A 109,552-nucleotide genomic window follows, 5' to 3' on the forward strand; every position below is an offset into this window, starting at 1 on the left:
GCCCCCGTACTGGACGTACTTGGGCTTTCGGCCGGTGCGGCGAGAGTGCGTGCCGGGCACCGCGACGCCGCGGACCTCCGTCAGACACCCCCTAGACCTCTGACCGGAAAGGTGTGCCGGTTCGCGGCGTCCGGTGCGGTGCATCGCAAGGCGGAGGGCGGCCGCGGCTCGTACGGGAGGTACCTGCGTGGCCCGACGACGCGGCGAGGTGCTGCGCCGTGCCGGGCGTCGTGATGCGGTGAACCTTTACACGGTCAGAGCGCTAGCGTCCGGGCGCCGGGGGCCCCGCGGGGCCCCTCGCCACCCGGGTGGCGAGGGGCCCTGCGGCCTTCCGTACGCTGCCCGCTCACACGGTGCTTCTGAGGGGGACGGGCTGATGGAACGCAGGCGGGGCCGCAAGCGCGGTATCTGGGCGGTCGTGTTGCTGGTGGCCGGCGGGCTGCTGGTGCTCGGCGGGACGGCCTGGGGGGCGGTGTCGGGGTCCGGGGACCTCCCCGAGGTGGTCTACGACAAGGTGGTCGTCCGGAGCGAGAACATGCGGCCGACGTACGAGCCGGGGGACACGGGCTGGTTCTCCATGGGCGCGGACGGCGAGAACTTCGAGGTCTCGCGCGGGGACGTGGTGCTCGTGTCGGTCCCGGAATGGGTGCCGGACGGGCTGCTGTTGTCGCGGGCGGTGGCGGTCGGCGGGGACCGGATCGAGTACCGGCGGGGCGAGAGCACGCTCAGGCTCAACGGGCAGCCGCTGGAGGAGCCGTACCTCCTGGACCGATCGCACCCGTCGAGCGTGCCCTTCGACGTGACGGTGCCCGCGGGGCGGGTGTTCCTCATGGGCGACAACCGGATGAACTCCAACGACTCCTCGCTGCACCCCGACGGGCAGGACCGGGGCACGCTCGCGAAGTCGACGGTGCGCGGCGTGCAGGTCGCGCGCCCGACGGGCCTCGTGGTCGCGGGCGGGGCCGCCGTGGTCGGGACCCTGGTGTTCCTGGCCGGGGGCGGACTGGGGATCTGGGCGCTGGTGCTGCGCCGCCGGCGGCGGGCCGTTCCGGCGGTACCGGCGTGGCCGGCGGCCTGAGTCTCGAGCTCGGATCGCCGGTCGCCCCTGCTGACCGCCCCTGGTGATCGCCCCGGGACGCCGGAAGGCCCCTGCGCCGCCGTGTGCGGCGCAGGGGCCTCGTGGATGTCCGCGGACTACTTGGCGGCGTCCGGGCGGTAGATGTCCGGCTCCAGGTAGATCACCCGGGCGATCGGGACGGCCGCGCGGATGCGGGCCTCGGCGGCGTTGATGGCGTCCGCCACCTCCCTCGCGGAGTCGTCGTGCTGGACGGCGATCTTGGCGGCGACCAGCAGCTCCTCCGGGCCCAGGTGCAGGGTGCGCATGTGGATCACCCTGGTGACGGTCTCGCCGTCCACGAGCGCGGCGTTGATCTTCTCGACCTCATCGGTGCCCGCGGACTCGCCGAGCAGCAGGGACTTGGTCTCCGCGGCAAGGACGATCGCGATGATGATGAGCAGGGCGCCGATGCAGAGGGTGCCGATGCCGTCCCAGACGCCGTCGCCGGTGATGAGCGCGAGGCCGACGCCCCCGAGGGCCAGCACCAGGCCGACGAGCGCGCCGAGGTCCTCCAGCAGGACCACGGGCAGCTCGGGGGCCTTGGCCCGCTTGATGAACTCGCGCCACGACAGCGTGCCGCGGATCTCGTTCGACTCCTTGATGGCGGTGCGGAACGAGAACGACTCGGCGATGATCGCGAAGACGAGCACGCCGACGGGCCAGTACCAGGCCTCGATCGCGTGCGGGTGCTTGATCTTCTCGTATCCCTCGTAGATGGCGAACATGCCACCGACGGAGAACAGCACGATGGAGACGAGGAACGCGTAGATGTAGCGCTCGCGCCCGTACCCGAAGGGGTGTTGCGGCGTCGCCTCGCGCTGGGCCTTCTTCCCGCCCAGGAGCAGCAGCCCCTGGTTCCCGGAGTCCGCCAGCGAGTGGACGCTTTCGGCGAGCATCGAGGAGGATCCGCTGAAGAGGAACGCCACGAATTTGGCTACAGCGATGGCGAGGTTGGCGGCGAGTGCCGCCACGATCGCCTTGGTACCGCCCGACGCGCTCATGGGTGCTGGGTGTCCTTCCTGGCCGCTGGCTTCCGGCCGCACATTGTTGCAGCTCCCGCGCCGGAGGCCGCGTCAGACCACCACGGTGGCACGGAAGACGGTGCCGGTTCCGGACAGTTCGACCTTTTCGCCCGCCGACACGAAGACGGACTCGCCGGGAGCCAGGGGCAGTTCGCCGACGCGCGGGGAACCGGCCGTGCACAGCAGGATCTGCGGGGCGTCCTGTGCGAGCACGCGCGAGGCCGCCCCGGGTGCGAGGAGGTAGCGGGAGAGCCGGAACTCGTCGATGGGGGCCTCGTAGACCTCCTCGCCGTCGCCTTCGGGGCGCAGGACGTTCGGGTCGCCGGACTCGAACTTCACGATCTTCAGCAGCTCGGGGACGTCCACGTGTTTGGGGGTGAGCCCGGCCCGCAGCACGTTGTCGGAGTTGGCCAGCAACTCCACGCCCAGGCCCCCGATGTAGGCGTGCGGGACGCCCGCTCCGAGGAACACCGCCTCGCCGGGCTGGAGTCGGAAGTGGTTGAGCAGCATCGCCGCGATGACGCCCGGGTCGCCGGGGTAGTCGTGGACGAGGTGCGCGTACGGGGCGTACGGACCGCCCAGGCGCTCGGCGGCGGCCGCGGTCTCGGTGACGGTGTGGGCCATCTCCTCGCGGTCGGCGGTCAGTACGGCGGTGAGCACCTCGCGCAGGGCGGCGTCCTCGGGATGGGCGCGCAGCAGGTCGGCGTACGGCTTGAGGGAACCGACCCCGAGGCCTTCGAGCAGATCGGCGGAGTGCAGCGGGGGCCGGAAGCCGCACAGCCCGTCGAACGGGGTGAGCGCGCACAGCATTTCGGGCTTGTGGTTGGGGTCCTTGTAGTTGCGGTGGGCCGCGTCCATCGGGATGCCGCGCCGCTCCTCGTCCTCGAACCCGGCCTTGGCCTGGGCGAGGTCGGGGTGGACCTGGAGGGACAGGGGGGCGCCGGCGGCGAGGATCTTGAGGAGGAAGGGCAGCCGGGGGCCGAACCGGGCGACGCAGGCGGCGCCCAGTTCGCCCACGGGGTCGGCGGCGATGACGTCCGAGAGGGCCTTCTCCCCGGTTCCGCGGTCGATGCGGGAGGGTGCGCCCGGGTGGGCGCCCATCCACATCTCGGCCTGGGGCTCACCGGTGGGCTCGACGCCGAGCAGGTGGGGGAGGGCGGTGGTCGATCCCCAGGCATAGGGGCGGATCGTGTTCGTCAGGCGGTCCATCGTCGTCTTCCTGGATAGAGCCGGGTACGGACGTGTACCTCAGCTGTGTCCCCCGGAAGCCAACGCCAGGTAGGCGGTGGCGAAATCCGTGACGGCGAGGAGTTCGGCGAGCTGTTCCAGCTCCACGCCCTCCTCCGGTTCGAGCTCGCTGACGGCCGTGTCGTGGCTGAGGGCGAGCTCGCGTGCGGCGGGGGCGGCGGTGAGGCCGCCGGCCGGCCGGTCACGCAGCAGGACGACGCGGGCGCGCAGGGCCTGGGGCTCTTCGACCCGGTCACGGAAGAAGTCTTCGGGATCCGCCCCGGCGGCGAACGAACCGGCGAGCAGCACGCCGTGGGCGGGGAGCGCCTCGGGCAGGACCGCGGCCAGCGCCGGCCGGCCGGCGAGCTCGGCGAGGGTCGCGGCGAAGCGGCGGCCCGCGGGGCCGGCGCCGGCGCCCTCGCTCCAGATGAGCGGGAGGCTGTCGGCCAGCTCGGCGGCGAGGGTCTTGGCCGGGTTGGAGTAGGTGGCGATGGCGGGCCCGCAGCGCTCGGCGGTGCGGTCGAGCCGGTCGGCGACGAGCTGGAGGGTCTCGGGGGCGGCGCTGATGAGGCCGACCTTGTCGAGGAGGACCAGCAGGGGGGTCAGCAGGGCCCATAGGGCGCCGGGTCCGGCCGCGGCGGACTCGTCGTACTCCTGGTACGGGGCTTTGGCCATCGGTACGAGGAGTCCGTGCGCGCCGTCCACGGCCTCGCTCAGCGGTGAGCGCTCGGGGGCGACGGCGACGACGTTGCAGCCGCGCCTGTAGGCCTGTTCGGCGAGGACGGCGAGGCCCGGCTCGGTGCCGTCGGTGGTGGCGATGAGCAGCAGGTCGACGGGCCCGGCCCAGCCGGGCAGGGTCCAGCGCAGGGCGCCGGAGGCGTGCGCGACGCCGGTGGGGTCCAGGCGGGTGACGGGCGCGGAGGCTCCGGCGAGCGCGCCGAGCAGGTCCGCGACGCCGGTGGCGGCGGTGCCGGGACCGGCGATCAGGACGGCGCGCGGGCGGCCGTCCGGGCGCAGGTCACCGAGGCCCGCCTCGGTCGCGTGCCGGACTGCGGTACGGACTCTGGCCCCGGCCTCCGCGGCGCCTCGGAGCAGGCCCCGCCGGTCGGCGCGGGCGAGATCGTCCGGTGCGTCGAGGAGCGACTCGTCGAGCATGGCGGCCTCCGGCGGTGTCGGCGCGGGTGGGGTCAGGCGGGGCGGCGGGCCTCGTCCACGAGGAGGACCGGGATACCGTCACGGACCGGGTACGCGAGGCCGCAGTCCTGGCCGGTGCAGATCAGCTCGGGAGCCGTCTCGTCGGCCGACTTGTCCTCGAGGGGCGCGTGGCAGGCGGGGCAGGCGAGGATCTCCAGAAGACCGGCTTCGAGCGGCATGGGGCGGGGTTCCCTTCGGGGATGCGGATGGTTCTGCGGTGCGGCGAGGTCAGCGTACCGCCGAGTCACCTGCGGTGCGGCCTGACCGGGCTGGGGTGGGGCGCCGTTGCGGGGAACCCGGCTGCGCCGGGCACCGCACTGCGCCCGGAGGCGCGCCTCACACCCCGGCGGGGCTGGAATGTGCCCGAGCCGGGCTCTTCCGGTCGCGCCGGGCTCTTCCGGTCGCGCCGGGCGGGGCCGGAGAGCAGCACAGCGCCGAACTCCAGCCCCGTCGGCTTCCGGTGTCAGGCGCGGATCAGGGCCAGGACCTCGTCGCGGACCTCGGCCAGAGTCGCCTCGTCACGGGCCTCCACGTTCAGGCGCAGCAGCGGCTCGGTGTTGGAGGCGCGGACGTTGAACCACCAGTCGGCGCCCGTCGCGGTCAGGCCGTCGAGCTCGTCCACCGCGACGTCCTCGCGGCTGCCGTAGGCGGCCTTGACCGCGGCCAGTCGGCCCGCCTGGTCGGCGACCGTCGAGTTGATCTCCCCCGAACCCGCGTAGCGGTCGTAGGAGGCCACCAGCTGCGACAGCGGACCCTCCTGCCCGCCCAGCGCCGCCAGCACGTGCAACGCGGCCAGCATGCCGGTGTCCGCGTTCCAGAAGTCCTTGAAGTAGTAGTGCGCCGAGTGCTCACCACCGAAGATCGCACCCGTCTTCGCCATCTCCTCCTTGATGAAGGAGTGCCCCACCCGGGTACGTACCGGCGTCCCGCCGTTCTCCCGCACCACCTCCGGCACCGACCACGAGGTGATCAGATTGTGGATCACCGTGCCCGATCCCCCGTTGCGGGCCAGCTCGCGCGCCGCGACCAGCGCGGTGATCGCCGACGGGGAGACGCCCTCGCCCCGCTCGTCCACGATGAAACACCGGTCCGCGTCCCCGTCGAACGCGATCCCCAGGTCCGCGCCCTCCGCCAGCACCCGCGCCTGCAGATCGACGATGTTCTTCGGATCCAGCGGATTCGCCTCGTGGTTGGGGAACGTGCCGTCCAGCTCGAAGTACATCGGCACCACCTCCAGCGGCAGGCCCTCGAACACCGTCGGAACGGTGTGGCCGCCCATGCCGTTGCCCGCGTCCACCACCACCTTCAGCCGCCGGATCGCCGCCAGGTCCACCAGGCCCCGCAGGTGCTCGGCATAACCGGTCAGGGTGTCCTGCTCGGTGACCGTGCCCGCCACCGTGTCCGCCGCGATCGCGGGCGCACCCTCGTCCGACCACTTCTCCACCAGCTCGCGGATCTGCGACAGACCCGTGTCCTGGCCGACCGGAGCCGCACCCGCCCGGCACAGCTTGATGCCGTTGTACTGGGCCGGGTTGTGCGAAGCCGTGAACATCGCACCCGGCAGGCCCAGCGAACCCGACGCGTAGTACAGCTGGTCCGTCGAGCACAGCCCGATCAGCGTCACATCCACACCCCGGGCAGCCGCACCCCGGGCGAAAGCCGACGACAACCCCGGCGACGAAGGCCGCATGTCATGACCGACCACGATCGCCGAAGCACCCGTCACCTCGACGAACGCGGCACCGAACAGCTCCGCCAACGACTCGTCCCACTCGTCCGGCACCACGCCACGCACGTCGTACGCCTTGACGATGTTCGAAAGATCTGCGGCCACTGCCTGCCCTCCTGAAGGTTCCTGTGCGGTCCGGCCAACCTACCTTGAACCGGGGCCGGCCCTTCAGGTGAGCGGGGCGTCAGGAGTCGGGCGATCGCAGGACGCGCAGGTGTCCGCGACGGGTCTCGCCGGTGGCGGGGCCCCCGGAGCGGGATCCGCCGGCCTCCGCCGCGCGCTCGGGCGGGCGGGCCGCTTCGCGGACGGCGTTGGCGAGGGCTTCCAGGTCGTCGCCACTGGGGCGCGACGGACCGGAGCCGTCGGACAGGCGGACGACGTCCCAGCCGCGCGGGGCGGTCAGGCGCTCGGAGTGCTCGGCGCACAGGTCGTAGCAGTGGGGCTCGGCGTAGGTGGCGAGGGGGCCGAGAACTGCGGTCGAATCGGCGTAGACGTACGTCAGCGTCGCGACGGCAGGGCGGCCGCACGCGGTGCGCGAACAACGACGTACAAGGCTCACGACGTTGGACGGTACCGCACTCTTGACCGGGCCGCGACGACTCTCCCGCCGCTCACTCCCCCGTGTCGTGCCGAGAGCTACCCTGCGGGGGTGACCGACAGCCCGCTGCCTCCCCGTCCCGCCCAGCCCCCCGTCGGGGCCCCCGCCGAGCCGCGCCCGCGCCGCCGGGACCGGCACGGGCGCGGGATGCGCGGGCCGGTGGCGCCGCCGCAGGTGCCGCTGTCGGCGAGCCGGTCGGAGCTGTTCGGGGACCTCGTACGGGACTCCGTGGAGCGGCTGGAGCGGCGCTGGCCGCAGCTGGCCGAGGTGGAGTTCCTCGTCGGTGACGTGCCGGGGCCGCCGGGCGGACCGGACGCCGGCTGGAACGACGAGGCCGTGCCGCTGGGCGGGGTCTCGGAGCCGCGCGAGGGGCGGCCGGCCCGGATCGTGGTCTTCCGGCGGCCCGTGGAGATTCGTACCAAGACCCGGGACGAGAAGGCCCTGCTGGTGCACGAGATCGTGGTGGAGCAGGTCGCCGAGCTGCTGGGGCTGTCGCCGGAGACGGTGGACCCGCGCTACGGCCAGGACTAGGGTCCACGGCCGCAGCGCGGTCAGCGGCTCAGCGCGCCAGCGGCTCAGCGCGTCAGGACGGAGAGGTCCTCCGCGGCCCTGGGGACCGCGACCGTGGAACGGTCGTCGGACAAGGTCTGGACGGTGAACATCGCGATGCCCTCGTGCGGCAGGTTCAGGGTGCGCGCCGCGTGGACCGGGCCGCCCGAGAGGGTCTCCAGGGTGAGGGCGTAGGAGCCCTTGCCGCTCGCCGGGGCCACGGCCACCACCTGCGTGGTGCCCGCCTTGACGGTCACCTCCTGGGAGGCCGCCTCCCCGCCGCCGGTGCCCGGTGAGGCCGTCACCTTGACCTTCGCGTCCTTGTCGCCCGGCGCCGTCAGCGACAGGACGGTCGCGTTCTCCTCCGTCCGGTTGTCGGCGACGGTCGCCCGCGTGCCCACCGGAGCGCTCGCCTGGACGAAGCCCAGCTCCTGCTTGGCACCGCTGCCGCGCACCACCCGTACCGCCGCGACGACCGGGGTGGCCTTCTTGGGGTCCGCCGGGGTCAGGAGCAGGGAGCCGGGCTCGCCGCGGGTCACGTCCTTGAGGTCGACGCTCGCGGTCATACCGGCCTTGACGTGCAGCTGTTCGTTGCCCGCCGGGGTGATGGCGCCGCCCGGAGCGGCCAGCCGGATGTTCAGGTCCGCGTCCTCGTCGCCGGGTACGAAGGCCACCAGCCGGACGGAGACCGCGTCGGCCGGGATGCCCGGCAGGACCAGGGAGCCCGCCGGATCCGTGGCGGGCGGCAGCCAGTCGGCGCCGACGCCCTCCTCGGCGACCTGGACCGAGGCGCCGACCCGGCCCGCCCGGGTCGTCACGTGGGCGGTGGCGTCGGCGAGCTGGCTGCTCGGGATCAGGGAGGAGAGCAGGACGGACTTGCTGGACTTGGGGTCGATCCGGATGTTCTCGCTGGTGCCCGCGTCGGGCTTGGCCGCCCCGTCCGGGCCGAACAGCTTGATGTCCACGACGGCCGCGGCGTCGTCCGGGTTGGTGAGGTGGAGGTAGTCCTCACGGCCCTTGGCGGTGCTCACGGCGGGGAACCAGAAGTCGGTGCCCGGCGCCGTGCAGGAGGCGCCGAGGACGCCCCGGGCCCGGCCGACGGAGACCTTGGTGGTCAGCTGGGCGGTCCAGCCGGGGGCGAGGACCCCGTCGGCGCTGCCCGTGAGGGCGGGGGCGTCGGCGCCGGAGGCGGTGGCCCCGAGGGGCTTACCCACCTCCTTGGGCTCCAGCACCGGCTTGGCGTCCTTGGTGGCGCCGAGCAGCCGGGCCGAGCCCTTGCCCTCGGCGGATCCGGCCGCGCCGGGGGTGAACGCCGTGTACGTGGTGTCCGCGATGTCCGAAGAGCTGGGGGCGGGGCAGACCAGGAGGGACCGTTCCACGGGCATCCGGGCGGCGTCGGCGGCCTTGCCCTCGGGCGCGGTGCCCGCGGCGGGGGCGGTCAGGGCGGCGATGCCGGTGAGGGCGGCCAGCGCCGCGGTGACGGCCGCCAGCGTGAGGGGTGCGCGCTGCTTCACTGCTGGGGGCTCCCGTCCGGACGCGGGTCGTACTGCGCGTGACCGTCGTGGCTGGTCTGGCTGTGGTGGGGGTCGTACGTCTCGTAGGGCTCGTACGGGTAGGGGTACGGCTGCTGGACCTGCTGCTGCGGGTACGGGTACTGCTCGTACCCGCCGGGCTGCTCGTACCCGCCGGGCTGCTCGTACTCGCCGGACTGTTCGTACTCGCCGGGCTGCTGGTACGGCTGCGGCGGCTGCTGCGGTTGCGGCTCGTAGGCATACCCGCTCTGCTCCGGGTAGGCCTGGTAGGCGTAGGTCTCCTCCCCGTAGGCCGGCTGCGCCGGGATCTGCGCGTACGGGTCGGCGGCCACCGCGGCCTCCACGGGGGCGGCGGGGGCCGGCTCGGCCTCCGCGCGCAGCCGGCGGGCGCGGCGGCCCTCGCCGGGCTCGCCCGGGCCGGGCTGGGCCGGGAGGAGGGCGGCCTCTTCCTCGGGGAGGTCGTCGTCGAGGCGCTCGCGGCGGCCGGGCAGGGCCATCACCAGCAGCACCAGCGCGAGGAGTCCCTGGGCCCAGTGCCAGCCGGTGCGCAGCAGGGAGTCCTCGTGGACGAGGTCGAGCCGGCCGCCGGCGGCGGGCAGTTCGAAGCCCTGCGCCCAGCCGTCGAGCGTCTTCGGCTCGAGGGGCTTGCCGTCGAGGGTGGCCTTCCAGCCGCCGTCGGCGCGGTCGGCAAGGCGCAGGACGCGGCCGGCCTCGCCGGCCGGGATCTTGCCGTGGGCCTCGACGGGGCCCGCGGCGACCGGGATGGGGGCCTCGCCCTGCTTGCCGGAGACGATGACGGCGCGCGGCAGCCAGGGCTCGACGCCCCACAGGGCCGTGCCGTCCTGCTGGTGGCGGCGGCTGAGGCCGGGGGTGGCGTCGAGGACGCGGCGGATCTCTTCGGGGCCGCCGGGGCGGAACATGACGAAGCGGATGGCGTAAGCGCTGAGCTGGCTGGACTGGTCCGCTCCGGAGCCGGCGACCAGGTTCGAGACGACCTTGTCGAGGCGGGGGTCGCTGCCGGTGCGGGCGGCGACCTCGGCGTCGCCCAGGCGGCCGCCGGAGCCGCGGACGAGGCTGTAGGAGACGGTGGCGGGCGGGTCCAGGTCGAGGATCAGGGTGCGGGTCTGGTTGTCGTCCCCGCCCGCGTCGGCGACGAAGGCGGGCACCTGCACCGGGTCGCGGCGCTGGAGCGGGCCGTCGGCGCCCGCGACGACCCAGGTGGCGGCGGCGATCAGCGGTCCGGCCGCGGCGGCGAGGGCGATCAGGGCGGCCAGCGGCTGGCGCCAGCCGAAGCTGCGGGCGGCGACCCGCTCCTTGGCCCCGTCGGCGCCGAGCGCGGCGGCCGCCAGCAGGGCGAGCCCGTAGACGAGGGTGGCCGGCCCGGCCCACGCGCCGCGGTTGAGCAGGACGGCGAGGAGCAGGGCGGCGAGGGCGGTGGCCCAGGCGGTGCGGACGGCGAACTGCCGCTCGGTGCGCAGCAGGGCGGCCAGTGCCGCGAGAACGATGCCGAGGAGCAGCAGGCCGCCTGCGGTGCCGGGGCCTCCGGGGCTGATGCCGAGCAGGTCCAGGGCGGAGGCGGAGCCGGTTCCGAAGGGCAGTCCGGCCTCGCGCAGGAAGCGGCCGGGGTGCGTGAGCAGGCCCAGTGACCAGGGGGCGAGCACGAGGAGCGGGACGGCGAGGGTGGCGAGGAGCCGCGGCCCGTACGTCTTCCAGTGCGCCCGCTGCCACGCGAGCGCGGCGGTGCCCAGGACGGCGGCGAGCGGCCAGACGACGGGGGTGAAGGCAGTGGCCACCGTCAGCAGCAGGGTGTACGTCCATACGGCGCGCCAGCTGCTGCGGTCGCTGTCGGCCATGCCGAAGGCGGCGACGGCGGAGCGGGCGATCAGCGGCAGCAGGACGGCGAGGACGGCGGTGCCGAGGCGGCCGCCGGCGAGGGCCGCGGTGACGGCGGGCAGGAAGGCGTAGGCGATGGCCGCCCAGGCGCGCAGCAGCCGGGATTCGACGAGCGGCCGGGAGGCGAAGTACGCGGTGAGTCCCGCGAGCGGGACGGAGCCGACGAGCAGCAGGGTCAGCGCCGCATGGGTACTGCCGAAGAAGAGGGCGCAGACGGCGCCGAGGACGGCCAGGTAGGGCGGGGCAGCGGCGGTGGAGCCGGTGGAGACGGCCTGCCAACCGTCGGTGTAGGCGCGCCAGAGGTCGCTGCCGCTGTCGGGGGCGGGAAGCAGGGCGCCGCCCATCAGGGAGCCGCCGCCGATCAGGGAGCGGCAGGCGGCGAGGGAGATGAGCAGGAGCAGGCCGAAGAGGACCGGGGCGGGGTTGCGGGCGATCCGCTTGAGGCGGGCGAAGCGCTCCTCGGCCACCGGGTAGTCGCCGTCCTCGCCGGGTGCGGTGAGGATGCTGCCGCCGCCGTGCCGGCCGGCGGGGGCGGAGTCGGAGTCGCGGGCGTCGCCGAAGTATGCGGCGAGCTGTTCGGCGTTGGCGCGCAGGGAGGCGCCGGGCGGCGGGAAGAGCGGGCGCAGCTCGGCCGCGGGGACGACGGGGCGGCGTCGGCGCCCCCGGGCGACGAGGATCCGGCCGGGGCGCAGCAGGACGGCGAGGAGGCCGGTGATCTCGTCGACGGCCTGGCCGGGGGCTTTGCCGACGAGGTAGGCGAGGGTGCGCAGGACGGTGCCGAGCAGGACCCGCAGGAGGACGTAGGGGAGGGCGCGGCCGGAGCTGTTGGCCAGCATCGTGTAGACGGCGCCGGCCTTGTCCACGCGGTGCGGGCTGGCGCTGGTGCGGCCGGCGCAGTCGACGGTGCGGCGTTCGCGGGCGGAGGCCTCGGCGTGGCGCATGACGGCGTCGGGGGCGACGAGGACGGTGTGGCCGGCGCTCTGGGCGCGCCAGCACAGGTCGACGTCGTCGCGCATGAGGGGCAGCCGCCGGTCGAAGCCGCCGAGGTCGTCGTAGACGTCGCGGCGGACGAGCATGCCGGCGGTGGAGACGGAGAGGACGGGGCGGACCTGGTCGTGCTGGCCCTGGTCCTGTTCGCGGCGGTCGAGTCCGGTCCAGCGGCGGCCGCTGCGGGCGATGGTGACGCCGGCTTCGAGGAGCTGCTTCTTGTCGTACCAGCCGCGCAGTTTGGGGCCGATGACCGCGGCGTCGGGGTTCTCTTCGGCGACGCGGAGCAGCTCGGTCAGGGCGTCGGGTTCGGGCGCGCTGTCGTCGTGGAGGAGCCAGAGCCACTGGACGGGTTCGCCGTGCGGGAGCTCGGGCAGGTCGTACGCGTCGTCGCGCCAGGTGCGGCTGACGGGGTCCCAGCCGCTGGGGCGCTTGAGGTACGGGAGGTCCTCGGGGGTCAGGGTGCCGGCGGTGCGGACCGCTTCGTCGACGGCGGTGCCGAAGCCGGTGCGGCGGGCGAGGTGCAGGACCCGGTCGTCGCCGAAAGCCTCGTTGAGCAGTCGCGCGGACTCGTCGGCGCTGCCGGTGTCGGCGGCCATGTGGTTCTGCGCGGGGCGTTCCTGGCCGAGGAGGCCGGCGAGGGTCCGGGGCAGCCAGCGGGCGCCGTCGTGGGCGACGAGGACCGCGGTGACGACGTGCCGGGGGAACTCGGGTGTGGCGGGGGCCTGGTGGGAGGCCGCCGACTGGCTGTGCAGGGACATCGCGCTACTGGCCCTCCGGCCTGGGGGTCCCCCGGGACCGGGTCACGGGGGAGGGTCCGGGGGTGGTGTGCCCTCGGAGGCTGCTGGACAGCGCCCCACCCTAACGGCTGCCAAAGCAGCGGTCCGCCTCCTGCGGGGAAGGTGCAGGAGGCGGACCGTGTGCCGTGCTCTTCGCGATGTTCTCTGCCGTGCTGTGCGACGTGCCGTTCGCGGTGCTTCTGTCGTGCTTCTGTCGTGCTTCTTGTCGTGGTTCTTGTCGTGCTTCTTGTCGTGCTGTTCGTCGTGATGCGCTCTGCCGGCCGTGCAGTTCGTTATCAGACCGCTGCCTTTTTCAGCCTGCGGCGCTCACGCTCGGACAGACCGCCCCAGATGCCGAACCGCTCGTCGTTGGCAAGGGCGTACTCAAGGCATTCGGAGCGGACTTCGCAGGCGAGGCAAACCTTCTTGGCCTCGCGGGTGGAGCCGCCCTTCTCGGGAAAGAAGGACTCGGGGTCGGTCTGGGCGCACAGAGCGCGCTCCTGCCATCCGAGCTCCTCGTCCGCCTCCTCGACCAGCAGTTCCTGAAACAGCTCGGTCATGTGCGCCCCTCGCTCTGTCTGTGCGTCCCCGTGGTGATGCCGTTACTGATCGCTACGTAACGACACGAGTGAAATTACAAGTGCGTGGATCCGGCGCAGTCAAGCCGAGATCTGCTATTGGGCCCCTTATTCACTCTGCGGAACCAAGCCTATGCAGAAAGTGTTCATATCGCCAAAAATCGTGACACATGCCACAGGTGTCCTGCGACGCGCGCCTTCACCTGCGATCACGCGTCACCCGGGGGTGGGGTTGCGATCCAGCCAAAGAAGCGGCGGAGATCACAGTCCGGTCACGAGATGGCGAGGGAGGTTTGGGCGCGATACAGCGCCACCTGCCCCGGGTCGGGCTGCACAAACCTTTCTCCCGGCGCAGTAACCGGATGAGGTGAAACTTGTGCCACATACCGGACATTGGGTTGACAGTCCGACCCGTCACCCGTTCTCCTAGTTCGCATGTCAGCGCCCGCAGCCCTCACCCGGACCCCCATTCGTGGGTTCCTGAGCGCTGCCCAGGTTCGCTGTTGCTGTTGCTGCTGTTGATGCCCGCGGAGCCTCGGCTCCCCTGAGCTCCGGCCGGACCCCACCGCAACCGCCAGCACCACTGACATCCATCGAGGACCTCCCACGATGAACAGCACCCCGAGCGCCGCCGCCCCCACCGCCGTCGAGAGCGACCTCCAGATCGCCGGCGACATCCTCGCCGTCCAGCACCTCCTCCAGCCCGCCCGCGAACACCCGGCCACCGTCGCCGAGTTCGTCGGGCTCGCCCGCTCCCTCGCCGAGGACCGCGCCTCCTGGGAGCACCTGGTCCGGTACGACGCCACCACCCGCTGGTACCACCGGCTGCGCACCGGCCCCGGCTACGAGGTCTGGCTGCTGAGCTGGGTACCCGGCCAGGGCAGCGGCCACCACGACCACGGCGCCTCCTCCGGCGTCCTGACCGTCCTCGAAGGCGAGCTCACCGAGCGCAACCCGCGCGGGCGGCTCACCCTCGGCGCCGGCTCCCAGCGCGTCTTCGCCCCCGGCTACGCGCACGAGGTCGTCAACGACACGCTCGAGGGCGCGGTCAGCCTGCACGTCTACTTCCCCGGCCTGACCGAGATGCCGATGCACAGCTGCTCGCCGGCCACGCCGGAGTCGGTCCCCGCGTGACCCGGCCTCCCGGCCTGACAGACTTCGGTGCATGCGCATCGTTGTTCTGGCCGGCGGTATAGGCGGCGCCCGGTTCCTCCGCGGACTCAAGTCGGCAGTGCCCGACGCGGACATCACGGTCATCGGCAACACCGGTGACGACATTCACCTGTTCGGGCTCAAGGTGTGCCCCGATCTGGACACGGTGATGTACACCCTCGGCGGTGGCATCAACGAGGACCAGGGCTGGGGCCGCACCGACGAGTCCTTCACCGTCAAGGAGGAGCTCGCCGCCTACGGCGTCGGGCCGTCCTGGTTCGGTCTCGGCGACCGCGACTTCGCCACCCACATCGTCCGCACCCAGATGCTCGGCGCCGGCTACCCGCTGAGCGCCGTCACCGAGGCCCTGTGCGACCGCTGGCAGCCGGGGGTGCGGCTGCTGCCCATGTCCGACGACCGGGTCGAGACCCACGTCGCGATCACCGAGGCGGGCAGCGGCGAGCGCCGTGTCATCCACTTCCAGGAGTACTGGGTCCGGCTGCGCGCATCGGTGGACGCGGAGGCGATCGTCCCCGTCGGGGCCGAGCAGGCCAAGCCCGCGCCCGGTGTGCTGGAGGCCATCGCCGCCGCCGACGTGATCGTCTTCCCGCCGTCCAACCCCGTGGTCTCGGTCGGCACCATCCTCGCCGTGCCCGGCATCCGGGACGCCGTGGCCGCCGCCCGGGCACCCGTCGTCGGCCTCTCCCCCATCGTCGGGGGCGCGCCCGTGCGCGGGATGGCCGACAAGGTGCTGGCCGCGGTGGGCGTCGAGTCCACGGCCGCCGCCGTGGCCCTGCACTACGGCAGCGAGCTGCTCGACGGCTGGCTGGTGGACACAGCCGACGCGGACGCGGTCGCCGAGGTCGAGGCCGCCGGGATCACCTGCCGCGCGGTGCCGCTGATGATGACCGACCTGGCCGCCACCGCCGACATGGCCCGGGCCGCGCTGGAACTGGCCGGGGCCCCCCGATGACCGCCCTCCCCGTCCCCTCGTACGAGGTGCGGGCCCTCGACGGGATCCCCGAGGTCAGGCCCGGTGACGACCTGGCGAAGCTGATCACGGTGGCCGCTCCCGACCTGCGGGACGGGGACGTCCTGCTGGTCACCTCGAAGATCGTCTCCAAGGCCGAGGGCCGCATCGTCGAGGCGGACTCGCGCGAGGCGGCGATAGACGAGCAGACCGTACGGGTGGTGGCGCGCCGCGGTCCCCTGCGGATCGTCGAGAACCGGCAGGGGATGGTGATGGCGGCCGCCGGGGTGGACGCCTCCAACACCGCGCCCGGCACCGTGCTGCTGCTGCCCGAGGACCCCGACGCCTCGGCCGCCGCGATCCGCGACGGAGTGCGCGACATCCTCTCGGTGGACGTGGGCGTGATCGTGACGGACACCTTCGGGCGGCCGTGGCGCACCGGGCTCACCGACGTGGCGATCGGCTCGGCCGGCGTGCGGGTCCTGGACGACCTGCGCGGGGGCACCGACGCGCACGGCAATCCGCTGAGCGCGACGGTGGTGGCGACCGCGGACGAGCTGGCGGCGGCGGGCGACCTGGTCAAGGGCAAGGCCGCCGGGCTGCCGGTGGCCGTCGTACGCGGCCTGGGGCACGTCCTCGGCGAGGGCTCCACGGCGCGGGACCTGGTGCGGCCCCCGGCCGACGACATGTTCCGGCTGGGTACGTCGGAGGCGGTACGGGAGGCCGTGACGCAGCGCCGTACCGTACGGGCCTTCACGGACGAGCCGGTGGACCCGGGCGCGGTGCGGCGGGCGGTGGCGGCGGCCGTGACGGCCCCGGCTCCGCACCACACGACGCCGTGGCGGTTCGTCCTGCTGGAGTCCGCGCAGGCCCGGCTGGAGCTGCTGGACGCGATGCGGGACGCGTGGGTCGCGGACCTGCGGGCGGACGGCAAGACGCAGGAGTCCATCGCGAAGCGGGTGCGGCGCGGGGACCTGCTGCGGGCCGCCCCGTACCTGGTGGTGCCCTGCCTGGTGACGGACGGCGCGCACGCCTACGGGGACGCGCGGCGGGACACGGCCGAGCGCGAGATGTTCGTCGTCGCGATGGGCGCCGGGGTGCAGAACTTCCTGGTCGCGCTGGCCGGGGAGCGGCTGGGCTCGGCGTGGGTGTCCTCGACGATGTTCTGCCCCGACGTGGTGCGCGAGGTGCTGGAGCTGCCCGACGACTGGGATCCCATGGGAGCGGTGGCGGTGGGGCACGCGGCCGGGCCGCCCCGGGAGCGGCCCGCGCGGTCCGCGGAGGAGTTCATCCGGGTCCGGTAGCCGCGCCGCCGGTCACAGCCTGCCGATGTCGCTGCGCGGCATGCGCGGCACACGGCGGGGCGGGGTGTGGCCGGCGAGGAGGATGAGCCGGGCGGCGCGGTGGCGCTGACCGGCGTACGGGGCCAGGAGCTCCAGCATGACGGCGTCGTCGGCGTCGCGGTTGCCGGCGAGGGCGTAGCCGATGATGCCGGGCAGGTGGAGGTCGCCGGTGGTGACGGCGTCGGGGTCGCCGTTGCTGCGCTGGAGGGTCTCGGCGGAGGTCCACGGGCCGATGCCGGGGACGGCCTCCAGCCGGGCGGCCGCGGGTGCGGGCTCCATGGCGGCGGCCTCCTCCAGGCGGGGTGCCAGGCGGGCGGCCCGCACGATCGTGGCGGAGCGCTTGGCGTCGACACCGGCCTTGTGCCAGTCCCAGGACGGGATCAGGGCCCAGGTCCGGGCGGTGGGCATGACGTACAGGCCGAGGCCGTGCGGGCCGGGGGCGGGATCGCCGTACTGGCGCACCAGACGGCGCCAGGCGCGGTACGCCTCGTCGCTGGTGACCTTCTGTTCCAGGATGACCGGGATCAGGGACTCCAGGACCAGCCCCGTGCGGGTCAGGCGCAGGCCCGGGCGGCGGCGGTGGCTGGCGTGCACGAGGCGGTGGCGGGGGACGAAGGCGGCGGGGTCGTCGCCGGAGCCGAGGAGTGCGGGCAGCTGCTCGAGGAGCCAGTCGGCGCCGGGGCCCCAGGCCTCGGCGTGCACCTCCGCTCCGTGGCCGGCCACGCGGAGCGTGGCGGCGCCCGCGGGGGTCTGGCTCGTCTTCCACACCGAGCCGTCGGGGGTGGTGCGGAAGGTGGGGTCGCCGGGGCCGCGTCTGAGGGGGCCGAGGGTGAGACCGAGGTCGACGGGGCCGTCGGGCGCCCAGCGGCGGGCCCTGGCCCCGGACCCGGCGGGCCGGCCCTGCCCGGCGGGCACGGGGGCGCGGCCGCCGCGCACCGTGGTGCGGTTGAGTGGATCGAAGCGCCCGGCCATGCATCGAGCGTAGCCCGGCCCGGGGTGAAGCCCGGCCCGGGGTGAAGCCCGGCCCGGGGTGAAGCCCGGCCCGACGTGAAGCCCGGCCCGGGGTGGAGCCCGGCCCGGGGTGACGCCCGGCCCGCGGCGTGGCCCGGCCCCGCTCCCCCGCGCCTCGCTCGCCGGCGTGGGAGGCGCGGGGTTCGGGGCGGAGCCGGGAGCGGCGCCGCGCCCGTGGCCCACCCGCGCCGCCGGGGGCTACGGGCGGCCCTGGAGCTTCGCCGACGACGTGCGGGTGGCCGGGAGCTTGCCGTAGAGCTTCGCGCCCGGGCAGGCCGTGGCGAAGCCGTCGCGGTGGCCCGAGATGACGTTCATCGACACGTTCCTGCCCTTGGGGTAGAGGTTGCCCCCGCCCGAGGTCAGCGTCGTCTTCGCGCGCGGGTCTCGGCCGAAGAGACCGAGCTTCCAGGCCGTGAGGCGGGCGACTGCGTCGACCGCCGCCGCCGGCGGGGCCGTGGACGTGTAGGTGCCCAGCACGGCGACGCCCATGCTGTTCGTGTTGAAGCCCATGGTGTGTGCGCCGAGCACCGCCTTGGAGACGCCGCCCGCCCGGCCCTCGTAAACCGTTCCGCACTTGTCGACGGCGAAGTTGTAGCCGACGTCCCGCCAGCCGCTGCTGACCACGTGGTAGCGGTACAGGCTGCGCAGGACCGCCGGGGCGTCCTTGCACGCGTAGTTGTTGCCGGAGGCGCTGTGGTGGACGAAGGCCGCCTTGACCGTGCTGGTGTAGACGAAGCCCGGCTCGCGCAGGGACTCGTCCGCACCCCACCCCTTGCGGGTGACGATGCGCGGGCGCGGACCGATGTAGGGGGCGGCCGCCGCGGTCAGCTCGCCGTCGCTCGCGAAGACCGCGTCGGCGGTGGAGTCGGCCTTGTTGAGTGCGGTGATCTCGTCCGCGCCCAGCGCGGCGTGCGGGAGGTTCGCAGCGGAGGACTCGGCCATCTCCATCGTCATGCCGGGCACCGCCACCTCCCCCTTGTCGTCGCCCTCGGGGCCGCCGTTCTTGCCGTCCGACCCGGTGCCCGGGCTGTCCGCGCCCGGGTCGACGAGTTCGATCCGCAGTCCCGAGGGCAGCCGGGCGGGGGCGCGGGTGGAGGACGTGCCGGGCTCCGCCTGGACGCGGACCTCGACGCCGTCGGACTCGCCGACCCACAGCGGGGCGGTGGCGCCGCGGACCCGGCCGGAGCCGCGCTCCACCGCATCGGGGTCGGCCGCGTGCTCGCTGTTGTGGGTCTCGACGTCCTGCCAGCCGGACCAGGTCGCGGTCTTCGCGGAGCGGGTGCGCACCTGGACCTTGCCGTGCAGCTGGGTGGTGGCGTCGTCCCAGACCACGCCGACCAGCGAGAACGACGTGACCTCGCGGGCGGGCAGGCCCTGCGTCTCGGGGAGACCCGGCGAGGCGCTCATGCCGGGGACGCCCGGAATCCGGGTAGCCGCGGGGCCCAGGGGGATCAGCGGCAGCGATCGGGTGGAACCGGCGGGGGTGACGGGGGCGGACTCCGCCAGGGCCGCGGCGGGGGACGCAAGGGGCAGGGCCAGTACGGCGGCGGTGGCGACGCCGATCGAGGAAGCAAGGAATCCACGCATGAAAAGGATGGTGAGTACCCGCCCGGGCGGGCGCCATCCGAGAACTGACGGCCCGTCCGACCCGTCCGGGCGTACCCCTCCCCCGTACGGCGGATCGGCGGGCCGCCGTACGGGGGAGGGCCCCGCGTACCCTGTGCCGGGTGAACGCCACTGACCGCACCCCTGCCGACCTGCTGCGATCCGCGCTCGCCGCCGATCCGGGCCGCCCCCTCGTCACCTTCTACGACGACGCCACGGGCGAGCGCGTGGAATTGTCCGTCGCCACCTTCGCCAATTGGGTGGCCAAGACCGCCAACCTGCTCCAGGGCGACCTGGGCGCCGGGCCGGGTGACCGGCTCGCGCTGTTGCTGCCCGCGCACTGGCAGAGCGCCGTCTGGCTGCTCGCCTGCGCGTCGGTCGGGGTCGTCGCCGAGGTCGGCGGGGACCCGGCCGACGCGGACCTCGTCGTCAGCGGGCCGGACTCGCTGGACGAGGCGCGGGCCTGCCCGGGTGAGCGGGTGGCGCTGGCGCTGCGGCCGCTGGGCGGGCGGTTCCCGCAGCCGCCGGCCGGGTTCGCGGACTACGCCGTCGAGGTGCCGGGGCAGGGGGACCGGTTCGCGCCGTTCGTGCCCGTGGATCCGCAGGGGCCCGGGCTGGCGGTCGGCGGCGAGGAGCTCTCGTACGCGGAGCTGACGGCGCGGGCCCGCGAGGACGCGGCGAAGCTCGGCCTCGGCGCGGGCTCGAGGGTGCTGACCGGGCTGGGGTACGACACCTGGGAGGGCCTGTCGGCCGGGCTGTACGCGGCGCTGGTGTCGGGCGGCTCCGTAGTGCTGTGCCGGAACCTGGACCGGCTGGCGCAGGAGGCGCTGGCGCAGCGGATCGAGAGCGAGCGCGTCACCCACACCGTCTAATCGCGGCCCGCAGCAGCGTCACTCGGACTGCTTAACGGTCGGAACGGGCGATTTGTCACCCGCATGGCCCTAGACACGCCCCTGCCCCCGGGCTGCGCCTGCCGCCCGGAGGCAGGATCGGCAGTGGCCGTGCCCACCCGTACGGCTGTTGTCGGGTCGTAACGGCGAGGGGACGGACGCCAGTGACGGACAGCGCAGGCATACCCGGCGGGACCGGGACGGCCGCGGGCGGCTCGAAGCCCGCGCGCAGCCGTCGGCGCCGACTGCTGCGCGCGGCCGGTTTCGGGGCGGGATTCCTGGTCCTGGCGGGCTCGGCCACCGGCTGGTGGGTCTACAGCAAGCTCGACGGGAACATCACCGAGGACACCTCGGCGGCGGCCGAGCTGCGGCGCTACGAGCGCGAGCGCCCGGCCCACTTCGCCAACGGCGCCCAGAACATCCTGCTGATCGGCTCGGACTCCCGCTCGGGCAGGGACAACGCCCGCTACGGGCAGGACCGGGGTACCGAGCGCTCGGACACCACGATCCTGCTGCACCTGCCCGCGGACCGGCGCAGCGCGACGGCGGTGTCGATACCCCGGGACCTGATGGCGCAGATCCCCGAATGCCTGCTGGCGGACGGCAGTCGCACCCGCGAACAGCGCGCGCAGTTCAACTGGGCCTTCCAGTGGGGCGGGGCCGGCTGCACGATCCGCACGGTCGAGCGGCTCACGGGGATCCGGATCGACCACCACATGGTGATCGACTTCGGCGGTTTCAAGAAGATGGTCGACGCCATCGGCGGGGTGGAGGTCTGCCTCAAACGGCCGGTCGCCGACTCCGAGGCCAAGCTGCGGCTGCCCGCCGGGCGCCAGACGCTGCGGGGCGAGCAGGCGCTGGGCTTCGTCCGCGCCCGGTACAGCCTGGGCAACGGCAGCGATACCGAACGGATGGAGCGCCAGCAGCAGTTCCTCGGGGCGCTCGTCAAGAAGGTGCAGAGCAACGGGGTGCTGCTGAATCCGGCCCGGCTGTATCCGCTGCTGGACGCGGCGACCTCCTCGGTGACCACGGACCCGGGACTGGCCTCGCTGCGCGGCCTGTACGAACTCGTACGGGGCGTCAGGGGCATACCGCCCGACCAGGTCAAGTTCCTGACGGTCCCCCGCAAACCGTATGCGGCCGATCCGAACCGGGACGAACTGGTGGAGCCGGACGCCGCCCGGCTGTTCCAGCAGCTGCGGACGGACCAGCCGGTGACGGTCGCCCCGCCCCAGCCCGACAGCGCCCGTGCGAACGCGAACACGAACGAGCCCGCCGAGACCGAGAACACGGTCGAGCCGGGCGGGGCCTCGCCGTCGGCAACGCCGCGGGACGGGACGGGCCGCGCGGACGGGGGAACCACCAGGCCCCCCGCACCCGTCCCCACCTTTACCGGGACCACGGCGGGGATCGTCGACTGCCGGTAAAGCAATCCCAAAAGCCGGTGACCGAACCGAACGGGATGCGAGGTTCGCCCCGTTATAAGGGGAGTGGAATTTATCACCGGCATGGTTTGCAGCCGAACCTGGCGGATAAGGTGAGCGATCCGGTGCCCCGCCGGACCAGAGGCCGGGCACCAGCAGCCGGATCGTTGACCGTGCGCCCAGGGGGAGGCGCGTCGCGAGGCACCCGACGGAGGATTCGAGCAACCGTGGATGCGCAAAGCCGTGGGCGGGCCGACGAGATCGACCCCGCAGACCAGTGGGTGCTCAATCCCCGCACCGGCAACTACGAACTGCGACTGGGTGACTCCACAGCGCACCAGCAGCGGACCGGTGTGACCGCCCCGCGCAGAGCCCCCTCGGCGCCCGGCGCCCCCACGGCACCCTCCCCCGCCGTACCGAGGCCGCGGCGCGGCGACCCGCCGCCCGGCGGCCGGCGCGGCGGCCGTTCCCGCAAGGGCGGCGGTGGCGGGCGCCGCAAGAAGGCGCTGCTCGTCACCAGCGGGACGCTGGCGTTCCTGCTGGTCGGCGGCGCGGCGGCGGCGTACTTCTACTACGACCACCTGAACGGCAACCTCAGCGTCACCGACATCGCGGGCGCGGGCACCGGCGGCTTCAAGAAGGACCAGGCCATCAACATCCTGGTCATCGGCACCGACAAGCGCAGCGGTGCGGGCAACGAGGGCTACGGGGACAAGGACAGCGTCGGCCACGCCGACACCACGATCCTGTTCCACGTCGCCAAGGACCGCTCCAACGCCACCGCGCTGTCCATCCCGCGCGACCTGATCACCGACATCCCGTCCTGTCCGACGAAGCAGCCCGACGGCTCGACGAAGGAGATCAAGGGGACGAAGGGCACCCGCTTCAACAACAGCCTGGGCCAGGAGGGCCGCGACGCGGGCTGCACGATGCGCACCGTCAAGGAGCTCACCGGGATAGAGATCGACAACTTCATGATGGTCGACTTCAACGCGGTGAAGACCCTGAGCACGGCGGTCGGCGGCGTGCCCGTCTGCCTGGAGAAGGCCGTCGACGACGAGGACTCCAAGCTGAAGCTGTCGCAGGGCGAGCACCGGCTCGAGGGCGAGCAGGCCCTGGCCTTCGTACGGACCCGGCACGCCTTCGGCAACGAGAGCGACCTGGACCGGATCAAGACCCAGCAGCAGTTCCTCGGCTCGATGATGCGCGAGATGAAGTCGAAGGAAACGCTGACGAGCCCGAAGAAGTTCTTCTCGCTCGCGGAGGCGGCCACCAAGTCGCTGACCGTGGACCAGGGGCTGGGTTCCATCGACAAACTCACCGATCTCGCGGGCGAGTTGAAGGACATCGACCTCAAGAACGTCACCTTCACGACCCTCCCGGTGCTCGACAACCCGGCCGAAAAGGTCAAGGCGACCGTCGTGGTCAACCAGGCCCTGGCCGATCCGCTGCTGCAGATGATCCGGGGGGACGTCTCGCTCACGGAGGTCGAGGCGAAGGAGCAGGCCGCGAAGGAGGCGGCCGACGCGGACGCCCAGGCCAAGCAGGACGCCCTGCTCCAGGGCGCCAAGGCGCCCGCGGCGGACGTACGGGTGAACGTGTACAACGGCGGCGGCCCCAAGGGCGCGGCTTCCTCGACGCTGAAATGGCTCCAGGACACCAAGGGCGTGCCCAAGGCCAGCAATCTCGGCAACGCCCCCGCGAAGGTCGGCGCCACGCAGCTGGAGTACGCACCCAACCAGGCCGACCAGGCCAGGGCGCTGGCGGAGATGCTGGGGCTGCCGGCCACCGCGATGAAGATGGGGACGGCGGACGCCGCGGCGAAGACGCCGATGAAGCTGACGCTGGGCCCCGACTTCCAGCAGCCGGGCGCCCCGCTGGCGGCTCCCGCTCCGCAGGAGCTGCCCAAGGACGTACAGCAGGCACAGGCCGACAAGGCGGTCTGCGCCAAATAACGGGGCTTCGCCGGTCACACCGGCACTTTTTTGACCAAAAGGGATTTGAGGGGGGACGCGTGAGGCACAGCAGCGTGCGGGAGGAGGGGGCGACCGGCCGGACCGCCGACGGCATATCCGGCGGCGACGCGGACGCACCCGGCACGGCATCCCCACCAGGAGGCGGCTCCCGGGCCGCCCGGCGGGCGGCCCGCCGTCCCAGCAGGCGGGGGCGGCGGCGCGTACTGCGCTGGGTCTCCAGCGTGCTGTCCCTGCTCATACTCGGGACGGCCGCGGGCGGTTACCTCTACTACCGCCACCTCAACGACAGCATCAAGACGGACGCGCTGAACCTTGGTGAGACCAAACTGGGCGGCTCCAAGCCCAACTCCTTCGGCCAGACCCCGCTGAACATCCTGCTCATCGGCTCGGACGCGCGCAACGACGCGGAGAACCAGGCCCTCGGGGGGGCCACCGAGACCTTCGACGGCCCGCCGCTCGCGGACGTGCAGATGCTGCTGCACCTGTCCGCGGACCGCACCAACATGTCCGTGGTGTCCATGCCGCGCGACACGATCCTGATGATGCCCAAGTGCACCGAGCCGAACGGCAAGGTGCATCCCGCCAGCAAGGTCCTCGTCCAGACGAACGAGTCGATCCAGCGCGGCGGACCGGGCTGCACGGTGGCCGCCTGGACCGAGCTGACCAAGATCCCCATCGATCACTTCATGATGATCGACTTCAAGGGCGTGGTCCGCATGGCGGACGCCATCGGCGGCGTCCCGGTCTGCGTCGAGCAGAACGTCCACTCCCGCACCCGCGACGGCAAGGGCTCCGGCCTGAAGCTGACGAAGGGCGAGAACGTCATCCAGGGCGAGACGGCCCTGCAGTGGCTGCGCACCCGCTACGGGTTCGAGGACGGAACCGACATCGCCCGCACCCACGCCCAGCACATGTACATGAACTCGATGGCCCGCGAGTTCCGCAAGAACGCCAAGCTCACCAACCCGGTGAAGATGAACAGCCTGGCGCAGGCCGCGATCGAGGCCATGGTGGTGGACAGCGGCCTGAACAAGATCGACAAGCTGTACGACCTCAGCATGGAGCTCAAGAAGGTCTCGCCGGGGCGGATCACCATGACCACCATGCCGTGGGTCTACAGCACGCGGCCCGGCATGGACGGGCGGGTCGAGCCGCTGCCGGGCGAGGCCGAGGCCCTGTTCCGCATGATCCGTGAGGACATCGCGCTGGACGGGAAGGGCTCGGGGACCCCGGAGGGCGGGGCCTCCCCCTCGCCGGGCGCCTCCGCGCCCGCCGGCGCACCGGCCCAGCCGAGCACGGCCCCCAGCACGGCCCCGGGCACCGCCCCGGCCTCGGTGCCCGCGAAGACCGCGGTCTCCGTCCGCAACGCCACCGGAGGCAAGGACGGATCCGAGGCCAGGGTCAAGCTCCGCGCGAACGACGTGGCCGCGCTGCTGAAGGGCAAGGGCTTCACCAAGGCCACCGCCGACACCCAGACGGGGGCCGAGGACGCCACGGTGGTCCGCTTCGCCACCGACGCCGAGGCGGCCGACGCCGCCGCCGTGGCCACCGCGCTCGGCCTGCCGGCCACCGCGGTCCAGAAATCCGGCGAGGTCCCCGGCATCGTCCTGTTCGTCGGAAAGGACTGGCGGACCGGCAGCGCGCCGACCCCGCCGCCGCCCGCCCCGACCGTGGCGCCGACCTCCGCCCACGCGCTCAACGGCGACAACGACAAGGCCTGCATGCAGATCCAGGAAGGCTTCACCTGGTAGCGCGTACGCAGGAGGGGCCCGGGGCGGCGGCTGTTCGGTTCACGGCCGCCGCCCCGGGCCCCTTCGTCGTGGCTCAGACCTGCGAGGGGTCCCGGCGCACGGCCGGGCGGCGGGTCGCGATGAGCTTGTTCGCGAGCGAGCGCGGGCTCGTCAGGAAGCCGTAGCCCCAGCACAGGTGCATGGTCGCCAGGGCCAGCGGGATCTGCGCCCGGGCCTTGAGCGAGCGGCCCCTGCCGGCCGGCACGGAGCCCACGGCGATCGCCGCGAGGTAGCCGGCCGGGACGGCGAAGCCGAGCGGGGTGACGGCCGCACCCACGACCACGCCCGCCGCGATCGCGCAGAGCAGGGTCGGCGGGGCCAGGTAGCGCAGGTTGATGGAGCCGGCGTGGTACCGGGCCACCACGTGGCGCCAGCGCCCGTAGTCCTTGTACTGCTTGGCCAGGGCCCGGACGGAACGCCGCGGGCGGTACTGGACCTTCAGCTCCGGCGAGAACCAGACCAGTCCGCCGGCCTCGCGGATGCGGAAGTTCAGCTCCCAGTCCTGGGCGCGGATGAACTCCTCGTTGTAGCCGCCCTGCTGCTCCAGCGCTTCCCGGCGGAAGACACCGAGGTACACGGTCTCGGCCGGACCCGCCGTGCCGCCCGTGTGGAACGGTGCGTTGCCGACGCCGATCTTCGAGGTCATCGCGGCGGCGACGGCCTCTTCCCAGGCGTTCTGGCCCTCGGCGTGCATGATGCCGCCGACGTTCTGCGCACCGGTCTCCTCCAGGAGGCGCACGGCGGTGGTGATGTAGTTCGGCGAGAGCATGCCGTGGCCGTCGACGCGTACCACGATCGGGTGACGGGAGGCCTTGATGGCGGCGTTGAGGGCGGCCGGGGTCCGGCCCGTGGGGTTCGGAACGGTGTGGACTCGGGAATCCTCGGCGACGAGCTCTGCGGCGATCTCATCGGTGCGGTCCGTGGACGGCCCCAGCGCGATCACCACCTCCATCTCGCCCGCGTACTCCTGTTCCAGGATGTGGCGGACGGAGTCGCGGAGGTAGTGCTCCTCGTTGAGCACCGGCATGATCACCGAGACTGCGGGCTGCTGGGCGGGCATGTGGTCCTTCACGGTCGGGTATCGGTGTCACGTTACCGCGTACGGGGGAACCGGGTGCGCGCCGAGTGAGCGGTACGGACAGAGGCTGATCGTATGGGCCTACGGTTCCTACGCATCAGATCCAGGCCGATCGTCTCCCCTGCTGTCCCCGCGGAGGTGTCCCCCGTGCCCCAGCCGCACCGTCCCACCCGTCCCGCCAGGCCGCCCCAGCCGCAGCGCGCACGGCGCGGCGGTTCGGGAGGCGGTCCGGCCCGGCACCGGGGCGACAGACCCCGGTGGGGGGTGCGGATCGCCGCCGGGCTGTCGGTGGCGGTGCTGGGCTGCGGGGCCGTCGGACACGCCGTGATGACCGGCCTGGACACCGGGATCGAGCGGGTGGACCCCTTCAAGGACATGAAGAACCGCCCGCAGTCCGGCCACGGGCTGAACTTCCTGCTGGTCGGCACCGACGGCCGGGAGAAGATCACTCCGGAGGAGAAGCGCGAGTACCGCCTGGGCGGGGCGCCGTGCCACTGCACCGACACCATCATGCTCGTGCACCTGTCGGCGGACCGGGAGCGGGCCAGCGTCATCAGCCTGCCCCGCGACAGCTACGCGGAGGTGCCCGCTCACCACGACCTCGTCACCGGAAAGGCGCACAAGGCGCACCCGGTGAGGCTGAACGCCGCGTACGCGGAGGGCGGCCCCAACCTGACCGTGCGGACGGTCGAGAACATGACCCGGGTGAAGATCGACCACTACCTGGAGGTCGACTTCACCAGCTTCATGAAGACGGTCGACGCCGTCGGCGGGGTGGACATCTGCACCGCCAAGACCATGCGCGACCCGAACACCGGCCTCGACCTGCTGCCCGGCACCCACCGCCTGACCGGCGGACAGGCCCTGCAGTACGTGCGCTCGCGCCATGTCGACGGGGCCTCCGACCTCGGCCGGATGCAGCGCCAGCAGCGGTTCCTCGCCGCCCTGATCAAGCAGGCCACCAACGGCGGGGTGCTGCTCAACCCGGTCAAGTTCAAGCAGGTCAGCTCCACGCTGCTGGGCTCGGTCCGGGCCGACCGGGGCTTCGGCTCGGAGCAGATGCTCGCCCTCGGCCAGGCCATGCGCGACTTCACCCCCTCCTCCTCGGAGTTCGCCTCCGTGCCCGTCGGCGACCCGTCCTTCCGGGTCAAGAGCATCGGCTCCACCGTGAAGTGGGACGAGCCCAAGGCCGCCAAGCTCTTCGAGGCGCTCCGGCACGACCGGCCGCTGGCCCCGGTCCGCCCCGGGGACTCCGGCAGCCGGATCGCGGCCGTGCCGGTGGACGTGCCGCCGAAGCAGGTCCGGGTCCAGGTGGAGAACGGGACCCGGATCGACGGGCTGGGCGGCCGGGTGGACGCGGCCCTGCGCGCCACCGGATTCGACACCACCGGGGCCCCCGGCAACGGCGCCGGCCGCGACGTCCGGCGCACCGTGATCACGTACGACCCCCGCTGGGACCGCTCCGCCCGCTCGGTGGCGGCCGCGCTGCCCGGCAGCGAGCTGCGGGCGGTGGCGCGCCAGGGCCGGACGGTGGTGGTGATCGCGGGCTCGGACTACCGCAAGGTGGTGCCGGTGCGGGCGGAGGACCCGTACCAGGGCACCTCCGGGGTGCTCACGGGCGACGAGGTGACCTGCGCACCCTGAGCCGGGCCGCGGGCCGGAGGCAACCGGCCGGCGCGCGGGTCAGTCGTCGAAGCCCTGGGCGGCCCGCTCCTCGCGCAGGGCCATGATCGCCTGGCGGCGCGCGAGCCGGTGCGTGCGGCGGATCTGGGCCTCCTGGTAGCGCCGCTCGTCCTGCTCGGTCTCGGGGAGGACGGGCGGGACCCGGCGGGGCTTGCCCTCGGCGTCCACGGCCGCGAAGACGAGGTAGGCGCTGCCGACCTGGGTGGCGGGGGTGGACTCGTTCCACCGCTCCGCGAGGACCCGTACGCCGATCTCCATGGAGGAGCGGCCCGTCCAGTTGCACTGGGCCTTCACGTGCACGAGGTCGCCGACCCGTACGGGGGCGAGGAAGGCCATCTCGTCCATGGACGCGGTGACCGCGGGGCCGCCGGAGTGGCGCCCGGCCACGGCCCCGGCCGCGTCGTCCACCAGCTTCATGATCACGCCGCCGTGCACCGTGCCGAGGAGATTGGTGTCGTTGGCCGTCATGATGTGGCTGAGGGTCGTACGGGAGGCCGCGGTCGGCTTCCCGGGCAGCTCGCCCGGTATCTCTGTCATACGGACACCTTAGATGCGGTGCGCAGGCATCAGCTCTGCAACAGGAACGGAACGGACTCCACCCCGGGCTGTCGGACGACGCGCCCGGGCAGGCATCCTTGGGCGCATGAATGACTGGCCTGAAGGTCGTGAGGACGGGTACGGGCGCGGCAGCGCGGGAGCGCAGCCCGAGGGCGCGCAGCGGATGCGGCACGTCCAGCGCCCGCCCCGGCAGCAGCCGCCGCGGCCGGCGGTACCGCCGCCCGCCCGGCGCCCCGGACCGCCCTCGCCCGCCCCCTCGGTGCCCCCGCAGCAGGCGCAGGGCCACGACACGTACGGCGGCTACGACAGCGGCTACAACACGGGCCAGGTCTACGGGTCGCCCGCGGGCCCCGGCGGGCCCGCTCAGCCGCCCTCGGGGCCCGGCCGCCCCGGGCGGGCGCCCGGACCGGCGCCGGACTGGCGCAAGCGGATCAAGGTCGGCTCGATCGTGCTGGTCTCCGCGCTGGTGGTGACGACGGTCTCCACGTACTTCTGGGCGGACTCCAAGGTGCGCCGGGAGGTGGACCTGTCCAAGGTGATCGAGCGCCCGAAGGAGGGCGACTGCACCACGTACCTGATCGTGGGCTCCGACAGCCGCGAGGGCATGTCCGACGAGGAGAAGAAGAAGCTCCACACGGGCTCGGCCGAGGGCAAGCGGACCGACTCGATGATGATCCTGGCGAAGTGCTCCAGCGGGAACACCATGATCTCGCTGCCGCGCGACTCGGACGTGGAGATCCCGTCCTTCGTGGGCTCCCAGTCGGGCAAGAAGTTCCCCGCGCAGGGGCGGCGGGTCAAGCTCAACGCGGCGTACGCGGAGGACGGGCCCGAGCTGCTCGTGCGGACGGTGGAGCACAACACCGGCCTGCGGATCGACCACTACGCGGAGATCGGCTTCGCCGGCTTCGCGAACATCGTGGACGCGCTGGGCGGGGTGGAGCTGGACATCGAGCAGGGCTTCAAGGACGAGAAGTCCGGTGCCGACTTCCAGGCGGGCAGGCAGACCCTGAACGGCGAGCAGTCGCTGGCCTTCGTGCGGACCCGGTACGCCTTCGCGGAGTCGGACCTGCAGCGGACGAAGAACCAGCAGAAGTTCCTGGCGGCGCTCGCGAGCCAGGCGGCGACCCCCACCACGGTCCTCAACCCGTTCGAGCTCTACCCGCTGCTGGGCGCGGGCCTGGACACGCTGATCGTGGACAAGGACATGGGCCTGTACGACATGGGCCAGATGTTCTTCGCGATGAAGGGCGTCAACGGCGGTGACGGCGTCTCGATGAACATGCCGATCTCGGGGCAGCGCGGCGGCAACCTGGTCTGGGACAAGGCCAAGGTGCAGCAGCTGGTCAAGCAGATCCAGAACGACGAGAAGGTCACCGTCCGCGGCAACTGACGGCGCCGGGCCGCCTCCGCCGACCGGGCGGGGCGGCCGGCAGCCGCCCCGGCTCGGGCGTTCCGCCCCGACTCGGGAGTTGGGCCCCGGCTCGGGCGTTCCGCCCCGGCTCAGGCGTCCGGGGAGAAGCGGATGGCGGCGTCGGGCAGCTGCGCCCCGCACCACACCCGGGCGCCCGCGCGGAGCTCGTTGTCGGCCCCCACGACGGCGTCGTCGCCGATGACGGCGCCGTCCAGCACGGTCCGCTCGCCCACCGTGGCGCGCGCGCCGATCAGCCCGGCGCTCACCTGTGCGTCGGCGCCGATGACGGCGCCCTCCAGGACGATGGAGCCCTGGACGACCGCCCCCGCCTCGATCCGGGCGCCGGCGCCCACGACCGTGCCGCCGGACAGTTTGGCCCCGGCCGCCACGTGGGCGCCGGGCAGGACGAGGGACTCGCCGCGCCGGCCGGGGACGGCCGGGGAGGAGACCACGCCGCGGACCAGGTCGGCGGATGCCTGGACGATGGCCTCGGGCTTGCCCAGGTCCATCCAGTAGGTGTTCTCGGTGACCCCGTGCAGCGTGGCGCCGGACGCCAGCAGGCCGGGGAAGGTCTCGCGCTCGACCGAGACCGGGCGGCCCGCCGGGATGGAGTCGATCACGCTGCGGCGGAAGACGTAGCAGCCGGCGTTGATCTGGTCGGTGATGATCTCTTCGGGGGTCTGTGGCTTCTCGGTGAAGGCCAGCACCCGCCCCTCGGAGTCCGTGGGGACCAGGCCGAAGGCACGCGGGTCCTCGACCTGGACCAGGTGCAGGGAGACGTCCGCGTCCACGGTTGTGTGGGATGCGACGAGTCCGGCGATGTCCAGGCCCGTGAGGATGTCCCCGTTGAAGACGAGGACGGCCGAGTCCGGGCCGCCGGTGAGCAGCCGGGCGGCGTTGCGGATGGCTCCGCCGGTGCCGAGCGGCTCGTCCTCGACGACGTACTCCAGGTGGACGCCGAACTCGGATCCGTCGCCGAAGTAGGGCTCGAAGACCTCGGCGAGGTAGCAGGTGGCCATCACGATGTGCGTGACACCGGCGGCCGCGGCGCGGGCTATCTGGTGGGCGAGGAAGGGCACGCCTGCGGTGGGGACCATCGGCTTCGGCGTGTTCACCGTCACGGGACGCAGCCGCGTCCCCTGTCCGCCGACCAGCAGGATCGCTTCCGTCATTGCGTTCTCCCCAACCGACTCCGGCGTACGAAGGTCCAAATTTAGCCCATCCGAGTGGCCCCGAAGGGCCTGAGGTGGCGCAACGCGCCCGTGCGCCCACCCGTACGGCCGTAGTGCCCGGCGTGTCCCCAAATGACCTGGCCGCGCGGGCGTTCCCGCTCCGGCGGAACGGTGCCCGCGGCGACGCGCACGGCCCCCGGCAGCCTGCCGGGGGCCGTGCGCGTCGCGTCGTGTTCCTGCCGGTCGGGCGCGCTACGGCAGGTTGCGCGCCATGACGATCCGCTGGACCTGGTTGGTGCCCTCGTAGATCTGGGTGATCTTGGCGTCGCGCATCATGCGCTCCACCGGGTAGTCGCGGGTGTAGCCGTAGCCGCCGAGGAGCTGGACGGCGTCCGTGGTGACCTCCATGGCCACGTCGGAGGCGAAGCACTTGGCCGCGGCGCCGAAGAAGGTCAGGTCGGCGTCGGTGCGCTCGGACTTCGCGGCGGCCGCGTACGTCAGCTGGCGGGCGGCCTCGATCTTCATGGCCATGTCCGCGAGCATGAACTGCACGCCCTGGAAGTCGCCGATCGGCTTGCCGAACTGCTTGCGCTCCTGGACGTAGCCCTTGGCGTAGTCCAGGGCGCCCTGCGCGATGCCGAGCGCCTGGGCGGCGATCGTGATGCGGGTGTGGTCGAGGGTCTTCATCGCGGTGGCGAATCCGGTGCCCTCGGCGCCGATCATGCGGTCGGCCGGGATGCGGACGTTGTCGAGGTAGACCTCGCGCGTCGGGGAGCCCTTGATGCCGAGCTTCTTCTCGGGCGCGCCGAAGGAGACGCCCTCGTCCGACTTCTCGACCACGAAGGCGGAGATGCCCTTGGAGCGCTTCTCCGGGTCGGTGACGGCCATGACCGTGTAGTACTCGGAGACGCCCGCGTTGGTGATCCAGCGCTTGACGCCGTTCAGCACCCAGAAGTCGCCGTCGCGGACCGCGCGGGTCTTCATGCCGGCCGCGTCGGAGCCCGCGTCCGGCTCGGAGAGCGCGTACGAGAACATCGCGTCGCCCTTGGCGAGGGGGCCGAGGTACTTGGCCTTGAGCTCCTCGGAGCCGGAGAGGATCACCGGGAGCGAGCCGAGCTTGTTGACCGCGGGGATGAGGGAGGAGGAGGCGCAGACGCGGGCCACTTCCTCGATCACGATCACGGTGGCGAGGGCGTCGGCGCCCGCGCCGCCGTAGGTCTCGGGCACGTGCACGGCGTGCAGGTCGCTGGCGACCAGCGCGTCCAGGGCCTCCTGCGGGAAGCGGGACTCCTCGTCGACCGCGGCGGCGAACGGCAGGATCTTCGCCTCGGCGAGCGAGCGGACCGACTCGCGGAGCATGTCGTGCTCCTCGGCCGGGCGGTACAGGTCGAAGTCGGCAGAACCCGCCAAGATCTCTCACTCCCCAGGGTGATGCGTGATGCTAACTACCGTTAAGTAACGCCAGCCTAGTGGCCGAGGCGCAGGTGGCGGTACGGACGGCCCACGTGAGTTGCGTGACAGCGGGGTCACCTACGGGAGAACGTCCCCCGCGACGGGCCCGACTATGCTCAGTGGCCGCAAACGGCCCGCACCCCCTGGAGCACCCATGGCCCCCCTCAGGATCACTGTGATCGGCACCGGTTACCTCGGCGCCACGCACGCCGCGGCGATGGCGGAGCTGGGGTTCGAGGTGCTGGGGCTGGACGTGGTGCCGGAGAAGATCGAGCTGCTGGCCTCGGGCCGGGTGCCGATGTACGAGCCGGGGCTGGAGGAACTGCTGGCCCGGCACGTGGCCGGGCTGCCGGGCTCCTCGGGGCGGCTTCGGTTCACGACCTCCTGGGAGGAGGTCGGGGAGTTCGGCGACGTCCACTTCGTGTGCGTGAACACTCCGCAGAAGCACGGCGAGTACGCCTGCGACATGTCCTACGTCGACTCCGCGATGGCCTCGCTGGCCCCGCACCTGACGCGGCCGGTGCTGGTGGTCGGCAAGTCCACCGTGCCGGTGGGCTCGGCGCAGCGGCTGGCCGCGAAGCTCGCGGAGCTCGCGCCGGCGGGGGCGGACGTGGAGCTGGCGTGGAACCCGGAGTTCCTGCGGGAGGGCTTCGCGGTGCAGGACACCCTGCACCCCGACCGGATCGTGATCGGCGTCCAGGGCGAGCGGGCCGAGAAGCTGCTGCGCGAGGTGTACGAGACGCCGATGTCGGAGGGCTCGCCGCTGGTCGTCACCGACTTCCCGACCGCCGAGCTGGTCAAGACGGCCGCCAACTCCTTCCTGGCCACGAAGATCTCCTTCATCAACGCGATGGCGGAGGTCTGCGAGGCGGCCGGCGGTGACGTGGTCAAGCTGGCGGAGGCCATCGGCTACGACGAGCGGATCGGCTCGAAGTTCCTGCGGGCCGGGATCGGCTTCGGCGGCGGCTGCCTGCCCAAGGACATCCGGGCCTTCATGGCACGGGCCGGCGAGCTGGGGGCCGACCAGGCGCTGACCTTCCTGCGGGAGGTCGACTCGATCAACATGCGGCGGCGCGGGCACATGGTGGAGCTGGCGCGGGAGGCCGTCGGCGGGTCGTTCCTCGGCAAGCGGGTCGCCGTGCTCGGGGCCACGTTCAAGCCGGACTCCGATGACGTCCGCGACTCGCCCGCGCTGAACGTGGCCGGGCAGATCCACCTCCAGGGCGGCCAGGTCACCGTCTACGACCCCAAGGGCATGGACAACGCGCGGCGCGTCTTCCCGACGCTGGGGTACGCGGATTCCGCGCTGGAGGCGGCCCGGGGCGCGGAGGTCGTCCTCCACCTGACCGAGTGGCGCGAGTTCCGCGAGCTCGACCCGGCGGAGCTGGGCCGCGTCGTCACCGACCGGCTGGTCCTGGACGGCCGCAACGCGCTCGACCCCGAGCTGTGGCGCGCGGCCGGCTGGACCTACCGCGCGATGGGCCGCCCCCGGGCCTAGTACCGCTCCGGCGGGTGCGGGCGGGGCGGGCCCCGCCCGCAGCCGCCGGGAGCCGGGGCCGGTGTCCCGGTCCCCGGCGGGGTGGTGCGGGAGCCGCCTCAGAAAGGTGTCGGGGCGGGACGCCGGTGGTGGGCGGCACGGGAGGTGAATTCCGCGTCGCGCAGGACCCGTTGGGCGTTGCCCCAGGTCAGCAGGGCCAGGTCGGATTCCGGCCAGCCCCGGTCGAGGAGTTCCGCGATCAGGTGGGGGTACCCCGAGGGGTCGGTCAGACCCGTGGGGCGGGGGTCGCCCGGTTCGGCGCCGAAGCCGGCGCCCAGGCCGACGCAGTGCGGGCCCGCGACGGCCCGTACGTGGTCGATGTGGTCGGCCACCGCGTGCAGGGAGTCCCCGGTCCGGGCGGGGTCGAAGGTGACCATCGCCAGGCCGTTCGCCTCCCGCAGGGCCAGCAGGACCTCGTCGGTGACGTTCCGCGGGTGCGGGTTCAGGGCCGCGGCCGCCGTGTTCGAAATGAGCACCGGCGCCTTCGAGGCGGCCGCGATCCGGCAGGCCGTGGTCGGCGGGCACCCGGTCAGGTCCAGCACGATGCCGAGCCTGTTCGCCTCCTGGACCACCTCGTGGCCGAAGGCCGTCAGGTCCCGCCGCGCCCAGGGCGCCCCCGCGGGCGCGAGGATCCGTACGCCCAACGCGTGGAACGCGTGCAGCGCGCTCAGCGAGTCGGTCAGCGTCCGGCCGGGCACCGGTCCCAGGAAGCAGGCGATGCGGCCGCGGTTGCGCGCGTCCGACATGTCGTCGGCGGTCAGTGCGAGGCACAGGCCGTCGGGGTAGCGGTGGACCAGGGCCAGCGCCACGTCGATCTGTTCCAGGGTGTCGGACACCACCTGGTCGTCCGCCGCGCCTTCGTCCGGGGTGAGCAGCGACCAGAACTGGGCACCGACTCCCCCGACGCGCAGTCGCGGGATGTCGGTGTCGACACCGGCGTCGGGCGTGTCGATGTCGTGGTACGGGGTCTGGCGCAGGGTCCAGACGAGCGTGTTGCACCCGTCCGCGACGGGATGCACGGCCAGCAGCGCGGCGGCCCGTTCGAGGGCCCCGGTCACCGCTGGGGGGGCGGGAAGGTCTTCCGCCCCGATGCCCACGGAGTGGGGTTCATCCTGCAGGTCGGCCATGGCGTTCGCTCCGGTCTCGGCGGCAGCAGGGAGAGCTGGTGCCACCGTGACACGCGGGACGCCCCGGTCGCCCGGCAGGTGTGGCATTCGGGTGTAACCCGGAGGTCACACCCGCTCGCCCCACGCGCCGGCCCGCAGGTGCGGGCGGTGTCCCTACCGGATCACCGCGTTGGACGGCCCGCGGGACGCCGACAGGTCCCGCGCCACCGCCTCCGCATCGCGCAGCACCCGTACCGCGTTGGACCAGGTCAGCTTCGCCAGGTCGGCCTTCGACCAGCCGCGCGCGAGCAGCTCCGCGACCAGGTTCGGGTAGCCCGCCACGTCGTCCAGCCCGGACGGGGTGAAGGCCGTGCCGTCGTAGTCCCCGCCGATGCCGATGTGGTCGATCCCGGCCGCCTCGCGCATGTGGTCCAGGTGGTCGGCGACGGTGGCGGCCGTGGCCACCGGGCGCGGGCGCTCTGCCTCGAACGCCCGGTGCAGGGCCATCGCCCGGGGCGTCGTGTCCAGGTGGTGCAGGCCGTGCGCCCGCAGGTTCTCGTCCGCGGCCAGCGTCCACTCGACGGCCGCCGGCAGGATGAACTTCGGGACGAAGGTGGCCATGGCCACCCCGCCGTTGGCCGGGAGCCGCTCCAGCACGTCGTCGGGGATGTTGCGCGGGTGGTCGCACACCGCACGCGCCGAGGAGTGCGAGAAGACGACCGGCGCGGCCGTGGCGTCCAGCGCGTCGCGCATCGTCGTCGCGGCCACGTGCGAGAGGTCCACCAGCATCCCGACGCGGTTCATCTCGGCGACGACCTCGCGGCCGAACTCCGTCAGACCGCCGTGCCGGGGCTCGTCGGTCGCCGAATCCGCCCAGTCGATGGTGTCGTTGTGGGTGAGCGTCAGGTACCGCACGCCCAGCCGGTACAGGGCGCGCAGGGTGGCGAGCGAGTTGTTGATGGAGTGGCCGCCCTCGGCGCCCATCAGCGAGGCGATCCGGCGCTCCGCGCGGGCCGCCTCCATGTCGTCCGCGGTCAGCGCCCGCACCAGGTCGGCGGGGTAACGGCCGATCAGCTGGTCGACCGCGTCCACCTGTTCCAGCGTGGCGCTGACCGCCTCGTCGCCGGTCAGCTCGGTGCTCACGTACACCGACCAGAACTGCGCGCCGACCCCGCCGGCCCGCAGCCGCGGGATGTCGGTGTGCAGGTACGCCGACTGGTCGCCGGCGATGTCGCGCTGGTCCAGGTCGTAGCGCACCTGCTTGCGCAGCGCCCAGGGCAGGTCGTTGTGACCGTCCACGACGGGGTGCTCGGCCAGCAGCGCGCGCGCCTCGTCCAGGCGCTGCGCCGCGCTCACTTGCCGAATCCGAAGGACTCCGCGCCCGCCACCTTCGTCCGCAGCCGCTTGCCCTTCTCGGTGGCCTGGTCGTTCAGCTCCTGCTGGAACTCGCGCATCCGGCCCAGCAGCTCGGCGTCGTGCGCGGCCAGCATCCGGACCGCGAGCAGCCCGGCGTTGCGCGCCCCGGCGACCGAGACGGTGGCGACGGGGACCCCGGCGGGCATCTGCACGATCGACAGCAGCGAGTCCATGCCGTCGAGGTACTTCAGCGGGACCGGGACGCCGATGACCGGCAGCGGGGTGACCGAGGCGAGCATGCCGGGCAGGTGGGCGGCCCCGCCGGCACCGGCGATGATCGCCTTCAGGCCGCGGTCGGCGGCCTGCTCCCCGTACGCGACCATCTCGCGCGGCATGCGGTGCGCCGAGACGACGTCGACCTCGTAGGGGATCTCGAACTCGTCCAGGGCCTGGGCGGCGGCCTCCATGACCGGCCAGTCCGAATCGGACCCCATGACGATGCCGACGACGGGGCCTGCGGCGGAGGTGCTCATTCGGTGACCGTTCCTCTGAGGTAGTCGGCAGCGTGGCGTGCGCGCTCCAGCACATCGTCCAGGTCGTCGCCGTAGGTGTTGACGTGGCCGACCTTGCGGCCGGGTTTCACGTCCTTGCCGTACATGTGGATCTTCAGCTGGGGGTCGTGGGCCATGCAGTGCAGGTACGCCGCGTACATGTCGGGGTAGTCCCCGCCCAGCACGTTCGCCATGACCGTCCACTTGGCGCGGGGGCGCGGGTCGCCCAGCGGGAGGTCCAGGACCGCGCGCACGTGGTTGGCGAACTGGGAGGTGACGGCGCCGTCCTGGGTCCAGTGGCCGCTGTTGTGCGGGCGCATGGCCAGTTCGTTGACGAGGATGCGGCCGTCGGTCGTCTCGAACAGCTCCACGGCCAGGTGGCCGGTCACGCCGAGCTCCCGGGCGATGCGCAGGGCCAGGGTCTGGGCCTCGCCCGCCAGCTCCTCCGAGAGGTTCGGGGCGGGGGCGATCACCGTGTCGCAGACCCCGTCCACCTGGACGGACTCCACGACGGGGTAGGCCACCGCCTGGCCGTGCGGGGAGCGGACGATGTTGGCCGCGAGCTCGCGGACGTACTCGACCTTCTCCTCCGCCAGGACCGGCACACCCGCCTTGAAGGGCGCCGCCGCGTCCTCGGGGGTGCGGACGAACCACACGCCCTTGCCGTCGTACCCGCCGCGCACCGTCTTGAGGATGACGGGGAAGCCGCCCACCTCGTCCGCGAAGGCCGCCACGTCCGCCGGATCGCTCACGATCCGGTGGCGGGGGCTCGGCGCGCCGATCTCGTCGAGCTTGGCGCGCATCACCCCCTTGTCCTGGGCGTGCACCAACGCGTCGGGCCCCGGGCGGACGGGGACGCCGTCCGCCTCCAGGGCCCTGAGGTGCTCGGTGGGCACGTGCTCGTGATCGAAGGTGATCACGTCGCAGCCGCGCGCGAAGGCGCGCAGGGTCTCCAGATCGCGATAGTCGCCGATGACGACGTCGCTCACGACCTGGGCCGCCGAGTCCTGTGGGGTGTCACTGAGGATCTTGAATCTGATGCCGAGGGGGATGCCCGCCTCGTGGGTCATGCGGGCGAGCTGTCCGCCGCCGACCATGCCGACTACCGGGAACGTCACTCCTCCAGGGTATCCGGCGGTTTTGCGCCATCGGGACCCGCCCGGGCGCTGTTCCTGCCCGGACACGCCGGTGTGCCGTGCGTCGCACGGTGCGCGAAGGCACAGACGGAGCGCAGGGGCGACAATTAACATGAGGGGGTTGACGGAGAACAGCGGACGCCCCCGTGCGGGGCGGTGACCGACAGGGACTGACCATTCAGATGAGCACGCCGGGGAACGGATCTGTTCTCGAACGCGTACGCGGTCTCGTTCGGGAGGTCGCCAAGTTCGGGGCGGTCGGCGGTCTGGGTGTGCTGGTCAACCTGGGTGTCTTCAACCTGATCCGCAACACGACCGACCTGCAGGTGGTGCGCGCGAGCGTGATAGCCACGGTGGTGGCCATCGCCACGAACTACCTCGGCTTCCGCTACTTCGCCTACCGGGACCGCGCCCAGAGCGGCCGCACCCGTGAGTTCACCCTGTTCGTCGGCTTCAGCGCGATCGGCCTGGTGATCGAGAACGGCGTGCTCTACACGGCCACGTACGGCTTCGGCTGGGACGGACCGGTCGCCACGAACGTCTTCAAGTTCATCGGCATCGGCATCGCGACCGTCTTCCGCTTCTGGTCGTACCGGACCTGGGTCTTCAAGGCCCTGCCGCCGGCCGCGGAGGCCGAGCCGATACCCGAGCCCGCGCCGCTGCCCAAGCCGGACCGCAAGCCCGAACCGCAGCCCGAGCCCGAGCCCGAACCCGCGGCGAGCTAGCCCGCGGCCCCCGGCCCGGTCCGGTCCGGTCCGCAGACCTAGCGGACGGTCTTCTCGGGCTCCGTGCGCTCCGGGGCCGTCCGGCTCAGGAACAGGGCGAAGACCGGCGGCTGCGCCTGGAGCAGCTCGAGGCGCCCGCCGTCGGCCTCCGCGAGGTCCCGCGCGACGGCCAGGCCGATGCCGGTGGAGTTGCGGCCGCTGATGGCCCGCTCGAAGATCCGGTTGCCGAGGTCCGGCGGGACGCCCGGCCCCTCGTCGGTGACCTCCAGCACCGCCTGGTTCCCGACCACCCGGGTGCGCAGGGCGACGGTGCCGCCGCCGTGCATCAGCGCGTTCTCCACCAGGGTGGCCAATACCTGGGCGACCGCGCCCGGGGTGCCGACGGCCCGTACGCCCTGCTTGCCGGAGCGCACGATGGCCCGGCCGGCGCTGCGGTAGGCGGGCCGCCACTCCTCCACCTGCTGTTTGACGACCTCGTCCAGGTCGAAGGGGACCGCCGAGCCGGTCCGCGGGTCCCGCGAGTTCGTGAGCAGGCGCTGCACCACGTCCGTGAGCCGCTCGACCTGGGTCAGGGCGATGGTCGCCTCCTCCCGTACGGTCTCCAGGTCCTCGGTGACCGTGATCTCCTCCAGCCGCATCGACAGCGCGGTGAGCGGGGTCCGCAGCTGGTGCGAGGCGTCCGCGGCCAGGCGCCGCTCGGCGGTCAGCATCCTGCCGATCCGCTCGGCGCTGGAGTCCAGTACGTCCGCGACCCGGTCCAGCTCGGGCACCCCGTACCGCTTGTGCCGCGGCCGCGGGTCCCCGGATCCCAGGCGCTCGGCGGTCTCGGCGAGGTCGGTGAGCGGGGAGGCCAGCCGGTTCGCCTGCCGTACGGCGAGCAGTACGGCCGCCACGACGGCCAGCAGCGCGACGGCGCCGACCACCGCGAGGGTCCGCCCGACCTCCTTGGTCACGGTGGAGCGGGCTTCCTCGACGACGACGGTCTCGCCCTGCTCGCCGCGTGCGGTGCCGCGGATGACCTCCTCGTCGATCCGGTGGCCGACCTCCACGGTGGGCTGCCCGGGGATGGTGATCGTGGCGTGGTGGCCGACGTCCAGCTGGTCGGCGAGGGCCTGCGGGTCGACCTGCTCGTGCTCCAGGACGTTCGCCTCGACGATCCCGACCAGGCGCTGGGCCTCGTACTCGATGCGGTCCTGGGCGCTGCTGGTGATGGTCCGGGTCTCCACGATCACCAGGGAGACGCCGAAGACGGCGATCACGACGAGTACGACGGCGAGCGTGGAGTTGATCAGACGGCGGCGCATGGCGTGGGAGCCGCTCAGCTCTTCTCGAAGCGGAAGCCGACGCCGCGCACGGTGGCGATGTAGCGGGGGTTGGCCGCGTCGTCGCCCAGCTTCTTGCGCAGCCAGGAGATGTGCATGTCGAGGGTCTTGGTGGAGGACCACCAGGTGGTGTCCCAGACCTCGCGCATGAGCTGGTCGCGGGTGACGACCCGGCCGGCGTCGCGGACCAGGACGCGCAGCAGGTCGAACTCCTTGGCCGTGAGCTGGAGCTCCTCCTCCCCCATCCAGGCGCGGTGCGATTCGACGTCGATGCGCACGCCGTGGGTGGCGGGGGGCTGGGTGGCCTCGGCCGCGCCGCGCCGGAGCAGGGCCCGGACCCGGGCCAGCAGCTCGGCGAGGCGGAAGGGCTTGGTGACGTAGTCGTCGGCGCCGGCGTCGAGGCCGACGACCGTGTCGACCTCGTCCGCCCGGGCGGTCAGGACCAGGATCGGGAAGCCGTGGCCCTCGGCGCGCAGCCGGCGGGCCACCTCCAGGCCGTCCATGCCCGGCAGTCCGAGGTCCAGGACGACGAGGTCGACGCCGCCCTGCAGTCCTGCGTCCAGGGCCGTGGGGCCGTCCTCCCGGACCTCGACCTCGTACCCCTCCCGGCGCAGGGCGCGGGCCAGGGGCTCCGAGATGGATGCGTCGTCCTCGGCGAGCAGTACACGCGTCATGTGGGTGATGGTAGTCCGAGGCGACTGGTTCGAGGGGGCCGCGGGAAGACCCCTGTCTATCTGGGCTTATGAACGAGGGGCCGCCTTCGAATATGGTCGAACGGTTCCCACGGCGCCTGTGATCCATATCTCAAGTCCTTCCTTATCCGGCCCTGTCGTGTCGTATGGTGTCGAGACGCCTGATGCACTACCTCAGGGACCTTTGTGCCGAAAAGCGAGCCGAAGGCCTCTTTTTCTGTCCTGACCGGACCGGGCAGTCTTGACGGACTGGCCTGTCCGGGCTTGATGACAGTGAATGACCTGTGGGCCGGGCCCGTCGCGCGATGATGCGCGGCCGGGCGTGGATCCCGGTTACGGACGTCCCTTCTCCTCCGAACCCAGGAGGCGGACCCCAGGGCGTGGGGCGGGACCTCCGCTGCCGGTGCCGGCCACCCCCCACCGGGCGCTGATGGGCTCACGAAGCCACGCGTCCCGAGCAAGCAAGGATCGACCATGGCTTCCAGCCTGACGAGGGACTCGGCGGATCCGTCCACCGAGAAGACCTTCTTCGGCCACCCCCGTGGCCTGGCCACGCTGTTCATGACCGAGATGTGGGAGCGCTTCTCCTACTACGGCATGCGCGCACTTCTCGTGTACTACCTGGTCTCGGGCGGTGCCGACGCCGCCACGGGCAGCCAGGGCGGCGGCCTTGCCATGACCGCGGCCACGACCACGGCCATCTACTCCGTGTACGTCTCCATGGTCTACCTGATGGCCATGCCGGGCGGATGGTTCGGTGACCGCGTCTGGGGCGCCCGCAAGACGGTCGCCATCGCCGGTTTCGTGATCATGGGTGGTCACCTGTCGCTGGCCCTCCCGGGCCAGGCGATGTTCTTCGTCGGTCTGATCCTCGTCGCGACCGGTTCCGGTCTGCTGAAGGCCAACATCTCCACGATGGTCGGCCACCTGTACGACGGCCCGGAGGACCCGCGCCGCGACGGCGGCTTCACGCTCTTCTACATCGGCATCAACCTCGGTGCCTTCGTCGCCCCGTTCGTCGTCGGAACGGTCGGCAAGGAGCACAACTGGCACCTGGGCTTCGCCCTCGCCGCCGTCGGCATGGGTCTGGGTCTCGCCCAGTTCCTGATCGGCACCAAGAACCTGAGCCCGAAGAGCAGCGAGGTCCCGAACCCGCTGTCTGCCGAGGAGCGCAGCGCCGTCATCACGAAGGTCGTGCTCGCGGTCGTGGGCATCGCCGTCTTCTACGGTGCCGTGGTCTGGCTCGGCCACTACACCCTGAACTGGGCCCTGGTCCCGCTGACCCTGGCCGGCCTGATCATCCCGATCGCCGTGCTGACGCGGATCAAGCGCGACAAGGACCTGTCGGGCACCGAGCAGTCGCGCATGACGGCCTACATCTGGTTCTTCGTCGCCGCTGCCGTCTTCTGGATGATCTACGACCAGGGCGGCTCCACGCTGTCGCTGTTCGCCGACTCCAAGACCGCCGACACCGTCTTCGGCCTCGGCTTCTCGGCCACCTGGTACCAGTCGCTGAACCCGCTGTTCGTGATGGCCCTGGCCCCGGTCTTCGCCTGGCTGTGGCTGTGGCTGGCCCGCAAGAACCAGGAGCCGAACACCATCGTGAAGTTCGCGATGGGTCTGCTCCTGATCGGCGCCTCGTTCTTCGTCTTCATCGTCCCGATGAACATGGCGGGCGACGGCACCATGGTCTCCCCGATGTGGCTCGTCTCGATCTACATGATCCAGACCATCGGTGAGCTGTGCCTCTCCCCGGTCGGCCTCTCGGTCACCACGAAGATGGCACCGCAGAAGTACGCCTCCCAGATGATGGGCGTCTGGTTCCTCGCGGTCACCGCCGGTGACTGCACCACCAGCCTGCTCTCCATCGCCGGCGTCGACCTGAACGGCACCTGGGTGATCGGCTTCGAGGCCGCCGCCGCGGTGCTCGCGGGCTTCGCGGTCTACTCCTACCGCAAGAAGGTCCAGTCGCTGATGGGTTCCGTGCACTGACGCACCCCCTGCGCTACACGAGCGGCCCGGCACACCGAAAGGTGCGCCGGGCCGCTCGCGTAGCGCATCCGGATGAGCCGCGCGCACCGCGCCGGAAGGCGGGGTGCGCGCGGTCGGCGAGTGACGCGCGACGCCGTGCGGTTACCGCGTGCCGCGCAGCCGGCGCCACGGGGTGAAGGTGAAGACGGCGCCGCCGAGCAGGATCACCGTGCCGGCGACCAGGGCCAGGGCCTTGATGCCGCCCTCGTCCTGGGCGCCGGTGTCGGCGAGCCCGCCCGGCCCGTTGGTGGTGGTGCCCGTGGTGGAGGGCGAGCCGGATCCGCCCGCCTGGGCGGTGGTGTCCAGCTCCAGTGAGACGCCGCTGCTGGTCGCCTTGCAGGGCACGTTGATCGGCGTGGAGCCCGGGGCCATCGTGACGTCGATGGTCAGCTGGTCCGGGCTCAGCGTCACCTTGCCGCTCTTGCCCGGCTTGTAGGTGCCGGTCATGTCGTTGAGGCTGACCGGGGCCTTGTCGGGGATCGGCTCCGCGTTGGCCGGGCCGGAGACCTTGACCGTTCCGCTGTCCGCGCCGCCGAGCTTGACGTTCATCGAGGGCTTGAGGGCCCCCGCGGGCAGCGCCATGGGCGCGGCCATCGCGCCCTTCGCCGTCTTGACGGTCAGGTCGTAGCTGCCGCCGTTCTTCTTCGCGTTGATCGTGACCGGGGTCTTGATGCCCCCGGGGACGACCGGGCCGCAGTCGAAGGCGACCTCGACGGCCTTGCCCGGGAAGTCGGTCTGGCCGCCGCTTCCGCCGCTGGTGGTGCCTCCGTTGGTGGAGCCTCCGTTGGTCGTGCCTCCGTTGGTCGTGCCCCCGTTGGTGGTGCCTCCGTTGGTGGTGCCTCCGTTGGTCGTGCCCCCGTTGGTCGTGCCCCCGTTGGTCGTGCCGCCGCTGGAGCCGGCCGCCACGTCGATGGTGGCCCCGCCCTTCACCTCGCCGGTCGGCGCGCACTTGGTGACGAAGGTGCCGAAGGAGAAGGTGACGGCGACGTCGTACTTGCCGGGGGTAAGGGTGATCTTGCCGGGCTTGGTGAGCTTGAGCTTGCCCTTCATGGGCGACATGACCATGGGGGCCTTCTTCGGGATCGGCGGGTTCTTCTTCTCCCCGACGACCTTCAGCTCGCCCATGCCGCCGCCCACGGCGATCCAGCCGGTGGGCTGGACGGCGTCCTTCGGGATGTCCATCAGGTCCGTGTTGTTCGAGGCGGGCTTGACGGTCTCCCAGACCACCTCGACCTCGTCACCGACCTTGGCCGTGGCCGGGGCCGTGATCTTGGCCGTGGTCTCGCCCTCCACGGGGTCGCCCCCGCCGGCCGGCGGAACGCACTTGACCTTGAACGTGGCCTCGGCGGCCAGGGCGGGCGAAGCCGAGATGGCGATACCCGCGCCGCCGAGCAGCAGCGCGACCACGGCCGCGCTCACCCTCCGTTGGGTCTTCACGAATGTCCCTTCGTCGTCGAACGGTTCTCAGACGGTGCGGACGTCTGCGGTGCTGTCTCCGGCGCGCTGTCCGGGGTGAACCACGGCAGGACCGCCGTGGTGGTCTCGGGGGGTTCCGCCGCCGGCCGGCGGGTCCCGCGCGCGGGTCCCCGTACGGCGGGGATCCCGGGCAGGCGGGCCGTCACGGCGGCCGCCGCCTCGGGGATGCGGGCGCCGCGGTGGCGGCCGGAGGACGCCGTGCGCGGCCGGACCCTGTCGACGACGGCCATGCCGACGCGGAAGACCGCGGCCGGGATGACCAGCAGGAGCAGGCCCCAGAAGAGCAGGACGCCGTACGGCCGGTCCACGCCCCAGGGCTGGGTGGCCACGACGGTCTCGCCGTACTTGAGGGAGATGGTGTAGTCGCCGTACGCGCCCGCGGTGAGGGCCACGTTCAGGGCGATCTCCGCCTTGCCGCCGGGGGCGATGGTCCCCTTCCAGCGGACCTCCTCCCACAGCGGTGCGAACACCCCGTGGGCGGTGCCGAGCTGGAACACCGGGTCCTTGACCGGGGCGGAGCCCAGGTTGCCGACGGTGACCTTGAACGTGCGGCTGGGCGGGGCGCCGAACCAGGTCAGCACGCCGTCGTCGCCCTCCAGCCGGACCCCGGTGAGCATCGCGAGGCGGGCCGTTCCGGATGCGGCGGGCAGCTCGGCCACCGGATGGTCGGTGATCTTCAGGCCGGCGGCGACGGTGGACTGGTCGCCGTTGACCGAGGTGACGTTGACGACGCAGGGGCAGGGCTTGGGCGGTGCCACCACGGGCAGCTGCGCGGCGAAGTGCCCGTCGTCGGCGACGGACACGGCCACGCCGTCGGCGTTGGCGCAGCTGTTGGTCCCGCCGATCATGTTCTGCCCGCAGACCAGCAGCATCACGAGGGTCTTGGCCCGCCAGCCGGTGCCCGTGACGGTGATCTCGGTGCCCTTGGCGGCCTCCTGGAGCGAGAGCGCGACGGCCGGTTCGGCCTCGGCGGCGGCGGCCGGGTGCGCCGGGAACAAGGCGAGCGCGCACACCGCCAGCCCGGCGGCGAGCAAGGCTGCGAGTCTTCTCACCGGGGGGCTCCCGTCAGTTCGTGTTCGGGTGCAGGGGCGTGCCCGGCCGCGGGCGGCGCCCCGTGCGGCGGGTCTGGGCGAAGCCGGCGGGCGCGTACGAGGCACAGCGCGGCCGCGGTGGTCCCGCCGAGCGCGAGCAGGCCCGCTCCCGCCCATCCGGCGAGGTTCCACGGCACGAGCCAGCGCGATCCGGAGGCCACCGCGCGGGCGCCCCCGGGGGCGCTGACGGTGAGGGTGACGCGCACCCGGTCCAGGGCGGGGGCTCCGGGCCACGGCTCGGTGAGCTCCACCCGCTGGCCGGGGAGCAGTTCGACGGGCAGGGCGCGGCCGGTGCGTCCCGGCACGTCGCCGAAGAGGCCCTCGGCCCGCAGGGCCAGGTCCGGGGCGAGGGCCACGTTGCCGCGGTTGACCAGGGTGTAGGCGACGACCGCGGAGGGGCCCCTGCCCCGTACGGCGACGTCCTCGACCGTGAGGGCGGCCAGGGCGGGGCCGCTGACCCGCAGGTGGACCCGTACGCCGACCTCGTGGCCGCCCTCGGCGGCGACCACGGCGGCGGGATGGTCGCCGGGCGGGGAACCGGGCGGCACGGTGAGCGTGAAGGGGACCACCGCGCGGGTGCGGGGCGGGATCGTCACGGTGGCTCCGGCGCCGAAGCTGATCCACGCGCCGGCGCCGGCGCCGGGTGCTTGTGGGCGGTCTCCGGCCGCGGGGCGGGCCGGGCGGACCGCGAAGGCGCCGTCGGCGGTGTTGTAGGCGTCCGCTCCGCGCAGGGTGACCGTGCGTTCCCGGTCCGTGGTGTTGGCCAGGGCGAGGCGGTCCTCGAGGACGGTGCCCGGCGGGCCGGAGAGGTAGAAGTACGGGCGGCCCCCGCCGGGCCGGGCCGCGGCGGCCGGACCGGCGACGGGCTCGGCGGTCCAGCCGGGCTCGTCCGCCGCCGCGGGATCCGCGGCGGCCGGGGGAGCCAGGAGCAGGGCCGGCACGGTGGCCGCAAGGAGCAGCGCCCCGAGCCGGCGGAGCCTTCGGGGGGGTCGGAGCACGGGCATGGCCGGGGGTGCTCCGTTCAGGACCCGGCCCGCCGGCCGCGCCGGGTCAGCCACAGCACGCCGGCGGCGCCGGAGAGCAGCACGGTGCCGCCGAGGGTGCCCAGCGCGAGGGCGGAGTCGGCGGGGCCGGTCTGCGGGAGGGTGCCGTCCCCGTCCTCGTCGCCGGACGGGGCGGCGGCCCCGCCGGGGGCGGTGACGTCGAGTTCCAGGGACGGGCCCGGGCTGTTGCCGGGGGTACAGGTGGTGGTCGTGCCCATGGCCTTGATGGTGAGCACCCCGGCGGTGAAGGTGACCTTGCCGCTCTTCTTGGGCTTGTAGGTGCCCGACAGGTCGGTGATCTTGATGGGGGTGTTGGCGGGCGCGGCCTCGGGGTTGGGCGGGCCGGAGACCGGGACGGTGGCCTTCTCGGCTCCTCCGACGACGATGACCGCGCTGGGGTTCATCGCGCCCTTGCCGAGCTCGATGGGGCTGGACGAGACGCCCTTCTGGAAGGACATCGTCAGCTTGTAGGCGTCGCCTTCCTTGACGGCCTTGATGTCGATGGGCGAGACGGCCGACTTGTCCCCGATCGGGGTCTTGCAGTCGTAGGCCACGTCGACGACCGCGGCCCGGGCCGCGGGGGCGGCCAGCAGTAGCGCCGATCCGGCCAGCGCGGAGGCCAGCGCGAGCGCGGTGGAGCGTTTCCGGTTGGACACCTTCGTCTTCCCCTCGGACCTCGGGACCACAAGTTACTGACGACACATCAGATTGGTGGCTCAAGGTACGCCCGGGGCCCTGCGGAGGGAAGACAAAGGGCAGGCCGGAATTGACCGTTCGTCAGTGCACGCGGACACCCCGCTGCCACACGGCGGACACGAGCGGGACGCCCGGGCGGTAGGCGAGGTGGACGTGGCTGGGCGCGTCGAGCAGGGCCAGATCGGCGCGGGCGCCGGGGGTCACCGAGCCGATGTCGCTGCGGCGCAGGGCGCGGGCGCCGCCGGCCGTGGCCGACCACACGGCCTCGTCGGGGGTCATCCGCATGTCGCGGACGGCGAGCGCGATGCAGAACGGCATGGAGCTGGTGTAGGAGGAGCCGGGGTTGCAGTCCGTGGACAGGGCCACGGTGGCCCCGGCGTCGATCAGGCGGCGGGCGTCGGGCCACTGGGCGCGGGTGGAGAACTCGGCGCCGGGCAGGAGGGTGGCCACGGTGGTCGAGGCCGCCTGGGCGAGGGCGTCCACGTCCGCGTCGGTGAGGTGGGTGCAGTGGTCGGCGGAGGCGGCCTCCAGCTCGACGGCGAGCTGGACACCGGGCCCGTAGGAGAGCTGGTTGGCGTGGACGCGCGGGATCAGCCCGGCGGCGGCCCCTGCGGTGAGGACGGCCCGGGCCTGGTCCCCGTCGAAGGCGCCCTTCTCGCAGAAGACGTCCACCCAGCGGGCGTACGGGGCGCAGGCCGCCAGCATCTCCCCGGTGACGAGGGCCACGTAGCCGGCCGGATCCTCGGCGAAGTCGGGGGACACGATGTGCGCGCCGAGGTAGGTGACCTCCTCGGTGTGCGCGGCGGCGATGCGCAGGGCGCGGGCCTCGTCGGCGGTGGTCAGCCCGTAGCCGGACTTGGTCTCGAAGGTGGTGGTGCCCTGGCGGCGCGCCTCGTCGAGGTGGCGCACCAGGTTGGCTTCGAGCTCGGAGTCGGTGGCGGCGCGGGTGGCGGCGACGGTGGTGCGGATGCCTCCGGCGGAGTAGGCGCGGCCCGACATCCGGGCGTTGAACTCCTGGGTGCGGTCGCCGGCGAAGACAAGGTGGCTGTGGCTGTCGACGAAGCCGGGGATCAGGGCCCAGCCCTGCGCGTCGAAGGCCTCGTCGGCGGCGGGCGCGTTGGCGGCGGGGCCGACCCAGGCGATGCGCTCTCCGTCGATGACGACGGCGGCGTCCTCGACCAGGCCGAGGGGGCTGCCGTCACCGAGGGCGGGGTCGTTGGTGACGAGGCTGCCGATGTTCGTGATGGCGGTGGTGGTCATGGATTCCTCTCAGGGCTTGCTCGTCCCCCGCCCCGCCCCTTCCCGAAACCGGGCTCTGCCCGATCCCGGTCCTCAAACGCCGGACGGGCTGGACAATCCAGCCCCGCCGGCGTTTGAGGCGCGGGGTGCGGGGCGGAACCCCGGGAAACGGCGAAAGGGCGGGGCGGCGGAGAGCAACGTCAGGCGCGGAGGGCCGCGATCGCTTCGGACAGGGCGGACGGGACGTCCGGGACGAGGGTGTGGGCGCCGTCGCGGACGATGTGCCGGCCGCCCACCACCGTGTGCCGGACGTCCGCGGCCGAGGCGGCGAAGACGGCCGTCTCGGCGCCGAGGCGCGGCAGGGGCCCGGCCGTCCGGACGGAGTCCAGCGCGATCGTGGTGAAGTCCGCCGGCGCGCCGGCCTCCAGGCGCCCCGCGTCGGGCCGCCCGAGGGCCGCGTGGCCGTCGGCGGTGGCGGCCGTGAGCAGCGCGTTCGCCGTCCAGTGCCCCCGCGTACGGCTGCGCAGCCGCTCGTTGAGCTCCATCGCGCGGGCCTCCTCCAGCAGGTCGATGACCGCGTGGCTGTCGCTGCCGAGGGAGAGCGGGCTGCCCGCCTGCTGGAGGCGGGTCGCCGGGCCGATGCCGTCGGCCAGGTCGCGTTCCGTCGTCGGGCACATGCAGGTGCCGGTGGTGGTGGCGCCGAGCAGGGCGATGTCCGCGTCGGTCAGGTGCGTGTTGTGGACGCCGGTGGTGGCCGGGCCGAGCACGCCGTGGTCGGCGAGCAGCTGCGTCGGGGTCCTGCCGTGCGCGGCCCGGCAGGCCTCGTTCTCGGCGGTCTGCTCCGAGAGGTGGACGTGCAGCGGGGCGCGGCGCTCCTGCGCCCAGGCGGCGACGGTGGCCAGCTGGGCGGCCGGGACGGCGCGCACCGAGTGGATCGCCGCGCCGATCAGGGCGTGCTCACGCGGCTTCAGCGCGCTCACCCGCTCCGCCCACGCCTCGGCGGTGCCGTCGCAGAAGCGCAGCTGGTGCGGGTTGGGCGCCTCGCCGAAGCCTGCCGAGAGGTAGGCCGTGTCGAGGAGGGTGATCCGAATGCCGGCCGCGGCGGCGGCCTCGATCAGGGCCTCGCCCATCGCGTTCGGGTCGGCGTAGGGGGCGCCGCCCGGGGCGTGGTGGACGTAGTGGAACTCGCCGACGTTGGTGATGCCGGCCAGCGCCATCTCGGCGTACACGGCCCGGGCGAGCTCGAAGTAGCGCTCGGGCGTGAGGTTCTGGGCGACCTTGTACATGACGTCGCGCCAGGTCCAGAAGGTGCCGGAGCCCACCTGGACCGTGCCGCGCAGGGCCCGGTGGAAGGCGTGGGAGTGCGCGTTGGCCAGGCCCGGGAGGGTCAGGCCGCGCAGGATCTCCGCACCCGGCGGCGGGGCGTCCACGCCGGTGCGCAGGCCGGCGATCCGGCCGTCGCCGGACACGGCCACGGCCACGCCCGGCTCGACGTGGGTGGCGAGCCAGGCGTGTTCCAGCCAGTACGTCTTGTCCGCGGTCACCACGTGCCCCTTCACCTGCATGCGAGACCCTCCAGTACGTCGGCGAGGGCGAGGACTCCGGCGACGCAGTCGTCCTCGGCGGCGAACTCCTTGGGAGAGTGGGAGACACCGGTGGGGTTCCGTACGAACAGCATCGCGGTCGGGACGGCCGCGGAGAGGATTCCGGCGTCGTGTCCCGCCCCGGTGCCGAGGACGGGGACGGCCCCGCCCAGGATCCGGTTCATCTCGTCGCGCAGGGCGTGCTCGAACTCGACGACCGGGGTGAAGGACTCCCGGACCACTGCGAGGTCGATGCCGTCCTGGTCGGCGCGCTCGCGGGCGGCCTTCTCGATGGCGGTGACGACCGTGTCGAGGGTGGCCTGGTCGGCGGCGCGCGAGTCGAGCCAGCCGCGCACGAGGGAGGGGATGGCGTTGACCCCGTTGGGCTCGACGGCGATCTTCCCGAACGTGGCGACGGCTCCGGAGAGGGCCGCCTCGGTGCGGGCGGCCAGCACGGTCGCCGCGTACGTGAGCATCGGGTCGCGGCGGTCCACCAGGCGGGTGGTGCCCGCGTGGTTGGCCTCGCCGCGGAAGTCGAACCGCCAGCGGCCGTGCGGCCAGATCGCGGACGCGATGCCCACCCGGTCCCCGGACAGGTCCAGGGCGCGGCCCTGCTCCACGTGCAGTTCGACGAAGGCGCCGATGCGGGCGAGCCGTTCGGGGTCGGCGCCGATGCCCTCGGGGTCGTAGCCGGCGGCCTCCATGGCCTGCGGGAGGGAGATCCCCTCCGCGTCGCGGAGCTCGTACGCCTTCTCCTTGGTCAGCTGCCCGGCGGCGAGCCGGGAGCCGACGCAGGCGAGGCCGAAGCGGGCCCCTTCCTCGTCACCGAAGTTGGTGATGGCAAGTGGCCTGGAGAACTCCGCGCCCCTCCTGCGGAGTTCGTCCAGGGCCGCGAAGGAGGACACCACCCCGAGGGGGCCGTCGAAGGCCCCGCCGTCGGGGACGGAGTCCAGGTGCGAGCCGGTGACCACGGCGTCCCCCGCGAGGGGGTCGCCGAGCCAGGCCCACTGGTTGCCGTTGCGGTCGGTCTCGTACGTCAGCCCGCGCACCTCGGCCTGCTGCCGGAACCAGGTGCGGCAGTCGGCGTCGGCGCCGGTCCAGGCGTAGCGCCGGTACCCGCCGCTGCCGCTGTCGCGGCCGATGGGTGCCAGCTCGGCCCACATCTCGTGGAAGGTCACGCGGAGTCGCCCTCGCGCATCGGGACGCGGACGCCGCGCTCGTCCGCCACCGACTCGGCGATGTCGTAACCGGCGTCGACGTGCCGGATGACGCCCATGCCCGGGTCGTTGGTGAGGACGCGGCGGATCTTCTCGCCCGCGAGCGGGGTGCCGTCGGCGACCGTGACCTGACCCGCGTGGAGGGAGCGGCCCATGCCGACGCCGCCGCCGTGGTGCAGGGAGACCCAGGAGGCGCCGGAGGCGACGTTGACCATCGCGTTGAGCAGCGGCCAGTCGGCAATGGCGTCGGAGCCGTCGAGCATGGCCTCGGTCTCGCGGTACGGGGAGGCCACCGAGCCGCAGTCGAGGTGGTCGCGGCCGATGACCAGCGGCGCGGCGAGCTCGCCGGAGGCCACCATGTCGTTGAAGCGCTCGCCGGCCTTGTCGCGCTCGCCGTAGCCGAGCCAGCAGATGCGCGCGGGCAGGCCCTGGAAGTGGACGCGCTCGCCCGCCATCTTGATCCAGCGGTGCAGGGACTCGTTCTCCGGGAAGAGGTCGAGGATCGCCTTGTCGGTCTTGTGGATGTCCGAGGCCTCGCCGGACAGGGCGGCCCAGCGGAAGGGGCCCTTGCCCTCGCAGAACAGCGGCCTGATGTAGGCGGGGACGAAGCCGGGGAAGGCGAAGGCGCGGTCGTAGCCGGCCAGCTGGGCCTCGCCGCGGATGGAGTTGCCGTAGTCGAAGACCTCGGCGCCCGCGTCCATGAAGCCGACCATGGCCTCCACGTGCCGGGCCATCGACTCGCGTGCCCGGGTGGTGAAGCCCGCCGGGTCCTTGGCCGCGTAGGAGGCCATGTCCTCGAAGTCGACGCCGGTCGGCAGGTAGGCGAGCGGGTCGTGGGCGGAGGTCTGGTCGGTGACGATGTCGATGGGCGCGCCCTCGGCCAGCATCTGCGGGAGCAGGTCGGCGGCGTTGCCGAGCAGGCCGATGGACAGCGGCTTGCGGGCGTCGCGCGCCTCGACGGCCAGCTGGAGGGCGTGCCGCAGGTCGTCGGCCTTCACGTCCAGGTAGCGGTGCTCGATGCGCCGCTCGATCGCGCGCGGGTCGACGTCGATGCAGATCGCGACGCCGTCGTTCATGGTGACGGCGAGCGGCTGGGCGCCGCCCATGCCGCCGAGGCCGGCGGTGAGGGTGATGGTGCCCGCCAGGGTGCCGTTGAACTTCTTGGCCGCGACGGCCGCGAAGGTCTCGTAGGTGCCCTGGAGGATGCCCTGGGTGCCGATGTAGATCCACGAACCGGCGGTCATCTGCCCGTACATGGTCAGGCCGAGCTGCTCCAGGCGGCGGAACTCCTCCCAGTTGGCCCAGTCGCCGACCAGGTTGGAGTTGGCGAGCAGCACGCGCGGCGCCCACTCGTGGGTCTGCATCACGCCGACCGGGCGGCCGGACTGGACGAGCATCGTCTCGTCCTGCTTGAGGGTCTGGAGGGTGCGGACCATCGCGTCGTACGAGCGCCAGTCGCGGGCGGCCTTGCCGGTGCCGCCGTAGACGACCAGCTTGTCGGGGTGCTCGGCGACCTCGGGGTCGAGGTTGTTCTGGAGCATCCGCAGCGCGGCCTCCTGCTGCCATCCCAGGGTGCTGAGCTCGGTGCCTCGCGCGGCACGTACGGGGCGGGGTCCTGACATGGCGGTGCCTCCTCCGATGTTGGTCAATCCATTCACATCCTGTCCTCCTGAATAGATTCAGTCAACAGCTGCGGGCGCCTCCTTCGGATGATGGGATGGCGGGCATGGCCGCCGACATCGAGACGGAGGGCGCCGCAGCGCGCCGCGATCTGGCCGTACGGGCCGCCGTCGAGCAGGGACTGCTGGATGCGCAGCCCCTGGTCTGCCTGCTGGACACCGCCGGGATCCGGGCCTCCGCCGCCGCCCTGACCGCCGCCTTCGCGGCCGCGCTGGCGCCCGGCACCCCCGTCCTGCACGCCTTCGCGGTCAAGGCCGCCCCGCTCGTCCCGGTACTGCGGCTGCTGGCCGATGCCGGGCTCGGCTGCGAGGTGGCCGGCCCCGGGGAGCTGGCACTGGCCCGGGCGGCCGGTGTGGCGGCCCGGCGGACCGTCCTGGACTCCCCCGCCAAGACGGAGGCCGAACTGCGCGAGGCCCTGGACCTGGGCATCGCCGTCAACGCCGACAACCTGCAGGAACTGGAGCGGCTCGACACGCTCCTCGGCGCGGCCCCCTCGGCGTCCCCGGTCGGCGTACGGATCAACCCGCAGACCGGGGCCGGCACCATCGACGCGCTGTCCACGGCCACCGCGACCTCCAAGTTCGGGATCGCGCTGCGCGACCCGGGCGCCCGCGACCGGCTCGTACGGGCCTACCTGGACCGGCCGTGGCTGACCCGGCTGCACGTCCACTCCGGCTCGCAGGGCGTCCCGCTGCCGCTGATCGCCGAAGGTGTACGGGAACTGCACGCGCTGGCCGAGGAGATCAACGCCGCGGCCGGGCGCCGCCAGGTCGACACCCTCGACATCGGCGGGGGCCTGCCGGTGAACTTCGCCTCGGACGAGCAGACCCCGACGTACGCGGACTACGTGTCCGTCCTGCGCGGGGCGGTGCCCGGCCTCTTCGACGGCTCGTACGGCCTGGTCACGGAGTTCGGCCGGTCCCTGCTGGCCAAGCACGGGCTGGTCCTCGCCCGCGTCGAGTACACCAAGACCACCGGGTCCCGCCCGATCGCGCTCACCCATGCGGGGGTGCAGGTGGCGACGCGCACGGTGTACGCCCCTGCGGCGTGGCCGCTGCGGATCCTCCCGTACGACGCGAAGGGCGCACCGAAGGACGGCGAGCCGGTGGCCCAGGACGTCGCGGGCCCGGCCTGCTTCGCGGGGGACCTGCTCGCGACGGCCCGGGAGCTGCCCCGGCTCGCCCCCGGCGACCTGATCGGGGTGCCGGACACGGGCGCCTACTTCTTCACCGCCCCCTACGGCTACAACAGCCTGCCGCGCCCGGCGGTGCACGGCTTCGCGGTGAGCGCGGAGGGCGGGGTGCGCTTCACCCCGGCCCGCCCGGCGCAGAGCATGTCCGCCATCGTCGCGGAGGCGGGCGGCGCCTTCCGCGACGCCCTGCTGTAACCGCTGCGCGGGGACGTACGGGCCGGTGCCGCCCGCCAGGTGCGGCTCGGGCCGCCCGCCACGTGCGGCTTGGATTACCCCCGGGGGCACGTTGCAGCGCTCAGCGCCCGCTCACTCCACGAACAGCCCGCGCGCCGCGGCCCGCGCGTCGAAGGCCTCCAGCCGGGCCTGGGCGTCCGGCAGCGCGTCCGCCATGGCCTCCAGCAGCACCCGGCCCAGCAGCATCGGCGCACACGCCGTGTCGAAGGCCAGCCCGGTCCCGACCGGCGCCGGAATCAGCAGGTCCGAGTGGCGGGCCACCGGGGCGAAGGCCGAGTCCGCGACGGTCACCACGGTCAGCCCGGCCCGCCGGGAGCGCTCCAGCGCCTCGACCACCTCGCGGGGGTGGCGGGGCAGCGCGAAGCAGAGCAGCGCCGAGGCGCCCGCGGCGACGGCGGCGTCGATCCGGTCCTCCATCATCGAGCCGCCCTCGTCGAGGAGCCGCACGTCCGGATGCACCTTGGCGGCGAAGTACGCGAAGCCGCGCGCCTGCGAGGACGCCGCCCGCAGCCCGAGCACCGGGAGCGGGGTGGAGGCGGCCAGCACCCGGCCCGCCTCCTGGACCGGCGAGGGGTCGGCGAGCATCTCCGCGAGCTGCCGCAGGTTCTCGATCTCCCCCTGCACCGCCTGCTGGTACTCGTTGTACGCGTCCTCGTGCGCGGTGTCCGGCCGCTCTGCTGGAGCCACTTCGCGCAGGTGGCGGCGCAGGGCGGGATAGCCGTCGAAGCCCAGCGCCACCGCGAACCGGGTCACCGAGGGCTGGCTCACCCCGGCCAGCTCGGCGAGCTCCACGCTCGACAGGAAGGGCACCTCCGCCGCCCCGCGCACCATGCAGTGCGCGATCCGCCGCTGGGTCGGCGTCAGCCGGTGCCCCTCGAACAGCTGCTGCAGCCGCGCGGCCGGGCTGTCGCTCATCCCGTGCCCTCCGTCCCCCGTGGATTATTCAGTCACCGAGCACTCTGCATGTGGTTATGCAGGACGGCAAGCCGCGCCCGCGATGCGGGCACGTGCGCGGGGCCCCGGGCGATACGGGGGCTAGCCCCAGTGCGGAGGCCTGCGGTGCGTTCCTACGCTCCCGGTATGGACGCGCACGCCCGAGAGCTGAAGAAGGAACTCGACGCCACGCTGGACGCCCGCCGGGAGCTGGGTCCGGAGTACGAGTCCGCGCTGGTGGACTCGTTCGTCGAAAAGGTCGACACGCAGGTCCGGCGCCGGCTCGCGGAGGAACGCCTGTCCGCCGCGCGGAGCCCCGCCGGTCCCGGTCCCTCCGCCCTGGCCGAAGGGGGCTTCGGAGAACGCTTCGGCTTCGCCGTGATCACGCTGGTGCTGGCGATCCCGCTGTCGGCCATCGCCGCCGCGCACGCCCATCTGGCGGGCCTGCTGGTGGCCTGGGGCGGCGTCCTCGGCGTGAACTTCATCCACGCCGCCAAGCGGCTGCGGCGGGAGCCCGCCGCATAGGTCCGGGCGGGCCCCTGGCGCGGGAGCCCGCCGCCTGGAGAAACCAGGCCCCGGGCGGGCCGCCGGGCCCGCAAGGAGTTGGGCGCGGGGACCGCCGCACCCCGGTTGCCCGGGGGCGGGACGACGGCGGTCCCCGCGCAGGACACGGGCCGGGTCAGGGCCGTCCGCGTCCGTGGCGTCCACGCGGTCCGGGAGCCGCTCCGGAGGTGCGCAACGCCGTTCGGTGGTGCGGCCGGAGCGCGTGCACCCCTGCCGCCGACCACCACTGTGCCCAAGCCGTGTTAAGCCGGTGCTGCCGCTGCGTGTCGGGCTCGTACCGTTTGCCGTGTGCGGCTGCCCCGGCCCGACCGCTACTTCGCGGCCTTGGCCAGGAACGCCAGCAGGTCCTGGCGGCTGACGACACCCGTCGGCTTGCCCTCGACCAGCACGATCGCCGCATCCGCCTCGCCGAGCACCGCCATCAGCTCGGACACCGGCTCGCCGGAGCCGACCTGCGGCAGCGGGGCGCTCATGTGCTTCTCCAGCGGGTCATTGAGCGAGGCCCGCTGCGCGAACAGCGCCGCCAGCAGCTCCTTTTCGACCACGGAGCCGATGACCTCGGCGGCCATCACGTCCGGGTGGCCGGCGCCCGGCTTGACGATCGGCATCTGCGAGACGCCGTACTCGCGCAGGACCTCGATGGCCTCGCCGACCGTCTCCTCGGGGTGCATGTGGACGAGGGAGGGGATGCCGCCCTCCTTGTCGCTCAGCACGTCGCCGATGCGCGCGGAGGGCCCGGCCTCCTCGAGGAAGCCGTGGCCGGCCATCCACTCGTCGCTGAAGATCTTGCTGAGGTAGCCGCGGCCGCTGTCCGGCAGCAGGACGACGACCACGTCGTCCGGGCCCAGGCCCTCGGCGGCGCGCAGCGCGGCGACGACCGCCATGCCGCAGGAGCCGCCGACCAGCAGGCCCTCCTCCTTCGCCAGGCGGCGGGTCATCTGGAAGGAGTCCTTGTCGGACACCGCGATGATCTCGTCGGTGACGTTCGGGTCGTAGGCGGTCGGCCAGAAGTCCTCGCCGACGCCCTCGACGAGGTACGGGCGGCCCGAGCCGCCGGAGTAGACCGAGCCCTCGGGGTCGGCGCCGATGACCTTGACCTTCCCGCCGCTGACCTCCTTGAGGTAGTTGCCGGTACCGGAGATCGTGCCGCCCGTGCCGACGCCCGCGACGAAGTGGGTGATCTTCCCGTCCGTCTGCTCCCACAGCTCGGGACCGGTGGTCTCGTAGTGCGAACGGGGGTTGTTCGGGTTGCTGTACTGGTCGGGCTTCCAGGCGCCGGGCTCTCGCGCGAGGCGGTCGGACACGTTGTAGTACGAGTCCGGGTGCTCGGGGTCGACGGCGGTCGGGCAGACCACGACCTCGGCACCGTAGGCGCGCATCACGTTGATCTTGTCCATGGACACCTTGTCAGGGCAGACGAAGATGCACTTGTAGCCCTTCTGCTGGGCCACGATGGCGAGTCCTACACCCGTGTTGCCGCTGGTCGGCTCAACGATGGTGCCACCGGGCTTGAGCGCTCCGCTCTGCTCGGCGGCCTCGATCATCCGTACGGCGATCCGGTCCTTCACGGATCCACCGGGATTGAAGTACTCGACCTTCGCAAGGACGGTGGCCTGGAGGCCTTCGGTCACACGGTTGAGCTTCACCAGCGGGGTGTTGCCGACGAGGCTGATCATCGAGTCGTGGAATTGCACCATGTTCTCCAAGGACGGGACTCCACGGGTTCTCCGGGAGGCAGGCCCAGAGTATGCGGAAAGGGATTGGCCGACCGTGCGTACGGGGCAGGAAGGTCAACAGGAACGGGCAGGGAAGCGAGGTGGCCTGAAGGGTGTCCAGGGCGAGAACGGCCCGCCGGATCGCGGCGGGGGCAGCGTACGGCGGTGGCGGACTCGGGCTGGTCGGGGTCGCCGCGGTGGGCCTGGTGGTGGCGGAGATGCAGTTCGCCAAGCGGACCGTGGGGACCGGACTGCCGGATCCGCCGCGGGCGGACGGGCTGTACGGGAGCGAGTTCGGCGGGCCGGAACTGAGCCCGGGGCCGCTGCGCCTGGCCATGCTGGGCGACTCCACGGCCGCGGGGCTGGGCGTGCGGCGGGCCCGGCAGACTCCGGCGGCCCTGCTGGCCTCCGGGCTTGCGGCGGTGGCCGAGCGGCCCGTGGAGCTGCGCAACGTGGCCCTGTCGGGAGCGATGTCGGACGACCTCGAGCGCCAGGTGGGCCTGCTCCTCGACGGGCCGGCCGGTGACGGCGCGCCGCCCCCGGACGTCTGCGTGATCATGATCGGGGCGAACGACGTGACGCGGCGGATGCCGCCGACCCAGTCCGTGCGCTGCCTGACCGCGGCCGTGCGGCGGCTGCGGCTCGCGGGGGCGGAGGTCGTCGTCGGCACCTGCCCGGACCTGGGCACGATCGAGCCCGTGTACCAGCCGCTGCGCTGGGTGGCCCGGCGGGTCTCGCGCCAGCTGGCCGCGGCCCAGACCATAGGGGTGGTCGCGCTGGGCGCCCGTACGGTCTCCATGGGAGATCTGCTGGGCCCCGAGTTCGCCGCGAACCCGCGCGAGATGTTCGGCCCCGATTCCTACCACCCGTCGGCGGAGGGGTACGCGACCGCCGCCATGGCCGTGCTGCCCACCCTGTGCGCGGCCCTCGGGCTGTGGCCGGAGTCCGACCGGCTGGACGTGTCCCGGGACGAGGACATGCTGCTCGTGGCCAAGGCGGCGTCGGCCGCGGCCGGCCAGGCGGGTACGGAGGTCACGCCGGCCCGCGGGCCCTGGGCGCTGCTCAAGCACCGGCGGCGTCGGCGGGTGCCGGGCGAGGAGCTCTCGCCGGAAGCGGCCGCCGAACCCGCCACCGGCGCGGCTCGGCCCACCTGACCGGGGGTGCGGCCCGGCCCACCCGACCACCGGCGCGGCCCGGCACACCTGACCACCGGCGCGGCCCCCTGACCACCGGCGCGGCCCCCTGACCAGGGGTGCCGCCCGGCCCGCCTGACCGGGTGCGGCGCACCGCCCGAGATCACCCCCCGAACCGCCCCGCGTCCCGAACGCCGGCGGGGCCGTCACGGCCCCGCCGTGTTTGAGGAGCGGGGCCCGGGGCAGGGCACCCGGCAGCGGTGCCGCACCCGCCGACGTGCGCCGACCCCGCCAGGAGCGACCGGCATCACACTCCCCGCCCGGTGAATTCCACCGTACGGGCCGGTAACTTCGCATGCGGTCCCGCAACGACGCACCCCCTTGGAGCCCCGATGCCCGAAGCCGTCATCGTTTCCACCGCCCGCTCGCCCATCGGGCGCGCCTTCAAGGGGTCCCTCAAGGACGTCCGCCCGGACGACCTGACCGCCACGATCATCCAGGCCGCGCTCGCCAAGATCCCCGAGCTGGACCCTCGCGAGATCGACGACCTGATGCTCGGCTGCGGCCTCCCCGGCGGCGAGCAGGGCCACAACCTCGGCCGCATCGTGGCCGTGCAGATGGGCATGGACCACCTGCCGGGCCTCACCGTCACCCGGTACTGCTCCTCCTCGCTCCAGACCTCGCGGATGGCCCTGCACGCCATCAAGGCCGGCGAGGGCGACGTCTTCATCTCGGCCGGTGTCGAGATGGTCTCCCGGTCCGTGAACGGCTCCTCCGACGGCATGCCGGGCACCCACAACCCGCTCTTCGCCGACGCGGAGGCCCGTACGGCCGCCGTCGCCCAGAGCGAGGGCGCATCCTGGCACGACCCGCGCGAGGACGGCCTGATCCCCGACGCCTACATCGCGATGGGGCAGACCGCCGAGAACCTGGCCCGCCTCAAGGGCGTGACCCGTCAGGACATGGACGAGTTCGGCGTCCGCTCGCAGAACCTGGCCGAGGCCGCCATCAAGAACGGCTTCTGGGAGCGGGAGATCACCCCGGTCACCACGCCCGACGGCACGGTCGTCTCCACCGACGACGGCCCGCGCGCCGGTGTGACCCTGGAGGGCGTCTCGGGCCTCAAGCCCGTCTTCCGCCCCGACGGCCTGGTCACGGCCGCGAACTGCTGCCCGCTCAACGACGGCGCCGCGGCGCTGGTCATCATGAGCGACACCAAGGCCCGCGAGCTGGGCCTGACCCCGCTGGCCCGGATCGTCTCCACCGGCGTCACCGGCCTCTCCCCCGAGATCATGGGCCTGGGCCCGGTCGAGGCGTCGAAGCAGGCCCTGAAGCGGGCCGGCCTGACGGTCGGCGACATCGACCTGTTCGAGATCAACGAGGCCTTCGCGGCCCAGGTCATCCCGTCCTACCGGGACCTGGAGATCCCGCTGGACAAGCTGAACGTCAACGGCGGGGCCATCGCCGTCGGTCACCCGTTCGGGATGACCGGTGCCCGCATCACCGGCACCCTGATCAACGGCCTGCAGTTCCACGACAAGCAGTTCGGCCTCGAAACGATGTGCGTGGGCGGCGGCCAGGGCATGGCCATGGTCATCGAGCGCCTGAGCTAGGTCCGGTCGCAGGCGCCGCAAGGGATTCGTCTTGATCCCTTGCGGCGCACCGGCTCCCGGTCCAACCCTGTCGCAGCCGACCTGTGACCGAATCTCCCCCAGGATGTGACCTTTCTCCTGGGGGATCGACATTTGTGCAGGTCAGACGATATGCGGACTGGGGCTTCAGGACGAAAGGCCTGTCCAATTCATGACGTAATGCACTGCATGCCATTCCCAGGTCAGGTCAAGCTGATGTAGGAAGTCGGGGGATCGAATCAATCAGGAGTTAGTCAGTGAGCGCCATGTCTCTTGCCCTGCTGCTGACCACGGCCGCTGCCACGGCCGTGGGCGCTGCTGCGCTGCACGCCGTCCACGGTCTGCGCAAGCAGGTCACGGCCCTGCGCAGTGAGCTGGCCCTGCCGGTCCACCCGCGCGGTGCCACCGTTCCGCACGCCCGCAGCGCCGGTGCCGTGGAGTCCCCCGCCGCCGAGATACGAGCCGCCGTCGCCGAGGCCCTGGCCGAGGAGCGCGAGCGCGAGCTGGCCGAGGCGCGGGCCTTCTGGGCCGCACAGGAGGCCCGGGACGCCGCCGACGCCTCTCCCCGGCTCGCCGGGGACGCCCCCGGGGCCCTGCTGGGCGGCCTGCCCGGCCTCGGCGAGGACAGCCCGGTCTTCCTGCCCCGGCAGGCCGACCTGGTGGGCCTGGAGCCGGTCCTGGGCGAGGACTCCGCCGAGGACTACCCCGAGGACTCGGCGGAGCTGGCCGCCGCCCGCCGGCGCCACCCCTCGCACCCCGACTTCGTTCCGGTCCAGTCGCACCCCGGCGCCGACCACGAGCGCACCGTCAGCCGCCTCGAGGAGCTCGCGGAGGCCCGTACGGCCCTCGCGGACGTCCGCCCCGGCCCGCTGGGCACCCTGGACGTGTACGTCTTCACGGACGGCACCACGCTGTGCATGACCCCGGGGCACCGGGAGACCGCCGAGCGGCTCGCCGAGGCGCTGCGCTCGGGCACCGCGCCGGTGCTGCTGGGCGGCTCGGGCATCTCCGGCGCCTATGCGCTCACCTTCTCCTGCGGTGACGCCGAGGACCCGGACAGCAACGTCTACATCCTCGCGGACCGCGTCATCGCATCGCTCTGACTTCCGCCTGCTCCACCAGTCGCACGGCCTCGTCCAGCATCTCGGACGGGGCCTTCGCGCCGTCCTGGGCCCGTACGGAGCGCAGCGCCTCGGCGAGGTCGCGCCCGGCCACCGCCACCTGGTCCCCGACGACGAAGATCCCCTCGTCCGGCATCGGGTGCGGCGGGAGGCCCTCCAGGGTCCGCGCCCGGGCGGCGAGCTCACGGGCCAGTTCCAGTGCCGCCGCGGCGGCTCCTTGCTGGAGACGGCTCTGCGGTGCGGCCCGCAGCCGGTCGGCGAAACGTTCCACGACGGCGCTCAGGGGCGAAGTATCAAGCACCCGGCCGACCTTACGCGCCGTCCCGGCACCATTGCCAACGGGCGAACTCTCCGGCACGGTGGCGTGAAGAGAACAGCACGGCACACCCTCCGGAGGCGCCCATGTCCGTAGAGTTCTCCGAGCAGACACACCGCAACATGATCGACAGAATCCCCCAGGCCACCGGTCGTGAGCTCTCCGACTGGCTCCGCACCGTCGACGAGGGCCCCTCCCTCGTCCGGTTCGAGGAGAAGGTCAGCTGGCTGCGCGGCGCGCACGAGCTGTCCTACGGTCAGGCCAAGGCGATCATCCACGAGTACGACCTGCGCAGAGCCGCCCGCCGGTTCGGCTGAGCCCACCGGTTCGGCTGAGCCCTCCCCTTCGCCCCCGACCCCTGTCCCTCGAACGCGGGAAGGCCCCGCGAGCAGCTGCTCGCGGGGCCTTCCCCCTGCTGTGGGCGTGCGGGGCACGCACCGTGGACGGCAGCCGGGAGCGGCTGCCGGTCCTGCTAGTCGTCGCCCGAGAGGATCTGGAAGATGCGGAGCATCTCCAGGTAGATCCACACCAGGGTCAGCGTCAGACCGAAGGCGGCCAGCCAGGCCTCCTCGCGCGGGGCGCCGTACGCCAGCCCGTCCTCGACCTGCTTGAAGTCGAGGGCGAGGAAGCACGCGCCGAGGATGACGCCGATGGCACCGAACAGCAGGCCGAGGCCGCCGCTGCGGAAGCCGAGGCCGTCACCGCCGCCGAAGAGCGCGAACAGCGAGTTCGCGACCATGAGCAGGATGAAGCCCATGGCGGCGGCCATCACGAAGCCGGTGAAGCGCCGGTTGACCCGGATCCAGCCCATCTTGTAGGCGAGGAGCACGGCGGCGAAGACGCACATCGTGCCCATCACGGCCTGGATGACGACACCCGGGCTCAGGTAGGTGCTGGTCGCCGCGCTGATGACGCCCAGGAAGACACCCTCCAGCGCCGCGTAGCCCAGGATCAGCGCCGGGACCGGCTTGCGCTTGAAGGACTGGATCATGGCCAGGACGAACGCGACCAGGGCCGCGCCGATGCCGATCCCGTACGACTTGCCCAGGTTGGCCGGGTCGACCGGCAGCAGGATCCAGGACAGGGTCGCCGTCACGATGAGCGTGCCGAGCGTCATGCCCGTGCGGCTCACGACGTCGTCCATGGTCATCGCGTTCGCGCGGACCGGCGCCTGCGGCATGCCCGTGGCCGGGTCGGTCGCATACGGGTTCGTCGCGTACGGGTTGGTCGCGGTCCCGGCCTGCTGGTGCTGCGCGTCAAACCCCGCGTAGCCGCCGTTGTCGCGGCTGAACCCCCGTCGCGAGAAGACCGGGTTGCTGCTCCTCATCTCACTCCTCCGTGGCCACCGAGCGCGGCCTTGCATCAAGAGTAATGCGCTCGCAAAGAAAGCACCCTACTGCTGGAGGAGGATCTTAGGAGAAGGCACGGCAAAGCGCAGAGGATAAAGAGAGCGGCCCGCGCGACCTGCGGAGTGCCCGGAGCCGGACTTGAACCGGCACGGCCCGAGGGCCAGCGAGGTTTAAGCTCGCCGTGTCTGCATTCCACCATCCGGGCAGGGCGTGGCGGGCCCCCGTGGAAAAAGCCTTGAACGCTGCGCCGAGCCTATCCGGAACGCCCTCGCCGCCAACGGGGCCTCTATCCGATGTTGTCTGATTTTATTGGCGCTTGAGGGGTCGTCAGGCCCCAGAACGCACGGTCGGCCCCTTCTCGGCGACGATCACGCCCGACCTCGGATTGACGGGATTTCGACGGCCCGGTCCGGGCCCGGCACCCGGCCCCCGCCACCCCGCGCGCCACCCTCCCCGCCACCCCGCGCCTGCGCCCGGTCGTCAGGGCCCTGTCATACCAGAGGAGGAGACGGACGCACCCGCGGTCAGACTCCAGTGGGCCTGGGAACGGGCACCGCGGCTGATCCCCGGCGGGGGTGGGCACGGCGACGATGGAAGCGTCCCGCAAGGGAGCGGACCGCCGCCGGTCCGCAGCCCCGCCCAGAGCCCCGCCCCGACAGGAGTCGCTTCCGTGACCACCACGAACTACGCCCCGCACACCACGCAGGCCGTGGCCGCCCGCGCCACCGGCCTCTCCAAGGTGTACGGCCAGGGCGAGACCCAGGTGGTCGCCCTCGACAACGTCTCCGTGGACTTCGCGCAGGGCCAGTTCACCGCGATCATGGGCCCCTCGGGCTCCGGCAAGTCCACGCTGATGCACTGCGTCGCCGGCCTGGACACCTTCTCCGCCGGCTCCGTGCGCATAGGCGAGACCGAGCTGGGCTCCCTGAAGGACAAGCAGCTCACCCAGCTGCGCCGGGACAAGATCGGCTTCATCTTCCAGGCCTTCAACCTGCTGCCGACCCTGACGGCCCTGGAGAACATCACGCTCCCCATGGACATCGCGGGCCGCAAGCCCGACCGGCAGTGGCTGGACGCGGTGATCGCCATGGTCGGCCTGTCCGAGCGCCTCTCCCACCGCCCCACCCAGCTCTCCGGCGGCCAGCAGCAGCGCGTGGCCGTCGCCCGCGCCCTGGCCTCCCGCCCGGAGATCATCTTCGGCGACGAGCCCACCGGAAACCTCGATTCCCGCTCCGGCGCCGAGGTCCTGGGCTTCCTGCGCAACTCCGTCCGCGAACTGGGCCAGACCGTCGTGATGGTCACCCACGACCCGGTCGCCGCCTCCTACGCGGACCGCGTGATCTTCCTCGCCGACGGCCGGATCGTCGACGAGGTGATCAGCCCCACCGCCGACGGCGTGCTGGACCGCATGAAGGCGTTCGACGCCAAGGGCCGCACCAGCTGACCCGGGGTCTCCCCCCATCAGCCCTCTTCCAGACTTCCAGCCCCAGGACTGAGACCCCATGTTCCGTACCGCCCTGCGCAACGTGCTCGCGCACAAGGCCAGGCTGCTGATGACGGTGCTCGCCGTCACCCTCGGCGTCGCCTTCGTGTCCGGCACCCTCGTCTTCACCGACACCCTCGAGAAGTCCCTGTCCGGCCAGTCCGCCAAGAGCTACGAAGGGGTGGCCGTCTCGGTCACCTCGTACGGCCAGGGCCGTGACGAGGACGGCCAGAAGGAGGGGGAGCCGGGCATCAGCCAGGCGACCCTCGAGAAGGTCAAGGCCCTGGGGGACGTCGACTCCGTCTCCGGCCGCGTCTCGGGCTTCGCCGGCGTGGGCGACGAGAACGGCAAGCTGATCGGCTCCGGCTGGTCCAACAGGGGCGCCAATTACACGCCCGTCAAGGACGGCAAGGACCCCCGCTACGCCTTCGTCCAGGGCGCCGGCCCGGCCAGGGCCGACGAGGTCGCGCTCGACAAGGCGACCGCGGACAAGGGCAGGTACAAGGTCGGGGACAAGGTCCGCGTCGCCACCAACGGCCCGGTCAAGGAGTACTCCCTCGCCGGTGTCTTCACCACCGAGGACGGCGCCGTCCAGGCGGGCGGCAGCCTGGTCCTCTTCGACACCAAGGTCGCCCAGGAGCTCTACCTCAAGCCCGGCTACTTCCAGGAGCTGTCGGTCGGCGCCAAGAACGGCGCCTCCGCCGACCGGCTGCTCGCCGAGATCAAGCCGCTGATCGACGCCGAGCACACCAAGGCGCAGACCGGCGCGGCGCTCGCCGCGGAGCAGGCCAAGGAGATCGAGAAGGGCCTGGGGCAGATGGGCACCATGCTGCTCGTCTTCGCCGGGATCGCGCTCTTCGTCGGCGTCTTCCTCATCTACAACACCTTCACCATGCTGGTCACCCAGCGCACCAAGGAGCTGGCCCTGCTGCGCGCCGTCGGCGCCAACCGCGGCCAGGTCATGCGCTCGGTCCTCGCCGAGGCCCTGGTCGTCGGAGCCCTCTCCGCCGTCATCGGCCTGATCAGCGGCATCGGCCTGGCCGTCGGCATCCGCTCCCTGATCGGGTCCTTCGGCGCCAAGCTCCCCGGCGGCGGCCTCGTGATCGCGCCGACCACCGTGGTCGCGGCCCTGGTCGTGGGCGTCCTGGTGACCGTGGTCGCCGCGGTCCTGCCCGCCTGGCGCACCGGCCGGATCGCCCCGGTCGCCGCCATGGGCAGCGCCCACCTGCCGGCCAGCGCGAAGTCCCTGGTCCTGCGCAACGTCATCGGCTCCGTCATCGGCGTGCTGGCCGTCGGCCTGGTCCTGCTCGGCGTGTCCATGGGCAAGGACGAGGGCCGCATGGTCATCGGTGCGGGTGCGTTCTTCATGCTCATCGGCATGATCGTGCTGCTGCCGCTGCTCTCCAGGCCGGTCATCGCGGCGGTCCGCCCGCTGCTGCAGAAGGTGTTCGGCGTCCCCGGCAAGCTGGCCGCCCAGAACGCCGTCCGCAACCCGCGCCGCACCGCCGTCACCGCCGCCTCCCTGGCGATCGGCCTGACCCTGGTCACCACCCTGTCGGTCCTCGGCATCACCGTGGGCAAGGTCGTCGACCGCATGAGCACCGAGAAGCTCAGGGCGGACTACCGCGTCTCCATGGCGAGCGACATGGGCGGCCTGGACACGTCGGTGGCCGAGACCCTGGCCAAGGCCCCCGGGATCAAGGCGGTCTCCCCGCAGGCGGCGGGCTACTTCAAGGTCGGAGACGACTTCCGCTCGGCCTCCGGGGTCACCCCCGCCACGATCGGCCAGATGCTGAACATCGAGGTCACCAGCGGTTCGCTGGACAGCCTCGGCAAGGGCGAGCTCGCGGTCGCCGAGAAGACCGCGAAGAAGCAGGGCCTCACCGTCGGCTCCACCCTCCAGGTCCAGTACGACGACGGCCAGAAGGGCGCCTTGAAGGTCGGCGCGGTCTACAAGGACCTGGACGGCCTGCTCTCCCCGTACGTCCTCGACAACAAGATCCTCGGCGAGCACAGCGAGGAGCAGTACGTCCGCGAGGTGTACGTCAACGTCGACGGCGGAGCCTCCGCGGCCGGCCAGCAGAAGGTCGTCGACGCACTGGGCAAGAACCCGGCCATCACCGTCGCCACCCAGCAGGACATGCGCAACGAGATGGGCGGCATGATCAACACGATGCTGAACATCATGTACGGCCTGCTCGGCATGGCGCTGATCATCTCGGTGCTCGGGGTGGTCAACACCCTGGCGATGTCCGTCTTCGAGCGGACCCAGGAGATCGGCATGCTGCGGGCGATCGGCCTCGACCGCAGCCGGGTCAAGAACATGATCCGCCTGGAGGCCGTGGTGATCTCGCTCTTCGGCGCGGTCCTGGGCGTCGCCATCGGCGTCTTCCTCGCCTGGGGCGTCGGCAGCACGCTGGCGAACTCCCTGCCGAACTACGAGCTGGTCCTGCCGTGGGACCGGATCGGCATCTTCCTCCTGCTGGCCGCCGTGGTCGGTGTCCTGGCCGCCATGTGGCCGGCCCGCAGCGCCGCCCGGCTGAACATGCTCACCGCCATCAAGACGGAGTAGCCGACCAGCAGTTCAGGGCGCGCGGAAGGGCCCCGGGGCACACGCCCCGGGGCCCTTCCCGCTGTCCGTTCGGGACCTCACGCGCCCCAGGTGCGCAGCCGCAGCGGCAGTCCCGAGTCGCCGCCCGCCCCGGGGCGCACCGCGAGGACCTGGTTGACACCGAGCCGGCCGTGCTCGAAGCCGAGCGCGGACGCCGCCATGTACAGCAGCCACACCCGCGCCCTGCCGGGCGAGGTGAGGCGTACGGCCTCGTCCCAGCGGGCCTCGAGACGGTCCACCCAGGCCCGCAGGGTCATCGCGTAGTGCTCGCGCAGCGCCTCCACGTCGCGGACCTCGAAGCCGGCCCGCTCCAGCTCGCCGACGGTGCTGCCGAGCGGTGAGAGCTCCCCGTCGGGGAAGACGTAGGCGTCGATGAACTCGTCGATCCGGTGGGCCTCTTCGTCGGGCTCCGGGGGCCGGGCGATCTGGTGGTTCAGCAGCCGGCCGCCGGGGCGCAGCAGGGCGTGCAGGGTGCGGGCGTAGTCGCGGTAGCGGTCGGCTCCGACGTGTTCGGCCATGCCGATGGAGGAAATGGCGTCGTAGGGGCCGTCCTTGACGTCCCGGTAGTCCTGGACCCGGATCTCGACCCGGTCGGCCAGGCCCTCCTCGGCGACCCGCTTGCGGGCGTATGCGGCCTGCTCGCGCGAGAGCGTGATGCCGGTGGCCCGGACCCCGTACACCCGGGCGGCGTGCAGGACCATGGAGCCCCAGCCGCAGCCGACGTCCAGCAGCCGGGCGCCGGGCGCGAGGGAGAGCTTGCGGCACACCAGGTCGAGCTTGTCGTGCTGGGCCTCCTCCAGGGTGGCCCCGGGGCTCCAGTAGGCGCAGGAGTACACCATGGACGGGCCGAGCACGTGAGCGTAGAACTCGTTGCCGACGTCGTAGTGGTGGCTGATGGCCGCGCGGTCGCGGACCTTGCTGTGGAGGGGCCCGCTGCGCCGGGGGGCCTCCTCCGACGGCGGGGCGGGCGCGGGCCAGGGCCTGGCCAGCGCGGCGAGGTCGCGTACGGCGGCCCGCGCGGCCGGGTCGCGCAGCAGCGCGAGGGTGGCGGCGGCCCGGGCGAGGCGGGCGCGCTGGGCGGAGGCCGGGCGGGAGTGCGGGGCGGGGCCGGCGGGCCCGGGGGCAGGATCCCGCTCCCAGAGCAGGCCGGCCACCCGGTCCAGCAGCTCGAAGAGGTCGCCCTCGACGACGAGGTCCCCGGCGACCCAGGCGCGCGCCAGGCCCAGCTCGCCCGGCTTCCACAGCATGCGGCGCAAGGCCCGGCGGTTGGTCAGCACCAGGGTGGGGCCGGTGGGCGCACCGGCCTCGCTGCCGTCCCAGGCCCGTATGCGCACCGGCAGCGGCGCGCCCAGCAGGGTCTCGGCGAGCGCGGCCAGCCGCGGCGCGGCGTCGGTCATCGCAGGCACCTCCAGAAAGATCCGACAGGGCGGCTTACCCATTCCCGGGGCGCGGCATGCCGAAGGGGCCGCCCGCACCACGGATGGCGGGCGGCCCCTTCGGGACGTGCTGGAGGTGTTCCGGTCAGGCCCGGGTCAGGAGGCCTTGGCCTTCTGGGCCGGTGCCGCGGCCGCGGCGGGAGCCGGGGCCGGCTTGGCGGCCTCGTAGAACTCCTCGCGCGGGGTCTCGAGAGCACCGAGGGAGACGACCTCGCGCTTGAGGAACATGCCGAGGGTCCAGTCGGCGAAGACGCGGATCTTGCGGTTCCAGGTCGGCATGGCCATGCCGTGGTAGCCACGGTGCATGTACCAGGCGAGCCGGCCCTTGAGCTTGATCTTCATCTTGCCCATGACGATCATCGCGACGCCCTTGTGGAGGCCGAGGCCCGCCACCGCACCCTTGTTGGAGTGCGAGTACTCCGACTGCGGGAAGCCGCGCATGCCCGAGATGACGTTGTCGCCGAGGACCTTGGCCTGGCGCAGCGCGTGCTGGGCGTTCGGCGGGCACCAGGCGTTCTCCACGCCGGCCTTGCGGGCGGCGACGTCCGGAACCTGGGCGTTGTCGCCGGCGGTCCAGATGTAGTCCGTGCCCTTGACCTGGAGGGTCGGCTCGGCGTCGACGTGGCCGCGCGGGCCCAGCGGCAGGCCGTAGCGGGCCAGCACCGGGTTGGGCTTGACGCCCGCGGTCCACACGATGGTGTTGGAGTCGACCTCGAGGCCGTTCTTCAGCACCACGTGGCCGTCCACGCAGGAGTCCATGGAGGTGTTGAGGTAGATCTCGATGCCGCGGGACTCGAGGTGCTCCTTGCCCCAGGTGCCGAGCTTGGGCCCGACCTCGGGAAGGATCTTGTCGGCCGCGTCGACCAGGATGAAGCGCATGTCCTCGCGCTTGATCGTGGAGTAGTACTTCGCGGCGTCGCGGGCCATGTCCTCGACCTCGCCTATGGTCTCCGCGCCGGCGAAGCCGCCGCCGACGAAGACGAAGGTGAGGGCCTTGCGGCGGACGTTCTCGTCCGTCGTGGACTCGGCCTTGTCGAGCTGCTCGAGTACGTGGTTGCGCAGGCCGATGCCCTCTTCCACGCCCTTCATGCCGATGCCCTGTTCGGCGAGGCCGGGGATCGGGAAGGTGCGGGAGACGGCGCCGAGCGCGATCACCAGGTAGTCGAAGGGCAGCTCGTACGCCTCGCCGACCAGCGGCGTGACGACGGCGACCTTGCGGTCCTGGTCGATGCTGGTGACCCGGCCGGTGAGTACCTCTGCCTTGGGCAGCACGCGTCGCAGCGGGACGACGACGTGCCGAGGCGAGATGCTGCCTGCGGCCACTTCGGGGAGGAAGGGCTGGTAGGTCATGTACGAGCGCGGGTCGACGACCGTGACGGTCGCCTCGCCGTAACGCATCTTCTTCATGATGCGCTTGGCTGCGTACAGGCCTACGTACCCACCTCCTACAACGAGGATCCTGGGACGCTCCGTGGTGCTCATGGAACGAGTATCCAGCACCCAAAGGGGTGTCGCTCGTGAGCCCCTTCACAAGGTGACGGAAGGCCTCTGCTACACTCCGCCGCCCACGTGACGGAGGTCATGGCGCGCAACGGGAACCACGGTGTAACGGGAGTCGTTGTTCACCCGTCCTGAACTGGCCTCCAGGCCCTCAACCGGACTGGACCACGGGGCTTCGTCCATACCTCCGACACGGAACCCGTCGTCTCCGCGGATCGCACGAACGGGCAAGAAAAAGGGCCTGAGGGCCTCGGGAAGGGCCCTGAAGGCGCTTCCGTTGGCCCATCAGGCCCTTTTTCCTTGTGAAGAACTTCACGAACTTCGTGTGGATCACGCGCCTCAGGACCCCTCCGGGACCCCTTCGGGGCCCTTTCAGGACCTTCCGGAGGCCTCTACGGCCCCTCCCCGGCCCGCCGTTCAGGCAGCGGACCAGGCGATGCCGTCGAGGATGTCGTGCTCCGAGACGATGACCTCCGAGGCGCCGATGCGCTCCATGATCGCCAGGAGGACCAGGGCGCCTGCGCCGATCACGTCCACCCGTCCCGGGTGCATCACGGGGATCGCCGCGCGCTCGGCGTGCGTCGTCGTCAGCATGCGCTCGCTGATCTCGCGGACCTGCTCGTAGGAGATCCGGGAGTGGTGGATCTCCGAGGAGAGGTACTCCGGCAGGCCGAGCGCGATCCCGGCGACGGTGGTCACCGAGCCGGCCAGGCCGACCAGGGTGCGGGCCTCGGCCAGCGGGACCGTCTCGGCGGCCAGGTCCAGCGCCGCCTCGATGTCGGCCCGTACGGCAGCCACCTGCGCCTCGGTCGGCGGGTCGCTGACGACCCCGTCCACGACCAGGTGGCGCTCGGTCATCCGGACGCAGCCCACGTCCACGGACCGGGCCGCCCGCACGTGCTCCTCGCCGACCACGAACTCGGTCGAGCCGCCGCCGATGTCGACCACCAGGAACGGCCGCTCCAGGTGGTCGTGGGCGGTCAGCTCCTTGGTCGCTCCGGTGAAGGAGAACTCCGCCTCCTGGTCCCCGGAGATCACCTCGGGCTCGACGCCCAGGATGTCCAGGACGCCCTGGACGAAGTCGGCGCGGTTCTCCGCGTCCCGGGAGGCCGAGGTCGCCACGAAGCGCACCCGCTCTGCGCCGAGCTCCTTGATCACCGCCGCGTACTCGCGGCAGGCGGCGAAGGTGCGCTCCAGGGCCTCCGGGGCGAGCCGCCCGGTCTTGTCCACGCCCTGGCCGAGGCGGACGATGGTCATCCGCCGGTCCAGTTCGACCAGGTCGCCCGTGGCGGGGTCGCAGTCCGCGACCAGCAGGCGGATGGAGTTCGTACCGCAGTCGACGGCCGCGACCCGGGTCACTCGGACTCCTCCTTGTCACCGCACGGGGTGACGCAGGCGCCCTTGGCCCACCACTCCGGCAGCATGGCGAGGGCCTCGTCGCCGAACGGGTTCACGCCCGGGCCCGCGGCCAGGGAGTGGCCGACCAGCACGTGCAGGCACTTGACCCGGTCCGGCATCCCGCCGGCGCTGGGGAAGCCCTGGAGCACCTCGATGGCGTCGCGGCGCCGGATGTAGTCCTCGTGCGCGGCCTGGTAGGCGGCCGCGAGCTCGGGGTCCTCGGCGAGGCGGGCCTGCATCTCCTTCATCACGCCGTTGGCCTCGAGCGTGCCGATCGCGGAGGCCGCGCGCGGGCACGTCAGGTAGTACAGCGTCGGGAAGGGGGTGCCGTCGGGGAGCCGCGGCGCGGTCTCCACCACGTCCGGCTGGCCGCAGGGGCAGCGGTGGGCAATGGCGCGCAGCCCGCGCGGCGGGCGGCCGAGCTGCTGCTCGAACGCCTCGATGTCCGCGTCGGTCGGCTCGGTCCGGTCGGTCTGGGGCGGGGGCGTCTGCATGCCTGGAGGAAGTCTCTTCGTTCTCGTGGATGGGTGCTGCGGTACGTACGGATCAGTCGCCGGGGCGGTCGGCCTTGTCGACGCCGTCCCAGACGTTGGAGTACCAGGGCCGGTCGGAGCCGGCCTGGCCGGTGCGGTGCCGCTCGGCCGCGGCCCGGGCCCCGGGGTCGGTCATGATGTAGCCGATCTCCCCCGGGCGCAGGAAGTGCAGGTGCCTGCGCGCCTGCTGCTCGGCGTAGGCGTCGTCCTGCCAACGGGCCTTCTCGTCGCGGAGCCGCTCCAGGCGGTCCCGTGCGGCCGCGGCGGCCCGCTGCTGCTCCGCGATCTCCGAGCGCTGGGAGACGTACTGGCGCATCGGATACGCGAGGGCGACGACCAGGGTACAGAGCACGAGCACCAGGAGCGCGGCGCGGCCGGTCAGCCGGCTGCGGCGGACCTGGCGGCGCGACTGCGAGCGGTAGACGTGGGCGGCGGTCCGCTCGCCGAGCTGCTTGAGCCTGGTCGCGGTGGAGAAGGTGGAGAACCGGTCCCGGTTCCCGGCCATGGGTCGCCTCCCCTGTGTCCGCACTACGCACTACGTCCCCGCACACGGTACGGGACCGAGTGCGGGGACGTACGGAGGCGAGGGCGCAATTAGCCCTTGAAGCGCGGGAACGCGCTGCGGCCCGCGTACACGGCGGCGTCGTCGAGGATCTCCTCGATGCGCAGCAGCTGGTTGTACTTGGCGACGCGGTCCGAGCGGGCCGGGGCGCCGGTCTTGATCTGGCCGCAGTTCACGGCGACGGCGAGGTCGGCGATGGTGACGTCCTCGGTCTCGCCGGAGCGGTGCGACATCATGCACTTGAAGCCGTTGCGCTGGGCCATCTCGACGGCGTCGAGGGTCTCGGTCAGCGAACCGATCTGGTTCACCTTCACGAGCAGGGCGTTCGCGGAGCCCTCCTCGATACCGCGGGCCAGGCGCTCCGGGTTGGTGACGAAGAGGTCGTCGCCGACGATCTGGACCTTGGCGCCGAGGCGGTCGGTGATGGTCTTCCAGCCCGCCCAGTCGTCCTCGAACAGCGGGTCCTCGATGGAGACCAGCGGGTACGCCTCGACGAGCTCGGCGTAGTAGTCGGTCATCTCGGCGGCCGAGCGGGACTGGCCCTCGAACTCGTACTTGCCGTCCTTGTAGAACTCGGACGCGGCGACGTCGAGCGCGAGCGCGATGTCCTTGCCCGGGGTGTAGCCGGCCTGCTTGATGGCCTCGATGATGAGGTCGAGCGCGGCGCGGTTGGACTCCAGGTTCGGGGCGAAGCCGCCCTCGTCACCGAGACCGGTGGACAGGCCCTTGGTGTGCAGGACCTTCTTGAGGGTGTGGTAGACCTCGGCACCCCAGCGCAGCGCCTCGGAGAAGGACTCCGCGCCGATCGGCGCGATCATGAACTCCTGGATGTCCACGTTGGAGTCGGCGTGCGAGCCGCCGTTGAGGATGTTCATCATCGGAACGGGCAGCAGGTGCGCGTTCGGGCCGCCCAGGTAGCGGAAGAGCGGGAGGTCCGAGGCCTCGGACGCGGCGTGCGCGACGGCGAGGGAGACGCCGAGGATGGCGTTGGCGCCGAGCGAGCCCTTGTTGTCGGTGGCGTCCAGGTCGAACATGGCCTGGTCGATCAGGCGCTGCTCGGTGGCGTCGTAGCCGACGAGCTCCGGGCCGATCTGCTCGATGACGGCGAGGACGGCCTTCTCGACACCCTTGCCCATGTAACGGTTGGGGTCACCGTCACGGAGCTCGATGGCCTCGAAGGCACCGGTGGAGGCGCCGGACGGAACTGCAGCACGGCCGGTGCTGCCATCGTCGAGGCCCACCTCGACCTCGACCGTGGGGTTGCCTCGGGAGTCCAGGATTTCCCGGGCTACGACGACGTCGATGGACGGCACGAGCATCTCCTTCTGGGATGTGACGCTGGGTGTGCGGCGGCATCAGGCCGTGGGATGGCCTTGCCGCCTAGAGCCTAACCGGCTCCGGGCACTCGGCCCGCCGACCGCCCGGGTCCTGGGACGAAAAAGGGTCCGAATACCCCTCTTCCGGGACATAGGGCTCTTGATCCTCGTGGTTCCGGCCGTCCACGCACCACCGCCCGGCGCGTGGGGGAGACGCGCCGGGCGGGGTGTGATGGTGCGTGATGACGCCTGTTGCCCAGGGACTGCGCGGCCGGGGCCGCGGTGTTCAGCTGAGCTTCAGCTTCTGACCCGGGAAGATCAGATCGGCGTCCGAGACGATGTCCTTGTTCAGCTCGAAGAGCTTCTCCCAGCCGCCCTGCACGCCGTTGGCCTCGGCGATGGTGCCCAGGGTGTCGCCGGACTTGACCTCGTACGAGCCGTTGCCGGTCTTCGGGGCCGGGGCCTCGGAGCGCTCGGAGCGGGTGGTCGGGGCCTCGGAGCGCTTCGTCTCCTTCTTCGGCTCGGCCTTCTTGGGCTGGGTCTGCTTGGGCTGGGTCTTCTTCTCCTGCTTGGGGGCGGCCTCGGTCGAGCCGCCGCCGGTGTAGGAGGAGTTCGACAGGCCCACGCCGCAGGACGGCCAGGCGCCCTTGCCCTGGCCCTTGAGGACCTTCTCGGCGATGGCTATCTGCTGGGCCTTGGAGGCCTGGTTGGCCTGCGGGGCGTACGACTTGCCGCCGTACGCGGCCCACGTCGAGGACGAGAACTGCAGGCCGCCGTAGTAGCCGTTGCCCGTGTTGATGGACCAGTTGCCACCGGACTCGCACTGCGCGACCTTGTCCCATTCGGACGCGGTGGCGGCGCCGGCGGTGCCGGCGGCCATCAGGGGGGCGGCGACGGCCACACCGGCGACACCGGCGAGCGTGACGATGCGGACGGCCTTGGAACCGCGGCGGTGCTTGCCCTTGCCGGAAAGCAGCATGGAGATTCTCCTCACCGACGCCTACGAGGTGAGCTGTCGGGTTCGGGCGAGTGAGTTGCCCGGCCGTGCGACCTAGCGCACGTCTTGACCCCTAGCCGGTGGCGTGACCGTCTCTCAACGGCCGCTCCCGGCGCCTACCTTGGTTCCCCCGCTCCTGCCTTCGGCGCGTGACGCGACGACTGTTCCCCCCGTCCGCCGGCAGGATTCGGCGATGCGGTCGAAGGAGCTCGCGGTGGCGAGCGATTCAGAAGGTAAACAGGTCCCTCCCCGATGTTCAACGAGCCCCATCGGGGAGAAACGGCCCCTACTTGCGCTCCTCGTACGGGCGTTTGCGCAGGTGAGGGCGGGGTTTGCAGAAGCCCCCCGAGGGGACACGCCAGTTGACCGGAAGAGACACATGTCTCACTTACAGAAAACGGACAATCAACTCTTTACGGCTGCCCGAAGTGCCCTTATTCGGCGGTTAGATCCAGGTTCTGGCCGGGCTTGATCAGATCGGCGTCCTCGCCGATGACCTGCTCATTGGCCTTGTAGAGCGCGTTCCAGCCGCCCTCGAGTCCCTTGGCGTCCGCGATCGCGGCCAGGCTGTCGCCCGACTGGACGGTGTAGGTGGGCTCCGACGGGGTGTCAGAGGCGGCCGGCAGCTCGACGGCCGGCGCACCTCGGTGCTTGCCGCTTCCCTCGGCAGCCGGGGCGGCCGGTGCGGTGGGGTCGGCCGAGGCGTCCGGGGCGCCCGGAGTCGCCGGTGCGGTCGGTGCCGTGGGGTCGGCCGGGCTCACGGGGGCCCCGGGGGTCACCGGCGGCAGGCCCGGGGTGACCGGCGGGGTGACCGGCGGCTCGGTGGTGCTGCCGCCCGGGTCCACGGGGGTGGGGGGCACGGTCGGATCCGTCGGGGCCGGCGCCGTGGTGGGGGCGTCCGGCGAGGGCATGACGGGCAGTCCGAGGGAGGGCGCGAGCGGGCCGTCGGGGAGCGCGAAGGACGGGCTGCCCGAGGGGCTCGGCGCCGGCTGCGTCGGAGCGCCGAAGTCCGTGGAGGGCTTGCCGCGCCCGGTGGTGGGCACGGTGTCGTCCGGACGGGAGGGCGCGGTCACGGTGCCGGAACCGCCGGGCAGGCCGGGGTCGACCTCCGCCGCGGCGCCCTGGCCGTCCAGTCCGGCCGAAGCCGCGCACAGCGGCCAGGCCTGCGGGCCCTGCGAGGCCAGCACCCGCTCGGCCACGGCGATCTGCTGGGAACGGCTCGCCAGGTCGGCCCGCTCGGCGAAGTCGAGTCCACCCGCGTTCGCCCACTGCTCCTGGGTGAACTGCAGGCCGCCGTACTGACCGCTGCCGAAGTTGGCGCTCCAGGCGCCACCGCTCTCGCATTCGGCGACCTTGTCCCACGTGGACGTGTCGGCCGCGCCGGCGCTGGTGGCGGCGAGCAGCGGCAGAGCCAGAGCGGAGCCGGTGACTCCGGCGGTGACGACTATCGCGGGCACCTGACGGGGGCGTCTGTGGCGGCCGTTCCCGGAACGCATGAGGCTGCACCTTTCGCATAACGGCTGGGTAACGGCAGAACCTAGCGGCCTTCGAACGGTTGTCACAACTCCGGCCGGGAACTGACTTCCGGTCAGTCGCGCTTCAGATGTTTCGGGGTGTGAAGCGCACGGGAAGGGTGCGCAGGCCACGCATGATCAGTCCGCCGCGCCAGCGCAGCTCCTCGGGCGGAACAGCCAGTTCCAGATCTGGCAGACGCGTGAGCAAAGTCGCAAGCGCGGTCTGTCCCTCAAGTCGCGCGAGCGGAGCGCCCAGGCAGTAGTGGATGCCGTGGCCGTAGCCGAGGTGCTGGTTGTCCGTCCGGGAGAGGTCGAGGGTGTCCGGCTCGGCGAACCGCTCGGGGTCGCGGTCGGCGGCGGCGAGGACGACCAGGACCGGGTCCCCGGTCGCGACCGACTGCCCGCCGAGGGTCAGCGGTTCGGTCGCGAACCGCCAGGTGGCCAGCTCCACGGGGCCGTCATAGCGCAGCAGTTCCTCGACGCCGGTCTCCAGCAGGCCGCTCTCGCCGGCCGCGAGGGAGGCCTGGAGCCGCTCGCGTTCGCCGGGGTTCATGAAGAGGGAATGGACGCCGTTGCCGATGAGGTTGACAGTGGTTTCGAAACCGGCGAAAAGCAGGATGAAAGCCATGGCCGTGGCCTCGGCCTCCGTCAGATGGTCGCCGTGGTCGCTCGCGCGGATCAGATCGGAAATGAGGTCATTGCCCAGATCGTCCCGCTTGCGGTGGATGAGCTCGCCGAGGTAGGTCCGCATCTGCTTCACGGAACGGGCGACTCCGCCGCGCGGGCCGCCGCGGTGGCGGATCATCATCCCGGCCCAGTCGCGGAAGTCGTCCTGGTCCTCGCGCGGTACGCCGAGCATCTCGCAGATGGCATAGATGGGGAGCGGGAAGGCGAACTCGTGGATCAGGTCCGCCTCCCCCTTCTCCGCGAACCCGTCGATGAGGTGGTCGGTCAGCTCCTGCACCCGCGGGGTGAACTCGGCGACCCTGCGCGGCGTGAACGCCTTCGACACCAGCCGCCGCAGCCGGGTGTGGTCCGGCGGGTCGATGTTGAGCAGGTGCGTCATCAGTTCCGCCTTGCGCTCCCCCGGGATCCCGGTCTTGCCCTTGGCGTGCGCGGGCTCGGCGTGGTGCGCCGGATTCTTGCTGAGCCGCTGGTCGGCGAGGGCCTGGCGGGCGTCGGCGTACCGGGTGACCAGCCAGGCCTCGACCCCGCTGGGGAGCTTGGTGCGGTGCACCGGGGAGTGCTCGCGCAGCCAGGCGTAGGCCGGATAGGGGTCGGTCGCGAACTCCCAGTCGAACAGGGTCGGGCCCTGGGAGGAAGGGGAGGCCGGGGGCGTGTCTGCGGGGGCCGCGGGGATCTGCTCGTGCACCGGATGACCGTATCCCGGCCTCCGGCCCCCGGCCCCCGTCCCGGGACGGGCTACGCGCCGACGCCCTCGGCGGCCCGGATCGCGTCCCGGTAGACGCGGGCCGCCGCGCGCAGCGCGGTCTCGGGGTCGATCCCCGCCGCCTCGGCGCGCGCCGCCAGTTCCAGCAGCTCGTACCCGATGCCCTCGCCGCGGGGCAGCTCCACCGCAAGCCCTCCCGTACGGACCCGCCCGGCGAGCTTGGCCGCGAGCGCGAGCCCCGGCTGGCCCACCGGAATCCCGTCCGTCACGGACTCCCTGCGCTTCTCGACCGCCTTGGTGCGCTGCCAGTGCGCGCTGACGTCCTCCGGGGTCTCGGCCTTCTCGTCGCCGAAGACGTGCGGGTGCCGGTGGATCAATTTCTCCACCAGGGCGCCGGCCACGTCGTCGATGGAGAACGCCTCGTCCGGATCGTCGTGGTCCTGCGCGATCCGGGCGTGGAACACCACCTGGAGCAGGACGTCCCCGAGTTCCTCGCGCAGCTCCTCCCGGTCCCCGTCCTCGATGGCCTCGACCAGTTCGTACGCCTCCTCGATCGCGTACTTGGCCAGGCCCCGGTGGGTCTGCCGGGAGGTCCACGGGCATTCGCGCCGGACCCGGTCCATCACCTGGACCAGGTCGAGCAGCCGGGCGCCCGGCAGGTCGTACGAGCCCGGCAGCAGTTCCAGATCGGGCATGGCGACCCGGCCCGAACCCGCGAGCCTGGCCAGCCCGTCGGTGAGCCGCTGGTCGCCCTCGCCGCTCAGCAGCACCACGACCGTGGCACCCCCGGCGCAGGCCTCGACCAGCGCCTGCGCCTGCGGAGCCTCGTGGACGACCTCGACGCCCGCCTCCCGCAGGTAGGGGAGCTGCGGGTGGCCGGGGTCGGCGCACAGCACCCGGTCCGCGGCGTGCAGGGTCTGCCACGCGGGCCAGGACAGCACGCCGGGGGCGACCCGGTGGCTGGTGGTCAGCAGGACGATGCGGCCGGTGGGCTCGGCCGCGGCGAAATCGGAGGGGTCGTGGTCGGTCACCCTCCGAACCTACCTCCGCGGGCGGGCGTCAGGCTCCGGCGGGTGCCTGCTCGGGCCGGGTCCGCTGGGTGATCCAGGCGGTCTCCCCGGCGCCGAGCTTGATCTGCTGGACGTCGAAGGAGCCGTAGCGCGGGTTGACCTGGATGTGCAGCGCCTTGGCGGCGGTGCGGGCGGGCTCCTCCAGCTTCCCGTTGCCGTACTTGGCGGTCAGCTTCGTCAGCAGGACCCGGTCCCGCAGGAAGCGGTCGACCTGGCCGGGGGCCATGGCGCCCTTCTGCAGCAGCAGCGCCTCGAACTGCTCGGCCCCCTTGTTCTCCTCGACGTACGCCTTGCGCTCGTCCTCGATCTCCTTGGCGGAGACGGTGACCCCGGCGGTCTTGGCCATCTTGTCGATGATGCGGCTCTGGAGCATCGAGTCGAGCTTCTGGCGCTCCAGGTTGGGGGTGCTCGCGATGAGCTCGGCGGCGGCCTGACCGGTGCGGTTCTGGGCGGCGCGCACCTCGTTGACCTGGGCCTGGAGGGCGGACGTGGTGATCCGTTCACCGCCGATGACGGCCGCGGTCCCGGGGCGCGCCTGCCCCGAGCAGGCGGACAGCAGGGGGGCCGCCAGCAGCAGGGCGGTGGAGACGGAGAGCGCAGTGCGACGGTGCAAAGGAGCCTCCAGGGCCGGGAGATTGTGCGTCGGTGCACAAGGGCCGTGCGGTGATCGATGGTATGCAGTCAGGGTGATCCGAGCCACTGGTTCGACCAACGATTCCCGGGGTGTTGGGGTACGCGTTCACCCGGTGGCCATCCCGCCGCCCCCCGGTGGTGCCAAGGTCGGCGCACCATGTCGACACCGCACCGCTCGCCGAGCCGATCGCCGCACCGCTCACCGAGCCGATCGCCGAGCCGATCGCCGCGCCGGTCGAGCCTGGCCGGTTCCGCGCTCGCCGCCCTGCTCACGGTGGTGGCCCTCGCAGCCGGGGACGCCGTCGCCCGCGTCTTCCCGTACGGCCCGCGCCACCGCAGCATCAACGACCTCGGCAACCAGTTCGTCCCCTTCCACGCGCACCTGTGGGACCTCCTGCACGGCCGCGCCGAGGGCGGGCTGCTCTTCAACTGGCAGTCCGGCTACGGCACCGGTTTCCTGCCGGACCTGGGCACGTATCTGGCCAGCCCGTTCGCGCTGCTGGTCGGGCTGTTCCCGCGCGCGGAGATCGACCTCGCGGTGTACGTGGTCACGGTGCTCAAGACCGCGGCCGCGGCGGCCGCCATGGCCTGGCTGCTGCGCACGCAGCGCCGGGGGGCCTGGTGGGCGGCGGGGCTGCTGGGTGCCTCGTACGCGCTGTGCGGCTGGTCGGTGATCGAGGCCTCCTACAACCCGATGTGGCTCGACGGCCTGATCGCCTTCCCCCTGCTGTGCCTGACCGGCGAGTGGGCGCTGCGCGGGCGGCGGCCCGCGGCCGCCGCGCTGGTCGTGGCCCTGTGGTGGACGGCGAACTTCTACACCGCCTACATGGCGACCCTCGGCGCGGCGCTCGTCCTGCTGGTCCGGGTGGCGCTGACCCGCGACGGCCTGCGGCCCCGGCTGGGCGTGATCGGCCGGGCGGCCGGGACGACCGTGCTGGGGATCGCGCTCGCGGCGCCGGTCCTGGCTCCCCTCTTCCTCAGCTCCCGGCAGGCCCACCCGGGCTGGGTCAAGGAGTTCCGGCCGGTGTCCTGGGCGGACCTCTTCGCCCGGCTGCTCCCGGCGACGTACTCCTTCTCCTCCCCCGCCGTCTTCGTGGGCACCGGGACGCTGCTGCTGGTGGCCGCGCTGCCCTTCCACCGGGCGGTGGCGGTGCGCACCCGGCTGGCGTGGTCCGGGCTGACGGCGGCCGTGGCGCTCTCCCTCCAGTGGGCCCCGGCGCACCTGGTCTGGCACCTGTTCGCAACCCCGAACGGAAGCCCGTACCGGCAGACCTTCGTGCTGGCCGGGATCGCCGTGATCGCCGCCTGGGCGGGGCTGTCGGCGGGGCTCCCGGGGCGGCGGGCGCTGGCGGCGGGGGCGGGGCTGCTGGCGGCCGCGGCCCTGTGGGCGAGCGGCAGCACACTGGCGACGACCTGGGGGTACGTGCTCTTCTGCGGCGGGCTGGCACTGGCGGCCGGAGCCTGGTGGGCGATGCGCCACCGCCGCCTGGCGCTGCCTGCGGCCGCGCTGCTGGCGGCCGTGCTGGTCGGGCAGGGGGCCGCCACGGCCGCGTACGGCCACAAGGGCAAGCTGGGCGGACTCGACGACTACCCGTCCTGGGGGCGTGCGCACACCGCACGCGCCGAGGCCCTGGCGGGCGCCCGGGGCTGGCCGGCGTACCGCACCGACCCGAGCCGGCCAGCCCTGACGGGCAACGACCCGATGCTGCTGGGCGGAGAGGGCGGCGCGTACTACAGCAGCCACACCCCGGCCGTCTTCACCCACACGATGGCGGCCCTCGGGGCCGGCTGGACCTCGCGCGGACGCAACGTCCAGAGCCTCGACAGCCCGGTGACGGACGCGGTCTTCGCGGTCGGCGCACGCCTCCAGCCGGACGGCAGCGTGCGCCGCGCCGAGGTCCCGCCGCTGGTGACGACCCGCCCGCCGGGCCCGCCCGTCGCCTACGGCGACTCGCCCTTCGCCAACCAGGAGCTGCTGCTGGGCGCGCGGGTGTACGAGGACCCGCTCGGGCCCGGGGTCTGCCGGGCGGGCACGGAGGCCTACCTGTGGGCGCCGGAGTACAACGCGAAGGCCCGCCTCGCGGACGGCCCGGCCTTCCGGCTGAACGGCAACGCCCCGCGCAACCGGGCGGCGGTCCAGCCGATGGGCGTCTCCCGGGGCGCGTCCTCGGCGCTGGTCTTCGACCAGCCCGCGCCCGCCCGGTGGACGCTGTCCTGCCTGGACCGCGGTCTGCTGGACACGGCGGTGGCCCGGCTGCGCGCCACGGCCGCCACCTCGGTCACGGTCGGCCCCTCGCAGGTCCGCGCGGTGCTCCCGCCGGGCACCACCGGCACGGCGGTCCTCTCGGTCCCCGCGATCGCGGGCTGGACCTGCAACGACCACCCGGCCGCCGCCCACCTGGGCCTGGTGGCGATCCCCCTGGACGGCCACACCTCCACGGTGACCTGCACCTTCCGCCCGCCGGGGCTGTTGCCGGGCCTGACGGTGGCGGGGGTGGCCCTGGTGGTGCTGCTCACCTTCCTCGCGGCAACCCACCCGGCGCTTTGCCGCGAATCCCCCGGGGCTAATCCTTAGGTCACCTATTCACCATTTCATGAATGTCTACAGGCATCAAAGAGCCCCGCCGGAGAGAAATCCGGCGGGGCTCTTTTCCTACATGACGCCTGTTAGCCGTCTGCCTTGATTACAGGTTTGTCAGACCTTCACGCCAGCGCTTTGCCGCTTCGGGCTGGTTCACGCGCGCGGAGGGTGCCGTCTCAATGAGATGCAGCAGGTTCCAGGCCAAACCAAAGCACAAGTCCTCACCGAAACACTCGGCAAGAAGATGCGCCTCCTCGTCGGTCACCGGACGCTCGATGCGATCAAGGAGCTCTCCGGCACGATCGACAGCTTCTTCAAGAGCCTCATCAGGTTCGCCCCTCTCGGAGGGAAGCTTACCTAGGGCAATGAAATCGCTAACCTGGGGTCGAATCACAGGAATCCTCCCTGGGCCACCTTGATGGTGCCCTCTTCGCGGGGGCCGTGGCCCCTTCAGCGTGGACGCTTACAGCAGGCCAGGATGGTTCTTTCGATAGTAAGATAGCACGCCCTTAATTGACTCGTTGAAGTACGAGGGATCGCCGTACAGCGTCTGGCCGATGTTTCGATAGTTCTGCAACTTAAGAGCAACGACCTGGCGGAACGTCAACGTCGCATCGAGACGCTTGGTGCGGATCCCCTTGCCTCGGAAGTCTCGAGTCAGCGCATGCTCAGCATCCGTCAGCATCACCGCTGCATAGTCGCCGTAATTACTCATACGACCCGAAGCTGCCTGCGGAATGTGATCCGGAGTCAAGCCGTCTCCGACACGGGATCGTCGATCGAGATCGGCGAAGGATCCCGTTTCGCCGGCAGTGACTGCCATACGAGTCGGACCACCGGTCCCGCAGCGACAGCGGTCTGCGTGATCCGGATTTGAACCGCCGCAATTGTGGACGAGTACCGGCGTGGGCCCAGCCAGCACATGGTAGGTGTGCAGGCCCTCGACGCTCAGGTCGTAGGTGATGCGATCCGCCGTGTACGACGTGACCTCGACGATGGCCGTCAGCTCGCCGTCGCCGTTCTGAAGCTGCTGACCGGCCTTGAGGTCGCCGGCCTGGGTCCAGGCGTCGCGGGTGGCCTCGTAGAACTGGTGGTGCTTGGTGGTCTGGATCGTCTTGGGACCGTCCTTCGTGGCTACGACGACATCGACGTACTCACGGTCGGTCTTGGTGACGATCACCTCCTTGACCCGGTGCTTCTCCTTCTCCTTCTTGCCGGGCTCGGCTGTCAGGACGTAGTCCCCGACCTTCACCTCCGCGATCGGCTTCGTCGAGCCGTCCGCCAGCAGCACGACCGTCGTGCCGGTGAAGCTGTGCGGAGTCCGCACGCTGCAGGTGCTCGGACCGTCCGCTTCCGGACCCGCCTTGGACTTCGGGCCGCGTGCGCTGCCCGCCGCGCCGAAGACGCCGCCCATCGCCGCACCGATCGCCGTGGCCTTCGCCGCGCCGCCGACGCTGCAACCCTCCCTGCTGTTGATGCAGGAGGTGCCGTACTCGACTGCGCCGGTCGCCGCGCCTTCCGTGGCACCGCTGGCACCTCCGGAGAGGATCTTTCCGGCGGTGCCCGAGAGGAGACGCCCGGCCGCGCCGGCCGCGAAGCGACCCGCCACACCGCCGACAGCGCCCGTCACGGCGCCCACGCCGACCGCCAAGGCGAAGCCGCCCAGGGTCTTCGGGCCGTCGCTCATCATGTAGCCGACGCCGTTGGCCGCCGCGCCCGCCAGGGCCGCGCAGCCGATCGCGCCCACGCCGGCCGTGATGGCCGTGCAGCCCGCGAAGACCGCGATGCCGACCGCCACCGAAGCGATGGTCGAGGCGTGCTGCTTGACGAAGTTGGCCGTGGCCTTGGCGGCCTTCTTGACGGCTGTGCCGACCTTCTTGGCTGCCTTCACCACCTTCTTCGCCACGTGTTTGACGGCCTTGGCGACCTTCCGGACCTGCTTCTTGACGTGCTTGACGACCTTGTGGGCGTAGTGCTTGACCCGCTTATAGGTGCGTTTGACGTATCGCTTGGCCTTCTTGACGCTGTCGTTCACGTACCGCACGGTCTTCTTGACCGCCCGGTACGTCCGGTACACGGCCTTCTTGACGGTCTGCTTGACCTGTACTGCGGCCTGCTTGACCACCGTGGCGACGTGCTGGACGGTCGAGACGGTTGCGTGCCAGGCCGTCGAGACGGTCTGGGTGGCCTTCGCCGCGACCTTCTTGACGGCCTTCTTGACGAACTCGAACCAGTGGCCCGTCGGGTCGACACCCGTCATCGGGTTGCCGTTCGCGTATGCGTAACGGTTCGCGTTCACCGACGCCGGCAGCGGGCTCTGGGCCATCGTGTCGCGGCTGTTGAACTGGCCGGTCTGCGGCGAGTACCACCGCGCGGCCATGTTGACCTTGGCCGTCTCCGGGTCCGTCCAGCCCGACTGGTAGCCCAGCTGGCCGGCCATGCCCTGAGTCGAGACGACCTTGCCGAAGGGCGAGTACGTCGTCGAACCGGTCAGCGCCTCACCAGAGGCGGTGAACTGCCCCACCACGTCGGTGTGGAGATCCGTCAGCGCCAGTACCGAGGACACCCCCGTCTTGATTCCGAGCAGCGAACCGTCCGCGTCACGGCTGTAGGTCGTCAGGCCGTCCGATGCGATGTCGTTGCCGGTTCCGCTGTACCGGAACGCGAACAGCGGACCCGAGGCCGGGTCGCTCGCGCTCAGCACGCGGTCGAGGCCGTCGTACGCGTACGTACGGTCGCCCTCGTTGATCACACGGTTGAAGGCGTCGGCCTTGAGCGAGGTCGTCTTGCCGGCCTCGTCCGTGACCGAGCTCATCGTGCCGCGCTTGGTGTACGCGTACGTACTGTGCCCGTCCGAGGTGAGACGGTTTCGGGCGTCGTAGGTGTACGTGTCGCCGCCGACGCGCGTGCGGTTGCCCGACGCGTCGTAGCCGTATGCCTCCGTCGTGGTCCCGTTGTTCCAGGACGACAGCCGGTTCGCCCAGTCGTACGTGTAGGTGTTCGTGGACGAACCCGCGAGACCTGCCGTCGTCTTGGATGTCTCGTTGCCGTTCTCATCCCAGCCGTAGGTGATGGACGACAGCTGCGCGCCCGAGGGCGATGTCAACTTGTCGTTCGTCACCCGCTGCAGGGCGTCGTACGTGTACGAGCGCTTCGCCTTGCCGGCGCCGTAGTCGACCGACGTGACGTTGCTGTTGACGTTGTAGCCGTAGGTCAGCGTGCTGCCGGTGACAGCGTCGTTGACCGTCTTCAGCCGGCCGGCGGTGTCGTACCCGAAGGCTGACGTGCCGGACGCGTCCGTCCTGGAGGTCATCGCGCCGTCGCCGTTCCAGGCGAAGGACGAGGCACCCGAGGGGCCGGACGTGGACAGCAGCAGACCGCGGTCGTCGTAGGCGAAGGTGTTCTTGTCCTCACCCGTGCCCGCGACGGCCGTGACCCGGTCGTCGGCGTCGTAGTCGTAGGTGTGGGCCACCGTGGCGGCTTCCGCACCCGTGCCGGACTGTGTGATCAGCCGGCCCTTGACGTCGTACTCGTTGGTGACGACCACCCCACCCGGGGAGCGCTGCTCCTTGGGCCGTCCCGCGCCGTCGTACACCGTGGTGAAGGTGCGGTCCGCCGCGTCCGGGTGGGTCGGGGTAGAGGGCTCGATGACCGATTCCGGCATCCCCCACGCGTTGTACGTCGTCAGGAAGGCGTTGCCCCGACCGTCGGTGAAACGCGTCCGGTTGCCCGCCGCGTCGTAGCCGAAGGTCGTGGTGATCGACTCGGTCGCGGAGACCGGCTGGACCGCCTTGGTGATCAGACCGGACGCGTCGGTGGTGAAGGTGGTGGTGTGACCGCGGTAGTCCGTGATCGACACCGGTTCGCCCATACGGTCGTACGCGGAGCTGCTGGTGCGCAGTACCGTCCCGTTCGTGTCCAGGTCACTCGTGCTGGTGAGCTGGCCGAACCCGTCATAGGTGTTCTTGGTGCTGGTGCCGTCCGGGTCCGTCGAGGTGAGGACCTGGCCACCCATGTCGTAGGTGAACGTGGACTTGCCGCCCGCGGCGTCCGTCACCTCGGTGACCTCGCCCACGTTGTTGTACTTGTAGGACTGCGTGACACCGGTCGGGCTCACGGTCCGGGACAGGTTGCCGCCCGGAGCGTCGTACTCGTTGATCGCCGTATAGGCGCGCTGCGTCGGCTGGCGCACGATGTCCGTGCTGGTGACCGGACGCTCCATGAAGTCCCAGGTGGTCTCCTGTCGGGCGCCGTTCGGCCGGGTGGCCGAGAGCTGGTCGCCGTTGGTGTCGTAGGTGTACTTCGTCGTACCGCCACCCGGCTCCGTGACCGAGGCCAGATCGCCGAGCTGCGTGTACGTGTAGGTGGTGCGGGCACCCAGCGGGTTGACCTCCGCAGTGACCTGGCCGAGCTTGTTGTACTCGTTCCAGCTGGTCGCGGTGATCGGGGTCGAGGAGCCCGGTGCGGTGTAGTTCGGCGACTTCGTCGAGGTCTCCTGGCCCTCGGCGTCGTACGCGGTGACCACGACGTTGCCGAGCGGGTCGGACGTCTCGGTCGTCTCACCGAAGGTGTTGTAGCCGGTCATCGACACGGGCCGGACGGAGACCGGGGTCCCGCCGTTCTGCTCCGCGTTGACGGTCGGCTCTGTGACCGTGGTCTGCTGGCCCGCCTCGTCGTAGCCGTAGTCGGTGGTGCTGCCGTTGGCGTCGGTCATGGCCAGTGGCAGACCGCGCTGGTCCAGCTTCCAAGTGGTGGAACGGACGGAGCTGCCCGCAGCCGGGAGCGTGCCGCCCTTCACCGCGGAGACCTGCGTCGCGGTCAGCGCCTCGCCGTAGACCTGGACGTCGTCGATACCGCCCTTGAACTCGTAGTCGTACTGCGACCCGTACTTGTGACGGCCGATCTGCAGGGGACCGGTCGCCTCCCACGGGGAGGTGTGCGCCACTTCCTGGGCGAGCGTGCCGTTGACGTACAGGCGCAGCTTGGCGGCCTGGGCGTCGTACACACCGACGAGGTGGGTCCAGGCGCCGGCGACCGCCGCGGACGGTGCGGACACCGCCCGGTCGTACGCCAGCGGAGTGGCGTCCGACTTGGGCTTGGCGAACGCCCAGCCGGTGCCGGCCGCGTAGTACAGCACGAAGCCGTACACGGACTTGGCGTCCTGGGACAGCACAGTCCGGCCGGTGGTCAGGTCGTCCAGCTTGGCCCAGGCGGACACCGTGAAGCTGCCGGCCGTGTTGACGGCCGGCCCCGAGGCCTGCGCGTAGGAGTTGGCATCGCCGTCGAAGACCGCGCTGCCGCCCCGGTCGGTGTTCCAGTGGACACCGGTGCCCGTGGTGCCGGTGTTGTTGGCGCCCGAGGAGTCGGCGGCGGAGGTTCCCGTCGTCTCGTCCAGCTTGTACCGGGCCACCGGAGCCGTCGTCCCGTCGTGGACCGTGGTCCCGGTGACGTTGCCGAGATTGTCGTGCCGGGTGTCCTTGGTGCTGACACCGCCCGTCGCCGGGTCCGTCTCCGTTTCCGACACGACGTTGTCGTCGGGGTCGTAGGAGACGCTCGTCGTCCGGTTGAGCCCGGCCGGGTCGAGGACCGTCGACGTGGTGCGGTCGGCCGCGTCCACCGCGAAGGTGGTCGTGGTCCGGCCGTCGTTGGTCACCTGCTGGATGAGGTTGCCGGCCGCGTCGTAGGTGTTGGCCTGCTGCGTGAAGGACTTGCCGGTCTGCGGGTCCTTGCGGACCACGGTGGCCGACAGGCCGTCATCGGTGTAGGTGTACGCCGTCACCCAGCCCATCGAGTCGGTGATCGACGCGAGGCGGCCGGCCGGGTCGTACGCCCGGGACTCCTGGACCAGGGTGGCCGGCGCCGACGGGGCGTTCGGGTCACCGGTGTGGTTCAGCAGGCTCGTGGTGAGCGGGCGGTTCTCGCCGTCGAAGGTGTAGGTGTTGACGTTCCCCGCGGGGTCCGTCTCCTTGACCTTGTTGCCGTAGCCGTCGTACTCGAACGACGTGGTGTCGCCGCCCGGGTCCGTCCTGCTCGCCAGATGGTTGTGCGCGTCGTACGTCATCGTCGTCGTGCGCGCCGCGTCGCCGCCGGTCACGTCCGAGACCGTCTGGGACAGGATGTTGCCGTCCGCGTCGAACCCGGTGGTGGTCCTGGCCTGGTGCACCGCGCCGGTGACGCGGTTGGTGACCGCGGGCCCGGTCTCGGTGACGATCTGGTCGTTCTTGTCGTACGTCTGCGACGTGACGAGACCGGCCGGGTTCGCGTCCGATATCTCGGTCCGGGTCAGCTGTCGGCCGAGGTTGTCGTAGGTGATCTTCGCCTTGGCGCCGTTGGCGTCGGTGATCTCCGCGAGATCGCCGTTGGCGAAGTACGTGTACGACGTCTTCCTGCCGCCCGCCGTCGTCACCTGGTTCACCAGGCCGGCCGGCGTCACCGCGGTACCGCCCTCGGCCGCCGGGGTGGTGGCCGTCGTGTAGGTGGTGGTTGCGGTGCGACCGTTCGGATGACCGGGTACCGGCGGGGTCGTCACCGCGGTGAGCTTGCCGCCCGTGTCATAGGTGTAGCTGGTGAGGTAAGTGTTGTCCGTCGGGCCCGAGGAACGGCCGTCGCGCTCGGTGAGCAGGAGGTCGTTGCGCAGGTCCATCGGCGGGAACGCCGTGGTCGCGTCCGGATAGTAGGTGTAGTAGGAGGTCGAACACTTGTTGGCGGCCGTGTCCTGGCAGCTGGTCTTGGAGACCGCGTTGCCGCGGATGTCGTGGCCGGTGATGCTGCGGTTGCCGTTGGCGTCGGTCACGGTGTGCATGAAGCCCGCCGTGTCGTAGCCGTAGGTCGTCCGCTTGCCGTTGGTGTCGATCGCGGCGAGCAGGCGGTTGCCCAGCTCCGCGTCGTACACGTACGTCAGCGTCTTGTCGGCGGGGTCGGTCAGCGTGACCGTACGCACCGGGGCGACGCCGGACGACGCCTTGTAGGCGGACCAGTGCTGCCCGACCTCGGCCTCGCTCAGGCCCTTGGAGTGGACGGCGACCTCGGCGATGGAGCCGGTGAAGAAGCTGACGTCACCCGGCGAGCTGTACCACTTGCTGAAGCCGGCGCCGATGAACGTCCGCGACGTCGTCTGGTCGTCCGGCGCGCCGGTGCACGTGCCCTGCTTGGCACCGTCGAGGTAGAGCGTCTGCGTGGTGCCCGCGGCCGAGAGGACCGCGTGGTGCCAGGTGTCGTCGGTGACCGACGCCGTGGAGGCGACGTTCGCGTTGCCGTTGCAGCTGCTGCTCCACCAGTGGCCGCGCAGCTTGCCGTCGGCTCCGACGTAGAGCAGGTCGCTCCAGGAGCCTCCCACCCCTGCCGGGTCGTTCGGGGCACGGGACTGGTCGCTCATGATCACGCCGGGCTTGGTGGTCTTGAACCACAGCTCGACCGAGCGGTCCGCCTTCGCGTGCAGCGGCCCGTACGGGACCTCCACGAAGGAGCTGGTGCCGTTGAACTGCACGGCCGTGGCATCACCGGTACCGAACGGTCCCGCCACACCCTGCGTGACGGTGTTGTACGTGCCGAAGCCGGTGTGCAGCTCGTTGGCCGCCTGCGCCGCGCCCTGCGTGTCGTCCAGACGCCAGTAGCCGCCGGGGGCGGAGCCCATGACGGCCGAGCGGTAGACCTGCGAGGAGCCGGTGACGGTCGCCGGGTTGAGCTTCCAGGTGCCGCCGTTGCCGTCGGTGGCCTGGAGGACCAGGTCGTCGGTGGTGCCGTAGGTGACCGACGCCTGGGTCTTGCCGTTCGGCGTGGTGATCTTCTCCAGCAGACCGGCGGACCGCTTGGCGGCCTGGTACTGCGCGGCGATGACGTCCGGGGTGAGCGGCTCGGTGTAGATCGCGGCCTCGGCGAGCTGGCCGGCGAAGTGGCCGAGCTGGTCGGCGGAGTTCATCGCGGGCCAGTTGCGGTTGTTCACACCCGCGCCCAGTGCGATGTACGGGGTGTTCCAGTCCTTGATCTGACCGGCCTTGCTGCCCTGCGAGACACCGTCCAGGTACAGGGTCTGGGTGTTGCCCGCGCCGGTGAGGGTCGCCTGGTGCCACTGACCGTCGGTGACGGTGGCGGCGGAGGTGATCGTGGTGGTGCAGGTGCCGGTGGCCAGGCAGCCGCGCAGCTTGCCGTCGGTGCCGACGTACAGCGCCGGGGTGTTGTACCAGGTGTTGGCCACCGGGTCGGTGATGCTCAGCGGCTTGTCACCGTAGTAGAAGAGGACGCCGCCCGCCTGCGTGGTCTTGAACCACAGCGAGATCGTCGTGTACGAGGGCGTGGCGCCGGGGGCGCTCGGCATCTCGACGTAGGACGTGGTGCCGTTGAAGGTGGCGGTCTTCTGGGTGGAGCCCGCCAGCAGACCGCTGCTGCCCAGGGTCACGTTGCGGTAGAGGGCGTTGTACTTGCCCTGGTTGGTGTCGACGGTGTCCTTGCCGACCGTCGAGCCCGAGGCCTCGCCGAGCCGCCAGTACGCGTACGGGTCGGCGTCCAGCACCGTCGTGCGGTGGTGGTTGCCGGTGGCGTACGTGTACTGGGTGCACTTGGCCCAGTCGGCGGGCGGGCACACCTTGGCGAGCTGGTCGCCGGTGTAGCTGTACTGCCACGTCTGGGCCGTGTTCGCGTCACCGACCACCGACGGGTCGGTGAAGACGGTCGACACGTGCGGGACGGTGGCACCGGCCGGGGTGGTCCAGGTCAGCCCCAGAGAACGGTTGGAGGTGGTGTTCGTGATCTTCGTGAGCTGCTTGGAGGCGTTGTAGGTGAACGTCTCGGCCCGGCCCGCGAAGTCCACGATGCCTGATATCGCGTAGACGCCGGTCTTCGCGGTCGCCTGCGTGAAGGAGTAGGCCGTGAAGTCCTTGTCGGTCAGCTTGTATCCGCCGCTCACCGTCTCCAGCCGGGCGTAGCGGCCCGGCGGGGGCACGAAGGTCCCGTCGGTGTTGCGGCCGAACCCGACCTGCTCGCCTCCCGGGTAGGTGATCGTGACGCTGGTGACCGTACCGGCGCCGTCCTTCGTCTCGGCCGCCTTCATGTCGGCGACCGTGGACCATCCGGCGCCGAAGGCGCTGTCGATCCGCGGGTCGATGCTGTTGTACGAGCGGTCGATCTGCAGCGACGGGCCGACGACGGGCACGTCGGCGTCGGTGTCCTCGGTGGTGTAGTTGCCGTCGGACGGGTCGAACTCGTGGCCGTTGGTGTTCTGGGCCAGACCCGAGGTGACGGGCGGCTGCGGCACCGCGGTGGAGAACCGGCTCGCCGAGTACAGCACCGAGTCGTAGCCGTCGGTGACGCTCACGTACCAGGAGTAGTTCTTGCTCCAGCTCAGCTTGCCCGCGGGAACCTTCCAGGCGCGCTCGGCCGTAAGGCCGGAGGTGGCGACCGGGGTCTGGCTTCCGCTGTCGGCGTCGTACACCTCGAAGGAGTACGTCAGGGCGCCGGGCCAGTTGTCGGCGTCGCTCGCGTAGACGAGCAGCTCCGGCTGGAGGCTGTTCGCCTGGAAGTTCTCCGGCGGGTACTGGGCGTCGACCTGCGGCTTGGTGTTCGCCGTGTAGGTCAGGTCCAGGGCGGGTCGCCAGGCGGCGGTCGCCGAGTTGTCCGAGTGGAACTTCTTCCAGTGCAGCGCGTCGTTGGTCGGCGCGGTCAGGGCGAGGCCGTAGTTGGCGCCGCCCAGGGCCACCTGGTCGAACCAGGCGGTCGACAGCGAGACCGGCATCTTCACACCGACGCCGGTGCTGCCGCTGGTGTTCGTGCAGGAGGCACCCGGCGCGGGCGTCGCGGAACCGAGGGCCGTGCCGAAGGCCGGGCCCGGGTAGCTGGTGACGCCGGACGGGGTCCAGGACTGCGTGATGTGGTGGACCGAGAACGACGACGCGGTGCAGGTCGAGGACCACAGCGCGTACACGTTCAGGGTGGCGGCGGTGACCCGCTGCCCCTGGAGGGTGCTGCCCAGCGAGGAGAACTGCAGGAAGGAGTTCGTCTTGTTGGTACCGGAATCGTACGAACCGACCTTGATCTGGTTCTCGGTGGAGTGGTCACCCCCGATCGTGTTCTGGGCGTACGTGGAGTTGCTGGCGGTGACGGTCGGGTCGACGGTCACCGGGTAGACCCGCTCGGGAGCGTCCAGCCAGGCGCGGTCCGCGGTCATCCGCAGCGCCGGCTTGCCGTCCACGCTGGTCAGCTCGTAGCCGACCGCACGGGACTGCGCGGCGTCGCCGGAGCGCGGGTCGATCTTAGAGTCCTCCATGAACGCGTGCGGGATGGTGGCGGTCACCTTGCCCGCGGCGTCAGTGAACTCCACGTCGCCGTCGGCCGCGATCCGCGGCGTCAGCCCCTTGGTGTCCAGGAGGAAGGTCCAGGAGTTCGCCGCCTTCGCGGAGCGCAGGACGACGTTCTCCTTGAACCCCTCGGCGAGCGGCACGAGCTGCACGTCGGTCTCGGGCAGCACGCCGGCGTAGGTCACGGTGCCGTTGGCCGCCACGCTGGGCGCGGCCTTCGCGGCGCCGTTCAGCGCGTAGGCGAGGGTGCGGCCCGAGCCGAAGTCGATGGAGGCGAGCTGCTGGTCGGCGGCGTTCGGGGCGAACTCGACGTCGAGCGAGTTGGACCGCTCCTGGAGCCGGCCGTCCTTGTCCGCGACCAGCTGGGTGTCGATCGGCTTCCAGGTGCCGTCTTCGGCCTTGAAGTTGGTGCGGCCGGGGAAGTGGCGCACCGTGGTGGAACCGTCGGCGTTGACGTAGTGGTCGGACGTCTCCGTGGACTTCTTGGCGTCCCGCTTGCTGGTCCGGGCGTCGAAGCTCTCCGCCGTGCCCCGGCCCGTTCCGGCCTGGGCCGTGCCGGGCTGCTCGGTGTACCGCTCGTACGGAGCGAGTTCGCCCTGGCCCTTGCCGGGCTTGTTACCGGCGCCGCCCTTGGCACGGGTGGCGTCGGCCGAGGCCTTGTGGCTCTTGCCGCGGGCGGTTCCGCCCTGCTGGTCGGGGGTGTCCAGCGGGGACTTGCTGACCCAGCCCAAGAGGCCGGAAATGGACAGTTCGGGCATGCTCAGCGCCGGCAGCGTGGCGCCGTTGGCCGCCGCCGTCTCGGTCGTGAGCATGCAGGAGAAGGAAACAAGGACAGAGAGAGCCGTAGCCCTCGCTCTTCGCCTGCCGGTACGACCCGGTGGGAAGAGGCGAGGGCTACGGACCCAACGAACGCGCATGGGCGAGCCTTTACTTACACGAAGCCAACAAAAGCCTCGCGAGACTGCCCGACGGGTGAACGCAAGTACTAATCGAGAAGGGTTGGTTTATGAAATCTTTATCTGCCGAGCGGAACTGATGCTTCCGCGTTATACACCTGCATCCTTGACGGCCCGTCTGATCGCGTCCGCCACGGTCTCCGCCAGCCCGTCACCCGACTTCACAACCGTGACGTTCCCGGCACTTCCCGCACCGTCGACCACCACGAAGCGCGCCTTCGGGTGCTCCTTCGCCCCGGCTTCCGTGGCCTCCACCTGGGCCGCACCGACCGCCAGGACCACGTCGCACTTGCGCTGCATCAGGCTGTTGAAGAACGGCCGGGCGTTCGCGGCCGACGGCTCTCCGACGACCGGGACGTACGTGACCCGGGCCCGGGTCTCCAGCGAGGCCTTCTGCATCCCCTCCCACACCGGAGCGGCGGCCGAACCGGACACGATGCCCTTCTCGTCCGTCAGCAGGCAGGCATCGAACTCCTTGTACTGGCGCGCCCGCGGGTCGGGCGGCCCGTCCTGCCCGCCGCCGACGAACAGCCATACGCCCACCAGGCCGAGCACGAGCACGGCGGCACTGCCCGCCGCCCAACCCGCGCGGCCGCGCAGCGCACCGGCCACCCGGGCCAGCACCCGCCCGAGAAGCGCCCCATAACCGGATTCAGGGCGATTGGGCTGCTTTCGCCATGTACGCCGGGTCTTCATCTGGACTCCCCCACCGACTGCTTGACGAACAGGCAGTGCACCGCTGCCCCGACCGTGGAGAGGGACAGCAGCAGGGCATCGAGACCGAACTGCAACCCGTGGGTCTCCTCCGGCGTGAGCCCGGCCTGGAACCACCAGCCGACCGTCGCGGCAGTGAACGCGAGCGCGGCCAGCCAGTCGGCGCGCGCGCCCCTGCGCCACGCGATGACCAGCGAAGGCACCGCGCCCAGCATTCCAAGGCTCAGCACCGGCACGGCCGCCAGCAGGACCCTGGGAATCAGTCCGGGAACAGCCCCTTCCCCGGGCTGGGCCACGTTCTCCATGGCGACGGAGTCCTTCACGATCGGCTACCTCTCGGAAACGCATTGACGCATACGGATGCGGACGGGACGCCGTACGGTACACCGCGCGCCGGAGGGAGCCATTCCGGGGGCTGCGGTCGCGACGCCCGCCCCTCAACGGCACCCCCTCGGCGAGCAGATCGCCCCAAACGGGCGTACCGCTGCAAACGGGATGGGGAAGGGGCCCCGCGGCAAGGGGATCTCCGACAGGTTCAACCACCCGGAGCAGCCCGCCGTGCGGACCGGGAGGCGCGGGGAGGCGCGGTACCGGCCGGGAGACCGGGAGGCCGGGAGGCCGACAGCCCGCAGGGGCTGCCGGCCTCCCGGCTCGTCAGGGACCGCTCGTCAGGGACCGCTCGTCAAGGACCGCTCGTCAGGAGCCGAGGATCGTGGTCAGGAACTCGCCGGTCCAGGCCAGCAGTTCCCGCCCGACCAGCGGCTTCCCGCCGACCCGGCCGGTCTTCGGGCGGGGGACGAGGACCTGCGAGGTGGCGGGCTTGAGCACCGTCCCCGGGTAGAGCCGCTTGAGGCGCAGCTCCTGCGACTCGCGCAGTTCCACCGGCCCGAAGCGGATGTTGGGTCCCTGCAGGGTGATGTCGGCGACCCCGCAGGCGCGGGCGAGCATCCGCAGGCCGGCCACCAGCAGCAGGTTCTCCACTGGTTCCGGCAGCTTGCCGTAGCGGTCGGTGAGTTCCTCCCGTACGGCCTTGACGTCCGCCTCGGAATTGGCCGAGGCGATGGACCGGTACGCCTGCAGGCGCAGCCGCTCGCCGGGCGCGTAGTCGTGCGGCACGTGCGCGTCCACCGGCAGCTCGATCTTGACCTCGAGCGGCGGCTCCTCCTCGACCTGGCCCTCGACCGCCGCCCGGTAGTCGGCCACGGCCTCGCCGACCATGCGGATGTAGAGGTCGAAGCCGACGCCCGCGATGTGGCCGGACTGCTCGCCGCCGAGCAGGTTGCCCGCGCCGCGGATCTCCAGGTCCTTCATGGCCACGTACATGCCGGCGCCCATCTCGGTGTGCTGGGCGATCGTCGCGAGCCGCTCGTGGGCGGTCTCGGTCAGCGGCTTCTCCGGCGGGTAGAGGAAGTACGCGTACCCGCGCTCGCGACCGCGGCCCACGCGGCCGCGCAGCTGGTGCAGCTGGGAGAGACCGAAGTTGTCGCCGCGCTCCACGATCAGGGTGTTGGCGTTGGAGATGTCGATACCGGACTCGACGATCGTCGTCGAGACGAGCACGTCGAACTTCTTCTCCCAGAAGTCCACCACGACCTGCTCCAGGGCCTGTTCGGACATCTGCCCGTGCGCCGTCGCGATCCGCGCCTCGGGGACGATCTCACGGAGCTTGGCGGCGGCCCGGTCGATGGATTCGACCCGGTTGTGGATGTAGAAGCACTGGCCCTCGCGCAGCAGTTCACGGCGGATGGCCGCGCCGATCTGCTTCTCCTCGTACGGCCCGACGAAGGTGAGCACGGGGTGCCGCTCCTCCGGCGGGGTGGTGATCGTCGACATCTCGCGGATGCCCGTCACCGCCATCTCCAGGGTGCGCGGGATCGGGGTCGCGGACATGGTGAGCACGTCGACGTTGGCGCGGAGCTTCTTCAGCTGCTCCTTGTGCTCGACGCCGAAGCGCTGCTCCTCGTCGACGATGACCAGGCCCAGGTCCTTGAACTTGGTCTCCTGGGAGAACAGCCGGTGGGTGCCGATGACCACGTCGACCGAGCCCTCGCGCAGACCCTCCAGGGTGGCCTTGGACTCGGTGTCGCTCTGGAAGCGGGAGAGCGCCTTCACGCTCACCGGGAACTGGCTGTAGCGCTCGGAGAAGGTGCCGAAGTGCTGCTGCACGAGCAGGGTCGTGGGGACGAGGACGGCCACCTGCTTGCCGTCCTGCACCGCCTTGAACGCCGCCCGGACCGCGATCTCGGTCTTGCCGTAGCCGACGTCACCGCAGATCAGGCGGTCCATCGGGACCGACTTCTCCATGTCCTCCTTGACCTCGGCGATGGTGGTGAGCTGGTCGGGCGTCTCCGCGTACGGGAAGGCGTCCTCGAGCTCGCGCTGCCAGGGGGTGTCGGGGCCGAAGACGTGGCCGGGCGCCGCCATGCGCGCGCTGTAGAGCTTGATGAGGTCGCCGGCGATCTCCTTGACCGCCTTCTTGGCCCGCGCCTTGGTCTTGGTCCAGTCGGCGCCGCCGAGCCGGTGCAGGGTCGGGGCCTCGCCGCCGACGTACTTGGTGACCTGCTCCAGCTGGTCGGTGGGGATGTAGAGGCGGTCGCCGGGCTGGCCGCGCTTGGCGGGGGCGTACTCGACGAGGAGGTACTCGCGGGTCGCGCCCTGGACGGTGCGCTGGACCATCTCGATGTAGCGGCCGACGCCGTGCTGCTCGTGGACGATGTAGTCGCCGGCCTCCAGGGTCAGCGGGTCGATCGTCTTGCGCCGGCGGGTCGGCATCCGGCCGAGGTCCTTGGTGGCGGTGCGCTGGCCGGTGAGGTCGGTCTCGGTCAGGACCGCGATCTTCAGGGCCGGGTCGACGAAGCCGGTGTCGACCGAGCCGCAGGCGACGTGGACGATGGACGGCTCCAGGTCGCGGAGCTCGGCCTCCAGCCGGGCCGGGATGCCCTCGCCGCCGAGCACCTCCACGGTGCGGGCTGCCGGGCCGTGGCCCTCGGTGAGGTAGACGGTGCGCCAGCCGTCGGCGAGCCAGCCCTTGGTGTCGGCGAGCGCGCGGGCGGTGTCGCCGCGGTAGGCCTCGGGGGCGTGCATGCCGAGTTTGAGGGTGTCCGTGCCGGCCAGGTCCCCCTCGTCGGCGGCGAAGGGGGAGACGGACCACCACATCATGCCGAGCTCGCGGGCGTGGTCGCGTACGTCGGCGATACCGCGCAGGGAGGCGGCGCCGACGTCGATGGGGGCCTCTCCGCCGCCCGCGGTGGCCGCCCAGGAGGCCATCAGGAACTCCTGGCTGGTCGCGACCAGGTCGGCGGCCCGGGTCCGCACCCGCTCGGGGTCGCAGACGACGGCCATCGCCCCGGCGGGAAGCACGTCGATCAGCAGTTCCATGTCGTCGACCAGGACCGGAGCCAGGGACTCCATGCCCTCGACGGCGATCCCCTCGGCGATCTTGTTCAGCAGCTCGCCGAGCTCCGGGTGGGCCTCGGCGAGGGCCGCGGCCCGCTCCCGCACCTCGTCGGTGAGCAGCAGCTCGCGGCAGGGCGGGGCCCACAGGCCGTGCTCGGCGATCTCCAGCGACCGCTGGTCGGCGACCTTGAAGTAGCGGATCTCCTCGACCTCGTCGCCCCAGAACTCGATGCGCAGGGGGTGTTCCTCGGTGGGCGGGAACACGTCGAGGATGCCGCCGCGCACGGCGAACTCCCCGCGCTTCTCGACGAGCTCCACGCGCGCGTACGCGGCGGCCGCCAGCGCCTGGGTCACCTCGCCGAGGTCCACGCTCTGGCCCTGCCGCAGGGCGACGGGCACCAGGTCCCCCAGCCCCTTGACCTGCGGCTGGAGCACGGAGCGGATCGGTGCGACGACCACGGAGACGGGCCCGGCGGCCGGGTCGTCCTTGCTCGGGTGCGCGAGGCGGCGCAGAACGGCGATCCGCCGACCGACGGTGTCGCTGCGCGGGCTGAGCCGTTCGTGCGGGAGCGTCTCCCAGGACGGGTAGTCCACGACCTCGTCGGGCGAGGGCAGCAGTGACCGCAGGGCTGCGGCCAGGTCCTCGGCCTCGCGCCCGGTGGCGGTGACGGCGAGGATGGTCCGCTCGGTCTGCCGGGCCAGCGCGGCGATCGCGAAGGGCCGCGCGGCGGCGGGGCCGACCAGGTCCACGTGCATGCGGTTGCCGTCCCCGGCCGCGGTGACCGCCTCGGCGAGGGCGGGGTCCCGGGTGACGGCGTCGAGCAGTCCGTGCAGGCTCATGTAGGGGCTTTCCATCCGCTGAGGGTCGAGAAGGGGCAACGCGAAGGACCCGACACGTGACACGGGCCGGGGGTTCCCACCCTACGACGGCCCCCGCCGCCACGCGCGGGGGATTCGGGTCACCCGCGCGGGTGACGGGGCCGGCGCCGGCCGGGCCGTCCCGACGGGGTCCGGTCCGTCGACCGGTCCGCCTCCGCCGTGGAGTCCCGGCGCGGTCCGGGGGCGGTCCCGGGGGCGGTCCGGGGGGCAGTCCCGGGGGCGGTCCCGGGGGCGGTGCGCAGGGGGATGCGCTCGTCACCCGCCGCGAGCGCATCCCCCTCTACGATGTCGACGTACTGACCGTCCAGCTCGCCGAGGGAGCACGAGGCCGTGACGAGCGATGCCATAGCCCGGCCCGAGGCCGCGGCCCAGCAGGGGCGGGGCAAGCCGGCCGGGGGCCGGTGGGCGGGGCCGTACGCGGTGGCCGGCGGGCTGTTCCTCGTGTACCTGGTGCTGTCCGTCGGGCGGTTCCGGCGGATGGAATGGGCCTCGTGGGACCTGGGGATCTTCGAGCAGGCCATCCGCGCCTATGCGCACCTCCAGGCGCCGGTCGCGGATCTGAAGGGGCCCGGGGCCAACATCCTCGGGGACCACTTCTCCCCGGTCATCGCGCTCATCGCCCCCGTCTACCGGCTCTTCCCCGGCCCCCTCACCCTGCTGGTGGCCCAGGCCGCGCTGTTCGCGCTCTCCGCGGTCCCCGTCACCCGGACGGCCGGACGCTTTCTCGGCCGGGCCCGCGGCCTCGCCGTCGGGATCGCGTACGGACTGTCCTGGGGGATCCAGCGGGCCGTGGAGTTCGACTTCCACGAGATCGCCTTCGCCGTACCGCTGCTCGTGTTCGCGCTGGAGGCGCTGCTCGGGCGGCGCTGGCGGGCGGCCCTGCTGTGGGGGCTGCCCCTGCTCCTGGTGAAGGAGGACCTGGGCTTCACGCTCGCCGCGCTGGCCGTGGTCGTCGCCTGGCGGGCCATGCCCACCGACCGGCGGGCCGCGTGGACGGCCCTCGCCGTCGCCGCGGGGGCCGTGGTCTTCGCCGTCCTGGTGTTCACCGTGTTCATACCGGCCTTCGCGACGGCGGGCTACGGCTACTGGGACAAGATCGACGGTGGGGGCCCCTTCGCCGGCCTCGGCACCAAGCTGGAGACCCTGGCCTGGGTGCTGATCCCCACCTCCGGGCTCCTCGCCCTGCGCTCGCCGCTGCTGCTGGTCGCCGCCCCCACCCTCGGCTGGCGGTTCCTGTCCGGCGACGACCACTACTGGTCCACGGACTGGCACTACAGCGCCGTGCTCATGCCCGTCGTCACCCTCGCCCTGGTCGACGCCATCGACGCCGTCCGACGCGGCGAGCGGCCATGGCTGCGCGCGTACGCCCTCCAGCTGCCGACCGCCGTCCTCGCCGCGGGCCTCGCCCTCAGCGCGACCAGCCTGCCGACGGAGAAGCTGGCACAGGCCGCCACGTACGAGAAGCCCGCCCGGGTCACCGCCATCGAGGAGCTGCTCGGCCGCATCCCCGACGGGGCCACGGTGGAGGCCGACACGGGACCTCTGACCCGGCTGACCTCCCGCTGCCGGGTGCTCTGGATCGGCGGCAGCAAGGGCGTGGTCCCCGACTGGATCACCCTGGACAACACCTCCAAGTGGGCCGGCGAGGACCCCACCGGCTACGCGCACCAGCTGCACCCCGGCGCGCGGTTCACCCTGGTGGGCGAGGCGGAGGGCGTCGTCCTGATGCGGCGCGTGTGACGCGCGGAGGCCCCACGGACGCGGAGGACACGGACGCGGGGACACGGACGCCGGGACACGGGAGCGAGGGACACGGACGAAAGACGCCGGTCCGCAACCCCGTGAGGTTCCGGACCGGCGTACCCCCGTGGGAAGGCGGTCTCTCTTCGTACTCGTTCGTTCCTACTCGCTCGCGATCGCGTTCAGGACGTTCATCCGCCCCGCCCGGAAGGCCGGGACCAGCGCGGCGAACAGGCCCACGAAGGCCGAGGCGGCGAACACCCCGAGGATCGTCGGCCACGGGATCTCGAGCACCTTCAGCCCCTGCAGGGCCAGCAGCTGCTGGGCGGTGGCCCCCCAGCCCATGCCCAGCCCGAGGCCGAGCAGGGCGCCGAAGAGGGCGATGACCACCGACTCCAGGCGGATCATGCGGCGCAGCTGGCGGCGGGAGAGGCCGATGGCGCGCATCAGGCCGATCTCGCGGGTCCGCTCGACCACCGACAGCGCCAGGGTGTTCACGACGCCCAGGACCGCGACGATGATGGCGAGCGCGAGCAGCCCGTAGACCATGTTCAGGAGCTGGCCCACCTGGTCCTTCAGCGACTGCTTGTAGTCGGCCCGGTTGAGCACCTGGTACTGCGGGTACTGCGCCAGCGCCGCCTTGACCGCCGGGTACGCGGTGTCGGACTGTCCTTCCTTCGCGCCGGCCAGCAGCATGAAGGGGCGCGGCATCCGGTCGGCCGGGACGTTCGCCTCGGCGACCGCGGTGCTGATGTACTTCATGCCCTTGTCGAGGTTGCCCTCGTCGCTGGTGATCGCCGCGACCTTGAGCTTGACGGTGTTGCCGGCGGTGAAGGCGACCGTCAGCTCGTCGCCGACCCTGATGCCGTGCCGGGTGGCGTACTCCGAGCCGACCGACATGGCGCCCTTGCCGTACGCGGCCGTGTGCTCACCGGCGATCATCTTGCGCCGGATGTCCTTGGCGTACGTCGGGTCGGTGACGCCGAGTCCGTCCGTCTCGGTGGAGCCGTCGGGGGCGGTGACCTTCGCCTCCACCATGCGGTAGGCGGTGACGTGGTCGAGGTCCCGGACGGACTTCAGTGCCTGCTCGGCCTGCGGCATGACCGGCTGCTGGGTCTGCGAGGCGATCATGTAGTCCGCTCCGACGGACTGGTCGAGCTCGTCGGTGGCGGAGGCCACCATCGAGGAGCCGACCACGGACAGGCAGGCGACCAGCGCCAGGCCGATCATCAGCGCGGCGGCGGTGGCGCCGGTGCGGCGCGGGTTGCGCAGCGCGTTGCGCTCGGCGAGCCGGCCCACGGAGCCGAAGGGGCGCAGCACCACACCGGAGAGCACCCGCACCACACCCGCGGCGAGCAGCGGGCAGATCACGATGAAGCCGACCAGGGTGAGGACGACGCCCAGGCCCAGCCACAGCGAGCCGGGTCCGGCCTCGTCCGCGGCGGCGGCCAGGGCGAGGCCGGCGCCGCCGATGCCGGTGAGGACCAGGCCGAGGACGGCGCGCACGACGCCGGCCTTCTTGTCGCCGGGGGTGCCCGACTCGCGCAGGGCGGCCATCGGGGAGACCTTGCCGGCCCGGCGGGCCGGGACGAAGGCGGCGATGACGGTGACCACGACGCCGAGGAAGACGCCGACGACCGGGGTGGTCCAGGCGACCGTGAGGTCGTCGGTGGACAGGTGCATGCCCATCCGGCCCATGAGTTCCATGAGTCCGACGGCCAGGCCGACGCCCGCGCCGACGCCCAGGACCGAGCCGACGACCCCGAGGAGGAAGGCCTCGACGACGACGGACTTGAGCACCTGGCCGCTGTCGGCGCCGATGGCCCGCATCAGGCCGATCTCGCGGGTGCGCTGGGCGACGAGCATGGAGAAGGTGTTGAAGATCAGGAAGATGCCGACGAGGAAGGCGATCCCGGCGAAGCCGAGCATCACGTACTTCATGACGTCGAGGAAGGAGCCGACGTCCTTGCGGTTGGCGTCGGCGGCTTCCTTGGCGGTCTGGAGCTTGTAGGTGTCCGCGCCGACGGCGGAGGCGATGTTCTGCTTGAGCCGCTCGTCGCTCACCCCGTCCGCGGCGGTGACGTTGACGTGCGTGAAGGCACCCGGCGCGCCGAGCAGGTGCTGCTGCGCCGTGGGGGTGTCGAAGTAGACGATCGCCGCGCCCGGGTTGGTCACGGTGAAGGTGGCGATACCGCTGATCCTGGCGCGGAGGTCGCCGGTGACGGCGATGGTGCGCAGTTCGTCGCCGAGCCGGAGGTGGTGCTTGTCCGCGGTGTCGGCGTCGACCATCACCTCGGTGGGGCCGCGCGGGGCGTGACCCGAGGTGATCTTCATGGACTTGAGCTCGTTGTCGTTCCAGTTGCCCGCGATGGTCGGGGCGCCGGTGGTCGAGCCCATGTTCTCGTTCTCGGAGTTGACGACCGTGACGGACATGGACATGACCGCGCCCTCGGCGCCCGCCACGCCCTCGGCCTTCTTGACCTGCTCGACGGCCGCGCCGTCGAGCATCTCGGGCTTGCCGCGCTCCGGAATCTCCTCGCCGCCGCCCTTCGCGGCCTTCGGGCTGACGGTGACGTCGGCGCTGGTGACCGCGAACAGCTTGTCGAAGGTGGCGTTCATGGTGTCGGTGAACACCAGGGTGCCGCAGACGAAGGCGACGGAGAGCATGACCGCGACGGCGGAGAGGGCCATCCGCCCCTTGTGCGCGACGAAGTTGCGCCGGGAGGTCTTCAGGACGGTGTTGCTCATGACGTACGCCCGCGCGCGTCGAAGTCCTTCATGCGGTCGAGGACCTGCTCGGCGGTGGGGCCGTACATCTCGTCGACGATCCGGCCGTCGGCGAGGAAGATGACGCGGTCCGCGTAGGAGGCGGCGACCGGGTCGTGGGTGACCATGACGATGGTCTGGCCGAGTTCGTCCACGGAGCGCCGCAGGAAGCCGAGGACCTCCGCGCCCGCCCGGGAGTCCAGGTTCCCGGTGGGCTCGTCCCCGAAGATGATCTGCGGGCGGGCGGCGAGGGCGCGGGCGACGGCCACGCGCTGCTGCTGGCCGCCGGACAGCTGGGTCGGGCGGTGCTTGAGGCGGCCGGCGAGGCCGACGGTCTCCACGACCCGGCTCAGCCACTGCGCGTCGGGCCGGCGGCCGGCGATGTCCATGGGGAGCGTGATGTTCTCCAGGGCGTTGAGCGTGGGCAGCAGGTTGAAGGCCTGGAAGATGAAGCCGATCCGGTCCCGGCGCAGCCGGGTGAGCTTTTTGTCCTTCAGCCCCGTGATCTCGGTGTCGTCGAGGTGGATCTGCCCGCTGGTCACCGTGTCGAGACCGGCGAGGCAGTGCATCAGCGTGGACTTGCCGGAGCCCGAAGGACCCATGATCGCGGTGAACTGGCCGCGGTGGATGTCCACGTCCACGTCGTCGAGGGCGACGACCCGCGTCTCGCCGGAGCCGTAGGCCTTGACGACCTTCCGCGCCCGGGCCGCGACGGCAGCATGCCCTCCAGTACCCCCGTGCCTGGTTTCGGTCATAGCCGTTGTCACGGTCTTTCTCCTTCTCGTGTGCTGCTCGGTGTCCTGCTCGACCACTGCTCGGTCTGCCGCCGGACTGCGGCTCGAACTGCCGGACGCTGTGCGTGCGCCGCCGCGCCCAAAGTCTGTTGCGGGCCGGGCTGTGGCGCGCTGGTGCCCATCGCCGTATCCACCCGGGGGTTAACCCCACCCCCGGGGGATCGCGACCCATGTGAACCAGTTAAGGACCCGCCGGAACCGTCCTCGTCCTCCGCCGGGACGAACGGCCCCTGGGCCGTTGTGCGGAGCTTCCCCTAGGGGTCGTGCACCCTTCGACGGACCCGGCATGGGGGATACCGCCGGATACGGGCGTGGTGAGAAGGTGTTCCCCGCGAGTACGTGCAGGGGGAAGGAATCTCGATGGGGGCAGCGGAGAGCGCGCAGGGAAGACCGGACGGCACACCCGGGGGCGCCGCGTCCGGCACGGCCGGCACGGGAAGCACGGGAGCCCGGGCCGGTACGGGAAGCCCGGCGGGCACGGGCAGTACGGGAAGCCCGGCGGGCACGGGCGGTACGGGTCGTCGAGGAGGCAGGGGCGGTACGGGAGGCTCGGGCGCTGCCGGATCCGGCACGAAGTCCGCGCCGGCGCAGGGGCGCCCGCCCGCCGCCGTGGTCGCCTCGCTGATGCTCGGCATGTCGCTCGTCGCCATCGACAGCACCATCGTCTCCACCGCCGTCCCCCAGATCGTGGGCGACCTCGGCGGGTTCTCCGTCTTCTCCTGGCTCTTCTCCGGCTATCTGCTCGCCGTCACCGTCACCCTGCCCGTCTACGGGAAGCTGTCCGACACCTTCGGCCGCAAGCCCGTGCTGCTCTTCGGCATCGGCCTGTTCCTCGTCGGCTCGCTGCTGTGCGCGCTCGCCTGGAACATGGCCGCCCTCATCGCCTTCCGGATCGTCCAGGGCCTGGGCGGCGGCGCCCTGCAGGGCACGGTCCAGACGCTGGCCGCCGACCTCTACCCGCTCAAGGACCGGCCGAGGATCCAGGCCCGGATGTCGACCATGTGGGCCACCTCGGCCGTGGCCGGCCCGGCGCTCGGCGGGCTGCTCGCCTCGTACGCCCACTGGCGCTGGATCTTCCTGATCAACCTGCCGCTGGGCGCCCTGGCCCTGTGGATGACCGCCCGTCACCTGAAGGAGCCCGTGCGGTCTCCCGGCCGCCGCGGCCCGGTCGACTGGGCGGGGGCGCTGTCGATCTTCGCCTGCGGCGGGCTGCTGCTCTTCGCGCTCGTCCAGGGCGGCGTCGCCTGGCCCTGGCTGTCCGCGCCCTCGCTGGGGCTGCTCGGCGCGAGCGCGGTGCTGGCCGCGGTGGTGGTACGGGTGGAGCGCCGGGCCGAGGAACCGATTCTGCCGGGCTGGGTGTGGCGCCGGCGCACCATCGCCGCCGTCAACCTCGCCATGGGGGCGCTCGGGCTGCTGATGGTCGCCCCGATGGTGTTCATGCCGACCTACGCCCAGTCCGTGCTCGGCCTCGGGCCCGTCAGCGCCGGACTGGTCATGTCCGTGATGACCCTGAGCTGGCCCATCACCGCCGCCCTCAGCCAGCACGTCTACCGGCGGATCGGCTTCCGGAACACCGCGGCCGTCGGCATCGGGCTGGCCGCGGTGATCCTGTACTCCTTCACCCTGCTCCCGCACCCGGCCCGCCCCTGGCAGCCCGCGCTGATCATGCTGCTGCTGGGCGGCGCCCTCGGCCTGTTCCAGCTCCCGCTGATCGTCGGGGTCCAGTCCACCGTCGGCTGGGCGGAGCGCGGAACGGCGACCGCCTCGGTGCTGTTCTCCCGCCAGGTCGGCCAGAGCATCGGCGCGGCCCTCCTGGCGGCCGTCGCCAACGCCACCATCGCCGCCCGCCTGGTGGACGCCCCGGTACCCGGGCTGCCGGCCGCCCTGGACGACGTGACCAAGGCCCTGGACCAGCCGGGGCTGCTCTCCGTGGCGGCCGCCGACTACCTGCGCGAGGCCGTGGCCGCCGCCGTGGACCACATCTTCCTCGGGGCGACGGGCGCAGCGGTGGTCTCCCTGCTGGTGCTGCTGCTGGTGGCGCCGCGCAGGTTCCCGGTGCTGCCGGAGCACATCGAGGAGTAACGCCCCCGGCCCTGCGGCGACTTGTCATGCCCCGCATCAGCGGGTTAAGTCGGAGCCACGACCGTTTTCCGGGGGGACGACGCATGGCTTCCGCATTCCTGGCACTGCTCCTGCTGGCCGCGCTGGCCGGGCCGCTCACCCTGCGGCTGCGCCGCCACGCGGCCTTCGTCACCGGCCGCGACGGCCGGCTGTCCACCTCCACGGTCCTGGCCCTGGCCTGGACCGTGATCCTGGTCTGGCTGCTGCTGACGACCCTGGCGTACGGGCTCACGGCGGGCGGTGGAATCCGATGGTTCCAGGGCTCCGAAGGCCCGCTGTCCACGCTGACGACCGTCTACCTGCCGCTGCTCGGCGGCCCGTACGTGGCGATGATCGCGGCGAAGGCGGTGGTCGGCATGCGCGTCGAGAACGGCAGCATGGCCAAGCCGGCCGCGAAGCCCACGGCCACGGGGCGGCGTCCGCTGCGCGAGCTCATCGCGAACGACAGCGGGCGCACCGACCTCGTCGACCTCCAGTACGTCGTCCTCAGCGCGGTCACGATGCTCTACGTCGTCCTGTTCTTCCTCTCGGATATCGGCGCCGGCCTCCCCCGCCTGCCCTCCGAGATCTGGGCCCTGACGGGCGCCCCGGCGGGGGCGTACCTGGTGAACAAGATGGCCGTGCGCCCCAACCCGGTGATCACGGACGTCAGGGTCTGCGAGGGCCGGCTCACGGTGGAGGGCGGCGGCTTCACCGCCCCGGGCCCGTCCGCCCCCGGCCGGGGCGCCCCCGGCCCGATGACACCCGGCTCCCCCGCTCCCGCGCTCACCGTGGACGGCGCCGCCGTGCCCGCGGAACGCGACCCGCTGACCGGCGCCCTGACGGCTCCGCTCCCGGCCTCGGCGACGCCCCCGTTCACGGTGGTCGTCACCTCCCGCGGCCTGCGCAGCGACCCGTACTGCTACGAGGGCTGAGCCGCGCCCGCCGGGGTCCGGGCTCCGGCGCCCCCGCCGGGTCAGCCCTCGGCGGAGGCGCGGCCCGTGAGGGCGGCCAGGCTGGAACGGACGTGGTTCATGTGCGCGCGCATCTCCTCCTGCGCCTCCGCATGCTCCCGCACCACCCGGTCCGTCTCGCGCCCCACCCGCTCCTGCGCGACCCGCGCCTGCGCGATGAGCTCCGCGGCCAGCGCCTGCGCGTCCTCCTGGCCGTGCCGCGCCGCCTCCTGCGCCTCCGCGAAGCCCCGGCGGGCCTCCGCCAGGCGGGCCCCGGCGTGGCGCTCCAGCTCCGCGTGGCGCGCCTCCAGCTCCGCCTCCCGCGCCCGCAGCTCCCGCTCGGACGCCTCCCACCGCTCCCGCTGCTCCTGTTCGCGCTCCGCGAGCTCCGCCTCCGCCCGCCGCCGCGCGTCCGCCAGCGCCGCCTGCGCCTCGGCGCGCAGCGCCTGCGCGTCCTGCCCCGCCTTGGCCCGCGCGCCGTCCGCCTCCCGCTGCGCACGCAGCAGCCCCTGCCGGGCCCGCACCTCGGTCTGCTCGCGCACCGCCTCCGCGTCCTGCCGCGCCAGCTCCGCCACCCGCTCCGCGTACGCCTCGGCCGCACCTGCCGCCTCGGCCGCATCCGCCCGCGCATCGCCCCGCAGCGCGTCGGCCTCCTCCTGCGCCAGCAGCAGGATCCGGCGGGCGCGCTCGCTCAGGTCCTCGTACGTCTGCGGGGCCAGCGCGGCCACCACCCCGCGCAGCCGCGCCGCCTCCCCCTCCATCTGCTTGGCCAGGACGGTCAGCCGTGCCACCCGCTCCCAGGCCTCGTCGCGGCTGCCGGACAGCCGGGCGAGGTACCGGTCGACCTGATCCGTCCGATAACCACGGCCGCGCACAGTCGCAATGGGTGCACTCATCCTGGAAGCGCCTCTCTCGCGGGGATTCCTGTCAAGGATGCGTCATTTGCTCCCAGAAGCCGGAATGGCCGGGCCGAGACCCCGTTCGAGGGTCCCGGCCCGGCCATGGAACCGATCATCCGATCAGAGCAGTCCGTCCCACATCTGCTCCAGCAGCACCGACCACCAGCTCTCCGGCGAGGCCAGCGCCGCACTGTCGAGCCCGGCGAGATTCGCCTGGAAATCGACCGTCCAGCGCCCCGCCTGTTCCGGCGTCAGCTGCTGTCGCAGCCGCCACATGTGACCGAGCATCGCGAGCGAGCGTGCGAACTGCGGCAGGCTCGAGTTCACGAACTGCGGCGGCACCGGAGCACCGCCCGGACCGCCCTCCACCGGCACCGCCACGATGTTCGCGGTCCCGTACTGCACGCACAGCGCCTTGCCGAAGTCGCTGCCGATGACGAGGTACGAGCCCGCGTCCGACGCCGGCTGCACCTGCCGCTGCGCGGCCAGCTCGGCCAGCGTCGGCACCGGCTGGCCCGGCACCGCCTGCGCCCAGAAGAACGGCCCGAAGTCGACGGGCAGACCCGCCCACATCAGGGTCTGCGCCACGATCTCCGGCACGCCCTGGCGGGACACGGCCCGCTGGTCGAAGCGGAACACGCCCTGCGGGCCGAACGCTCCCGCCAGTTCGCTCCCGATCGCGTCCAGCGGGATCGCCGGCTGGAGCGGGACCTGCGGCAGGGGTACCCGTACCGGAGCGGGGCGCGCCGGGCCGTCCGCCACCTGGTGCAGCTCTCCCTGATGGGTGAGCAGATGGCGCATGCCCTGCTGGCGGCCGGCGTGGTCCTTGCCGTACGGGGCCACGCTGGTGATCCGCACCTGCGGCCAGGTCTCGCGGATCATCCGGGCGCAGTAACCGCCTGGCAGTTCGCAGGACTCCAGCTCGGTGTGCAGCTCCAGCACCTGCTGCGGCGGCACGTTCATGGCGCGCAGCTCGTACAGGATCTGCCACTCGGGGTGCGGGGTACCGGGCGCGGAACGGCGGATGAGCTGCTGCTCGGAGCCGTCGGGAGCGCGGTAGCGGAGCACGGCCTGGTAGCCGGGGCCGACCGTGGGCACGCCGGTGGGCGCCGGAGGCTGCGCCGCGGGTGCGCCGGGGCCGACCGGTGCGCCCGGCGGCGGGCCGGGGGGCGCGGGCGGCTGACCCGTCACGGCCGGACCGGCGAGCATCGTCGCGGCATGGTCGAGCCCGCCGCCGGGGACGCCGGGCGGACCGGGAGGCTGTACGCCGCCACCGGGGGTCCCGGGCGGACCGGGAGGCGCCGGCGGCTGACCCGTCACGGCAGGACCCGCCAGCATCGTCGCCGCATGGTCCAGCCCACGCCCCAGCGAACCCGGAGCACCGGGCGGACCGGGAGGCTGTACGCCCCTACCCGGGGTCCCGGGCGGACCGGGAGGCGCCGGCGGCTGACCCGTCACGGCCGGACCCGCCAACATCGTCGCCGCATGGTCCAGCCCACGCCCCAGCGAACCCGGAGCACCCGGCGGACCGGGAGGACCCGGAGGCTGCACGCCCCCACCCGGGGTCCCGGGCGGACCGGGAGGCGCCGGCGGCTGACCCGTCACGGCCGGACCCGCCAACATCGTCGCCGCATGGTCCAGCCCACGCCCCAG

The 109,552-nt window shown here is 72.2% G+C and carries 79 protein-coding genes, 1 tRNA gene and 1 riboswitch; of the genes, 26 read left to right on the forward strand and 54 right to left on the reverse strand.

Going from position 1 to position 109,552, the window contains the following annotated elements; translation table 11 throughout:
• The first annotated feature begins 376 nt into the window (after positions 1 to 376).
• The gene (gene lepB, locus AB0D44_RS13125) at positions 377 to 1,078 is read left to right on the forward strand and encodes a signal peptidase I (RefSeq protein ID WP_362588869.1); all 702 of its coding nucleotides are present in this window, start codon (positions 377 to 379) and stop codon (positions 1,076 to 1,078) included.
• Between the two features lie 116 nt (positions 1,079 to 1,194).
• On the opposite strand, the gene AB0D44_RS13130 is transcribed toward lepB, so the two are convergent.
• From AB0D44_RS13130 to AB0D44_RS13155, 6 genes are all read right to left on the reverse strand, one after another.
• Positions 1,195 to 2,118, reverse strand: coding sequence for a cation diffusion facilitator family transporter (locus AB0D44_RS13130; protein WP_362588872.1), 924 nt, complete (start codon positions 2,116 to 2,118; stop codon positions 1,195 to 1,197).
• 72 nt (positions 2,119 to 2,190) lie between these two features.
• Positions 2,191 to 3,348 carry a mannose-6-phosphate isomerase, class I gene (manA, locus tag AB0D44_RS13135; RefSeq protein ID WP_362588874.1) on the reverse strand — a complete coding sequence of 386 codons (1,158 nt, stop codon included), beginning with the start codon at positions 3,346 to 3,348 and terminating at the stop codon, positions 2,191 to 2,193.
• Between the two features lie 39 nt (positions 3,349 to 3,387).
• Positions 3,388 to 4,521, reverse strand: a complete 1,134-nt coding sequence (locus tag AB0D44_RS13140; RefSeq protein ID WP_362588877.1) for an SIS domain-containing protein — start codon at positions 4,519 to 4,521, stop codon at positions 3,388 to 3,390.
• A gap of 32 nt (positions 4,522 to 4,553) precedes the next feature.
• Positions 4,554 to 4,739 (reverse strand): Trm112 family protein, encoded by a 186-nt coding sequence (locus AB0D44_RS13145; protein ID WP_272258431.1) that lies wholly within the window; start codon positions 4,737 to 4,739, stop codon positions 4,554 to 4,556.
• A 284-nt stretch (positions 4,740 to 5,023) separates the two neighbouring features.
• Complete coding sequence (locus tag AB0D44_RS13150; protein ID WP_362588880.1) at positions 5,024 to 6,394, reverse strand: phosphomannomutase/phosphoglucomutase; 1,371 nt, start codon at positions 6,392 to 6,394, stop codon at positions 5,024 to 5,026.
• Positions 6,395 to 6,473: 79 nt separating this feature from the next.
• Complete coding sequence (locus AB0D44_RS13155) at positions 6,474 to 6,848, reverse strand: DUF3499 domain-containing protein (protein WP_362588883.1); 375 nt, start codon at positions 6,846 to 6,848, stop codon at positions 6,474 to 6,476.
• A gap of 186 nt (positions 6,849 to 7,034) precedes the next feature.
• Between AB0D44_RS13155 and AB0D44_RS13160 the strand changes: the two genes are divergently transcribed.
• Entirely contained in the window at positions 7,035 to 7,418 is a 384-nt protein-coding gene (locus AB0D44_RS13160) for a metallopeptidase family protein (RefSeq protein ID WP_069920518.1), read from the forward strand.
• A 44-nt stretch (positions 7,419 to 7,462) separates the two neighbouring features.
• Here AB0D44_RS13160 and AB0D44_RS13165 read toward each other — a convergent pair whose 3' ends face one another.
• From AB0D44_RS13165 to AB0D44_RS13175, 3 genes are all read right to left on the reverse strand, one after another.
• Positions 7,463 to 8,950, reverse strand: a complete 1,488-nt coding sequence (locus AB0D44_RS13165; RefSeq protein WP_362588886.1) for a DUF5719 family protein — start codon at positions 8,948 to 8,950, stop codon at positions 7,463 to 7,465.
• A complete protein-coding gene (locus AB0D44_RS13170; protein WP_362588889.1) occupies positions 8,947 to 12,609 on the reverse strand; it encodes a glycosyltransferase in 3,663 nt (1,220 codons plus the stop codon). The genes AB0D44_RS13165 and AB0D44_RS13170 overlap by 4 nt, the downstream gene beginning before the upstream one ends.
• Positions 12,610 to 12,923: 314 nt before the next feature.
• The gene (locus tag AB0D44_RS13175; protein WP_003983763.1) at positions 12,924 to 13,187 is read right to left on the reverse strand and encodes a WhiB family transcriptional regulator; all 264 of its coding nucleotides are present in this window, start codon (positions 13,185 to 13,187) and stop codon (positions 12,924 to 12,926) included.
• A gap of 627 nt (positions 13,188 to 13,814) precedes the next feature.
• On the opposite strand from AB0D44_RS13175, the gene AB0D44_RS13180 reads away from it, so the two are divergent.
• The 3 genes from AB0D44_RS13180 to AB0D44_RS13190 are packed head-to-tail and all read left to right on the forward strand — an operon-like array spanning position 13,815 to position 16,631.
• A complete protein-coding gene (locus AB0D44_RS13180) occupies positions 13,815 to 14,339 on the forward strand; it encodes a cysteine dioxygenase family protein (protein WP_362588892.1) in 525 nt (174 codons plus the stop codon).
• Positions 14,340 to 14,370: 31 nt separating this feature from the next.
• Positions 14,371 to 15,330: a 2-phospho-L-lactate transferase gene (gene cofD, locus AB0D44_RS13185; RefSeq protein ID WP_362588895.1), complete on the forward strand. Its 960-nt coding sequence runs from the start codon at positions 14,371 to 14,373 to the stop codon at positions 15,328 to 15,330.
• Positions 15,327 to 16,631, forward strand: a complete 1,305-nt coding sequence (locus AB0D44_RS13190) for a coenzyme F420-0:L-glutamate ligase (RefSeq protein WP_362588897.1) — start codon at positions 15,327 to 15,329, stop codon at positions 16,629 to 16,631. The genes cofD and AB0D44_RS13190 overlap by 4 nt, the downstream gene beginning before the upstream one ends.
• A gap of 12 nt (positions 16,632 to 16,643) precedes the next feature.
• On the opposite strand, the gene AB0D44_RS13195 is transcribed toward AB0D44_RS13190, so the two are convergent.
• Entirely contained in the window at positions 16,644 to 17,642 is a 999-nt protein-coding gene (locus AB0D44_RS13195) for a DNA-3-methyladenine glycosylase 2 family protein (protein WP_362588899.1), read from the reverse strand.
• Between the two features lie 237 nt (positions 17,643 to 17,879).
• A complete protein-coding gene (locus AB0D44_RS13200) occupies positions 17,880 to 19,268 on the reverse strand; it encodes a peptidoglycan recognition protein (RefSeq protein ID WP_362588901.1) in 1,389 nt (462 codons plus the stop codon).
• Positions 19,269 to 19,408: 140 nt separating this feature from the next.
• On the opposite strand from AB0D44_RS13200, the gene AB0D44_RS13205 reads away from it, so the two are divergent.
• From AB0D44_RS13205 to AB0D44_RS13220, 4 genes are all read left to right on the forward strand, one after another.
• Positions 19,409 to 20,158: a TIGR03089 family protein gene (locus AB0D44_RS13205; protein WP_362588904.1), complete on the forward strand. Its 750-nt coding sequence runs from the start codon at positions 19,409 to 19,411 to the stop codon at positions 20,156 to 20,158.
• Positions 20,159 to 20,340: 182 nt separating this feature from the next.
• Entirely contained in the window at positions 20,341 to 21,603 is a 1,263-nt protein-coding gene (locus AB0D44_RS13210; protein ID WP_362588907.1) for an LCP family protein, read from the forward strand.
• A 224-nt stretch (positions 21,604 to 21,827) separates the two neighbouring features.
• Entirely contained in the window at positions 21,828 to 23,555 is a 1,728-nt protein-coding gene (locus tag AB0D44_RS13215; RefSeq protein WP_362588910.1) for an LCP family protein, read from the forward strand.
• 59 nt (positions 23,556 to 23,614) lie between these two features.
• Positions 23,615 to 25,327, forward strand: coding sequence for an LCP family protein (locus AB0D44_RS13220; RefSeq protein ID WP_362588913.1), 1,713 nt, complete (start codon positions 23,615 to 23,617; stop codon positions 25,325 to 25,327).
• A gap of 73 nt (positions 25,328 to 25,400) precedes the next feature.
• Here AB0D44_RS13220 and AB0D44_RS13225 read toward each other — a convergent pair whose 3' ends face one another.
• On the reverse strand, positions 25,401 to 26,426 hold the full coding sequence (locus AB0D44_RS13225) for a glycosyltransferase family 2 protein (protein WP_362588916.1): 1,026 nt from the start codon (positions 26,424 to 26,426) through the stop codon (positions 25,401 to 25,403).
• A gap of 282 nt (positions 26,427 to 26,708) precedes the next feature.
• On the opposite strand from AB0D44_RS13225, the gene AB0D44_RS13230 reads away from it, so the two are divergent.
• Positions 26,709 to 28,088: an LCP family protein gene (locus tag AB0D44_RS13230; RefSeq protein WP_362588918.1), complete on the forward strand. Its 1,380-nt coding sequence runs from the start codon at positions 26,709 to 26,711 to the stop codon at positions 28,086 to 28,088.
• Positions 28,089 to 28,127: 39 nt separating this feature from the next.
• Here AB0D44_RS13230 and AB0D44_RS13235 read toward each other — a convergent pair whose 3' ends face one another.
• Positions 28,128 to 28,664, reverse strand: a complete 537-nt coding sequence (locus AB0D44_RS13235) for an acyl-CoA thioesterase (protein WP_362588921.1) — start codon at positions 28,662 to 28,664, stop codon at positions 28,128 to 28,130.
• 106 nt (positions 28,665 to 28,770) lie between these two features.
• Here AB0D44_RS13235 and AB0D44_RS13240 point away from each other — a divergent pair, with 106 nt between their 5' ends.
• Positions 28,771 to 30,075 (forward strand): LCP family protein, encoded by a 1,305-nt coding sequence (locus AB0D44_RS13240; protein ID WP_362588924.1) that lies wholly within the window; start codon positions 28,771 to 28,773, stop codon positions 30,073 to 30,075.
• A 110-nt stretch (positions 30,076 to 30,185) separates the two neighbouring features.
• Here AB0D44_RS13240 and AB0D44_RS13245 read toward each other — a convergent pair whose 3' ends face one another.
• Both AB0D44_RS13245 and AB0D44_RS13250 read right to left on the reverse strand, forming a co-directional pair.
• The gene (locus AB0D44_RS13245; protein ID WP_362588927.1) at positions 30,186 to 31,268 is read right to left on the reverse strand and encodes an NDP-sugar synthase; all 1,083 of its coding nucleotides are present in this window, start codon (positions 31,266 to 31,268) and stop codon (positions 30,186 to 30,188) included.
• 252 nt (positions 31,269 to 31,520) lie between these two features.
• The gene (locus tag AB0D44_RS13250; RefSeq protein ID WP_362588930.1) at positions 31,521 to 32,678 is read right to left on the reverse strand and encodes an acyl-CoA dehydrogenase family protein; all 1,158 of its coding nucleotides are present in this window, start codon (positions 32,676 to 32,678) and stop codon (positions 31,521 to 31,523) included.
• A gap of 196 nt (positions 32,679 to 32,874) precedes the next feature.
• Between AB0D44_RS13250 and AB0D44_RS13255 the strand changes: the two genes are divergently transcribed.
• Positions 32,875 to 34,218 carry a UDP-glucose/GDP-mannose dehydrogenase family protein gene (locus AB0D44_RS13255; protein ID WP_362588932.1) on the forward strand — a complete coding sequence of 448 codons (1,344 nt, stop codon included), beginning with the start codon at positions 32,875 to 32,877 and terminating at the stop codon, positions 34,216 to 34,218.
• Positions 34,219 to 34,316: 98 nt separating this feature from the next.
• On the opposite strand, the gene AB0D44_RS13260 is transcribed toward AB0D44_RS13255, so the two are convergent.
• The 4 genes from AB0D44_RS13260 to AB0D44_RS13275 all read right to left on the reverse strand — a co-directional run bounded on the left by AB0D44_RS13260 (position 34,317) and on the right by AB0D44_RS13275 (position 38,367).
• The gene (locus AB0D44_RS13260; protein ID WP_362588935.1) at positions 34,317 to 35,384 is read right to left on the reverse strand and encodes a membrane dipeptidase; all 1,068 of its coding nucleotides are present in this window, start codon (positions 35,382 to 35,384) and stop codon (positions 34,317 to 34,319) included.
• Positions 35,385 to 35,537: 153 nt separating this feature from the next.
• Positions 35,538 to 36,719 (reverse strand): dipeptidase, encoded by a 1,182-nt coding sequence (locus AB0D44_RS13265; protein WP_362588938.1) that lies wholly within the window; start codon positions 36,717 to 36,719, stop codon positions 35,538 to 35,540.
• Positions 36,716 to 37,252 (reverse strand): 5-(carboxyamino)imidazole ribonucleotide mutase, encoded by a 537-nt coding sequence (gene purE, locus AB0D44_RS13270; protein ID WP_362588941.1) that lies wholly within the window; start codon positions 37,250 to 37,252, stop codon positions 36,716 to 36,718. The genes AB0D44_RS13265 and purE overlap by 4 nt, the downstream gene beginning before the upstream one ends.
• Positions 37,249 to 38,367 (reverse strand): 5-(carboxyamino)imidazole ribonucleotide synthase, encoded by a 1,119-nt coding sequence (locus AB0D44_RS13275; RefSeq protein ID WP_362589066.1) that lies wholly within the window; start codon positions 38,365 to 38,367, stop codon positions 37,249 to 37,251. Before AB0D44_RS13275 ends, purE begins: the two co-directional genes overlap by 4 nt.
• A gap of 221 nt (positions 38,368 to 38,588) precedes the next feature.
• Between AB0D44_RS13275 and AB0D44_RS13280 the strand changes: the two genes are divergently transcribed.
• Complete coding sequence (locus tag AB0D44_RS13280; protein ID WP_362588944.1) at positions 38,589 to 39,131, forward strand: GtrA family protein; 543 nt, start codon at positions 38,589 to 38,591, stop codon at positions 39,129 to 39,131.
• A gap of 38 nt (positions 39,132 to 39,169) precedes the next feature.
• Here the strand turns inward: AB0D44_RS13280 and AB0D44_RS13285 are convergent, their stop codons facing one another.
• The gene (locus AB0D44_RS13285; protein ID WP_362588947.1) at positions 39,170 to 40,435 is read right to left on the reverse strand and encodes an ATP-binding protein; all 1,266 of its coding nucleotides are present in this window, start codon (positions 40,433 to 40,435) and stop codon (positions 39,170 to 39,172) included.
• A 14-nt stretch (positions 40,436 to 40,449) separates the two neighbouring features.
• The gene (locus tag AB0D44_RS13290; protein ID WP_362588949.1) at positions 40,450 to 41,127 is read right to left on the reverse strand and encodes a response regulator transcription factor; all 678 of its coding nucleotides are present in this window, start codon (positions 41,125 to 41,127) and stop codon (positions 40,450 to 40,452) included.
• 492 nt (positions 41,128 to 41,619) lie between these two features.
• On the opposite strand from AB0D44_RS13290, the gene AB0D44_RS13295 reads away from it, so the two are divergent.
• The gene (locus AB0D44_RS13295) at positions 41,620 to 43,137 is read left to right on the forward strand and encodes an oligopeptide:H+ symporter (RefSeq protein WP_362588952.1); all 1,518 of its coding nucleotides are present in this window, start codon (positions 41,620 to 41,622) and stop codon (positions 43,135 to 43,137) included.
• A 141-nt stretch (positions 43,138 to 43,278) separates the two neighbouring features.
• Here AB0D44_RS13295 and AB0D44_RS13300 read toward each other — a convergent pair whose 3' ends face one another.
• From AB0D44_RS13300 to hutU, 8 genes are all read right to left on the reverse strand, one after another.
• Positions 43,279 to 44,613 carry a hypothetical protein gene (locus tag AB0D44_RS13300; protein ID WP_362588955.1) on the reverse strand — a complete coding sequence of 445 codons (1,335 nt, stop codon included), beginning with the start codon at positions 44,611 to 44,613 and terminating at the stop codon, positions 43,279 to 43,281.
• Complete coding sequence (locus tag AB0D44_RS13305; protein WP_362588958.1) at positions 44,610 to 45,704, reverse strand: hypothetical protein; 1,095 nt, start codon at positions 45,702 to 45,704, stop codon at positions 44,610 to 44,612. The genes AB0D44_RS13300 and AB0D44_RS13305 overlap by 4 nt, the downstream gene beginning before the upstream one ends.
• Positions 45,701 to 46,747, reverse strand: a complete 1,047-nt coding sequence (locus AB0D44_RS13310) for a hypothetical protein (RefSeq protein WP_362588961.1) — start codon at positions 46,745 to 46,747, stop codon at positions 45,701 to 45,703. Before AB0D44_RS13310 ends, AB0D44_RS13305 begins: the two co-directional genes overlap by 4 nt.
• Positions 46,748 to 46,764: 17 nt before the next feature.
• The gene (locus AB0D44_RS13315) at positions 46,765 to 47,442 is read right to left on the reverse strand and encodes an LPXTG cell wall anchor domain-containing protein (protein ID WP_362588964.1); all 678 of its coding nucleotides are present in this window, start codon (positions 47,440 to 47,442) and stop codon (positions 46,765 to 46,767) included.
• A 121-nt stretch (positions 47,443 to 47,563) separates the two neighbouring features.
• Complete coding sequence (hutI, locus tag AB0D44_RS13320) at positions 47,564 to 48,742, reverse strand: imidazolonepropionase (protein ID WP_362588967.1); 1,179 nt, start codon at positions 48,740 to 48,742, stop codon at positions 47,564 to 47,566.
• Between the two features lie 179 nt (positions 48,743 to 48,921).
• Entirely contained in the window at positions 48,922 to 50,286 is a 1,365-nt protein-coding gene (locus AB0D44_RS13325) for a formimidoylglutamate deiminase (RefSeq protein ID WP_362588970.1), read from the reverse strand.
• Complete coding sequence (locus AB0D44_RS13330) at positions 50,277 to 51,467, reverse strand: allantoate amidohydrolase (protein WP_362589069.1); 1,191 nt, start codon at positions 51,465 to 51,467, stop codon at positions 50,277 to 50,279. Before AB0D44_RS13330 ends, AB0D44_RS13325 begins: the two co-directional genes overlap by 10 nt.
• Before the next feature lie 11 nt (positions 51,468 to 51,478).
• Positions 51,479 to 53,143 carry a urocanate hydratase gene (hutU, locus tag AB0D44_RS13335; RefSeq protein WP_362588973.1) on the reverse strand — a complete coding sequence of 555 codons (1,665 nt, stop codon included), beginning with the start codon at positions 53,141 to 53,143 and terminating at the stop codon, positions 51,479 to 51,481.
• Positions 53,144 to 53,247: 104 nt separating this feature from the next.
• Between hutU and AB0D44_RS13340 the strand changes: the two genes are divergently transcribed.
• Positions 53,248 to 54,588, forward strand: a complete 1,341-nt coding sequence (locus AB0D44_RS13340) for a diaminopimelate decarboxylase (RefSeq protein ID WP_362588976.1) — start codon at positions 53,248 to 53,250, stop codon at positions 54,586 to 54,588.
• A 111-nt stretch (positions 54,589 to 54,699) separates the two neighbouring features.
• Here AB0D44_RS13340 and AB0D44_RS13345 read toward each other — a convergent pair whose 3' ends face one another.
• Positions 54,700 to 55,542: a MurR/RpiR family transcriptional regulator gene (locus tag AB0D44_RS13345; RefSeq protein ID WP_362588979.1), complete on the reverse strand. Its 843-nt coding sequence runs from the start codon at positions 55,540 to 55,542 to the stop codon at positions 54,700 to 54,702.
• A gap of 165 nt (positions 55,543 to 55,707) precedes the next feature.
• Between AB0D44_RS13345 and AB0D44_RS13350 the strand changes: the two genes are divergently transcribed.
• A complete protein-coding gene (locus tag AB0D44_RS13350; RefSeq protein WP_362588982.1) occupies positions 55,708 to 56,085 on the forward strand; it encodes a hypothetical protein in 378 nt (125 codons plus the stop codon).
• Positions 56,086 to 56,435: 350 nt separating this feature from the next.
• On the opposite strand, the gene AB0D44_RS13355 is transcribed toward AB0D44_RS13350, so the two are convergent.
• Positions 56,436 to 57,818, reverse strand: coding sequence for a cystathionine beta-synthase (locus AB0D44_RS13355; RefSeq protein WP_362589072.1), 1,383 nt, complete (start codon positions 57,816 to 57,818; stop codon positions 56,436 to 56,438).
• Positions 57,819 to 57,952: 134 nt separating this feature from the next.
• On the opposite strand from AB0D44_RS13355, the gene AB0D44_RS13360 reads away from it, so the two are divergent.
• The 3 genes from AB0D44_RS13360 (at position 57,953) to AB0D44_RS13370 (ending at position 61,706) form a co-directional block, all read left to right on the forward strand.
• Positions 57,953 to 58,993 (forward strand): SGNH/GDSL hydrolase family protein, encoded by a 1,041-nt coding sequence (locus AB0D44_RS13360; RefSeq protein ID WP_362588985.1) that lies wholly within the window; start codon positions 57,953 to 57,955, stop codon positions 58,991 to 58,993.
• A gap of 371 nt (positions 58,994 to 59,364) precedes the next feature.
• Positions 59,365 to 60,585 (forward strand): acetyl-CoA C-acetyltransferase, encoded by a 1,221-nt coding sequence (locus AB0D44_RS13365; RefSeq protein ID WP_362588988.1) that lies wholly within the window; start codon positions 59,365 to 59,367, stop codon positions 60,583 to 60,585.
• Between the two features lie 284 nt (positions 60,586 to 60,869).
• Complete coding sequence (locus AB0D44_RS13370; protein WP_362589075.1) at positions 60,870 to 61,706, forward strand: hypothetical protein; 837 nt, start codon at positions 60,870 to 60,872, stop codon at positions 61,704 to 61,706.
• Here AB0D44_RS13370 and AB0D44_RS13375 read toward each other — a convergent pair.
• On the reverse strand, positions 61,690 to 62,025 hold the full coding sequence (locus AB0D44_RS13375; RefSeq protein WP_362588991.1) for a hypothetical protein: 336 nt from the start codon (positions 62,023 to 62,025) through the stop codon (positions 61,690 to 61,692). The two genes, AB0D44_RS13370 and AB0D44_RS13375, sit on opposite strands and share 17 nt — an antisense overlap.
• A 101-nt stretch (positions 62,026 to 62,126) precedes the next feature.
• Between AB0D44_RS13375 and AB0D44_RS13380 the strand changes: the two genes are divergently transcribed.
• Positions 62,127 to 62,357 carry a DUF4287 domain-containing protein gene (locus AB0D44_RS13380; RefSeq protein WP_069920555.1) on the forward strand — a complete coding sequence of 77 codons (231 nt, stop codon included), beginning with the start codon at positions 62,127 to 62,129 and terminating at the stop codon, positions 62,355 to 62,357.
• A 155-nt stretch (positions 62,358 to 62,512) separates the two neighbouring features.
• Here AB0D44_RS13380 and AB0D44_RS13385 read toward each other — a convergent pair whose 3' ends face one another.
• Together AB0D44_RS13385 and AB0D44_RS13390 are read right to left on the reverse strand one after the other, a co-directional pair.
• Entirely contained in the window at positions 62,513 to 63,367 is an 855-nt protein-coding gene (locus AB0D44_RS13385; protein WP_362588994.1) for a Bax inhibitor-1/YccA family protein, read from the reverse strand.
• A 145-nt stretch (positions 63,368 to 63,512) separates the two neighbouring features.
• A tRNA-Leu gene (locus AB0D44_RS13390) sits at positions 63,513 to 63,594 on the reverse strand.
• 465 nt (positions 63,595 to 64,059) lie between these two features.
• Between AB0D44_RS13390 and AB0D44_RS13395 the strand changes: the two genes are divergently transcribed.
• Both AB0D44_RS13395 and AB0D44_RS13400 read left to right on the forward strand, forming a co-directional pair.
• On the forward strand, positions 64,060 to 64,833 hold the full coding sequence (locus AB0D44_RS13395) for an ABC transporter ATP-binding protein (protein WP_362588997.1): 774 nt from the start codon (positions 64,060 to 64,062) through the stop codon (positions 64,831 to 64,833).
• Positions 64,834 to 64,891: 58 nt separating this feature from the next.
• A complete protein-coding gene (locus tag AB0D44_RS13400; RefSeq protein WP_362589000.1) occupies positions 64,892 to 67,444 on the forward strand; it encodes an FtsX-like permease family protein in 2,553 nt (850 codons plus the stop codon).
• Between the two features lie 77 nt (positions 67,445 to 67,521).
• Here the strand turns inward: AB0D44_RS13400 and AB0D44_RS13405 are convergent, their stop codons facing one another.
• From AB0D44_RS13405 to AB0D44_RS13455, 11 genes are all read right to left on the reverse strand, one after another.
• Positions 67,522 to 68,880 (reverse strand): cyclopropane-fatty-acyl-phospholipid synthase family protein, encoded by a 1,359-nt coding sequence (locus tag AB0D44_RS13405; protein ID WP_362589003.1) that lies wholly within the window; start codon positions 68,878 to 68,880, stop codon positions 67,522 to 67,524.
• 135 nt (positions 68,881 to 69,015) lie between these two features.
• The gene (locus tag AB0D44_RS13410; RefSeq protein WP_362589006.1) at positions 69,016 to 70,401 is read right to left on the reverse strand and encodes an NAD(P)/FAD-dependent oxidoreductase; all 1,386 of its coding nucleotides are present in this window, start codon (positions 70,399 to 70,401) and stop codon (positions 69,016 to 69,018) included.
• 435 nt (positions 70,402 to 70,836) lie between these two features.
• Positions 70,837 to 71,778: a Ppx/GppA phosphatase family protein gene (locus tag AB0D44_RS13415; protein ID WP_362589009.1), complete on the reverse strand. Its 942-nt coding sequence runs from the start codon at positions 71,776 to 71,778 to the stop codon at positions 70,837 to 70,839.
• Positions 71,775 to 72,311, reverse strand: a complete 537-nt coding sequence (locus tag AB0D44_RS13420) for a DUF501 domain-containing protein (RefSeq protein ID WP_362589012.1) — start codon at positions 72,309 to 72,311, stop codon at positions 71,775 to 71,777. Before AB0D44_RS13420 ends, AB0D44_RS13415 begins: the two co-directional genes overlap by 4 nt.
• A gap of 52 nt (positions 72,312 to 72,363) precedes the next feature.
• On the reverse strand, positions 72,364 to 72,855 hold the full coding sequence (locus tag AB0D44_RS13425) for a septum formation initiator family protein (RefSeq protein ID WP_362589015.1): 492 nt from the start codon (positions 72,853 to 72,855) through the stop codon (positions 72,364 to 72,366).
• 89 nt (positions 72,856 to 72,944) lie between these two features.
• The gene (eno, locus tag AB0D44_RS13430) at positions 72,945 to 74,231 is read right to left on the reverse strand and encodes a phosphopyruvate hydratase (RefSeq protein ID WP_030028493.1); all 1,287 of its coding nucleotides are present in this window, start codon (positions 74,229 to 74,231) and stop codon (positions 72,945 to 72,947) included.
• Between the two features lie 283 nt (positions 74,232 to 74,514).
• Positions 74,515 to 75,207 (reverse strand): transglycosylase family protein, encoded by a 693-nt coding sequence (locus AB0D44_RS13435; RefSeq protein WP_362589018.1) that lies wholly within the window; start codon positions 75,205 to 75,207, stop codon positions 74,515 to 74,517.
• Between the two features lie 3 nt (positions 75,208 to 75,210).
• A riboswitch (cyclic di-AMP (ydaO/yuaA leader) is annotated at positions 75,211 to 75,383 on the reverse strand.
• A 276-nt stretch (positions 75,384 to 75,659) separates the two neighbouring features.
• On the reverse strand, positions 75,660 to 76,721 hold the full coding sequence (locus tag AB0D44_RS13440; RefSeq protein ID WP_362589021.1) for a transglycosylase family protein: 1,062 nt from the start codon (positions 76,719 to 76,721) through the stop codon (positions 75,660 to 75,662).
• A gap of 103 nt (positions 76,722 to 76,824) precedes the next feature.
• Positions 76,825 to 78,099: a cytochrome P450 gene (locus AB0D44_RS13445; RefSeq protein ID WP_362589078.1), complete on the reverse strand. Its 1,275-nt coding sequence runs from the start codon at positions 78,097 to 78,099 to the stop codon at positions 76,825 to 76,827.
• A gap of 62 nt (positions 78,100 to 78,161) precedes the next feature.
• Positions 78,162 to 79,160: a nucleoside triphosphate pyrophosphohydrolase gene (locus AB0D44_RS13450; protein WP_362589024.1), complete on the reverse strand. Its 999-nt coding sequence runs from the start codon at positions 79,158 to 79,160 to the stop codon at positions 78,162 to 78,164.
• Positions 79,161 to 79,188: 28 nt separating this feature from the next.
• Positions 79,189 to 79,812 carry a SurA N-terminal domain-containing protein gene (locus tag AB0D44_RS13455; RefSeq protein WP_362589027.1) on the reverse strand — a complete coding sequence of 208 codons (624 nt, stop codon included), beginning with the start codon at positions 79,810 to 79,812 and terminating at the stop codon, positions 79,189 to 79,191.
• A gap of 177 nt (positions 79,813 to 79,989) precedes the next feature.
• Between AB0D44_RS13455 and AB0D44_RS13460 the strand changes: the two genes are divergently transcribed.
• Complete coding sequence (locus AB0D44_RS13460) at positions 79,990 to 82,407, forward strand: YfhO family protein (RefSeq protein WP_362589030.1); 2,418 nt, start codon at positions 79,990 to 79,992, stop codon at positions 82,405 to 82,407.
• Positions 82,408 to 82,516: 109 nt separating this feature from the next.
• Here AB0D44_RS13460 and AB0D44_RS13465 read toward each other — a convergent pair whose 3' ends face one another.
• The 5 genes from AB0D44_RS13465 to mfd all read right to left on the reverse strand — a co-directional run bounded on the left by AB0D44_RS13465 (position 82,517) and on the right by mfd (position 98,608).
• The gene (locus AB0D44_RS13465; RefSeq protein WP_362589033.1) at positions 82,517 to 82,807 is read right to left on the reverse strand and encodes a hypothetical protein; all 291 of its coding nucleotides are present in this window, start codon (positions 82,805 to 82,807) and stop codon (positions 82,517 to 82,519) included.
• Positions 82,808 to 82,876: 69 nt separating this feature from the next.
• Positions 82,877 to 93,514 (reverse strand): LamG-like jellyroll fold domain-containing protein, encoded by a 10,638-nt coding sequence (locus AB0D44_RS13470; RefSeq protein WP_362589036.1) that lies wholly within the window; start codon positions 93,512 to 93,514, stop codon positions 82,877 to 82,879.
• Between the two features lie 234 nt (positions 93,515 to 93,748).
• Positions 93,749 to 94,282 (reverse strand): BMP family ABC transporter substrate-binding protein, encoded by a 534-nt coding sequence (locus tag AB0D44_RS13475; RefSeq protein ID WP_362589039.1) that lies wholly within the window; start codon positions 94,280 to 94,282, stop codon positions 93,749 to 93,751.
• A gap of 68 nt (positions 94,283 to 94,350) precedes the next feature.
• On the reverse strand, positions 94,351 to 94,695 hold the full coding sequence (locus AB0D44_RS13480; protein WP_362589042.1) for a hypothetical protein: 345 nt from the start codon (positions 94,693 to 94,695) through the stop codon (positions 94,351 to 94,353).
• Between the two features lie 373 nt (positions 94,696 to 95,068).
• The gene (gene mfd, locus AB0D44_RS13485) at positions 95,069 to 98,608 is read right to left on the reverse strand and encodes a transcription-repair coupling factor (RefSeq protein WP_362589045.1); all 3,540 of its coding nucleotides are present in this window, start codon (positions 98,606 to 98,608) and stop codon (positions 95,069 to 95,071) included.
• A gap of 369 nt (positions 98,609 to 98,977) precedes the next feature.
• Between mfd and AB0D44_RS13490 the strand changes: the two genes are divergently transcribed.
• Complete coding sequence (locus AB0D44_RS13490) at positions 98,978 to 100,387, forward strand: DUF2079 domain-containing protein (RefSeq protein WP_362589048.1); 1,410 nt, start codon at positions 98,978 to 98,980, stop codon at positions 100,385 to 100,387.
• 162 nt (positions 100,388 to 100,549) lie between these two features.
• On the opposite strand, the gene AB0D44_RS13495 is transcribed toward AB0D44_RS13490, so the two are convergent.
• Together AB0D44_RS13495 and AB0D44_RS13500 are read right to left on the reverse strand one after the other, a co-directional pair.
• Positions 100,550 to 103,135 carry an ABC transporter permease gene (locus AB0D44_RS13495; RefSeq protein WP_362589051.1) on the reverse strand — a complete coding sequence of 862 codons (2,586 nt, stop codon included), beginning with the start codon at positions 103,133 to 103,135 and terminating at the stop codon, positions 100,550 to 100,552.
• Positions 103,132 to 103,920 carry an ABC transporter ATP-binding protein gene (locus tag AB0D44_RS13500; protein WP_362589054.1) on the reverse strand — a complete coding sequence of 263 codons (789 nt, stop codon included), beginning with the start codon at positions 103,918 to 103,920 and terminating at the stop codon, positions 103,132 to 103,134. Before AB0D44_RS13500 ends, AB0D44_RS13495 begins: the two co-directional genes overlap by 4 nt.
• Positions 103,921 to 104,571: 651 nt before the next feature.
• Between AB0D44_RS13500 and AB0D44_RS13505 the strand changes: the two genes are divergently transcribed.
• Positions 104,572 to 106,029, forward strand: coding sequence for an MFS transporter (locus AB0D44_RS13505; protein WP_362589081.1), 1,458 nt, complete (start codon positions 104,572 to 104,574; stop codon positions 106,027 to 106,029).
• Between the two features lie 83 nt (positions 106,030 to 106,112).
• The gene (locus tag AB0D44_RS13510) at positions 106,113 to 106,982 is read left to right on the forward strand and encodes a hypothetical protein (RefSeq protein WP_362589057.1); all 870 of its coding nucleotides are present in this window, start codon (positions 106,113 to 106,115) and stop codon (positions 106,980 to 106,982) included.
• A 41-nt stretch (positions 106,983 to 107,023) separates the two neighbouring features.
• Here AB0D44_RS13510 and AB0D44_RS13515 read toward each other — a convergent pair whose 3' ends face one another.
• Positions 107,024 to 107,896 (reverse strand): cellulose-binding protein, encoded by an 873-nt coding sequence (locus AB0D44_RS13515; protein ID WP_362589060.1) that lies wholly within the window; start codon positions 107,894 to 107,896, stop codon positions 107,024 to 107,026.
• Between the two features lie 123 nt (positions 107,897 to 108,019).
• Positions 108,020 to 109,552: SUKH-4 family immunity protein (locus tag AB0D44_RS13520; protein WP_362589063.1), on the reverse strand; the 1,533-nt coding region annotated here is incomplete at its 5' end.

It is taken from the genome of Streptomyces sp. NPDC048349 (assembly GCF_040651925.1).
Taxonomy (GTDB): Bacteria; Actinomycetota; Actinomycetes; order Streptomycetales; family Streptomycetaceae; genus Streptomyces.

Excerpts from the sequence above, each read along its gene's own strand:
- lepB (WP_362588869.1), top strand. The coding sequence starts at position 377 with ATGGAACGCAGGCGGGGCCGCAAGCGCGGTATCTGGGCGGTCGTGTTG.
- AB0D44_RS13130 (WP_362588872.1), bottom strand. The coding sequence starts at position 2,118 with ATGAGCGCGTCGGGCGGTACCAAGGCGATCGTGGCGGCACTCGCCGCC.
- manA (WP_362588874.1), bottom strand. The coding sequence starts at position 3,348 with ATGGACCGCCTGACGAACACGATCCGCCCCTATGCCTGGGGATCGACC.
- AB0D44_RS13140 (WP_362588877.1), bottom strand. The coding sequence starts at position 4,521 with ATGCTCGACGAGTCGCTCCTCGACGCACCGGACGATCTCGCCCGCGCC.
- AB0D44_RS13145 (WP_272258431.1), bottom strand. The coding sequence starts at position 4,739 with ATGCCGCTCGAAGCCGGTCTTCTGGAGATCCTCGCCTGCCCCGCCTGC.
- AB0D44_RS13160 (WP_069920518.1), top strand. The coding sequence starts at position 7,035 with ATGCGCGGGCCGGTGGCGCCGCCGCAGGTGCCGCTGTCGGCGAGCCGG.
- AB0D44_RS13170 (WP_362588889.1), bottom strand. The coding sequence starts at position 12,609 with ATGTCCCTGCACAGCCAGTCGGCGGCCTCCCACCAGGCCCCCGCCACA.
- AB0D44_RS13175 (WP_003983763.1), bottom strand. The coding sequence starts at position 13,187 with ATGACCGAGCTGTTTCAGGAACTGCTGGTCGAGGAGGCGGACGAGGAG.
- AB0D44_RS13180 (WP_362588892.1), top strand. The coding sequence starts at position 13,815 with ATGAACAGCACCCCGAGCGCCGCCGCCCCCACCGCCGTCGAGAGCGAC.
- cofD (WP_362588895.1), top strand. The coding sequence starts at position 14,371 with ATGCGCATCGTTGTTCTGGCCGGCGGTATAGGCGGCGCCCGGTTCCTC.
- AB0D44_RS13190 (WP_362588897.1), top strand. The coding sequence starts at position 15,327 with ATGACCGCCCTCCCCGTCCCCTCGTACGAGGTGCGGGCCCTCGACGGG.
- AB0D44_RS13195 (WP_362588899.1), bottom strand. The coding sequence starts at position 17,642 with ATGGCCGGGCGCTTCGATCCACTCAACCGCACCACGGTGCGCGGCGGC.
- AB0D44_RS13200 (WP_362588901.1), bottom strand. The coding sequence starts at position 19,268 with ATGCGTGGATTCCTTGCTTCCTCGATCGGCGTCGCCACCGCCGCCGTA.
- AB0D44_RS13225 (WP_362588916.1), bottom strand. The coding sequence starts at position 26,426 with ATGCCCGCCCAGCAGCCCGCAGTCTCGGTGATCATGCCGGTGCTCAAC.
- AB0D44_RS13235 (WP_362588921.1), bottom strand. The coding sequence starts at position 28,664 with ATGACAGAGATACCGGGCGAGCTGCCCGGGAAGCCGACCGCGGCCTCC.
- AB0D44_RS13240 (WP_362588924.1), top strand. The coding sequence starts at position 28,771 with ATGAATGACTGGCCTGAAGGTCGTGAGGACGGGTACGGGCGCGGCAGC.
- AB0D44_RS13245 (WP_362588927.1), bottom strand. The coding sequence starts at position 31,268 with ATGACGGAAGCGATCCTGCTGGTCGGCGGACAGGGGACGCGGCTGCGT.
- AB0D44_RS13255 (WP_362588932.1), top strand. The coding sequence starts at position 32,875 with ATGGCCCCCCTCAGGATCACTGTGATCGGCACCGGTTACCTCGGCGCC.
- AB0D44_RS13260 (WP_362588935.1), bottom strand. The coding sequence starts at position 35,384 with ATGGCCGACCTGCAGGATGAACCCCACTCCGTGGGCATCGGGGCGGAA.
- purE (WP_362588941.1), bottom strand. The coding sequence starts at position 37,252 with ATGAGCACCTCCGCCGCAGGCCCCGTCGTCGGCATCGTCATGGGGTCC.
- AB0D44_RS13275 (WP_362589066.1), bottom strand. The coding sequence starts at position 38,367 with ATGGTCGGCGGCGGACAGCTCGCCCGCATGACCCACGAGGCGGGCATC.
- AB0D44_RS13280 (WP_362588944.1), top strand. The coding sequence starts at position 38,589 with ATGAGCACGCCGGGGAACGGATCTGTTCTCGAACGCGTACGCGGTCTC.
- AB0D44_RS13285 (WP_362588947.1), bottom strand. The coding sequence starts at position 40,435 with ATGCGCCGCCGTCTGATCAACTCCACGCTCGCCGTCGTACTCGTCGTG.
- AB0D44_RS13290 (WP_362588949.1), bottom strand. The coding sequence starts at position 41,127 with ATGACGCGTGTACTGCTCGCCGAGGACGACGCATCCATCTCGGAGCCC.
- AB0D44_RS13295 (WP_362588952.1), top strand. The coding sequence starts at position 41,620 with ATGGCTTCCAGCCTGACGAGGGACTCGGCGGATCCGTCCACCGAGAAG.
- AB0D44_RS13310 (WP_362588961.1), bottom strand. The coding sequence starts at position 46,747 with ATGCCCGTGCTCCGACCCCCCCGAAGGCTCCGCCGGCTCGGGGCGCTG.
- hutI (WP_362588967.1), bottom strand. The coding sequence starts at position 48,742 with ATGACCACCACCGCCATCACGAACATCGGCAGCCTCGTCACCAACGAC.
- AB0D44_RS13325 (WP_362588970.1), bottom strand. The coding sequence starts at position 50,286 with ATGCAGGTGAAGGGGCACGTGGTGACCGCGGACAAGACGTACTGGCTG.
- AB0D44_RS13330 (WP_362589069.1), bottom strand. The coding sequence starts at position 51,467 with ATGTGGGCCGAGCTGGCACCCATCGGCCGCGACAGCGGCAGCGGCGGG.
- hutU (WP_362588973.1), bottom strand. The coding sequence starts at position 53,143 with ATGTCAGGACCCCGCCCCGTACGTGCCGCGCGAGGCACCGAGCTCAGC.
- AB0D44_RS13340 (WP_362588976.1), top strand. The coding sequence starts at position 53,248 with ATGGCCGCCGACATCGAGACGGAGGGCGCCGCAGCGCGCCGCGATCTG.
- AB0D44_RS13345 (WP_362588979.1), bottom strand. The coding sequence starts at position 55,542 with ATGAGCGACAGCCCGGCCGCGCGGCTGCAGCAGCTGTTCGAGGGGCAC.
- AB0D44_RS13350 (WP_362588982.1), top strand. The coding sequence starts at position 55,708 with ATGGACGCGCACGCCCGAGAGCTGAAGAAGGAACTCGACGCCACGCTG.
- AB0D44_RS13365 (WP_362588988.1), top strand. The coding sequence starts at position 59,365 with ATGCCCGAAGCCGTCATCGTTTCCACCGCCCGCTCGCCCATCGGGCGC.
- AB0D44_RS13370 (WP_362589075.1), top strand. The coding sequence starts at position 60,870 with ATGTCTCTTGCCCTGCTGCTGACCACGGCCGCTGCCACGGCCGTGGGC.
- AB0D44_RS13380 (WP_069920555.1), top strand. The coding sequence starts at position 62,127 with ATGTCCGTAGAGTTCTCCGAGCAGACACACCGCAACATGATCGACAGA.
- AB0D44_RS13385 (WP_362588994.1), bottom strand. The coding sequence starts at position 63,367 with ATGAGGAGCAGCAACCCGGTCTTCTCGCGACGGGGGTTCAGCCGCGAC.
- AB0D44_RS13400 (WP_362589000.1), top strand. The coding sequence starts at position 64,892 with ATGTTCCGTACCGCCCTGCGCAACGTGCTCGCGCACAAGGCCAGGCTG.
- AB0D44_RS13405 (WP_362589003.1), bottom strand. The coding sequence starts at position 68,880 with ATGACCGACGCCGCGCCGCGGCTGGCCGCGCTCGCCGAGACCCTGCTG.
- AB0D44_RS13410 (WP_362589006.1), bottom strand. The coding sequence starts at position 70,401 with ATGAGCACCACGGAGCGTCCCAGGATCCTCGTTGTAGGAGGTGGGTAC.
- AB0D44_RS13420 (WP_362589012.1), bottom strand. The coding sequence starts at position 72,311 with ATGCAGACGCCCCCGCCCCAGACCGACCGGACCGAGCCGACCGACGCG.
- AB0D44_RS13425 (WP_362589015.1), bottom strand. The coding sequence starts at position 72,855 with ATGGCCGGGAACCGGGACCGGTTCTCCACCTTCTCCACCGCGACCAGG.
- eno (WP_030028493.1), bottom strand. The coding sequence starts at position 74,231 with ATGCTCGTGCCGTCCATCGACGTCGTCGTAGCCCGGGAAATCCTGGAC.
- AB0D44_RS13435 (WP_362589018.1), bottom strand. The coding sequence starts at position 75,207 with ATGCTGCTTTCCGGCAAGGGCAAGCACCGCCGCGGTTCCAAGGCCGTC.
- AB0D44_RS13440 (WP_362589021.1), bottom strand. The coding sequence starts at position 76,721 with ATGCGTTCCGGGAACGGCCGCCACAGACGCCCCCGTCAGGTGCCCGCG.
- AB0D44_RS13460 (WP_362589030.1), top strand. The coding sequence starts at position 79,990 with ATGTCGACACCGCACCGCTCGCCGAGCCGATCGCCGCACCGCTCACCG.
- AB0D44_RS13470 (WP_362589036.1), bottom strand. The coding sequence starts at position 93,514 with ATGCTCACGACCGAGACGGCGGCGGCCAACGGCGCCACGCTGCCGGCG.
- mfd (WP_362589045.1), bottom strand. The coding sequence starts at position 98,608 with ATGAGCCTGCACGGACTGCTCGACGCCGTCACCCGGGACCCCGCCCTC.
- AB0D44_RS13495 (WP_362589051.1), bottom strand. The coding sequence starts at position 103,135 with ATGAGCAACACCGTCCTGAAGACCTCCCGGCGCAACTTCGTCGCGCAC.
- AB0D44_RS13505 (WP_362589081.1), top strand. The coding sequence starts at position 104,572 with ATGCTCGGCATGTCGCTCGTCGCCATCGACAGCACCATCGTCTCCACC.
- AB0D44_RS13510 (WP_362589057.1), top strand. The coding sequence starts at position 106,113 with ATGGCTTCCGCATTCCTGGCACTGCTCCTGCTGGCCGCGCTGGCCGGG.
- AB0D44_RS13515 (WP_362589060.1), bottom strand. The coding sequence starts at position 107,896 with ATGAGTGCACCCATTGCGACTGTGCGCGGCCGTGGTTATCGGACGGAT.